The organism is Hanstruepera flava (genome assembly GCF_023634025.1).
Classification (GTDB): domain Bacteria; phylum Bacteroidota; class Bacteroidia; order Flavobacteriales; family Flavobacteriaceae; genus Hanstruepera; species Hanstruepera flava.
This window is the reverse complement of sequence record NZ_JALJCW010000001.1, coordinates 713,703-829,045: the sequence shown is the minus strand read 5'-3', so window position 1 is coordinate 829,045 and position 115,343 is coordinate 713,703. Positions and strand designations below refer to the sequence as shown.

Annotated in this window: 114 protein-coding genes (2 of these 114 cut by a window edge); 48 read left to right on the top strand and 66 right to left on the bottom strand. The window is 34.3% G+C overall.

The features are described from left to right. Positions 1-563, bottom strand: partial view of a glycosyltransferase family 9 protein gene (locus tag MTX13_RS03960; RefSeq protein WP_250433084.1) — the beginning only. It extends 1,501 nt beyond the left edge of the window; only the first 563 of its 2,064 coding nucleotides appear in the window; the start codon lies at positions 561-563; the stop codon falls past the left edge of the window. Between the two features lie 68 nt (positions 564-631). After that, positions 632-820, bottom strand: a complete 189-nt coding sequence (locus tag MTX13_RS03955) for a hypothetical protein (protein WP_250433083.1) — start codon at positions 818-820, stop codon at positions 632-634. A gap of 102 nt (positions 821-922) precedes the next feature. Here MTX13_RS03955 and MTX13_RS03950 point away from each other — a divergent pair, with 102 nt between their 5' ends. Together MTX13_RS03950 and MTX13_RS03945 are read left to right on the top strand one after the other, a co-directional pair. Continuing rightward, on the top strand, positions 923-1,765 hold the full coding sequence (locus MTX13_RS03950) for a zinc-dependent peptidase (RefSeq protein WP_250433082.1): 843 nt from the start codon (positions 923-925) through the stop codon (positions 1,763-1,765). A gap of 77 nt (positions 1,766-1,842) precedes the next feature. Beyond that, entirely contained in the window at positions 1,843-2,262 is a 420-nt protein-coding gene (locus MTX13_RS03945; RefSeq protein WP_250433081.1) for a CBS domain-containing protein, read from the top strand. A gap of 42 nt (positions 2,263-2,304) precedes the next feature. Here MTX13_RS03945 and rpe read toward each other — a convergent pair whose 3' ends face one another. Continuing rightward, positions 2,305-2,967: a ribulose-phosphate 3-epimerase gene (gene rpe, locus MTX13_RS03940; RefSeq protein WP_250433080.1), complete on the bottom strand. Its 663-nt coding sequence runs from the start codon at positions 2,965-2,967 to the stop codon at positions 2,305-2,307. Between the two features lie 142 nt (positions 2,968-3,109). Beyond that, a complete protein-coding gene (locus MTX13_RS03935; RefSeq protein ID WP_007648330.1) occupies positions 3,110-3,973 on the bottom strand; it encodes a sigma-70 family RNA polymerase sigma factor in 864 nt (287 codons plus the stop codon). 183 nt (positions 3,974-4,156) lie between these two features. On the opposite strand from MTX13_RS03935, the gene MTX13_RS03930 reads away from it, so the two are divergent. Continuing rightward, complete coding sequence (locus tag MTX13_RS03930; RefSeq protein WP_250433079.1) at positions 4,157-4,552, top strand: hypothetical protein; 396 nt, start codon at positions 4,157-4,159, stop codon at positions 4,550-4,552. 65 nt (positions 4,553-4,617) lie between these two features. Here the strand turns inward: MTX13_RS03930 and MTX13_RS03925 are convergent, their stop codons facing one another. Together MTX13_RS03925 and MTX13_RS03920 are read right to left on the bottom strand one after the other, a co-directional pair. Next, positions 4,618-4,932 (bottom strand): hypothetical protein, encoded by a 315-nt coding sequence (locus tag MTX13_RS03925; protein WP_250433078.1) that lies wholly within the window; start codon positions 4,930-4,932, stop codon positions 4,618-4,620. Between the two features lie 23 nt (positions 4,933-4,955). Then, entirely contained in the window at positions 4,956-5,921 is a 966-nt protein-coding gene (locus tag MTX13_RS03920; RefSeq protein WP_250433077.1) for a sodium-dependent bicarbonate transport family permease, read from the bottom strand. A gap of 303 nt (positions 5,922-6,224) precedes the next feature. Here MTX13_RS03920 and MTX13_RS03915 point away from each other — a divergent pair, with 303 nt between their 5' ends. Further along, on the top strand, positions 6,225-7,148 hold the full coding sequence (locus tag MTX13_RS03915) for a LysR family transcriptional regulator (RefSeq protein ID WP_250433076.1): 924 nt from the start codon (positions 6,225-6,227) through the stop codon (positions 7,146-7,148). A gap of 53 nt (positions 7,149-7,201) precedes the next feature. Here the strand turns inward: MTX13_RS03915 and MTX13_RS03910 are convergent, their stop codons facing one another. Beyond that, positions 7,202-9,451, bottom strand: a complete 2,250-nt coding sequence (locus tag MTX13_RS03910) for a polyribonucleotide nucleotidyltransferase (protein WP_250433075.1) — start codon at positions 9,449-9,451, stop codon at positions 7,202-7,204. Between the two features lie 270 nt (positions 9,452-9,721). Continuing rightward, positions 9,722-9,991: a 30S ribosomal protein S15 gene (gene rpsO / locus MTX13_RS03905; protein WP_223032844.1), complete on the bottom strand. Its 270-nt coding sequence runs from the start codon at positions 9,989-9,991 to the stop codon at positions 9,722-9,724. A gap of 183 nt (positions 9,992-10,174) precedes the next feature. Between rpsO and MTX13_RS03900 the strand changes: the two genes are divergently transcribed. Next, positions 10,175-11,017, top strand: a complete 843-nt coding sequence (locus MTX13_RS03900) for a hypothetical protein (RefSeq protein ID WP_250433074.1) — start codon at positions 10,175-10,177, stop codon at positions 11,015-11,017. Between the two features lie 45 nt (positions 11,018-11,062). On the opposite strand, the gene accD is transcribed toward MTX13_RS03900, so the two are convergent. From accD to tamL, 3 genes are read right to left on the bottom strand one after another with little or no spacing between them, the layout of a single operon-like run. Continuing rightward, positions 11,063-11,920 (bottom strand): acetyl-CoA carboxylase, carboxyltransferase subunit beta, encoded by an 858-nt coding sequence (accD, locus tag MTX13_RS03895; RefSeq protein WP_250433073.1) that lies wholly within the window; start codon positions 11,918-11,920, stop codon positions 11,063-11,065. Positions 11,921-11,955: 35 nt separating this feature from the next. Next, positions 11,956-13,023 carry a class II fructose-bisphosphate aldolase gene (gene fbaA, locus MTX13_RS03890; protein ID WP_250433072.1) on the bottom strand — a complete coding sequence of 356 codons (1,068 nt, stop codon included), beginning with the start codon at positions 13,021-13,023 and terminating at the stop codon, positions 11,956-11,958. A gap of 46 nt (positions 13,024-13,069) precedes the next feature. Continuing rightward, the gene (gene tamL, locus MTX13_RS03885) at positions 13,070-15,595 is read right to left on the bottom strand and encodes a translocation and assembly module lipoprotein TamL (protein WP_250433071.1); all 2,526 of its coding nucleotides are present in this window, start codon (positions 15,593-15,595) and stop codon (positions 13,070-13,072) included. 187 nt (positions 15,596-15,782) lie between these two features. Here tamL and MTX13_RS03880 point away from each other — a divergent pair, with 187 nt between their 5' ends. Then, the gene (locus MTX13_RS03880; protein ID WP_250433070.1) at positions 15,783-16,514 is read left to right on the top strand and encodes a TrmH family RNA methyltransferase; all 732 of its coding nucleotides are present in this window, start codon (positions 15,783-15,785) and stop codon (positions 16,512-16,514) included. Here MTX13_RS03880 and porT read toward each other — a convergent pair. Together porT and ubiE are read right to left on the bottom strand one after the other, a co-directional pair. Next, entirely contained in the window at positions 16,501-17,214 is a 714-nt protein-coding gene (gene porT / locus MTX13_RS03875) for a type IX secretion/gliding motility protein PorT/SprT (RefSeq protein ID WP_250433069.1), read from the bottom strand. The genes MTX13_RS03880 and porT overlap by 14 nt on opposite strands. Positions 17,215-17,218: 4 nt before the next feature. Continuing rightward, positions 17,219-17,944 (bottom strand): bifunctional demethylmenaquinone methyltransferase/2-methoxy-6-polyprenyl-1,4-benzoquinol methylase UbiE, encoded by a 726-nt coding sequence (gene ubiE, locus MTX13_RS03870; RefSeq protein ID WP_250433068.1) that lies wholly within the window; start codon positions 17,942-17,944, stop codon positions 17,219-17,221. A 136-nt stretch (positions 17,945-18,080) separates the two neighbouring features. On the opposite strand from ubiE, the gene trkA reads away from it, so the two are divergent. The 4 genes from trkA (at position 18,081) to MTX13_RS03850 (ending at position 21,741) form a co-directional block, all read left to right on the top strand. Next, a complete protein-coding gene (gene trkA / locus MTX13_RS03865) occupies positions 18,081-19,430 on the top strand; it encodes a Trk system potassium transporter TrkA (protein ID WP_250433067.1) in 1,350 nt (449 codons plus the stop codon). Between the two features lies 1 nt (position 19,431). Next, positions 19,432-20,925, top strand: a complete 1,494-nt coding sequence (locus MTX13_RS03860; protein WP_250433066.1) for a TrkH family potassium uptake protein — start codon at positions 19,432-19,434, stop codon at positions 20,923-20,925. 87 nt (positions 20,926-21,012) lie between these two features. Then, on the top strand, positions 21,013-21,267 hold the full coding sequence (locus MTX13_RS03855; protein WP_250433065.1) for a hypothetical protein: 255 nt from the start codon (positions 21,013-21,015) through the stop codon (positions 21,265-21,267). A gap of 213 nt (positions 21,268-21,480) precedes the next feature. Then, positions 21,481-21,741, top strand: a complete 261-nt coding sequence (locus MTX13_RS03850; protein ID WP_250433064.1) for a hypothetical protein — start codon at positions 21,481-21,483, stop codon at positions 21,739-21,741. A gap of 41 nt (positions 21,742-21,782) precedes the next feature. Here the strand turns inward: MTX13_RS03850 and MTX13_RS03845 are convergent, their stop codons facing one another. Together MTX13_RS03845 and MTX13_RS03840 are read right to left on the bottom strand one after the other, a co-directional pair. Next, on the bottom strand, positions 21,783-22,970 hold the full coding sequence (locus MTX13_RS03845) for a pyridoxal phosphate-dependent aminotransferase (protein ID WP_250433063.1): 1,188 nt from the start codon (positions 22,968-22,970) through the stop codon (positions 21,783-21,785). Between the two features lie 30 nt (positions 22,971-23,000). Further along, positions 23,001-24,095, bottom strand: coding sequence for a fatty acid desaturase family protein (locus MTX13_RS03840; protein ID WP_250433062.1), 1,095 nt, complete (start codon positions 24,093-24,095; stop codon positions 23,001-23,003). A gap of 143 nt (positions 24,096-24,238) precedes the next feature. Here MTX13_RS03840 and rsmG point away from each other — a divergent pair, with 143 nt between their 5' ends. Further along, a complete protein-coding gene (rsmG, locus tag MTX13_RS03835) occupies positions 24,239-24,868 on the top strand; it encodes a 16S rRNA (guanine(527)-N(7))-methyltransferase RsmG (protein ID WP_250433061.1) in 630 nt (209 codons plus the stop codon). Here rsmG and MTX13_RS03830 read toward each other — a convergent pair. The 3 genes from MTX13_RS03830 to pruA all read right to left on the bottom strand — a co-directional run bounded on the left by MTX13_RS03830 (position 24,865) and on the right by pruA (position 28,800). Beyond that, positions 24,865-25,368 (bottom strand): hypothetical protein, encoded by a 504-nt coding sequence (locus MTX13_RS03830; protein WP_250433060.1) that lies wholly within the window; start codon positions 25,366-25,368, stop codon positions 24,865-24,867. The genes rsmG and MTX13_RS03830 overlap by 4 nt on opposite strands. 29 nt (positions 25,369-25,397) lie before the next feature. Beyond that, on the bottom strand, positions 25,398-27,074 hold the full coding sequence (locus MTX13_RS03825) for a T9SS type A sorting domain-containing protein (protein ID WP_250433059.1): 1,677 nt from the start codon (positions 27,072-27,074) through the stop codon (positions 25,398-25,400). A 100-nt stretch (positions 27,075-27,174) separates the two neighbouring features. Next, the gene (gene pruA, locus MTX13_RS03820) at positions 27,175-28,800 is read right to left on the bottom strand and encodes an L-glutamate gamma-semialdehyde dehydrogenase (protein ID WP_250433058.1); all 1,626 of its coding nucleotides are present in this window, start codon (positions 28,798-28,800) and stop codon (positions 27,175-27,177) included. A 148-nt stretch (positions 28,801-28,948) separates the two neighbouring features. Here pruA and MTX13_RS03815 point away from each other — a divergent pair, with 148 nt between their 5' ends. Both MTX13_RS03815 and MTX13_RS03810 read left to right on the top strand, forming a co-directional pair. Beyond that, complete coding sequence (locus tag MTX13_RS03815; protein ID WP_250433057.1) at positions 28,949-29,668, top strand: NRDE family protein; 720 nt, start codon at positions 28,949-28,951, stop codon at positions 29,666-29,668. Further along, on the top strand, positions 29,668-30,669 hold the full coding sequence (locus MTX13_RS03810; RefSeq protein ID WP_250433056.1) for a DUF6695 family protein: 1,002 nt from the start codon (positions 29,668-29,670) through the stop codon (positions 30,667-30,669). The genes MTX13_RS03815 and MTX13_RS03810 overlap by 1 nt, the downstream gene beginning before the upstream one ends. Here MTX13_RS03810 and apaG read toward each other — a convergent pair. Next, on the bottom strand, positions 30,661-31,047 hold the full coding sequence (apaG, locus tag MTX13_RS03805; RefSeq protein WP_250433055.1) for a Co2+/Mg2+ efflux protein ApaG: 387 nt from the start codon (positions 31,045-31,047) through the stop codon (positions 30,661-30,663). The genes MTX13_RS03810 and apaG overlap by 9 nt on opposite strands. Before the next feature lie 100 nt (positions 31,048-31,147). Further along, entirely contained in the window at positions 31,148-32,407 is a 1,260-nt protein-coding gene (locus tag MTX13_RS03800; RefSeq protein WP_250433054.1) for a type IX secretion system plug protein, read from the bottom strand. Positions 32,408-32,603: 196 nt separating this feature from the next. Between MTX13_RS03800 and MTX13_RS03795 the strand changes: the two genes are divergently transcribed. The 6 genes from MTX13_RS03795 to nqrF are packed head-to-tail and all read left to right on the top strand — an operon-like array spanning position 32,604 to position 38,654. Next, positions 32,604-33,959: a Na(+)-translocating NADH-quinone reductase subunit A gene (locus MTX13_RS03795; protein WP_250433053.1), complete on the top strand. Its 1,356-nt coding sequence runs from the start codon at positions 32,604-32,606 to the stop codon at positions 33,957-33,959. Between the two features lie 9 nt (positions 33,960-33,968). Further along, positions 33,969-35,168, top strand: a complete 1,200-nt coding sequence (locus tag MTX13_RS03790) for an NADH:ubiquinone reductase (Na(+)-transporting) subunit B (RefSeq protein ID WP_250433052.1) — start codon at positions 33,969-33,971, stop codon at positions 35,166-35,168. Positions 35,169-35,170: 2 nt separating this feature from the next. After that, positions 35,171-35,923, top strand: coding sequence for a Na(+)-translocating NADH-quinone reductase subunit C (locus MTX13_RS03785; RefSeq protein ID WP_250433051.1), 753 nt, complete (start codon positions 35,171-35,173; stop codon positions 35,921-35,923). Positions 35,924-35,926: 3 nt separating this feature from the next. Next, complete coding sequence (locus MTX13_RS03780) at positions 35,927-36,589, top strand: NADH:ubiquinone reductase (Na(+)-transporting) subunit D (protein WP_250433050.1); 663 nt, start codon at positions 35,927-35,929, stop codon at positions 36,587-36,589. 42 nt (positions 36,590-36,631) lie between these two features. After that, positions 36,632-37,345: an NADH:ubiquinone reductase (Na(+)-transporting) subunit E gene (nqrE, locus tag MTX13_RS03775; RefSeq protein ID WP_223032869.1), complete on the top strand. Its 714-nt coding sequence runs from the start codon at positions 36,632-36,634 to the stop codon at positions 37,343-37,345. 1 nt (position 37,346) lies between these two features. Beyond that, positions 37,347-38,654 carry an NADH:ubiquinone reductase (Na(+)-transporting) subunit F gene (gene nqrF, locus MTX13_RS03770; protein WP_250433049.1) on the top strand — a complete coding sequence of 436 codons (1,308 nt, stop codon included), beginning with the start codon at positions 37,347-37,349 and terminating at the stop codon, positions 38,652-38,654. Between the two features lie 63 nt (positions 38,655-38,717). Here the strand turns inward: nqrF and MTX13_RS03765 are convergent, their stop codons facing one another. Further along, the gene (locus MTX13_RS03765) at positions 38,718-39,167 is read right to left on the bottom strand and encodes a Na(+)-translocating NADH-quinone reductase subunit F (protein ID WP_250433048.1); all 450 of its coding nucleotides are present in this window, start codon (positions 39,165-39,167) and stop codon (positions 38,718-38,720) included. A gap of 73 nt (positions 39,168-39,240) precedes the next feature. Between MTX13_RS03765 and MTX13_RS03760 the strand changes: the two genes are divergently transcribed. Together MTX13_RS03760 and MTX13_RS03755 are read left to right on the top strand one after the other, a co-directional pair. After that, on the top strand, positions 39,241-39,618 hold the full coding sequence (locus MTX13_RS03760; RefSeq protein ID WP_250433047.1) for a Na(+)-translocating NADH-quinone reductase subunit F: 378 nt from the start codon (positions 39,241-39,243) through the stop codon (positions 39,616-39,618). Then, a complete protein-coding gene (locus MTX13_RS03755) occupies positions 39,619-40,602 on the top strand; it encodes an FAD:protein FMN transferase (RefSeq protein WP_250433046.1) in 984 nt (327 codons plus the stop codon). 90 nt (positions 40,603-40,692) lie between these two features. Here the strand turns inward: MTX13_RS03755 and MTX13_RS03750 are convergent, their stop codons facing one another. Beyond that, positions 40,693-41,457 carry a class I SAM-dependent methyltransferase gene (locus MTX13_RS03750; protein ID WP_250433859.1) on the bottom strand — a complete coding sequence of 255 codons (765 nt, stop codon included), beginning with the start codon at positions 41,455-41,457 and terminating at the stop codon, positions 40,693-40,695. 6 nt (positions 41,458-41,463) lie between these two features. Next, a complete protein-coding gene (gene map, locus MTX13_RS03745) occupies positions 41,464-42,282 on the bottom strand; it encodes a type I methionyl aminopeptidase (RefSeq protein WP_250433045.1) in 819 nt (272 codons plus the stop codon). A 120-nt stretch (positions 42,283-42,402) separates the two neighbouring features. On the opposite strand from map, the gene MTX13_RS03740 reads away from it, so the two are divergent. Then, a complete protein-coding gene (locus tag MTX13_RS03740; protein WP_250433044.1) occupies positions 42,403-43,674 on the top strand; it encodes an acetyl-CoA hydrolase/transferase family protein in 1,272 nt (423 codons plus the stop codon). A gap of 1 nt (position 43,675) precedes the next feature. On the opposite strand, the gene MTX13_RS03735 is transcribed toward MTX13_RS03740, so the two are convergent. Beyond that, positions 43,676-44,089, bottom strand: coding sequence for a BT0820 family HAD-type phosphatase (locus MTX13_RS03735; protein WP_250433043.1), 414 nt, complete (start codon positions 44,087-44,089; stop codon positions 43,676-43,678). 29 nt (positions 44,090-44,118) lie between these two features. Further along, positions 44,119-45,636, bottom strand: coding sequence for a 2,3-bisphosphoglycerate-independent phosphoglycerate mutase (gene gpmI, locus MTX13_RS03730; protein WP_250433042.1), 1,518 nt, complete (start codon positions 45,634-45,636; stop codon positions 44,119-44,121). Positions 45,637-45,896: 260 nt separating this feature from the next. Between gpmI and MTX13_RS03725 the strand changes: the two genes are divergently transcribed. Then, on the top strand, positions 45,897-46,286 hold the full coding sequence (locus tag MTX13_RS03725; RefSeq protein WP_250433041.1) for an ankyrin repeat domain-containing protein: 390 nt from the start codon (positions 45,897-45,899) through the stop codon (positions 46,284-46,286). A gap of 84 nt (positions 46,287-46,370) precedes the next feature. Here the strand turns inward: MTX13_RS03725 and MTX13_RS03720 are convergent, their stop codons facing one another. Together MTX13_RS03720 and pepE are read right to left on the bottom strand one after the other, a co-directional pair. Beyond that, positions 46,371-47,309, bottom strand: a complete 939-nt coding sequence (locus tag MTX13_RS03720) for a GNAT family N-acetyltransferase (RefSeq protein WP_250433040.1) — start codon at positions 47,307-47,309, stop codon at positions 46,371-46,373. A gap of 5 nt (positions 47,310-47,314) precedes the next feature. Beyond that, positions 47,315-48,022: a dipeptidase PepE gene (gene pepE, locus MTX13_RS03715; RefSeq protein ID WP_250433039.1), complete on the bottom strand. Its 708-nt coding sequence runs from the start codon at positions 48,020-48,022 to the stop codon at positions 47,315-47,317. A gap of 112 nt (positions 48,023-48,134) precedes the next feature. Here pepE and MTX13_RS03710 point away from each other — a divergent pair, with 112 nt between their 5' ends. The 5 genes from MTX13_RS03710 (at position 48,135) to MTX13_RS03690 (ending at position 52,966) form a co-directional block, all read left to right on the top strand. Further along, positions 48,135-48,911 carry a carboxypeptidase-like regulatory domain-containing protein gene (locus MTX13_RS03710; RefSeq protein ID WP_250433038.1) on the top strand — a complete coding sequence of 259 codons (777 nt, stop codon included), beginning with the start codon at positions 48,135-48,137 and terminating at the stop codon, positions 48,909-48,911. Further along, positions 48,898-49,668, top strand: a complete 771-nt coding sequence (locus MTX13_RS03705; RefSeq protein WP_250433037.1) for a carboxypeptidase-like regulatory domain-containing protein — start codon at positions 48,898-48,900, stop codon at positions 49,666-49,668. The genes MTX13_RS03710 and MTX13_RS03705 overlap by 14 nt, the downstream gene beginning before the upstream one ends. Positions 49,669-49,722: 54 nt before the next feature. Continuing rightward, a complete protein-coding gene (locus MTX13_RS03700; RefSeq protein WP_250433036.1) occupies positions 49,723-50,223 on the top strand; it encodes a DUF6702 family protein in 501 nt (166 codons plus the stop codon). 66 nt (positions 50,224-50,289) lie between these two features. After that, on the top strand, positions 50,290-52,596 hold the full coding sequence (locus MTX13_RS03695; protein ID WP_250433035.1) for a M1 family metallopeptidase: 2,307 nt from the start codon (positions 50,290-50,292) through the stop codon (positions 52,594-52,596). Positions 52,597-52,693: 97 nt separating this feature from the next. Then, entirely contained in the window at positions 52,694-52,966 is a 273-nt protein-coding gene (locus tag MTX13_RS03690; protein WP_223032890.1) for a Sec-independent protein translocase subunit TatA/TatB, read from the top strand. Between the two features lie 104 nt (positions 52,967-53,070). Here the strand turns inward: MTX13_RS03690 and MTX13_RS03685 are convergent, their stop codons facing one another. From MTX13_RS03685 to kynU, 10 genes are all read right to left on the bottom strand, one after another. Continuing rightward, positions 53,071-53,763: a hypothetical protein gene (locus tag MTX13_RS03685; protein WP_250433034.1), complete on the bottom strand. Its 693-nt coding sequence runs from the start codon at positions 53,761-53,763 to the stop codon at positions 53,071-53,073. 127 nt (positions 53,764-53,890) lie between these two features. Further along, positions 53,891-54,535 carry an O-methyltransferase gene (locus MTX13_RS03680; protein ID WP_250433033.1) on the bottom strand — a complete coding sequence of 215 codons (645 nt, stop codon included), beginning with the start codon at positions 54,533-54,535 and terminating at the stop codon, positions 53,891-53,893. After that, complete coding sequence (locus MTX13_RS03675) at positions 54,535-55,620, bottom strand: amidohydrolase family protein (RefSeq protein WP_250433032.1); 1,086 nt, start codon at positions 55,618-55,620, stop codon at positions 54,535-54,537. The genes MTX13_RS03680 and MTX13_RS03675 overlap by 1 nt, the downstream gene beginning before the upstream one ends. 77 nt (positions 55,621-55,697) lie before the next feature. Beyond that, positions 55,698-56,234 (bottom strand): 3-hydroxyanthranilate 3,4-dioxygenase, encoded by a 537-nt coding sequence (locus MTX13_RS03670; RefSeq protein WP_250433031.1) that lies wholly within the window; start codon positions 56,232-56,234, stop codon positions 55,698-55,700. Positions 56,235-56,282: 48 nt separating this feature from the next. Continuing rightward, positions 56,283-56,732 (bottom strand): hypothetical protein, encoded by a 450-nt coding sequence (locus MTX13_RS03665; RefSeq protein WP_250433030.1) that lies wholly within the window; start codon positions 56,730-56,732, stop codon positions 56,283-56,285. A 5-nt stretch (positions 56,733-56,737) separates the two neighbouring features. Beyond that, positions 56,738-57,520 (bottom strand): SDR family oxidoreductase, encoded by a 783-nt coding sequence (locus MTX13_RS03660; protein ID WP_250433029.1) that lies wholly within the window; start codon positions 57,518-57,520, stop codon positions 56,738-56,740. A gap of 116 nt (positions 57,521-57,636) precedes the next feature. Next, complete coding sequence (locus MTX13_RS03655; RefSeq protein WP_250433028.1) at positions 57,637-59,076, bottom strand: aldehyde dehydrogenase; 1,440 nt, start codon at positions 59,074-59,076, stop codon at positions 57,637-57,639. Beyond that, a complete protein-coding gene (locus MTX13_RS03650; RefSeq protein ID WP_250433027.1) occupies positions 59,073-59,483 on the bottom strand; it encodes a RidA family protein in 411 nt (136 codons plus the stop codon). Before MTX13_RS03650 ends, MTX13_RS03655 begins: the two co-directional genes overlap by 4 nt. Before the next feature lie 75 nt (positions 59,484-59,558). Continuing rightward, positions 59,559-60,971 (bottom strand): FAD-dependent oxidoreductase, encoded by a 1,413-nt coding sequence (locus tag MTX13_RS03645; RefSeq protein ID WP_250433026.1) that lies wholly within the window; start codon positions 60,969-60,971, stop codon positions 59,559-59,561. Between the two features lie 93 nt (positions 60,972-61,064). Beyond that, on the bottom strand, positions 61,065-62,333 hold the full coding sequence (gene kynU, locus MTX13_RS03640) for a kynureninase (protein WP_250433025.1): 1,269 nt from the start codon (positions 62,331-62,333) through the stop codon (positions 61,065-61,067). 112 nt (positions 62,334-62,445) lie between these two features. Here kynU and MTX13_RS03635 point away from each other — a divergent pair, with 112 nt between their 5' ends. After that, the gene (locus MTX13_RS03635) at positions 62,446-62,865 is read left to right on the top strand and encodes a (4Fe-4S)-binding protein (RefSeq protein WP_250433024.1); all 420 of its coding nucleotides are present in this window, start codon (positions 62,446-62,448) and stop codon (positions 62,863-62,865) included. Positions 62,866-62,975: 110 nt separating this feature from the next. Here the strand turns inward: MTX13_RS03635 and MTX13_RS03630 are convergent, their stop codons facing one another. After that, positions 62,976-63,644 (bottom strand): hypothetical protein, encoded by a 669-nt coding sequence (locus MTX13_RS03630; RefSeq protein WP_250433023.1) that lies wholly within the window; start codon positions 63,642-63,644, stop codon positions 62,976-62,978. Positions 63,645-63,701: 57 nt separating this feature from the next. Here MTX13_RS03630 and MTX13_RS03625 point away from each other — a divergent pair, with 57 nt between their 5' ends. After that, a complete protein-coding gene (locus MTX13_RS03625; protein ID WP_250433022.1) occupies positions 63,702-64,502 on the top strand; it encodes a class I SAM-dependent methyltransferase in 801 nt (266 codons plus the stop codon). Positions 64,503-64,635: 133 nt separating this feature from the next. Here the strand turns inward: MTX13_RS03625 and MTX13_RS03620 are convergent, their stop codons facing one another. Next, entirely contained in the window at positions 64,636-65,010 is a 375-nt protein-coding gene (locus tag MTX13_RS03620) for a winged helix-turn-helix transcriptional regulator (RefSeq protein WP_250433021.1), read from the bottom strand. 105 nt (positions 65,011-65,115) lie between these two features. Between MTX13_RS03620 and MTX13_RS03615 the strand changes: the two genes are divergently transcribed. From MTX13_RS03615 to MTX13_RS03605, 3 genes are read left to right on the top strand one after another with little or no spacing between them, the layout of a single operon-like run. Beyond that, positions 65,116-65,697 (top strand): NAD(P)H-dependent oxidoreductase, encoded by a 582-nt coding sequence (locus MTX13_RS03615; RefSeq protein WP_250433020.1) that lies wholly within the window; start codon positions 65,116-65,118, stop codon positions 65,695-65,697. 10 nt (positions 65,698-65,707) lie between these two features. Continuing rightward, positions 65,708-66,226: a peroxiredoxin-like family protein gene (locus MTX13_RS03610; RefSeq protein WP_250433019.1), complete on the top strand. Its 519-nt coding sequence runs from the start codon at positions 65,708-65,710 to the stop codon at positions 66,224-66,226. 28 nt (positions 66,227-66,254) lie between these two features. After that, positions 66,255-67,388, top strand: a complete 1,134-nt coding sequence (locus tag MTX13_RS03605; protein WP_250433018.1) for a low temperature requirement protein A — start codon at positions 66,255-66,257, stop codon at positions 67,386-67,388. Positions 67,389-67,591: 203 nt separating this feature from the next. Here the strand turns inward: MTX13_RS03605 and msrA are convergent, their stop codons facing one another. From msrA to MTX13_RS03590, 3 genes are all read right to left on the bottom strand, one after another. Further along, the gene (msrA, locus tag MTX13_RS03600) at positions 67,592-68,251 is read right to left on the bottom strand and encodes a peptide-methionine (S)-S-oxide reductase MsrA (protein WP_250433017.1); all 660 of its coding nucleotides are present in this window, start codon (positions 68,249-68,251) and stop codon (positions 67,592-67,594) included. 125 nt (positions 68,252-68,376) lie between these two features. Then, positions 68,377-69,156 (bottom strand): zinc ribbon domain-containing protein, encoded by a 780-nt coding sequence (locus MTX13_RS03595; RefSeq protein ID WP_250433016.1) that lies wholly within the window; start codon positions 69,154-69,156, stop codon positions 68,377-68,379. Positions 69,157-69,159: 3 nt separating this feature from the next. Continuing rightward, entirely contained in the window at positions 69,160-70,254 is a 1,095-nt protein-coding gene (locus MTX13_RS03590) for a Nif3-like dinuclear metal center hexameric protein (protein ID WP_250433857.1), read from the bottom strand. A gap of 131 nt (positions 70,255-70,385) precedes the next feature. On the opposite strand from MTX13_RS03590, the gene lpxK reads away from it, so the two are divergent. Further along, positions 70,386-71,390 (top strand): tetraacyldisaccharide 4'-kinase, encoded by a 1,005-nt coding sequence (lpxK, locus tag MTX13_RS03585; protein WP_250433015.1) that lies wholly within the window; start codon positions 70,386-70,388, stop codon positions 71,388-71,390. Here lpxK and MTX13_RS03580 read toward each other — a convergent pair. From MTX13_RS03580 to MTX13_RS03530, 11 genes are all read right to left on the bottom strand, one after another. Further along, positions 71,387-73,564 (bottom strand): tetratricopeptide repeat-containing hybrid sensor histidine kinase/response regulator, encoded by a 2,178-nt coding sequence (locus tag MTX13_RS03580; protein WP_250433014.1) that lies wholly within the window; start codon positions 73,562-73,564, stop codon positions 71,387-71,389. The genes lpxK and MTX13_RS03580 overlap by 4 nt on opposite strands. An 85-nt stretch (positions 73,565-73,649) precedes the next feature. Continuing rightward, complete coding sequence (gap, locus tag MTX13_RS03575) at positions 73,650-74,666, bottom strand: type I glyceraldehyde-3-phosphate dehydrogenase (RefSeq protein ID WP_250433013.1); 1,017 nt, start codon at positions 74,664-74,666, stop codon at positions 73,650-73,652. After that, entirely contained in the window at positions 74,666-75,544 is an 879-nt protein-coding gene (gene lipA / locus MTX13_RS03570; RefSeq protein ID WP_250433012.1) for a lipoyl synthase, read from the bottom strand. The genes gap and lipA overlap by 1 nt, the downstream gene beginning before the upstream one ends. A gap of 63 nt (positions 75,545-75,607) precedes the next feature. Beyond that, positions 75,608-76,345: a glycosyltransferase family 2 protein gene (locus MTX13_RS03565; RefSeq protein WP_250433011.1), complete on the bottom strand. Its 738-nt coding sequence runs from the start codon at positions 76,343-76,345 to the stop codon at positions 75,608-75,610. A gap of 9 nt (positions 76,346-76,354) precedes the next feature. After that, positions 76,355-76,903: an RNA polymerase sigma factor gene (locus MTX13_RS03560; RefSeq protein ID WP_250433010.1), complete on the bottom strand. Its 549-nt coding sequence runs from the start codon at positions 76,901-76,903 to the stop codon at positions 76,355-76,357. Further along, on the bottom strand, positions 76,894-78,006 hold the full coding sequence (locus MTX13_RS03555) for a glycosyltransferase (RefSeq protein ID WP_250433009.1): 1,113 nt from the start codon (positions 78,004-78,006) through the stop codon (positions 76,894-76,896). Before MTX13_RS03555 ends, MTX13_RS03560 begins: the two co-directional genes overlap by 10 nt. Positions 78,007-78,011: 5 nt before the next feature. Then, positions 78,012-78,215 (bottom strand): membrane or secreted protein, encoded by a 204-nt coding sequence (locus MTX13_RS03550; RefSeq protein WP_223032914.1) that lies wholly within the window; start codon positions 78,213-78,215, stop codon positions 78,012-78,014. 103 nt (positions 78,216-78,318) lie between these two features. Continuing rightward, on the bottom strand, positions 78,319-79,116 hold the full coding sequence (locus tag MTX13_RS03545) for an anti-sigma factor (protein WP_250433008.1): 798 nt from the start codon (positions 79,114-79,116) through the stop codon (positions 78,319-78,321). A gap of 8 nt (positions 79,117-79,124) precedes the next feature. Beyond that, positions 79,125-79,658, bottom strand: coding sequence for an RNA polymerase sigma factor (locus tag MTX13_RS03540; protein ID WP_250433007.1), 534 nt, complete (start codon positions 79,656-79,658; stop codon positions 79,125-79,127). A 61-nt stretch (positions 79,659-79,719) separates the two neighbouring features. After that, complete coding sequence (gene murB, locus MTX13_RS03535; protein ID WP_250433006.1) at positions 79,720-80,730, bottom strand: UDP-N-acetylmuramate dehydrogenase; 1,011 nt, start codon at positions 80,728-80,730, stop codon at positions 79,720-79,722. After that, the gene (locus MTX13_RS03530; RefSeq protein ID WP_250433005.1) at positions 80,730-81,920 is read right to left on the bottom strand and encodes a pyridoxal phosphate-dependent aminotransferase; all 1,191 of its coding nucleotides are present in this window, start codon (positions 81,918-81,920) and stop codon (positions 80,730-80,732) included. The genes murB and MTX13_RS03530 overlap by 1 nt, the downstream gene beginning before the upstream one ends. Positions 81,921-82,041: 121 nt before the next feature. On the opposite strand from MTX13_RS03530, the gene MTX13_RS03525 reads away from it, so the two are divergent. Beyond that, positions 82,042-83,385, top strand: a complete 1,344-nt coding sequence (locus MTX13_RS03525) for a PDZ domain-containing protein (RefSeq protein WP_250433004.1) — start codon at positions 82,042-82,044, stop codon at positions 83,383-83,385. Between the two features lie 56 nt (positions 83,386-83,441). Here MTX13_RS03525 and MTX13_RS03520 read toward each other — a convergent pair whose 3' ends face one another. Beyond that, entirely contained in the window at positions 83,442-83,870 is a 429-nt protein-coding gene (locus MTX13_RS03520; protein ID WP_250433003.1) for a DUF1573 domain-containing protein, read from the bottom strand. A gap of 186 nt (positions 83,871-84,056) precedes the next feature. Here MTX13_RS03520 and MTX13_RS03515 point away from each other — a divergent pair, with 186 nt between their 5' ends. The 3 genes from MTX13_RS03515 to MTX13_RS03505 all read left to right on the top strand — a co-directional run bounded on the left by MTX13_RS03515 (position 84,057) and on the right by MTX13_RS03505 (position 89,264). Continuing rightward, on the top strand, positions 84,057-86,693 hold the full coding sequence (locus tag MTX13_RS03515; RefSeq protein ID WP_250433002.1) for a valine--tRNA ligase: 2,637 nt from the start codon (positions 84,057-84,059) through the stop codon (positions 86,691-86,693). Then, the gene (locus MTX13_RS03510; protein ID WP_250433001.1) at positions 86,693-87,499 is read left to right on the top strand and encodes a DNA/RNA non-specific endonuclease; all 807 of its coding nucleotides are present in this window, start codon (positions 86,693-86,695) and stop codon (positions 87,497-87,499) included. The genes MTX13_RS03515 and MTX13_RS03510 overlap by 1 nt, the downstream gene beginning before the upstream one ends. Positions 87,500-87,596: 97 nt before the next feature. Next, positions 87,597-89,264, top strand: coding sequence for a T9SS type A sorting domain-containing protein (locus MTX13_RS03505; RefSeq protein ID WP_250433000.1), 1,668 nt, complete (start codon positions 87,597-87,599; stop codon positions 89,262-89,264). A 36-nt stretch (positions 89,265-89,300) separates the two neighbouring features. On the opposite strand, the gene MTX13_RS03500 is transcribed toward MTX13_RS03505, so the two are convergent. The 4 genes from MTX13_RS03500 to gcvP form a co-directional block, all read right to left on the bottom strand. Beyond that, positions 89,301-90,149 (bottom strand): glycosyltransferase family 2 protein, encoded by an 849-nt coding sequence (locus MTX13_RS03500; RefSeq protein ID WP_250432999.1) that lies wholly within the window; start codon positions 90,147-90,149, stop codon positions 89,301-89,303. 2 nt (positions 90,150-90,151) lie between these two features. Continuing rightward, positions 90,152-90,673: a methyltransferase domain-containing protein gene (locus MTX13_RS03495; protein ID WP_250432998.1), complete on the bottom strand. Its 522-nt coding sequence runs from the start codon at positions 90,671-90,673 to the stop codon at positions 90,152-90,154. A 31-nt stretch (positions 90,674-90,704) separates the two neighbouring features. Beyond that, positions 90,705-91,763: a 3-oxoacyl-ACP synthase III family protein gene (locus tag MTX13_RS03490; protein ID WP_250432997.1), complete on the bottom strand. Its 1,059-nt coding sequence runs from the start codon at positions 91,761-91,763 to the stop codon at positions 90,705-90,707. A gap of 184 nt (positions 91,764-91,947) precedes the next feature. Beyond that, a complete protein-coding gene (gcvP, locus tag MTX13_RS03485) occupies positions 91,948-94,797 on the bottom strand; it encodes an aminomethyl-transferring glycine dehydrogenase (RefSeq protein WP_250432996.1) in 2,850 nt (949 codons plus the stop codon). A 105-nt stretch (positions 94,798-94,902) separates the two neighbouring features. Between gcvP and MTX13_RS03480 the strand changes: the two genes are divergently transcribed. Further along, positions 94,903-95,751: a UbiA prenyltransferase family protein gene (locus tag MTX13_RS03480; protein ID WP_250432995.1), complete on the top strand. Its 849-nt coding sequence runs from the start codon at positions 94,903-94,905 to the stop codon at positions 95,749-95,751. Here the strand turns inward: MTX13_RS03480 and MTX13_RS03475 are convergent. The 7 genes from MTX13_RS03475 to MTX13_RS03445 form a co-directional block, all read right to left on the bottom strand. Beyond that, complete coding sequence (locus MTX13_RS03475) at positions 95,734-95,991, bottom strand: hypothetical protein (protein WP_250432994.1); 258 nt, start codon at positions 95,989-95,991, stop codon at positions 95,734-95,736. The genes MTX13_RS03480 and MTX13_RS03475 overlap by 18 nt on opposite strands. A gap of 3 nt (positions 95,992-95,994) precedes the next feature. Then, positions 95,995-96,549: a sigma-70 family RNA polymerase sigma factor gene (locus MTX13_RS03470; RefSeq protein ID WP_250432993.1), complete on the bottom strand. Its 555-nt coding sequence runs from the start codon at positions 96,547-96,549 to the stop codon at positions 95,995-95,997. A gap of 64 nt (positions 96,550-96,613) precedes the next feature. Continuing rightward, a complete protein-coding gene (locus MTX13_RS03465; protein ID WP_250432992.1) occupies positions 96,614-97,510 on the bottom strand; it encodes a TIGR01777 family oxidoreductase in 897 nt (298 codons plus the stop codon). Positions 97,511-97,897: 387 nt separating this feature from the next. Further along, positions 97,898-98,401 carry a GbsR/MarR family transcriptional regulator gene (locus MTX13_RS03460; RefSeq protein WP_250432991.1) on the bottom strand — a complete coding sequence of 168 codons (504 nt, stop codon included), beginning with the start codon at positions 98,399-98,401 and terminating at the stop codon, positions 97,898-97,900. Between the two features lie 137 nt (positions 98,402-98,538). Continuing rightward, positions 98,539-100,572: a M3 family metallopeptidase gene (locus MTX13_RS03455; RefSeq protein WP_250432990.1), complete on the bottom strand. Its 2,034-nt coding sequence runs from the start codon at positions 100,570-100,572 to the stop codon at positions 98,539-98,541. Positions 100,573-100,777: 205 nt separating this feature from the next. After that, complete coding sequence (purE, locus tag MTX13_RS03450; protein ID WP_250432989.1) at positions 100,778-101,257, bottom strand: 5-(carboxyamino)imidazole ribonucleotide mutase; 480 nt, start codon at positions 101,255-101,257, stop codon at positions 100,778-100,780. Between the two features lie 2 nt (positions 101,258-101,259). Next, a complete protein-coding gene (locus MTX13_RS03445; RefSeq protein ID WP_250432988.1) occupies positions 101,260-102,414 on the bottom strand; it encodes a 5-(carboxyamino)imidazole ribonucleotide synthase in 1,155 nt (384 codons plus the stop codon). A 170-nt stretch (positions 102,415-102,584) separates the two neighbouring features. Between MTX13_RS03445 and MTX13_RS03440 the strand changes: the two genes are divergently transcribed. The 7 genes from MTX13_RS03440 to MTX13_RS03410 all read left to right on the top strand — a co-directional run bounded on the left by MTX13_RS03440 (position 102,585) and on the right by MTX13_RS03410 (position 107,592). After that, positions 102,585-103,694 (top strand): adenylate kinase, encoded by a 1,110-nt coding sequence (locus MTX13_RS03440; RefSeq protein WP_250432987.1) that lies wholly within the window; start codon positions 102,585-102,587, stop codon positions 103,692-103,694. Between the two features lie 4 nt (positions 103,695-103,698). Continuing rightward, positions 103,699-103,950 carry a PLDc N-terminal domain-containing protein gene (locus MTX13_RS03435; RefSeq protein ID WP_250432986.1) on the top strand — a complete coding sequence of 84 codons (252 nt, stop codon included), beginning with the start codon at positions 103,699-103,701 and terminating at the stop codon, positions 103,948-103,950. A gap of 19 nt (positions 103,951-103,969) precedes the next feature. Beyond that, positions 103,970-104,968 carry a GTPase ObgE gene (gene obgE, locus MTX13_RS03430; protein WP_250432985.1) on the top strand — a complete coding sequence of 333 codons (999 nt, stop codon included), beginning with the start codon at positions 103,970-103,972 and terminating at the stop codon, positions 104,966-104,968. A 12-nt stretch (positions 104,969-104,980) separates the two neighbouring features. Next, a complete protein-coding gene (locus MTX13_RS03425) occupies positions 104,981-105,688 on the top strand; it encodes an ion transporter (protein ID WP_223032936.1) in 708 nt (235 codons plus the stop codon). 22 nt (positions 105,689-105,710) lie between these two features. Continuing rightward, a complete protein-coding gene (locus MTX13_RS03420; protein ID WP_250432984.1) occupies positions 105,711-106,223 on the top strand; it encodes a DUF4136 domain-containing protein in 513 nt (170 codons plus the stop codon). 82 nt (positions 106,224-106,305) lie between these two features. Then, positions 106,306-106,863 (top strand): mycothiol transferase, encoded by a 558-nt coding sequence (locus tag MTX13_RS03415; RefSeq protein WP_250432983.1) that lies wholly within the window; start codon positions 106,306-106,308, stop codon positions 106,861-106,863. A gap of 6 nt (positions 106,864-106,869) precedes the next feature. Then, positions 106,870-107,592: an SDR family oxidoreductase gene (locus tag MTX13_RS03410; protein WP_250432982.1), complete on the top strand. Its 723-nt coding sequence runs from the start codon at positions 106,870-106,872 to the stop codon at positions 107,590-107,592. Between the two features lie 31 nt (positions 107,593-107,623). Here the strand turns inward: MTX13_RS03410 and MTX13_RS03405 are convergent, their stop codons facing one another. Beyond that, the gene (locus MTX13_RS03405) at positions 107,624-114,055 is read right to left on the bottom strand and encodes an alpha-2-macroglobulin family protein (protein WP_250432981.1); all 6,432 of its coding nucleotides are present in this window, start codon (positions 114,053-114,055) and stop codon (positions 107,624-107,626) included. A 143-nt stretch (positions 114,056-114,198) separates the two neighbouring features. On the opposite strand from MTX13_RS03405, the gene MTX13_RS03400 reads away from it, so the two are divergent. Together MTX13_RS03400 and MTX13_RS03395 are read left to right on the top strand one after the other, a co-directional pair. Further along, on the top strand, positions 114,199-115,152 hold the full coding sequence (locus tag MTX13_RS03400) for a tetratricopeptide repeat protein (RefSeq protein ID WP_250432980.1): 954 nt from the start codon (positions 114,199-114,201) through the stop codon (positions 115,150-115,152). 77 nt (positions 115,153-115,229) lie between these two features. After that, positions 115,230-115,343: the 5' end (the start) of a UDP-N-acetylmuramate--L-alanine ligase gene (locus MTX13_RS03395; RefSeq protein WP_250432979.1), read on the top strand. 1,245 nt of this gene lie beyond the right edge of the window; the window shows 114 of its 1,359 coding nt (coding positions 1-114); it begins with the start codon at positions 115,230-115,232; the stop codon falls past the right edge of the window.

The window sequence follows — 115,343 nt, the reverse complement described above, 5'->3', positions numbered from 1 at the left end:
GCTAGATATGCTTTTCCTCCTTTTAAATAATTCAAATCACCAAAAAACGGAATTTTATTATCTAACTTATTTTTTGAAGGTTTTAAGTCATCAACACAAACCGTAGGTGGCATTATATGATGATTAGAAACAGCTTCTCCGTAAAATTCATAATGTGCTTGATAATGTTTTGGAGATTGAAAGATGTTAAGTTTAGCTTGAGCAAACAATTTTCTAAAAGCATGAAACTTATCAGGTTTACAACAGTTAGATATTTTTTTGTCTACGGTACAAAGAATATTACGTCTGATACAAAAATTGTAATCAAATTCGATTTTAATATAAGGTGTTTTAAGGGTTAAAATAAAAGTAATCAAATTGAGCTCATAACTACAGCGTGATGTGCTACACACTATAATTAAATCAGAGTTGGCTATTTTGGATTTTGTTAGTTCAAAATTCTTGAGGTTGTCAATATTTACAATATATTTTTCCTTGCCTATGTCATATAATTGATTAATAGTAAGTTCGGCTCCTCTTGGAGTATGTAGAGGAGTATCGTGAAGGAATAAGATGTTTTTCAAGGATATTATTATTAAATCTCGAAAGAACTAGAAAACCAATAATATGGACGCAAATAGGTTTTTAGATGTTAATAGCCATCGTCATAATAACCATCATCATAATACCCGTCATCGTAGTATCCATCACCATAGTAACCATCATTAAAAGAGCTGTCATCATCATTGCTACAAGAGGTTATTGTAGAAGCTGTAATAGAAATTGCAGAAACAGCTAAAATAGCTTGACCAGATTTTTTTAAAAATTTTCTTCTGTCCATGTTTAAACATGTTTGATTAATAAAGTTAAGAAAAAAAACGGAAATTTTATTTCATTTATAATATTTTTACAAAAGAGATTAAAAGGTAAGATTTAAGCAATCATGATTGATATCCCAAATTTATCAACAGAATACCTTATTATGTTTGGTGTTTTAGTTGCTGTGTTAATAGGGCTAATTATTTATGCCATAGTCAATATGGTAGAGTTGGCTTATGTTATGATCCATAAAAAACCACTTTACAGACATGGTATTGGTTTTAAAAATAAGTTGCCAGAACCCTACAGACAAATATTGGCTTCTCAATTCCGCTTTTACAATAAATTGTCAAATCGCGAAAAACGTTTTTTCGAGCATCGTGTGGCACGTTTTATTTACGACAAAAAGTTTGTTGGAAGAAAGGGAATTGTAGTCTCCAATGAGATGGAAATACTTATTTCGGCAACTGCTGTAATGTTAACCTTTGGGTATCGAAATTATTTTTTGAATTCTTTAGAAATGATCATTATTTATCCTGAAGCCTTTTATTCTAAAACAAATGATGCTTATCACAAAGGGGAATATAATCCTAAGATTAAGGCTTTAGTTTTATCTTGGCAAGATTTTTTAACGGGTTATGATATCACTAATGATAATCTTAATCTTGGTATTCATGAATTTACCCATGCCTTACATGTAAATAGTTTAACAGAACGGCATATTGGAGCTACAATTTTTGGAGACACATTTATGGAGATTACTAATTTATTGGCTGACGAGGCAGGATTAAGAGAGCGTATTATAGCATCAAAGTATTTTAGAGACTATGCTTTTACCAACCAATTTGAGTTTTTGGCAGTCATTATTGAATCGTTTATTGAAACACCAGAGGAGTTTAGAGCACAATTTCCACAACTTTACGCTAAAACAAAGCAGATGCTCAATTTTAATTTTGCCAATTATTAAAGGCGTATTATGATTTTTATCATATTTTTTCTTCTATCACATGCGTAACTTTAAATTCCTTATTAAAATAGATAGTCATGAAAAAAAGAACGCCAATATCCGAGATAATGACCAAAAATGTCATTACGCTAAATTATACAGATGAATTAGAAACAGCCGAGCGCTTATTTAAAAAACATCATATTAGACATATTCCTGTTGTAAGTGGTGATACCATTAAAGGTATTTTAAGTTATACTGATTTGTTACGCATTAGTTTTGCTGATGCTGTAGATGAAGACGAAGATACCATAGATACTGTTGTTTATAATATGTTTACCATTGATCAGGTTATGGCAAAAAATATGGTAAGTGTAACATCAGATACGACTATAAAGGAAGTGGCCGAAATACTTTCAAAACGAGAGTTTCACGCATTGCCAGTAGTGGACAATGATAGATTAGTAGGTATAGTTACAACTACAGATTTAATAAATTATTTGATTGATCAGTTTTAAATAACACTTAAAGTGAAAAAGCTCCAGAAATGGAGCTTTTTTTTATGAGTTGGCAAGTTGTTTTAATCTTTTTATTGTTTCAGTTGGGTTGTCACTTTTAAAAACGTGACTCCCTGCTACAAAGGCATCAGCTCCTGCTTCAACCAATTGTTCAATATTTTTATCTGTAACACCGCCATCAACCTCTATTCGTGTGTTTAAACCTTGTGCATTAGCCATATCACGTAATCTTTTAATACGATTATAAGTAATATCTTCAAATTTCTGTCCGCCAAAACCAGGGTTGATCGACATTAAAAGAACCATGTAGCATTTCGGTAAAATATCTTCTAATACATTTATTGGTGTTGTTAAATTTAAAACCACACCTGCTTTACAACCAGCATCCTCAATTTGAGTAAGGGTTCTATGCAAATGAACAGTAGATTCGTAATGGACGGTAATAATATCGGCACCAACTTTTACAAATTCTTCAATATAGCGTTCTGGTTTTTCAATCATTAAATGCACATCCAAAGGTTTGGTGGCATGTTTTTTAATGGCTTGAATCACTGGCATGCCATACGATATATTGGGGACAAAATGCCCATCCATAACATCAATATGAAACCAATCGGCTTCACTATTGTTTACCATTTCGGTATCGCGTTGTAGGTTGCCAAAATCGGCAGCAAGCATGGAAGGTGCAATTATTTTAGAATTCATGGGAGTTGTATTGTTTGTTTCGGCAAAAATAATGTAAAAAAGTGAACCCTCGGTAATCAGCCGAGGGTTCTTTCATCAATCAAAAAACGAACAGTTATGTTTTGTAACTGTTTGTTACGGTTATTTAGTCGTAATTAGCTTACTAACCTAAATATGTTTTCAATATTTTACTTCGAGACGTATGTTTTAATCTACGAATCGCTTTTTCTTTAATCTGTCTAACACGCTCACGGGTTAAATCGAATGTTTCGCCTATTTCTTCCAATGTCATTGGGTGTTGGTTTCCTAACCCAAAATACAAGCGAATAACATCTGCTTCACGAGGTGTTAAGGTTTCTAGTGCACGCTCAATTTCAGTACGTAAAGACTCGTGTAATAAATCTTTATCCGGATTTGGCGATTCACCAGAGTTTAATACATCATATAAGTTAGAATCTTCACCTTCTACTAAAGGTGCATCCATACTAACGTGACGTCCAGAATTTTTCATAGACTCCTTAACATCGTTAATGGTCATATCCAATTCTTTGGCAATCTCTTCAGCACTTGGCGGACGCTCATGTGCTTGCTCTAAAAAAGCAAAGGTTTTATTGATTTTATTAATAGAACCAATTTTGTTTAATGGCAAACGCACAATACGCGATTGTTCTGCCAAAGCCTGTAAGATAGATTGACGAATCCACCAAACAGCATACGATATGAATTTAAAACCACGTGTTTCATCAAAACGTTGCGCAGCTTTGATTAAGCCTAAATTACCTTCGTTAATTAAGTCTGGTAATGTTAAACCTTGGTTTTGATATTGCTTTGCTACCGAAACTACGAAACGTAAATTAGCCTTCGTAAGCTTTTCTAAAGCTATCTGGTCTCCAGCTTTGATGCGCTGTGCTAATTCTACTTCTTCGTCTGCGGTAATTAAGTCAACTTTTCCTATTTCTTGTAGATATTTATCTAACGAAGCAGTTTCTCTATTGGTAACCTGCTTGGTAATTTTAAGTTGTCTCATGTAAAGGATTTCTGTATTTAATTGTTCGAACGTTAATGTTCTAATAAGTTATACGTAAGAAAAGGGTATTTTGTTACAAAAAGTTTAAGAAATCTTTAAATAAGTCCTTATTGAAGGTTTTTTTTAAATGTTTGGACGTAATGTAGTATATTGACATTCAATTTTTAACAAAAAAAAATAATCATGAAAAAACTTTTATTTTTATTCCTTGCATTTAGTGTAATGCAGGTATCTGGACAGACCTTGTCATCTATGTCAAAAAGCACAACCGCTTCAAGTAGTTCTATGATTGAGGGTTTAGCTGCTAATCAAGTTGAAAGTTTGGCTAAAAAATTAAATTTAAATGAGACTCAACAAAAACAAGTTTCTGGTTTAGTTGTAAGTCAGTTAAAGAGCGAAAAATTCCAAAAGATGTTAAGTGGCATTGGTGCCGATAAGTTAATTGGCTCTGGTGAAACTAGCAAAGTTGACGAACAAGTCCAAAATGCCTTATTATTGGATAAAGATTTTCAAAAAGGTATGAGTTCTGTTTTAGATGATAAACAAATGAAAGCCATGAATGGTTTTACACCAAAATAGACAGTCATAATCAACAAATATTAAAAAGCCCATCAATAATTTGATGGGCTTTTTATATAATTTGCTTATTGTTCTAATGAGATGTCTATCATACTATTAATGCGTAATCTACCATCAAATTCTTTTACAGAATTGAAATATTCTTTTGCATCTTGTTTTGCTTTCAATAGTTCATCGATTCTTCCTGTATCGTATTCACATGAGTCGTTAGAGTTTCCTTCAGTTATAGACAGTCTTTTTAATTTATGATGGTTTATTTTTATGTTTAGAACAGCATCAATTATGTCTGCTGCTTCTTTAGCGCTAAATAAGCCATCAATAAGCTTAATTTTTTGTTCAGTTAATAAATTTTCTTTTTTTGCGTCTAGTGTATTTTCCATAATAATAAATTTTAAGAGTTATTTTAAAAGTATTTAATAATGCATAAGTAAAGTGGCATACCTAACGTTATGTTGAACGGGAATGTTATAGCAAGAGCCATTGGAATATAAAGACTTGGACTAGCTTTTGGTACGGCAATTTTCATGGCAGCAGGAACAGCTATATAAGATGCACTTGCAGCAAGTATAGCAAACAATAATCTGTTGCCTACACTTTCTAAAAATATACCACTGGTATAAGCTACAATTGAGCCGTTTATAATTGGAATTATAATTGCAAACCATAGAGCAAACCAACCTTTCTTGATAAAATCTTTTAGTTTTTTTCCACTAGTAATTCCCATGTCCAGTAGAAATACTGCCAAAAAGCCTTTAAAAATATCAGTTGTGAATGGTTTGATGCCTTCGGCTTGAGCATCGCTAGCTAAATAACCAATTACTAAACTTCCAATTATTAATAAAACACTTCCGTTAAATAAGGCATGTGATAATACTGTTTTTATAGGTACATCTGATTTGTTTTTTGAACCTTTAAAGATGGTAATTAAAACAAGGCCTACCATTATTGATGGTGCTTCCATAAGGGCCATGACTGCCACCATATGTCCACCAAAAGAAATCTGCTCTAATTCTAAAAAAGAAATGGCAGTTACAAAGGTCACTGCACTAACGGAACCATAAGCAGCGGCAATTGCTCCGGAATTTTCAAGGCTAAATTTCTTCTTTAAAATCAAAAATGTGTAGATAGGTACAACTATGGCTAAAAAAACACCGAATAATAATGACCAAATTATTTCCATATTCAGATTGCTGTGTGATAATTCTTGTCCACCTTTGAATCCAATTGCTAAAAGCAGGTAAAGCGAAATAAATTTCGATGAATTTTCAGGAATCTGCAAATCGCTTTTTAATTGGACTGCTAAAATTCCTAGAAAAAAGAATAATAAAGCTGGATTAGTAAGATTGTCAATTAGTAAATGGAGATCCATATTTGATATTAATTTCTGTATTTATTGTTTTCCGATGTTTGAAATAAATAGTACAAGCAAGGATATAAAACCGCATATCAAAATTTCTTTAACAAAGAGTCCGTCATTTTTTAACGATAGATATATAAAAAGTGAAAATATCAACATCATTAATATGACACTAGTTTCAATTGATTTACTTTGTAATTTCTTAAAGCTTTTAACGAGTTTTTCTTTCATGTTTTTTATATTTTGATGCAAAGATGGTGTATTATATTTATATATTTTTATTTATATTTATTATGAAATACATATTAAAAATTTATGAACTATACTTTACATCAATTAGAGATATTCTTGAAAGTATCAGATTTGAAGAGTGTTACAAAGGCATCAGAAGCTCTTTTTTTAACACAACCTGCGGTATCAATTCAATTAAAAAAATTCCAAGATCAATTTAATATACCGTTATTTGAAGTAGTAGGACGAAAGATTTATATAACAGATTTTGGTGAAGAAATAGCCTTGGCAGCCAAAAAAATATTGGGTGAAGTTGAGGCCATCAACTATAAGGCATTGTCTTATCAAGGAGAGCTAGCAGGTAAAATAAAAATTGCCATAGTTTCTACTGCAAAATATGTCATGCCATATTTTATTTCAGAATTCATAAATGCTAACAGAGGTGTAGATCTTAATATGGATGTAACAAATAAATCAAATGTTTTGCAAGCTTTAGAAAACAATGAAGTGGATTTTGCCATGGTGTCTACAATTCCTAAAAACTTAAAGGTAAACCGAATAGAATTAATGAAGAATAAGCTATACATGGTTGGTCCAAAGGATTATAAATTAAAAACTAAATATTTATCTATTTCTGAAATCCAGAAACTACCATTAATATACAGAGAGCAAGGTTCAGCTACTCGTTTAGCAATGGAAACCTTTATAGAGTCAAGGAAGGTTTCAACTTATAAAACCATGGAGTTAACATCTAATGAGGCTTTAAAGCAAGCAGTCATTTCCGGATTAGGATTTTCAATAATGCCAGTAATAGGTATAAAAAACGCACTTGCGAGTAATGAACTTCAAATTATTCCAGTAAAAGGTTTACCAATAATTACAAATTGGAGTTTGATCTGGTTGAATACCAAAAAACTATCTCCGGTAGCAGAAAAATTATTAGAATATATAAACACCAATAAGTCAGCTATTATTGAAGAGCATTTTGGCTACTTGAAAAATTATTGAATAAAAAAACCTCAAAGACAAGTTTGAGGTTTTTTTATTGTTAAGAAATAATATTATTCTCCTTTATTACCCTCACGTGGTTTTCTGTCATCACGACGGTTGTCACGGCCACGATTATCGCGTCCGCGATTGTTATTGCCTCCACGGTTATTTTCGCGTTTTGGTCTATCTTGCCAACCTTCCGGTTTTGGTAAAATAGCCTTACGGGATACTTTTTCCTTTTTGGTTCTTGAGTCAATACCAAAGTATTTTACATCAAAAACGTCTCCCATGTTTACAACATCTGATACATTTTCTGTGCGCTCCCAAGCTAATTCGCTCACATGTAATAATACTTCATTTCCAGGAGCTTCAGTATATTCAACAACTGCACCAAAATCAAGCATTTTTATGACCTTTACTTCGTAAATGCTACCTACTTCTGGTTTAAATTTCAAGGAATCAATTTTGGCTAATACCATATCGATACCTTCTTGATCTGTACCAAGAATTTCTACAATACCTTCTTCAGTTACTGGGTCTTCATTGATAACGATAGTTGTTTTGGTTTCCTTTTGTAATTCTTGAATCACTTTTCCACCAGGACCAATGAATGCGCCAATAAGTTCATTAGGTAAAATAGCTGTAACCATTTTTGGAGCATGTGGTTTTACATCTGCATTAGGTGTAGCAATAGTATCGGTTAATTTTTCAAGGATATGTAAACGACCATCACGAGCTTGTTTTAAGGCATTCACTAAAATCTCATACGATAGGCCTTTTACCTTAATGTCCATTTGGCAAGCCGTAATACCATCGGCTGTTCCAGTAACTTTAAAGTCCATGTCACCTAAATGGTCCTCATCACCTAAAATATCAGATAATACAGCGTATTTTCCAGACTCAACATCTGTAATTAATCCCATGGCGATACCTGAAACCGGTTTTTTCATTTGAACACCAGCATCCATAAGCGCCATAGTTCCCGAACAAACCGTTGCCATAGAAGATGAACCGTTAGATTCCAATACTTCTGAAACCACACGTACGGTGTATGGGCAATCTTCAGGAACCATGCCTTTTAATGCACGTTGGGCCAAGTTACCATGTCCTACTTCACGACGCGATGTGCCACGAATTGGTCTTGCTTCACCAGTTGAAAAAGGCGGGAAGTTATAGTGTAGATAGAAACGTTCTTCACCTTCAAAAGATGGCATATCAATTTGGTTGGCTTCTCTAGAAGTTCCTAACGTTACCGTTGCCAATGCTTGAGTTTCACCACGTGTAAAGATGGCTGAACCATGAGTGGATGGTAAATAATCAACCTCACACCAAATTGGTCTAATTTCATCAGTCTTACGACCATCTAATCTTAACCCTTCGTTAAGTGTTAAATCACGTACAGCAGCTTTTTCAGCTTTACTGTAGTATTTAGATACCAATCCGCCAATATCTTCCAATTCTTCTTCAGAAAAAGTAGCTAATATGTCTTCTTTTATTTCGGCAAATGCAGCGCCTCTTTCATGTTTAGAAGAGCCTGCTTTTGCAACAGCATATACTTTATCGTATGCCATATCGTGAATTTTCTTTGCTAATTCTTCATCTTCGCGTTCTGGCTCATATTCACGTACTTCTTTCTTTCCGAATGCTTCAGCTAATCGCACTTGAGCATCACATTGTACTTTAATGGCTTCATGCGCAGCTTTGATTGCTTCAGTCATTTCTTCTTCAGAAATCTCATCCATTTCACCTTCAACCATCATAACAGAATCTGCCGAAGCACCAATCATCATATCGATATCAGATTCTTCTAATTGCGATAATGTTGGGTTAATGACAAATTCGCCATTTACTCTACCTACGCGGACTTCAGAAATAGGACATTCAAAAGGTAAATCACTTAATTGAATAGCCGCAGAAGCAGCTAAACCAGCCATAGCATCTGGCATCACATTCTCGTCATGAGACATCAATTGAATCATAACTTGCGTTTCACTGTGATAATCTTTTGGGAATAGCGGACGTAATACACGGTCTACTAAACGCATAGTTAATACTTCGCCATCACTAGGTCTGGCTTCTCTTTTAAAGAATCCACCTGGATAACGACCAGCCGCAGCAAATTTTTCACGATAATCTACTGTTAAGGGTAAAAAGTCAACATCAGCTTGTTTGTAGTTGGAAACAACGGTGCATAATAACATACAGTTTCCAGATTGAACAACAACAGAACCATGTGCCTGCTTTGCTAGTTTTCCGGTTTCGATAGAAATTTCTCTACCATCACCAAGGTCTATGACCTCTTTAAATACTTTTGGAATCATAAATTTTTAATTCTAATTCTAATGTTTTAGTGCATTAGAATTCAGTTAAACAATGGTCGTTGTGTTGTTGTGTAGTTGTTGTGAGACCAATGAAAAACTATAATTAGCTTCTTCTATTGTCATTACGAATCACGCTTTTGGCGTGATGTGGCAATCTATTGAGATTTCCACGTTTCGACTGCGCTCAACGCAGACTAGTTACATTTCTCGTAATGACATTGTAACGTTATTATAAAACAAAAAAGAGGCGTAAAGCCTCTTATTCTGTGATTATTTTCTTAATCCTAATTCTTTAACTATGGCACGATATCTCATGATATCCTTTTTAGTTAAGTAGTCAAGTAATGCACGACGCTTACCTACTAGCTTTACTAATGAACGCTCCGTATTAAAATCTTTACGATTTTGTTTTAAGTGTTCTGTTAAATGATTAATTCTGTGCGTAAACAACGCAATCTGAGCTTCTGCTGTACCGGTATCGTTTTTACCTTTACCGTATTTAGAGAAAATCTCTTCTTTTACTTCTTTAGTTAAATACATGCTAATATTATTGTAAATGATTGTTATGTATATGAAAGCCTTTCTTTCAAGCGGCAAATATAGTAATTTTTAACCATTTACAAGTTTTCTTCAAAATAATTATTTCTTCTGAAAAAGTAATTTTAATTAAACCTTTGCGTTATAATACAGTCTTAACATTATATTAACTATAAAAAAGTAATGATGAAAACATTTAAATTAACAAAGGTGGTTTTAGCTCTTGTGGTTTTAGGGCTGACTTTTACTGCATGTACCGAAAATGAAACATCAGATCCAGTTTCTGAAGAACAGAATGTATCTGAAGTTGTGCAATCTGCCGAAATGGATCAAGTTTCTGCTGCATTAGAAGATTTTATTATTGACATTTATGAAGATCAGGAAGATGCCGAAGCGCGTGGAATGTCAGTTTCTAGAAGAAACATGCCAGACTGTGTAACGGTTACATTAGTGGCTCAACAAAATTTTAGAGAATTAACCATTGATTTTGGTGATGATGATTGTATGGTGCGTGGTCATGTGTATCGTGGTCAAATTGTATTAACATATACGCGTGATCCTCAAGCACAACAAATTACACTAGGTTATGTATTAAACGATTTTTATTTTGATAGGAAACAAGTTATTGGAAGTAACTCTATTTTAAAGGAATTATCAAATACCAATGGAAACCCACAATTTACACATACGGTTGACTTAACAGTTGTTTGGCCCAATGGCGTTCAAGCTTCACGTGACGGACAAGTTGTAAGAGAGTGGATTGAAGGTCACGGATCGGGAGTTTTTACAGATAATGTTTGGGAAGTTACTGGTTATTGGAATGCCAACTTTGCCAGCGGTAATTCACACACTTATGAATCTGTGTTACCTTTACGAAGAGAAGCAACTTGTTATCATTTTGTAGCCGGATCTATTGATGTTCAACGTACTTTTTTTGGCGGTGTTTTAGATTATGGTGCTGGAGAATGTGATAATTTAGGAACCTTTACTTTTAATAATGGTAATACAATAGATATTGTTTTAAGATAAATTTAAATAAGCATAAAAAAAAGCGACCTTTTTTGGTCGCTTTTTTTATTCTCTTAATGGTTGATTGGTAATTAAGTCTATATACAAATTAACCTTCTTTTTTAAATCTTTTCTATGGGTGATAAAATCTAAAAACCCATGTTCCAATAAAAATTCGGAAGTTTGAAATCCTTCAGGTAATTCCTGTCCTGTAGTATCACGCACAACACGAGGTCCAGCAAAACCAATTAAGGCTCCAGGTTCCGCAATATTAATATCGCCCAACATAGCAAATGATGCCGTGGTTCCACCCGTTGTAGGGTCTGTACATAAAGAAATATAAGGAATACCAGCATCAGCCAATTGAGCTAATTTAACCGATGTTTTTGCCAATTGCATAAGTGACAATGCGGCTTCCATCATACGAGCTCCACCTGATTTTGAGATAATCATAAATGGAATTTTCTTTTTTAAGGAATAATCAGCTGCACGTGCTATTTTTTCACCTACAACACTACCCATTGATCCTCCAATGAATGCAAAATCCATACAAGCTACCACCAAATCCTTTCCTTTGGATTTTCCAACAGCCGTACGAACAGCATCTTTTAGTTTAGTTTTTTCCTGTGCAGCTTTTAAACGATCAGGATACTTTTTAGTGTCTTCAAATTTTAACGGATCTTTAGACTCTAATTTGGTGTCTAATTCTTTATACTTATTATCATCAAATAAGATGCTGAAATATTCATTACTACCAATGCGCACATGATAACCATCTTCTGGGCTAACAAAATAGTTTTGTTCCAATTCTTTTGCATCAACTATTTTACCTGTTGGAGATTTATACCATAAACCTCTAGGCGTATCTTTCTTCTGTTCCGTAGAGGTTTGAATCCCCTTTTCTTTCCTTTTAAACCAAGCCATTACTATTTCCTTTAGATGTTAGTTAGGGTGCAAATTTATAAAGTATTTACATTATTAAGGTCTTCAAACGCCTTTTTTAAACGATCGACAAAAGCATTTTCGCCTTTTCGTAACCATACTCTAGGATCGTAGTGTTTTTTATTTGGTACATCATCACCCTCTGGGTTTCCAATTTGACTGGCCAGATAAGCTTCTTTTTCTTTCATATAATCGCGAACCCCACTCATAAAGGCATATTGCATATCTGTATCAATATTCATTTTTATTACACCATATCCTATGGCCTCACGAATTTCTTCTACAGTTGAACCTGATCCACCATGAAAAACAAAATCGATATGATTATGTCCTAAACCAAACTTGTTAGATACATATTCTTGAGAATTTTTAAGAATTTTAGGCGTTAGTTTTACATTTCCAGGTTTGTAAACACCATGAACATTACCAAAAGCCGCAGCTATTGTAAATTGGTTACTCACTTTACTTAACTCTTCGTAAGCGTAGGCTACCTCTTCTGGTTGGGTGTATAGTTTTGAATCGTCGACATCTGTATTGTCTACGCCATCTTCTTCACCACCAGTAATACCTAATTCTATTTCTAGGGTCATACCTATCTTGCTCATACGCGCAAGATATTGTTTGCATATTTCAATGTTTTCTTCAATAGGCTCTTCACTTAAATCTATCATATGCGAACTGTATAGTGATTTTCCAGTTTCAGCAAAGTGTTTTTCGCTGGCCTCCAATAATCCGTCTATCCAAGGCAATAATTTTTTGGCACAATGGTCTGTATGTAAAATTACGGGAACACCATAGGCTTCAGCCATAAGATGAACATGTTTTGCGCCAGCAATACTTCCAGCAATAGCTGCTTTTTGATTTTCGTTTGATAAACCCTTTCCAGCGTTAAATGCCGCACCTCCATTTGAAAATTGAATAATAACGGGTGCGTTTAAATCTCTTGCAGTTTCCAAAACACCATTAATGCTGCTTGAGCCAATAACATTTACTGCTGGTAAGGCAAATCCTTTTTCTTTAGCTAGTTTAAATATAGCCTGAACTTCTTGTCCAGTTGCAACTCCTGGCTTTATATTATGTGACATGTACTTTTAATTTTAATGATTAACAAAAATAAGAAAAAAAGATAGGCTAGAAAGGGTAATTGATACCAATGTTATAAACAGCATTTCTGAAGTTGTAATCTTTAAACCAACGTTCGCCATCTGGGTAAGAAGGGTCATAGGTTTTGAAGCCAATATCGAATCTAAAAACCAAGAATCCAAAATCATAACGTAAGCCAAAACCGGAGCCTAATGCAATATCCTTGAGTGAGCTTAAACTATCAAAAGTGGCATTTGGGTCTTGGACATTATCCAGAACATTCCAAATGTTTCCTGCATCGGCAAAAAGCGCACCATATATGTCATCAAAAATATTGAAACGATATTCTGCATTAAATGCCAGCTTTAAATTAGCTTCGTTAAATTCGTTATTACTTTCAGAGCTACCTGGCCCGAGACTATATGCTGTCCATGCTCTATTATCATTTGTGCCACCTGCGAAGAAACTCTTTGCAAAGGGGATACTGTTTGAGTTGCCGTAAGGAATGGCGATGCCAAAAAATCCGCGAACTGCAAAAACGCGTTTTTTGCCCAAGTCCCAATGTTTTATGTAGTCGAATTCTGTTTTTACATATTGGGAAAATACCACATCTAGAATTTCATAATTACCATCGGCATTTTTCTCTTTTCCGAAAGCGTTTGACATTAGTGAGGCGAAATTACCAGCTGTTTCAACTTTACCTCTGAAAATGAAAAAATTCTCGTCAAACAAACTTGTTCTGTTATCCAGAACATAACTGAAAGCAGAAGAAAATATAAGGTTGTTTTCTGTTAAACGTGTTTTCCGTTCGTCAATATAGCTAATGTCTTGAATATCATCATCTGTTAAGCCTGGTGGAGGCGTATCACTCAAGACTTCGCTAATAAATTGATCTGCTTGTTCGGGTATAATTAAATCTTCACCTGGTCCAACATATCCAATGTCTTGTGCAATTTCATTTAATTGATCGTAAGATGTAGAATAAACGTTAAAATAATTATTTGGATTTAAGTTTCTTACATACTGAACATTAAATAAATCTAAACGATTTGTAACCTTGGTGTTGGGTTTCCATTGGTAATTAAGAGTCCCAGATAGTGTACGTTTATCTAAACCAATATTGGTTTGGCTTGATGTAGATAAACTAACGCTAGACCTCGGTGACATGGATTTGGGAATAAGCTTGTCTGTATTAAAAGGCGAGAAAATTCTTGGAAAAGTTAACATTAAATCGGCACCCCATTCTTGTATGTCAAAAAACCTGTCTTCATCATTTGCAGCATCTTTTGATGCGCCAATAGAACCAAATGCCGTTAATTGCAAGGTTTCAGCTTTTCCAAATACGTTACGCATTAAAATGGATGGATTAAACGCCAAGCCTATTTGTTGGATATTGCTTTGGGAAACCTCTGCACTAAATTCTAAACCAAACTTTTTTAACGGTGTTAAAAAAACGTTGGCCGTTAGCGTTGTGTCTGGATTTTCAATATACTCTATATTTGGATATTTGAAGGTTCGTAATTCTGAAATATAACGGTAAGACAAAGTTCGGTCTCTATCCTTAAATACTTCTCCTGGCGTTATAAAAACAGCATCGGTTAGTGCCTTTGGTTTAAACCGTAGTTTGTCGTTGCTATAAAGGTTGTAGCCATCTACGCTTAAGGAGTCTTTTATAGTTTTATCCTTGTTTAAGTAGGAGTAATCTGTATAAATATTAACTTCTTTAATCTTATATATTTTAAAAGGCTCTGTTCGTGTTGAATCTTCATTTTTAATAACACGATCACTAATTTGAAGTTCGACATCTACTTTTTTGTTTGTTCTTACTGTGTCCATTTCAAAGAACACATAATCTTCACTAAAATGATATACACCATTGTTTCTGAAATTACTTGTCAAGCGATCTTTCTCTAATCCAAAGGTTTTGGTTTTATAGCGCTCGTTTAGTTTTATTGTAGATTCTTTTTTTGACAATTGATACAAAGAGTCAATAACCGGAGATTCAATTTTGGTTTTGAGGGAGTTCACGATGTAAGGCTCACCTGTTTCTACAAAATAATCTACCGTTGCTCTTTTGTTATCCAATCTATTTGTTTTAGATGTAACTTTGGCATTAAACCAGCCATTATTAAAATAGTAGGCCTCCAGTCTGTTTAAAGATCTGTTTGTTTTTTCGTCATTGACAATAACGGGAGCTTCTCCAGTTTTTTTGAGCCATTTATTAAAGCCTATTCTAGCCTCTACATATTTGTTCAGTTGTTTTTTTGACAAAAACTTTTCTAAACGTTCCCGCTTATTGGGTTTTGAATCTATGTTGGAATTAACAATAGAGTCTATATTGGGTCTCGCCAGATTGTACAGATAGAGTCTAAAAGGAATTCCCAAAAAATTGATGTTCTCTTTTTGGTACAATAAATTATTTATGGTTTCGGTTTTATTGACTTTGTCATTTACATAAATGGTATTCTTGTCAAGTAGGTGTTCTCCATCGTTAACTCTTTTAATAGAATTACAAGATGCTAGAAGCAAGGCTATAAAAATATTTAATACTATTTTTGAAGAGTCTATTTTCAAGAAGAACTGAATTATAAGTATATTATATTTTTTAAATTTTAGAGAATAAAATACGGTTTGTATTAGCCTTCTCAAAAATACATTATTTCAATTGAAATATATATTTAAATTGATTTGTGTTTTTTAACTCAATGTAAACCATCTCTATTTACCAAATCCAATTTAACAACTAACGCAAAATGTTTGTATGATATCGAAAAATCAAATTAAACTAATTCAGAGTTTAAAGCAAAAAAAGTTTAGAAACGAATATCAATTATTTGTTGCTGAAGGCATTAAAACCATTACTGAACTTTTAGCGTCACATTTTGATTTACATCAATTATATGTAACAGAATCTTGCAATATTGATGCCAATAATAAAGCAATCATATCTGAAACGGAATTAAAAAAGATAAGTTTCTTAAAAACACCTAATAAAGCATTGGCCGTTTTTAAGATGCCAGAAATATTACCTATAGACCACTATGGTTTAATAGTTGCCTTAGATGATGTTCGGGATCCTGGTAATTTAGGCACTATTATTCGTTTGTGCGATTGGTTTGGTATTCGCGATTTGGTATGCAGCAGCGAAACGGTTGATTGTTATAATCCAAAAGTTGTTCAAGCAACCATGGGTTCAATCACAAGAGTGAATATTACATATACCAATTTAGAACAAGTTTTTAGTGAAAATGATTCACAGGTTTTTGGTGCTTTTATGGATGGTAAAAATGTTTACCAATATAATTTACCCCAAAAGGGCGTGCTTGTTTTAGGTAATGAAGCCAACGGTATATCACGTTCTATAGAAAGATTGGTAACCGAAAGAATTTCAATTCCTCGTTTTGGCTCATTGCAAGCTACAGAAAGTTTAAATGTGGCTACAGCAACGGCTATATTGTTAAGCGAATTTAAGAGAAATTCTATTGAAAAGTAAGGTTTATAAAAACACCTCGGGTTTTCATTGAATTAATATTACCAGTCCATGGACTATTTGGATCTACATCAGGAACGACTTCATCGTTAATAGCAAAAACCCCTCGAATAGATGGTGTGAATTTAAAGAATGCTAAATAAAAATCAACTCCAAAACCAACTTCGTAAAATAACATATTGGTTTTGGTTCTAAATTGCCCAGAACTATTGTCGTCTGGGTTTTTTTCGTTACTGGATAGGTTTATTGCAGTAGATATTCCGCCAACCACAAACGGTTTAAAATTGTTTAACCGTTTTGATGAAAATTTAACTAATAACGGAATATATATGTAAGTCGATTTCACTTCTCGCATTAAATCCGACTCTGTATATTCAATACCATCAAAATAGCTTTCGTCGTAAGTAAGGTTTCTGGTTGTTATGGTAAGACCAGGCTCTAGGCGCAAATCTATATATTCCATAATTCTTAAATTACCAATTAAACCAACATTAAAACCAACGCTTTTATCTACAAGAATATCAGGTTTGTCTTCATTATAATCAAAATTAAAGTCCATATTATTGAAACCTAAATAGTAACCCCAAGACAATCTTTTCTTGTCTTCATTTTCTAGGTTTCTAATTTTTTCTTTACTAAAAAGCTGTGCATTAGATGTTTGCGCAAAGCATAGAAAAGCAAAAAGTAATACGACTTGTCTCATATATTTATTTTGATGCTGTATAAATTGTTGCCACTCCCAAAGTTTGTGGTAAATCAGTAACATTAATAAACCCAATTTTACGTAAAATATTGTTTAGTTTTTCACCATATGGAAAAACAGATGCCGATTCGCTTAAATATTTATAAGCATTTTTGTCTTTAGAGAATAACCTTCCAATTTTGGGTAAAACGTATTTTGTGTAAAAATTGTAGCCCTGTTTAAAAGGTGTTTTTGTAGGCACCGAAGTTTCTAAAATCACAAAAATGCCATTTGGTTTTAGCACACGATAGATTTCGGCCAAGCCTTTATTTAAGGTTTCAAAATTTCTTATGCCAAAAGCTACAGTTATGGCATCAAAAGTATTATCCTCAAAAGGCATATTTTCAGAGTCGCCCAAAACCATTTCTATAGTTTGGTCTAATCCTTTTTTGGTTATTTTTTGTTTGCCAACGTTTAGCATACCACTACTAATGTCTAAGCCTACAATTTTGGTGGCTTTGGTTTCGGCTAGCTGAATGGCAAGATCGCCCGTTCCCGTAGCAATATCTAAAATAGATTCTGGTTTTTTTTCGCCAACAAGCGCTACTACTTTTTTTCGCCATGAAACATCAATACCGAATGAGATAACACGGTTTAAGCCATCGTAATCTTCAGAAATGGTATCAAACATTTTGGTAACCTGTTCTTTCTTACCTAGCTTACTGTCTTTATATGGTTTTACTTTCGACAAAGTCTTAAATTTTGGCAAATATAAACTTTTCATAAGGCATTAAGCAACTAGTTGGCAAATAATTATAATCGCTCCATAATTAATGGTGAATCGTATTTTTTGGCTTATATTTGTACTGCTTTTTAGTTTACTACACATGAAAATAATTATTGCTGGTGCTGGTGAAGTTGGATTTCATTTAGCAAAATTATTGTCTTTTGAATCTCAAGAAATAACCTTAATAGATACCAATAAAGATAGTTTGCTTTACGCAGATAATCATTTAGATATCAAGGTCATAAAAGGCGATGCTACATCAATTGCCATACTTAAGGAAGGACGTGTTGAATCGAGTGATTTGGTTATAGCTGTGACGTCTTCTGAAACTACAAATATTACGGTTTGTGTATTGGCAAAACAGTTGGGAGCCAAACGTACTATTGCTAGAATTTCTAACACGGAATTTATTCATTACAAAGACGAGGTTGGGTTCACCAAGTTTGGTATAGATGAGCTTATTTCTCCTGAAGCATTAGCTGCTGCTGAAATTAGATTGCTGTTGGACCAATCGGCTTTTAGTGATACGTATGCTTTTGAAGATGGCGCCTTAACTATGGTTGGTTTAGACTTGTCTAGAACCATGGCTTTTGTTGGTAAAACTGTTAAAGAAGCTGCAGGAATATTTCCTGAAATTCACTTTGTACCTATAGCCATTCAACGTTTTGGAACACAATATACCATTATTCCGAGAGGTGACACACAATTAAAAGAAGGTGATCATGTCGTTTTTATCACATCTGAAGGTGGTGCCGAAGAGTTATGTAAAATAACCGGTAAAATTAATACCGAAATTAAGAATGTTATGATTCTTGGAGGAAGTAAAATTGGTTATAAAACTGCCCGAGATTTAGCAAATAGTCATTTAAATATTAAACTTATTGAAAAAGACAAGGCTCGTGCATTTGATTTAGCAGATGAATTGCCAAATGTTTTAGTGATTAACGGTGATGGTCGTAATGTTGATTTGTTAGATGAAGAAAGTATTGGTGAAATGGATGCTTTTATAGCGGTTACTGGTAATAGCGAAATTAATATTATGTCTAGTCTTGTTGCGAAGTCTAAAAATGTAAGAAAGACAATAGCGTTAGTTGAAAACATGGACTATTTTGAATTATCGCAATCAATTGGTATTGATACCTTGATTAATAAAAAACTGCTTGCTGCCAATAATATATTTAGATATGTGCGTAGAGGCGATGTTGTTGCTATGACGAAGTTGAACAACATGGATGCCGAACTTTTAGAGTTTAAGGTTAAATCCAGTTCTACAATTTGTAACAAACTTATTAAAGATGTTGGTTTTCCGCGTTCTGCAATTATTGGTGGTGTTATTCGTGATGATATTGGATATATAGCCCTTGGTGATTTTAAAATACAAGAAGGTGATCGTGTGGTTATTTGTGGTTTGCCTCGTTCTATAGAACATGTTGAAAAGCTTTTCCTCTAAAATGAGACTTAATTATAAAATCATATTTCACTTTTTAGGACTTTTACTTCTATTTAATGGAGGTTTTATATTGCTGTCTTCGTTAGTGAGTTTCATTTATAAAGATGGCGTTACTGCTAACCTTTTACTTGGCGGCATAATTACATCGGCAATTGGTACTTTAGTTATGTTTAGAACTAAAGACCATAAAAAAGAAATGAATAAACGCGAAGGTTATATTGTTGTAACTTTTGGTTGGATAATAATGGCACTATCAGGTACATTGCCTTATGTGTTAACAGGAGTAATTCCAGAGTTTACAAATGCTTTTTTTGAAACTATGTCTGGTTATACTACCACTGGAGCGTCTATTTTAAACGATATAGAATCGGTGCCTTATGGAGTGCTTTTCTGGCGTAGTTTGACCCATTGGATAGGCGGTATGGGAATTATAGTTTTGGCAGTAGCTATCTTGCCGCTTTTAGGAATAGGGGGTATGCAAATGTTTGCTGCCGAAGCACCTGGACCCAATGCCGATAAACTTCATCCAAGAATAACCGATACGGCTAAAAGATTATGGTTGATCTATTTTGGCTACACAGCTTTAGAAACCATATTGCTTAAAGTAGCCGGAATGTCCTTTTTTGATGCCATAAACCATGCTATGTGTACGCTTTCAACAGGAGGGTTTTCAACTAAAAATGCAAGTATAGCCCATTGGAATAGCCAACCTGTTATTCAGTATATTATTATAGTGTTCATGTTTTTGGCAGGAACCAATTTTGTTTTAAGTTATTTTGCGTTTAAGGGAAAAGTTCAAAAAATTATTAAAGATGAAGAGTTTAAACTTTATTTTAAATTCATAATTGTCTTTACTATTATTGCTTCACTTATAATTTACTTTAAGGCCGACCATTCCATATCATCTATTGAACACCCTATGGTTTGGGGAGAGGGAGAAAGTGCTGTTAGGCATGCGCTTTTTCAAGTATTGGCTATAATTACTACAACAGGATTTGTTACTGCTGATTACACACTTTGGACGCCCTTTTTGGTAGTATTCTTTTTTGGATTAATGTTTCTTGGCGGTTCAGCAGGAAGTACATCTGGAGGTGTAAAAGTGGTAAGGCATTTATTAATGATAAAAAATGGATTTGTAGAATTTAGACGTTCATTACACCCTAATGCTATTCTGCCTGTACGTTATAATACCAAATCGGTTTCTGGTGATATTGTTTTTAATATTCTTGCTTTCTTTATTTTGTACATGTTATCCTTTATCATTGGAGCATTGGTTTTTTCAATGTTTGGTATCAATTTTGAATCTTCTGTAGGTCTTGCAGCTTCAAGCTTGGGTAATGTAGGACCAGCTTTGGGCGATTTTGGTCCTGTAAATAATTATGCAGCCTTACCAGATTTAGGCAAATGGTGGAGTGCGTTTTTAATGTTGCTAGGTAGGCTTGAGCTTTTTACCGTTCTCATATTGTTAACACCTTTCTTTTGGCGTAATAGGTAGCCGCTTTGTACTGGAATAATATTTACTGTAACATTTTTTCGAATTGCTCGTCTATATAGTACAATCAATCAAAAAATAATACTTATTATGAATACTATAACCACACAACAGGAACCTGAATCCCTTCTTTTAGATGAAACTAAAACAATTTTAGATAAACCTTCAGGGATTTTGATTTCTAATTATAAAATGGCTGCAGTACACAATTACGATAACCTGGATTCTAATTCTATTTTTGGTAAGAAGCAATTAGCAAAAAGCTATTTGTTTAACACGAATTCTGGTGTTGAATTCGCTATTAGGGTTTCAGCTTTTTTGGGGTTATTCTTCTTTCTTTTTTAAAAAGAATTTCATTTAACTTCTCATTGAAATATTACACCTGTAACATTTTGTAAGATTTTACTACTAATATATAAAGCGCTTTTTTCGGATTGTTAACTGATTGTCTTTTGAGCGTATTCTCAAGAACTATCTTTTATATGTTAGGTGACCGAAATGATATTTAAATTTTGGTTATGTATTCTAGTTACAGGTTTGAATTAAAAAACAAGGTCAATGAGTTTTGGAGTAGTACAATCTGCTATAACAGCAATAAAGAATAATAAGAGTTTAATGTCTCATAGAGACAAATTGCAAAACACATTATCTGGAAGAAGTAGAAGTAAACTCGAATTTAAAAATTCAGCTACAGAAGCGGATTTAGAAAAAATACGATTACGTTTAAAACATGAAAACAAACAAAAGCGAACAAGGATTTTGATTGTTTTTGGAATGTTAATGATATTGGTTATAAGTGTGTTTATCTACTTTTTTTAAAGTAAAAAGCCACTTGATAGTGGCTTTAATTTTTATTGGTTTTAACTAACAACTTCCTTAATACGCTTTATTGCTTCAATAATTTGTTCTTGACTAGCTGCATAAGAAATACGTATACAATCAGGATTTCCAAAGGCATCGCCAGTTACCGTAGCTACTAAAGCTTCTTCCAATAAGAAAAGAGAGAAATCAGTTGCATTATTAATGGTTTTTCCATGTAATGTTTTTCCAAAGAAAGCCGATACATTTGGGAATACGTAAAAAGCACCTTCTGGAGTGTTGTTTACAAAGCCTGGAACATCCTCAAGAAGTTTTAAAACCAAATCACGACGAACCTTAAATTCATCTATCATATATTTTACACGAGTTGGCGATTCATTTAAGGCAGTTATGGTGGCACGTTGGGCAATACAATTGGCTCCACTGGTAATCTGGCCTTGCATTTTATTGCAAGCTCTAGCTATTTCAGTTGGCGCGCCAATATAACCAATACGCCAGCCTGTCATGGCAAAGGCTTTAGATACACCATTTACAGTAATGGTTCTATCAAACATATCGCTAAATTCAGCCATGCTTGCATGTCCATTTTCAGTAAAATTTATATGCTCATAAATCTCATCTGAAACGACATAGATATTTGGGTGCTTTTGTAAAACGTCGGCTAATGCCCGTAATTCTTTTTTACTATAAAGCGATCCGCTTGGATTGCAAGGCGAACTATACCAAATCATTTTTGTTTTTGGTGTAATAGCGGCTTCCAATTGTTCAGGAGTCATTTTAAAATCGGTATCGATTGTGGTTTTGACTTCTACCGGAATTCCTTGAGAAACAGAAACAATATCGGAATAGCTTACCCAATAAGGGCATGGTAAAATAACTTCATCACCTGGGTTTATGAGTACTTGAGCAACATTATATAATGCCTGTTTTGCTCCTGTTGACACAACAATTTGGGGTAAAGTATAATCTAAATTGTTATCCCTTTTAAACTTTTTTATTATAGCTTCTTTTAGGTCAACATAACCATCAACTGGTGTGTAAGAATTGTAATCATCATTAATGGCATTAATGGCGGCTTCCTTTATATAGTCTGGTGTGTTAAAATCAGGTTCGCCTAAACTTAATCCTATAATATCTTTACCTTCAGCACGTAATTCTCTTGCTTTTGCTGCCATAGCTAAAGTGGCAGATGTAGACATATTTAAAACTCTATCTGATAGTAGGCTCATGTGGTTAGTTATTTCGAATTACTACGGTTATTATGCTAATTGCGGATTTCTACCTAAAACTTTTAGCTGTCTGTAATGTTCGGCAATTGCTGTCCAAATAGATTGGTATTCGTTATATGGCAAGCTAAATTCTTTAGCAGTTTCTTTTACAATTTTAGCAATATCTCTATAGTGAATATGACTAATATTTGAAAATAAATGATGCTCCACTTGTCTGTTTAAACCTCCAGTGTAAAACTCTACAATCCAACTTTCAGGTGAGAAATTCGAAGTTGTAAATAATTGGTGAATAGCCCAAGTGTTTTTCATGTTGCCATTTTCGTCTGGTAATGGCATCTCGGTATTGGGCATAACATGCGCTAATTGGAAAATCACACTTAAGATAATTCCTGCTGTATAATGCATGATAAAAAATCCAATTAAAACTTGCCACCATGAGTAACCTAGCGATAGCGGTAAAACCACCCAAATGGCATAATATAAAATTTTACCAATAATTAATTTTGTCCATTGCGTTGCTGGATTTGGGAATTCGCCATAAGACAACCGCCTTTTTAAGTATTGGTAAGTTTGTTTGAAATCTGTAGTTATAGCCCAATTTACTGTAAGTAGCCCATATAAAAAGAAGGCGTAAAACCTTTGGTACTTATGAATTTTAAACCATTTGGCATGTTTTGAGAAGCGAATAATTCTACCTGCATCAATATCCTCATCATGACCTTGAATATTGGTATAGGTATGGTGTAAAACATTATGCTGAACTTTCCAATTGTAATCATTTCCTGCTAAAATATGAATACTGCTACCCATTAATTTATTAACCCATTTTTTACTCGAAAATGAGCCATGATTGGCATCATGCATAACATTCATACCTACGCCAGCCATTCCAACTCCAATTGTCATCATGCAGATAACTTGAAGCCAAGTAGGTAAGTCAAGGGTTAGTAATAAAACTAAAGGGCCAAGTAATAAAGTAAACATAATTATGGCTTTGGTGTAAAGCTTCCAATTACCTGTTTTTTTAATGTTATTTTCTTTAAAATAGTTGTTAACGCGTTTGTTTAGCGTTCTAAAAAATTTAGCCGGATCCGATTTCGAAAAGGTTAAAGTTTGCTGTGTCATTTTCATGCTATTAAATGTTTATAACGATTAAAAATTTAAATCATTATATGGTGCCAAATATAAATAATTAACAGAGTTATCTTTGTAAAGATTTCATAAAATGTCCACAATATTTGTGCTACTTTTGTGGAAAAGTAAAAAACATGCAGCTTATTTTAAAATATTTTCCTGATTTAACTGAAGATCAAGTTGATAAATTCAAAAAGTTGGAAGCCTTGTATCAAGACTGGAACTTAAAAATTAATGTAGTTTCCAGAAAGGATATTGATGAGTTGTATTTGCGCCATGTTTTACATTCATTAGCCATTGCGAAAGTTATTCGGTTTAAAGATGGAGCAAAAATAATGGATGTAGGTACAGGAGGTGGTTTTCCTGGTATTCCATTGGCTATTTTGTTTCCTGAATGTTCTTTTCATTTGGTAGATAGTATTGCAAAAAAGTTAAAAGTTGTTGATGAAGTTGTAGAAGGTTTGGGGCTTGAAAATGTAAAAACCACCCATTCTCGAGTTGAGGATATAGACGATACATATGATTTTATTGTAAGTCGTGCAGTGGCAGCCATGCCAACATTCGTACATTGGATAAAGGGCAGAGTTGCCAAAAAACAAAATCACGAATTGAAAAATGGTATCTTATATCTTAAAGGTGGAGATTTAAGTGAGGAGCTTCAAAATTATTCTAAAGCGACTATTTATAATATCTCTGACTTTTACACGGAGGATTTTTTTGATACAAAAAAAGTGGTTCACTTACCAATTAAATTTAAAGGTTAAGTTTTTTTTCTTTTAAAAACAAGTTCTAAAAATTCCTCTTTTCCAATTATTTTGATCAACTCCACGTATGAAACGTATATCGTCAAGAAGATAAATAAGACAATTTGAATGATCCAAAATTGAGACCATTTAATTTCATGTATTAAATTCTTATTGGCCTGGAAAAATGATTGATATTTTGAGATAAGAGGAATTATTTCTTCTAAATACCGAAATATAAAAACAAATATTCCATAAATAAATACCTTCCAAAGAATTCGATGGATTAAATTGTTTTCTTCAAATAGTTTCAAAGCTTTTAAGCTGTCTGCAATTAAGATGGCTTTACCGACAATCAAAGCACCTATTGTAGCAACAATTGACGAACTTATACTTACACCATACTCATCGGCAATAAGCGACTTTATAAAATACAGGATATGAAAAACCACCAAAAAGTATATGGTAGGCGGTAGCATGTCAATAAGTTCCTTTTTTAAAAATAACAGGAATTTTTTCATTAATGTTATATCATAAAACTAACGCGACCTCAATTAACTATTATCTTCGATTTATACTTGCCACCTTCTTTAGTTTGTATATCTAAAACATAAACTCCTAATGAAAGATTTATTGGAATACTGGTTCTATTATTTAACGTAATTGTTTCTTTAAAAACTTGTTTTCCGGTCATGTCAAAAATTGATATCAAAGACTCATGATAAACACCTTCGCTTAATATTGTAATTTGATCTTCAACTGGATTTTGTTGTAACTTAATTTCAAAGTTGATTAGTGAATTGTCAGTTATTCCTAATGTTTCACCGCGTATTTCAGCTAAAGCAAAAGCAACGTTTCCATCTGTTAATGTAACATGAGGTTCATTGATCACCGGAATGTAAGTGTTGTCAAAAGGCGAATCATTAATATCTGGAGTAGCATACCAATTGGGTTCTGAACTAATAGCCAAGCCACTTAAGGTTGGAATGAAATCAAAATATTGTTCATTTAAATTTTGAACGAATTCAGTAATAATTGGGTTTGTGCCATCATCAAAAGAAAACAAATCAAATTGACCTCCAGGAGCGTTATCTAGTCCATCAGATGATGCAGTTGATTCAGCGGAAGCATTATACGAAAAACCAGTAACCCAGTTGCCAGGAATAATAATTTCGGCTTGCCCTATAAAATCTGTAACTACAATGCTTTGGCTAGCTAATGGCGCAAAATTAACTGTAATAATGGCTCTTGTATTTACGGTTCCAAATGGAGGAACATCAGCAGCTCCTGTATCAAAAGTGTGGTTTATTAATTCGGTACCAGGAGTACCAGTCATTTGTCCAGACCCACTGCCGTTTGTTATTGAGACATTCCTTGAATCTTGAGGAAACCCCATACCGTCTAATTCAGTTTGAAAAGCATCTCTAAAATTTGGTGCTCCAATAGGGGTGTGTGTAATGGCTGCTTGATTGTATCCTGAACCATCAACATGTGCTAAATAGTGGTCGATTAGCATTTGCTTAGCAGCAGCACTATTTAATAACCCGGAAACAAGAGGTTCGGCTTCTGAAATACCTGGATCACCATTAACCATGTAATTGAATAAATACTGAATGCCAATTGGGACATGTGCGCCTTGGTGTGGAGAATCAAACGAAATATATAATCTTGTATCATGATCTAAAGTTTGGCTTTCCATATAGGTTAATGCATATCTTGAAATTAGCCCACCCATACTTGGCCCAATTACAACATTCTGTTCGGCGTCCATAACTTTATCTTGGTTAATGGTATTAATTAGTTCAACTAAAATATAAGCGTTTCTTTGAATAAAATCAGCACCACCTCTAATTAATGTTGTGCCGTCTGTAGGGCTTAAATATTCTTCTGGAAAATTCAATACAATTAAATCGTATCCTTCATCTCGTACGATGTCTCCTAAATTTTCATTGGAGTTGCCATAATCCAATAAACTGTACATGGAGTCTATGTCGCGTGAGTCGTTAGGGTCAAAGCCATCAACAAAAATAATGGGCTTGTCTAACACACCATCTACGTTATCATAAAATATTTTGTATTCACCCGAACCTAATAATGCCGAAGGCTCTCCAAAACCTTGGTACGGAATAGTTGCATCTATTGTAGTAATGGCACTTTCTCCACCAGGTGTTTGTGCATAAAGTACGCTTGATATAATTAAAACAAATAATAAAGTAATTTTTTTCATGGGTTGATTAATTGATTGCTCTATAAAAGTAATGTTTTTTTATAAAAAAAGCTACTCAAATCTTGAGTAGCTTTTGCGTAATGTATTTAATAACAAATTGTTAACCTAAAAATGGGTAGCGATAATCTGTTGGTGTAACAAAGGTTTCCTTTATCATTCTAGGAGATACCCAACGTAACAAGTTTTGTGCAGAACCAGCTTTGTCATTTGTTCCAGAAGCTCGGGCTCCACCAAATGGTTGTTGGCCTACTACAGCTCCAGTTGGTTTGTCATTAATATAGAAGTTTCCAGCACAATTTTGTAAGGCTGTTGTTGCTTCATTAATAGCATAACGATCGGTTGCGAGAATAGCGCCAGTTAGAGCATATTCACTAGTTTCGTCAACTAACTTTAATGTTTCAGAATATTTATCGGCATCGTAGACATAAATAGTGATTACGGGCCCAAACAACTCCGTGCACATTGTTTCGTATTTTGGATTGCTTGTAAGAATAACTGTTGGTTCAATAAAATACCCTTTAGATTTATCGTAATTTCCACCAACAATAATTTCTGCATCGGTATCAGCTTTTGCAGCATCAATATATTTAGCTAATTTATCGAAAGAACCTTCATGAATTACAGCTGTAATGAAATTACTCATATCTTCAGGAGAGCCCATTTTGAATGATTTTACATCTTCAATTACATAGTTCTTAACATCATCCCATAAATTATTTGGAATATAGGCACGAGAAGCTGCACTACATTTTTGACCTTGAAATTCAAAAGCACCACGAGAAATTGCTGTTGCTACTTGTTTGGCATTCGCTGATTTATGTGCAATGATAAAGTCTTTACCACCAGTTTCACCAACAATTCTTGGATACGTTTTATAATTATGAATATTATTTCCTATTTGTTTCCAGAGCTCTTTAAAGATAAATGTAGAGCCTGTAAAATGTAATCCGGAAAAGTCTGGACTAGCCATAACCGTGTTTGTAATCATAACTGGATCACCAAAAACAACATTTATAACGCCGTCTGGAACACCAGCTTCTTTAAAGACATCCATAATTACTTTAGCAGAATAAATTTGACTATCACTTGGCTTCCAAACGACAACATTACCCATTAAAGCCATACAAGCTGGGAGATTTCCTGCAATTGCGGTAAAGTTAAATGGTGTTACGGCATAAGTAAAGCCTTCAAGCGGTCTATATTCAATGCGGTTCCAAGCATCACTAGTGCTTTCTGGTTGCTCCATATAAATATCGGTCATGAACTGAACATTGAAGCGTAGGAAATCTATTAGCTCACAAGCCGAATCAATTTCAGCTTGGTGAATGGTTTTTGACTGTGCTATCATGGTAGCTGCATTAATCTTTGCGCGATAAGGTCCTGCAATTAGTTCGGCAGCTTTAAGGAAAATACCGGCACGTTGTTCCCATGGTAATTGAGACCAGGTTTTACGAGCCTCTAAAGCTGTAGCAATAGCTTCTTCAACGTGCGATTTTTCAGCTGTATGATAAGTTCCCACAATATGTTGATGATCATGAGGAGGTGACATGGTTTGTGTGTTTCCTGTTTTAACATCGTTTCCATTAATGTACATTGGCACATCAATTTTACTGTTAAACATGTCTTTATATGCTTTCAATACTGCTTCACGTTCTGGTGAACCTGGAGCATAAGACATAACAGGTTCGTTAACAGCTATTGGTACATTAAAAAATCCTTTTCCCATGGGTGTTTTATTTTTACAATTAGTATAAATTTCGAGCTGCAAAGTTACGATTTTTTTGGCTATTTTTTTGAAAGAAAGCCTCTTAAAAGCACGTTAAAAGTTTTTGAATTTTTGTAAGTTGCTATCGTAAAAGAAGACTACTGCATTTATGTGTACAGTAACATTAACACCAATAGGTAAAGAGGACTTTGTACTATATTCAAATAGAGACGAAGCGCCTTCACGAATTTCTAAATCACCTGAATTTTATAACTATAAAAATGCACAGCTTCTTTATCCTGAAGATGTGGAATCTGGCGGGACTTGGATTGGCTTAAGCGAAAAACAACGCCTTATTTGCTTATTGAATGGTGGGTTTGATATTCACCAAAGACAGGCAAGTTACAGGCATAGTAGGGGAATAGTTGTTAAGGACCTCTTGTCTGCTAATACTATTGAAGATGCTGTAGGTCAATATGATTTGTTGGATATTGAACCATTTACCATGATTATAGTTGATTGGAGTAAAAACCTTAAATTTTATGAGTTGGTTTGGGATGGTCAGCGAAAACATTTTAAAGCTTTGGAGCAAAAACCTCATATTTGGTCTTCATCAACACTTTACAATAGAGAGATGAGAACTGAGCGCAAAGAATGGTTTAAAAAGTTTAAATCTGAACACGAACTTAATATTGAAACTCTCGGTGTTTTTCACAGAACTGCAGGAAGTGGAAATGTTGATTACGGTGTTATTATGGATCGAGGCTTTGTGAAAACTACCAGTATCACTAAAGTTGAAAAACAAGATGCTAAAGTTTCAATGGATTATGAAGATTTGGCTACCCATGAGCAATCCGTAAAATTTTTAAACGAAGTATCGTCCATTTAATGAAAAACGACGCTTTTATTTTAACGCTAGCTTTCCCAGAAACCATCGTGCTACATGCTGAAGAATGGTATTCGCCGTATTTAAAATATTTAGGTATAGGTAATAAAACCCATGTTCGGGCAGGGCATGCTGCATTGGTTTTAATCAATAAGAGAACTGGAGAATTGGAGTATCACGACTTTGGTCGTTATATCACGCCTGAACCTAATGGTCGGGTTCGTGGAAAGGATACCGACCATGAATTGGATTTTCCTTTAAATGCTGAAATTTCGGATGATAAAATTGGTAACTTGGATGATATCTTACGGTTTTTGGCAACACATCCTAAATTAACACATGGTGATGGAACGTTATATGCATCTGTATGTTCTGAAATAAATTATAAAGTCGCTAGGGCTCATATTTCAAATATGCAGAATAAGCATTTTATTCGATATGCAGCTTTTGTGACAGATGCTTGTAATTGTGCACGTTTTGTTACAGATACATTAATTGCTTCGGTTACAAATTCTAAAATTAAAAGACGACTGGTGCGTTCAAAATGGTTCACACCCAGTACGGTAGGGAATGTGGTTTTGGCTGATAGCCATAAAACCGTTTATAGGGTTTCGGAAACTGGTTATATATCAGAGTTTCATGGTTCCGTAGGGCAAATAAATAGAACGTGTTTTTTAGATAGGTTAAAACAATTTGAGCCTAACTATGTGGGCACTGTTCTGCCTAAAGAAAATACAGAAAAGCACTTATCTGCACAATGGTTAAGTGGTATTGCGGCTGGTGCCTGGTTTGAAATATATACAACAGATGTAATAAACGAATTTAGATATCGTAGAATAGCACCCAATGGTCGTATTGATGTAGAAGGGCTTTACGTTTCTAGTAATTCAGAATTTAAACATAGTGAGCCATTCGAATTTATTCATTACTCGAATTGTAAATTCTTTCACATAAACCAAAACAATAACACGTACAGATTTATTTTAAGGGAAAAGTTAGTTTAAGGCAAAAGGAGCGCTTAATTTAAAGCTAGGTATGGCAACTTGAAACTTATTAGTTGTGGTAAAGTTAATCATGTTGTAATGACCACTCATGGCTCCAAATGGAGAGGTAAGTAAGCAACCTGAAGTATATGTATGGGACTCGCCTGGTTTTAATACTGGCTTTTTTCCAATAACACCTTCTCCAGTTACGGTTTCAATATTGTTTAAAGCATCTTGTATAACCCAATGCCTAGCAACCAATTGAACCGAATCTTTACTTTGGTTTTCAATGGTGACCTTATATCCATAAGCAAATTGCATTTGGTAATTCTTATAGAAAGTACCTTCAAAATTTGTCTCAACAGATATTTTTATACCTTTTGTTACTTGTTGGACCATAATTATTACTGTATAAACAGTGGGATTGCTATTCAGCTAAAATAATAAATTTAAATTGTAAAGTAGGAAAATTAACAAATATACTCGATAAACAGGGTGACTAATTGGTTATATCAATCGAAAGCGCACTTCCGTAACCGATAATTCTGTCGTATCGTGCGCCAAGGTTACGATAATAAACTATGACCTTGTAATCGTTTTCGGTTTGCCAAAAATTACCACTTATGGCGCCTTCGTCTAATTTGCCAGTAGCATCATCAACTACTACATATTTATAATTGTAAAACCCTTGTTTTAACAATAAGCTGGTTTCGTAATATTTTTGGTCGGCATTAAATTCGAGTTTGGTGCTTTCTTCTATTGCATAATTATTAAAATTGCCATAAATATGAACAGATTTCCCAGGAATAGGTTCGTTCATAGCCAATGCAAAATGTACCCAAGCATAGTCGGCCTCAATCCAGGGTCTTTCAACATATAAGGCCGTAACCACAAAATTACCATTTATATCAGGGTTGTAAGTATAAACTTGATTAAACCGTGGGACATTAGCGAATAAATAGGTATTGTATAAATCAGCTAGGCTTATGAATTGAACCGTAGAATTTGCGCCTCTTAAATCTTTGTTTTCAAAATAAAAATATTCATTTCCACCATAAAAACTGGTTTCCTTATTGTATTTAAAGATCAAGTCTTTTCCTATGGTATATTGAGGGCCAACATTAGAAATGGCTGTGTTAAGATTATTGTTTTGAACAATAAGGGTTTTTACGGTTTGCAGAGGGTTGTTAAATTGTATTGAACCAGAATTGATAACTATATCTACGGTTTGTTTTTCATTAATGTACTTGACGTCGCGCGAACGTCTTACAACAACACCAACGTTGGATAGGTTTTCATGAACTAGAAATTTTCTTGAAAATACCAATTCGTCCATATCGTTAAATATCTTGATCATATAATTGCCCGATACTCTTAAACCTCTTGTCCATTGGTTAGGTATGCGCAGCATATAATGTGAATAAATTTGATAGGTATTAAATGAGTTTTCATAATTACGAATACGTTGATTATCAAATCCGTCCATATATTCTGTTTTCATGAGCTGCGATGGAGTCCAATCAAAGTTATAATGTTCTATTTTGTAGTAGAAGTCATCTTCATTTCCATTTAAGGCATCGAATTCGAGCAATAACTGGTCGCCTAATTCTACTAACGGCAATTGACTTTCTTGTGTGTTTGAGCCTCTAAACATAACGGTTTTAATCATGTCTGGAGGGCTTTTTTCGTGCTCAACTTGAGCAGAAATACTAATTGAGACTGTAAAGACAACTAGTGCAAGAAAAAATCTAAATAGCATACATTTTGTTTTGAGGCATAAATATAATCAAAATTTGTGCCTGAAATTTAATTAAGATATTACAGATTTTGACTCAATAAATTTCTCCAATAATTATTATGAAGTATGCGTATTTAATTCGTAAATTTGCACGGATTTTTCGAGTTTACAGAAAAATCGCCATTATATTTTACTATTAACAAATAGATTTATAAGCATGTCAAACGACATTAAGATTAAAAAAGGTCTAGACATTAAACTTAAGGGTGCCGCTGAAAAAGCAACTGAAAATGCAATAGTAAGCAACTTCTGCACTGTTAGACCTGAAGATTTTCATAGTATTATTCCAAAACTTATTGTAAAAGAAGGCGCGAAAGTAAAAGCTGGAGAGGCTATTTTTTATAATAAATCTAACGATACTATGTTATTTGCTTCGCCAGTTTCTGGGGAAGTTTTAGAAATTGTAAGAGGTCCTAAAAGACGCGTAGATGCTATTAAAATCCAAGCAGATAAAGAACAAAGCTTTAAGGATTTTGGCGCGTTTAATTTAGAGTCTGCTGATGGTAATGCTGTTAAAGCTCATTTATTGGCTTCTGGATGTTGGCCGTTTATTAAACAACGTCCGTACGATGTTATTGCCAATCCAGACAAAGCACCTAAAGCTATTTTCATTTCAGGTTATGCATCAGCTCCGCTTGTTGCCGATTTAGATTATGTTTTGCAAGGGAAAGAAGCTGAATTGCAAGCTGCAGTAACAGCTTTAGGTAAAATGACAGAAGGTCAAGTTCATGTTTGCGTAGGGAAGAATTCAAATTCACCACTAGCAGGACTAAATGGTGTAACACTTCATACGGTTTCTGGTCCACATCCATCTGGAAATGTTGGGACTCAAATTAACAAAATAGACCCTGTTAACAAAGGTGAGGTCGTTTGGACAGTCAGTGGGCAAGATTTGGTTATTATTGGTGAGCTTTTGTTAACTGGTAAGTTCAATGCCGAGCGTATTGTAGCGTTGGTTGGGTCTTCAGTAAAGAAGCCAAGATATTTTAAAACCAAAATAGGTAGCGAAGTTGCCACAATGGTTTATGATAATGGCGTAGATAAAGATGGAAACGATCGTATTATATCGGGTAATGTTTTATCTGGAAAGCAAGTAAAACCAGATGGTGCTTTAGATTATTACAGTAATACGATTACGGTAATTCCTGAAGGTGATGATTATGAATTCTTTGGTTGGAACAAGCCTGTATTTAATAAGGTTTCTACATCTAGAGCTATGACATTTTCATGGTTAACACCTAATAAAAAATATGAGTTGGATACCAATACTAATGGAGAACATCGTGCATTTGTACTTACAGGTAATTATGAAGAGGTTTTTCCTTTAGATATTTATCCATTACAGATTCTAAAAGCTTGTATGTACAGTGATTTAGACGAGATGGAAGCTCTTGGAATGTATGAGGTAGCACCAGAAGATTTTGCGTTAACTGAATTTATCTGTGTGTCTAAACAACCACATCAGAAGATTATTAGAAAAGGATTGGACGTAATGATTAAAGAAATAGGATAATAAATAGCTATGGGTTTAAAAAGTACATTACATAATTTAAAAGAAAAGTATAAAGGGACCAAAATGGCTCCTGCGTTTAACGCGATTCATACTTTTTTATACTTGCCAAATGAGACCACGCACAATGGAACTCATATAAAAGTGGCAGACGATTTAAAGCGTACAATGAACACGGTAATCATGGCTATGGTTCCTTGTTTAATATTTGGTATGTTTAATGCGGGTTATCAACACTACGCAGCATTTGGAACTCCAGTTGAGTTTTTGTCATGGGATGCGTTCTACATTGGTTTAATTAAAATTTTGCCACTTGTAATTGTGTCTTATGGGGTTGGTTTAGCTATTGAGTTCTTATTTGCGGTTATTAAAAAACACGAAGTAGAAGAAGGGTATTTGGTAACTGGAATGTTAGTGCCATTAATTGTACCTGTTGATACACCGTTATGGATGCTTGCTGTAGCTGTAGCTTTTGGTGTAGTAATTGGAAAGGAAGTTTTTGGAGGTACAGGAATGAACATTCTTAATCCAGCTTTAACCATACGTGCATTCTTATTCTTCGCATATCCAACATGGATGTCTGGAGACAAGGTTTGGGTTCATGGAGCAGTTGAACGTGCCAATGAAATAGCAGCTGGTGCTGAATTAGACGCCATTTCAGGGGAAACCATTCTAGGTGGTTTAGCCCAAGGCAAAGATTTGGGATATTCTGTAGCCGATATGTTCTATGGGTTTATTCCAGGTTCGGTTGGTGAAACATCTACCTTGTTAATATTATTAGGAGGCTTGTTCTTAATCTTTACCAAGATTGGAAGTTGGAGAATTATGTTGTCTTCGGTTATTGGGGCATTGCTTATGGGATTAATTTTCAATGGTGTTGTTGATGCCGGTTGGATAACAGAATCTAGTAAGTTTTACGGTTTGATGAGCACAACCTGGTGGCACCACTTATTAATTGGAGGTTTTGCCTTTGGTACGGTGTTTATGGCGACAGACCCTGTTACAGCCTCGCAAACCAATAAAGGTAAATGGATATATGGATTTTTAATTGGATTTATTTCTATCCTTATTAGAGTATTCAACCCAGCGTATCCAGAAGGTGTCATGTTGGCAATTCTACTTATGAACGTGTTTGCGCCAACTATCGACCACTATGTAGTTCAAGGAAATGTAAAACGACGTATGAAGCGTTTAAAAGTTAAAACGGCGTAATTATGAGTAATAAAACAGATTCTAATATATATACTATAATCTTTGCTGTTGCAATGGTTGTTGTGGTTGGTTCGTTGCTTGCTTTTGCAGCATCATCACTAGAGCCTACCATCTCTGAAAACAAACGTTTGGAAAAACAACAGAACATCCTATACGCAATGGGTGTGAATGAAAATGATGAAAGCAGTGCAACGTTTATCTCTACTGACAAAGCACCTCAAGCGTTTTCAGAGTTTATTACAAAACAATTGGTTATTCAAGATGGAGAAGTTAGTGAAGATGACCAAGCTTACTTAATTGATGTTAAGAAAGAGAAGTCTGCAGCTAAAAAAGCAGATTACTCAAGACGTCTTCCGTTATTTATTGGTGAGAAAGATGGGCAGACTTATTATATAGCGCCTATTTATGGTAAAGGTCTTTGGGATGCTATTTGGGGCTATGTTTCTATGGACGAAAATATGGTTATTCAAGGTGCTTATTTTGACCATAAAGGTGAAACACCAGGTTTAGGAGCCAATATCAAGCAACGTTATTTTATGGACGATTTTATTGGTGAACACTTATTGGATACCAATGGAAACTTTGCTGGAATTACGGTTTCTAAAAGTAATGCCGATCCAACAAATAAAGATAAAACAGATAACGAAGTAGATGCTATTGCTGGAGCAACTATTACTGGCGATGGTGTGTCTGCTATGATTAAAAGCGATTTAAGGCTTTACGTACCTTATTTTAAAAATTTAAAAAACAACTAATTTATGGGACTTTTATCAAAAAAAGACGCCAAATTAATTACTGATCCATTAGCGGATAATAATCCAATTACTATTCAGGTATTAGGTATTTGTTCGGCATTAGCGATTACTGCTGAATTGGAAGCTTCAATCGTTATGTCTATTTCAGTATTGTTTGTTTTAGGTGTTGGAAACGTGGTGATTTCGTTAATGCGAAATATTATCCCAAGTAAGATTAGAATTATTGTACAACTTATTGTTGTAGCAACTTTGGTAATTATTGTTGACTTGGTGCTAAAAGCATTTGCATATGAATTAAGTAAAACGCTTTCAGTATTCGTTGGTTTGATTATTACGAACTGTATCATTATGGGACGTTTTGAGGCTTTTGCATTAGGAAACGGTCCATGGCGTTCATTCCTTGATGGTATTGGTAATGCTGCTGGGTACGGTGTTATTCTTATTATAGTAGGATTTTTCAGAGAGCTATTAGGTTCAGGTACCTTGTTGGGAATTCCAGTATTGGGAGATCCAATTGGAACACCAGAAACAGGCCCTACAGGATTATATGCTTTAGGCTATGAAAATAACGGGTTTATGTTATTGTCGCCAATGGCATTGATTGTTGTGGGTATTATTATTTGGGTACAACGTACAAGAAACAAAGCATTAGTAGAAGATCATTAAAAGATAGATTGTCCTTGATTGGATAGTTTGAAAATATAAACTATGGAACATTTAGAATTATTTTTAAAATCAATATTTATAGATAACATGGTATTTGCCACGTTCTTGGGAATGTGTTCTTACTTGGCAGTATCTAAAAAAGTTTCAACAGCTGTTGGTTTAGGAGCAGCGGTTATTTTTGTATTAGCTATAACAGTTCCTTTAAACTGGTTATTAGACCAATACTTGTTGCAGCCAGGAGCTTTGTCATGGTTAGGTGAAGAATATGCAGCTTACGATTTAAGTTTCTTATCGTTTATCATGTTTATTGCTACCATAGCAACTATGGTACAATTGGTAGAAATTGTTGTAGAAAAGTTTTCACCATCATTATATAATTCACTTGGTATTTTCTTGCCATTAATTGCAGTAAACTGTGCCATTTTAGGAGGCTCTTTATTTATGCAATCTCGTGAAATAGCTACTTTAGGATTAGCAACAACTTACGGAATTGGTTCAGGTATTGGATGGTTTTTAGCCATTTTAGCTATTGCCGCTATTCGTGAAAAAATACGTTATTCAAATGTACCGCCAGCCTTGAGAGGTTTAGGGATTACGTTTATCATTACAGGGTTAATGGCTATCGGGTTTATGAGTTTCGGTGGTATGTTAACAGGTGGCGATGATGAAGCCGCAAAAGAAACGAAATCAGCTCAAGTAGATGAGCTGAATGATACTGAAAAAGAATTAGCTAACAATACAAAAGTAATCGAGTAACATGATATTAGCTTCAAGTACATTAGGAACAATCATGACCACAGTAGTAGCCTTTTTAGTGGTTACCTTGTTATTGGTTGCATTATTATTATTTGTAAAACAAAAATTATCACCTTCTGGACCGGTTAAGATTAAAATTAACGGTGAAAAAGAAATAGAAGTAGCTTCAGGTGGTACGTTATTATCAACATTAGGAAACCAAAAAATATTCTTGCCATCAGCTTGTGGAGGTGGTGGTACCTGTATTCAATGTGAGTGCCATGTATTAGATGGAGGAGGTGAAGCCCTTCCAACAGAAACACCACACTTTACACGTAAAGAATTACAACATGGTGCGCGTTTGGCTTGTCAGGTTAAAGTTAAGCAGGATATGGAGATTACTATTCCTGAAGAGGTTTTTGGTATCAAGAAATGGGAAGCAGAAGTGGTTCGTAATTATAACGTAGCCTCATTTATTAAGGAGTTTGTGGTTAGAATTCCTGAAGATATGAATTACAAGGCTGGTGGATATATCCAAATTGAAATTCCTGCTTGTACAATAAAATACGAAGATATTGATATTACAGCTCATCCTGAAGAGCATGATACACCAGACAAGTTTCAAGCCGAATGGGATAAATTTGGATTATGGCCATTAGTCATGAAAAATGACGAAACAGTTGAAAGAGCTTATTCTATGGCTTCATACCCAGCTGAAGGACGTGATATTATGTTGAACGTTCGTATTGCTACGCCACCATGGGATCGTAACAAAAACGGTTGGATGGATGTGAATCCTGGTGTGGCATCGTCATATATCTTTGCTCAAAAACCAGGTGATAAAGTTACGATTTCTGGACCTTACGGCGAGTTCTTTATTAATGAGTCTGATGCAGAAATGCTATACGTGGGTGGTGGAGCAGGTATGGCACCAATGCGTTCACACTTATACCACTTATTTAAAACCTTAAAAACGGGTCGTAAAGTAACGTACTGGTATGGAGGTCGTTCTAAGCGTGAGTTGTTCTATTTGGAGCATTTCCGTGAGTTAGAAAGAGATTTCCCGAACTTTAAATTCTATTTAGCATTATCTGAACCATTACCAGAAGATAACTGGAAAGTGAAAGAAAATATTGATGCCCCTGGAGATGGATTTGTTGGATTTATTCACAACTGTGTAATAGATAATTACTTAAACCATCATGAAACTCCAGAAGATATTGAGTTATATTTCTGTGGGCCACCATTAATGAACAAGGCTGTTCAAAAGATGGGAGAGGATTTTGGAATTCCAGATGAAAATATCAGATTTGATGACTTTGGAGGATAGACGATAATCGTCATTATCATAACCAAATAATATGAAGTCCAATACGAAAGTATTGGGCTTTTTTTAATTAAAAACAGGGCTTTTATGGGTTATTGGATAGGCAAATAGTTTTGAGCAATCCATCACATTTGGAATATCATCCAATTCACAAAGTATTTCTATAACACTAGAGAGTCCTTTAAATAAATTGTCAGGATCTGTTGGGTTGTTAGGTTTTGGGTTCTTATGGTGAAGCGGTAAAACATAACCACAACCTTTTAAAAAGGCTTGTTCTATTTGTAATAATTCCAAGGGTGAATAACCGTTAAAACGTTTGCCTAATTTTTGATTGACCATACCAACATAGTTAAGTTTCAATGATCCATGGTCATCAGAAATGTGTTTCCAAAAATCCTGATTGTTTAAAATGTTTCCAACGGCACATTGTTTACAATCTTCAGGATGCAATGTATTGTTATGAAACGCATTGTACAATTTTTGAATGGCGTTATGAAATCGAGTTGAGGTTTTCATGACACTATAGCTTTCTTTTTCAATTAAAAAGATACAAAATTTTATTTTCAATTCATTGTCGTATTTTTGCACCATGAAGAAAGCACTTACAGAACAAGAACTCCATAATTTAGCAATGAATCACGTTGGAAAGGATTTGGAGAAGCGTGGTTTTGAATTTGTAGCCATAAATAGTAAGTTGAAAAAACATCCGCAATTTGTGTGTATTGATAAAAACAGCCAGTATTTTTTTGTAATCGTAAGAGCTGTGATTTTACCAGATAATCCTAATAACTATGATGTGGTTTGGATGGAAACCTTTAAAAAGCATGCTCGTGAAAAGGATGCCAAAGTATTATATGCTGGAGTTGGTTTAGGTAATCCAGAAGGCGAAGATTTGCCAATATACTTTAATGAGAATTATTTAATTGAATATAACGGTATTCAAGTTATTGAAACCCATTTAAACTAGATGAAGAACAGTATTCTTTTATTAGCCATAAGTTTAATACTGTCATGCAACCAAAAAATTGATGAGCAGGTTAATATCAAATCGTCTGGCCAGGTATTTGGAACTTCATATTCTATAATCTATGAGTCTCAAGTAAATTATCAAAAGCAATTTGATAGCTTGTTTTATGTTATAAATCAATCCTTGTCTACATATCAAACCAATTCAATTATTTCAAAAATTAATAGAAATGAATGGACTCATTTTGATAATCATTTTTTGACCGTTTTTGAGGCTTCAAAACAAATTTATGAAGCGACCAATGGAGCCTTTGATCCTACAATAGGTGCTGTTGTTAATGCATGGGATTTTGGACCTGAAGGGAAAATAGTTGGTCTAGACAGTTTAAAAGTTGATAGTTTAATGTTAGGTGTAGGTTTTGATAAAGTAGAATTACCCAAAGAAAAGTTTAGACTGCCTAAAAACACCTTTTTAGACTTTAATGCCATTGCAAAAGGTTACGGTGTAGATGTTATAGCTTATTTTTTAAGTAAAAAAGGTATTAGCAATTATTTGGTTGAAATAGGAGGCGAAATACATGCACGAGGCAAAAATGCAGAAAAACAAAAACCTTGGATGGTAGGTGTAGAGATGCCACGTTTTGATGGTGAGCAATCTATTTTAAAAGCTATAACCATTACAAACCAAGCCATGGCAACATCTGGGACCTATAGAAAATTTAAGATAGACGAAAATGGCAATCGATATTCCCATATAATCGATACCAAAACAGGTTACCCAAGTAAAACGAATTTGTTAAGCATTTCGGTACTGGCAGAAAACTGTATGACTGCAGACGCTTATGCTACAGCATTTAAAGCTATGGGTGTTGAAAATGTTCAGAAGTTTTTAAAGTCTCACCCAGAATTAAAGGTGTTTTTAATTTTTGAAAATAAAAAAGGGGAATTGGAAACGTTATCTTTAAATGGTTTTCCTGAAGAATAAACTGTCATTGCGAATTACGATTCATCGGGATGTGGTAATCTATTCATATTATAAGAGATTGCCGTGTAACTACCTCACTCGTAATGATAACTATTTCCTGACAACAGGAATAAGTTCGCCAAATGCCAAACAGTATTTTTCAACATCAGTAGTTGAAAGTGTATCAGTATAATCTACAGCCTCTACTCTAAATCCGATAGCTCGTAATTTGTCAAAGTAGTCACGGCCATAAACCCGAACATGGTCATACTGCCCAAAAATTTTAGCGCGTTCGTTTTTATCGGTTATGCTATTGTCTTCAAAAGTTGTTTCTCGATTTAAATCTTGTGGAATTTGAAAAATGCCCCAACCATTAGGTTTCATAACACGATATAATTCCTGCATGGCTTTGGTGTCATCAGGTATATGTTCCAATACATGGTTACACAGAATAACATCATAGCTGTTATCTTCAAAAGGGAGATTGCAAATGTCGGCTTTTATATCTGCTAATGGTGAGTTTAAATCTGTTGTAGTATAATCTAAATTGTTAAGTTTTCTAAATCGTTTATAAAAAGCTTGTTCTGGTGCAAAATGTAAAACCTTTAAATGATCGGTAAAGAAGTTTGTTTCGTTTTTAAGATATAACCAAAGTAACCTATGGCGTTCTAAAGAAAGCGTTGAAGGCGACAATACATTAGTTCGCTGATTACCGTAACCATAAGGTAAAAAGGTTTTGAAGCTTTTACCGTCTATAGGATCTGTGTAGTTGTTTCCTTTTAGAAAAAGTTCAAGAATAGGACGTATAACATAACTCAACCGAATTAGGATTGGTCTCGGAATGGTATTTAAGATTATTTTAAAAAGTTTATGCACCACGAATTAAAGCACTAAAGCTTGTTGTCTAAACTCATCTTCTTCTTGGCTTTCAATACCTAAAGCGTCATAGATGTAAGCAAATGTTGAGAGCAATTCGGGTTTGCCGTCTACAATAGCCACGTCATGCTCAAAATGTGCCGAAGGTTTGTTGTCTAAAGTAGTAATGGTCCAACCATCTCTATGTTGTTTAATACGGTGTGTTCCCATATTTATCATAGGTTCTATGGCTACCACCATACCTTCAATAAATTTCTTACCACGACCACGTTTACCATAATTTGGCATTTCAGGGTCTTCATGCATTTTTCTACCTATACCATGTCCTACTAATTCACGAACAACACCATAACCATGGGCTTCACAGTATTTTTGAATGGCAAAACCTACATCACCAACACGGTTGCCTAATTTAAACTCACGAATACCTACATAAAGCGATTCTTTGGTTACATCCAATAATTTTTGTGTTTCAGTATCTATTTCGCCTACTGAAAAGGTGTATGCGTGATCACCATAGAAATCATTTTTAATAGCACCACAATCAATTGAAATAATATCACCTTCAAGTAAAGGTTCATTTGTGGGAAACCCATGAACAACTTGCGAGTTAGGGCTCATACATAAGGTGTTTGGAAAGTCATATAAACCTAAAAAACCAGGAATAGCCCCTTGTTCTCTTATAAATTCTTCAGCTAGTTTATCGAGTTGAAGTGTGGTAACACCAGGTTTAACTTCTTTAGCTAGCATTCCTAGAGTTTTTGAAACTACAAGTGCACTTTCGCGCATCAATTCTATTTCTTCCTTGGTTTTTACTATTATCATAATTAAAAAATATGTGCAAAGATACTAAAATTAACAAGGTATTTAATGTTGGGAAAAAATGACTTTTGACAGTTTTTCATACTTTCTTTTTTTAGACCTTTGTACTCTAAATTAAAAGTTATGTATAAACCTGTAAGTGCAGAAGATGCTGTAAAAATTATTAAGTCAAACGATAAAGTGTATTTGCAGGCTGCAGCTGCTGCACCTCAAGTTCTAATACGAGCACTTACCGCTAGACACGAGGAGTTGCGAAATGTTGAAATTTGCCAACTGCATACCGAAGGTGAGGCGCCTTATGCCAATCCAGAATTGAAGGATAGTTTTCATGTTAATTCTTTCTTTATTGGAAAGAACGTGCGTCATACTTTAAAGGCTGGAAACGGATCCTATACTCCTGTTTTTTTAAGTGAATTGCCTTTACTCTTTAAGCGAAATATTGTGGATTTACAAGTTGCATTTATTCATGTGTCTGTTCCAGACCAACATGGGTATTGTTCATTGGGTGTTTCTGTTGAAGCTACTTTAGCTGCTATTGATAATGCCGATCATGTTATTGCCCAAGTTAATAAGCAAATGCCTAGAACTCATGGTGCAGGTATAATTCATATTTCTGAAATAGATTCCTTTGTTGAATGTGACGAGGCTTTACCTGTACATAATATGACAGAGCCTACAGAAATTGAAAACAAAATAGGAGCCCATGTCGCAAGTTTAATTGAAGATAGAAGCACCTTGCAAATGGGTATTGGCAACATTCCTAATGCCGTACTATCAAAATTGACAAATCATAAGGATTTGGGGTTGCACACAGAAATGTTTTCAGATGGTGTTATTGATTTAATTTTGAAAGATGTTATAAACGGAAACTACAAAGGAATTAATAGAGGTCGTGCTTTAACTACTTTTTTAATGGGTTCAAAGCGTTTGTACGATTATGTAGATGATAACCCGTTTATTGAAATGCGCGCATCCAATTATACTAATGATGTATCTATTATCAAACAAAACCCAAAGATGGTCGCCATTAATTCAGCTATTGAAGTTGATGTGACTGGACAGGTGTGTGCAGATTCAATAGGTACCAGAATGTATAGTGGAGTAGGCGGACAAATGGATTTTATTCGAGGAGCTTCGTTAAGTGAAGGCGGAAAAGCCATAATTGCTTTACCATCAATAACCAATAAGGGTATTAGTAGAATTGTACCTTCCTTAAAACCTGGTGCAGGAGTTGTAACAACCCGATCCCATGTGCACTATGTTGTAACTGAAAATGGTATAGCCAATTTGTATGGTAAAACAATAAAAGAGCGAGTAAAAGCATTGGTTAATATAGCCCATCCTGATTTTCAAGAACAAATAGATAAAGAATATTTTGAGCTGACCAGAGGGTAATTTATTTAGAAAAAAACGAAAATAACCCCTTTTTCTTATTTATTTTATTAGGGTGATATTTTGGGTTGGTTAACATTTGGTAAATTTCACCCCAACCCATAAAACCACCAATATTTCTATCGTCGATAAAAATATCAGCATGGATTTTTCGGCTTTTAGAATAGTCGAATCGTTCTTCAGGAAAACTTTTGTTTACTGCATAAAATTCTAATCCGTTTTCTTTGCAAAACTCGACCGCTTCATCTAAACGCACATCACTTCTGTAAGTCCATAAAATTAGTCTATGACCATCTTTTTTGAGTCGCATTAATGTTTCAAAGGCAAATAATTTTGGTTTACCAATTTTAGGATAAGCATCTTCAACAATGGTACCATCAAAATCTACTGCAATAATAAGTTTGTCTGTGAAATTCATTTTAAACCAACTAAATTACAAAAGTATTATTAAATTAAGCTATGTTGCGTCATAGCTTTTGGTTGTTCTATTCCCATTAGTTTCAATATGGTTGGTGCCATATCGCCTAAAACACCATCGTTAATCTGTTTTAAGTCTTTGTCAATAAGAATTATTGGTACTGGGTTGGTTGTATGTGCTGTATGTGGAGTGCCATCAGGGTTTATCATGGTTTCGCAATTACCATGATCTGCTATTAGCAGCGTGGTATAGTTGTTTTCTAAAGCAGTGGTCACGACATCTTTTACACAGGTGTCAACAGCTTCGCAAGCTTTTATGGCAGCATCCATAACGCCTGTATGTCCTACCATATCACCATTGGCAAAATTAAGGCAGACAAAATTGGTGTCACCTTGTTCAAGTTCTGGAATTAGGGCATCACGAAGTTCATAGGCGCTCATTTCAGGTTTTAAATCGTAGGTGGCTACTTTGGGTGAGTTTCTTAAAATACGTTTTTCACCATGAAAAGGTTCTTCACGACCACCGGAGAAGAAAAACGTAACATGTGGATATTTTTCCGTTTCTGCAATACGAATTTGCTTTTTATTATGTTTTTCCAACACTTCGCCTAAAGTATCCTGTAGATTATCTTTATTAAAAACTACATTGATGTTTAAAAATGTTTCATCATAGTTGGTAAGGGTTACATAATGCAAATCTAATTTGTGCATGTTTTGTTCATGAAAATCTTTTTGAGATAAAGCTTCAGTTAATTCACGCCCACGATCGGTTCTAAAGTTGAAAAAGATAACCACGTCATCGTCTTTAATAGTAGCAAGCGGTTCGTTAAGGTTATTGGTGCAAATAATAGGTTCAATAAACTCATCAGTAATATTGTTGTTATAGCTATCTGTAATGGCATTGGTTGGGTTGTTGGTTAATTTACCTTTACCATTTACTATGGCATCATAAGCCAATTTTATACGTTCCCAACGTTTATCTCTATCCATGGCATAGTAACGACCGGTTACAGAGGCTAGTTTGGTATTGGTATTTTTAATATGTTCTTCTAAAGAGGTAATAAAACCAAAACCAGATTTTGGATCAACATCACGGCCATCAGTAAAAGCATGAACAAAGGATTCTTTTACGCCTGCTTGATTGGAAGCATCAATTAATCCAAATAGGTGATTAATATGTGAGTGTACACCACCATCGCTAACCAAGCCTAAAAAGTGAATAGGTTTATTGTTAGTTTTCGCATAGTTAAATGCATTTACTAGAACTGCTTCATTTTCAAGAGTTTTATTTTTTACAGCAAGATTAATTTTTGCTAAATCTTGATATACAATACGTCCGGCACCTAAATTCATGTGTCCAACTTCGCTGTTTCCCATCTGCCCTTCGGGTAAACCAACATGTAAACCATCTGTTCTTAAACTAGCATTGGGATAGTTGTTGTAAAGGCTATCAATAAAAGGTGTTTTCGCGTGATCTATTGCCGAAACTTTTGGGTCTGGAGATTTTCCCCAGCCATCAAGAATCATTAAAATAACTTTCTTGTTCATTAAGAATATATTTAGAAATCAAAGATAATGGTTTATTGGTTTTTGTTGGAATTGAGGCTTACAAAAAAATAGCATTACCAATGTTTTAAGTATACATCTCCAGAAGATTAACGTGAAGTTTCCGTTTAATAAAGAATTAACAGATTGTAGTTGAAAGCGTTAAATAATTGTTATTTATAATTTTTTAGTGTAACAGTTTCATTTTTATGTCGTCTCTTTAGTATATCAAAAAATATTTCATTAATCAAAAATCATTCATCATGAAAAAAACAATCATTCTTTCAGCAATTGCATTAAGTTGTTCTTTTACAGCTATTAATGCAGAAAATGTAAATGAACTTACGAACAGTGCAATAGAAACTGCAGTTAAAGAAAAAAGCCCTTTTCACATGTCTATTGTGAAAGGAGACGTTGAAACCGTTCAAAAATTAATTGAATTAGGAGCCGACGTAAACGAAAAATGGAATGGCTTGACACCAGCTATGTATGCAGCCAAGTATAACAGAACTGATGTGTTGGTCGTTTTAATTGACAACGGAGCGAACTTAAAGACTAAATGCGATAAAGGTCATACCGCTTTAGAGTATGCTGAATTATCAAATGCAAAAGACGCTAAAAATGTCATTAAAAAAGAATTGAAAAAGAAGTAATGTGAATTACTTTTTTATGGTTGGTTAGTAAGGAAAAAGACTCTGTTTGTTCAGAGTCTTTTTTTATGTCAAAATGTAATTTTTTTAAAATAATTCTTTTGTCATGGTATAATGTATACCAATATTTTTTATCTCAAATGGTTCACCAATTATTTTATAACCCTTGTTTTTATAGAAGCCTAATGCAATTTGGCGTGCATTAAGCCATAATCTAGAGCAATGTTTTAAAAGCATGTCTTCACCAGCTTCAATTAGCAAATTTCCTAATCCTTTTTTTTGATAGGCTGTTAAAACAGCCATGCCGCGCAGCTGGTATTGTGTGGTTTCATGAAACAGTTTATTGTTATTTTTTATAAAGGATGCAACACCTACCAAATTATTTTTAAAAAAAAGGCCTAAATGAAATGTGGTTTCTTCATTGTCTAATTCGAAAGCACAATCCTCTATTGGTCTCCCTTTTCTTAAAATAGGATGACGAACTGGATAGGTTTCTAAAGCTGTGATTTGTTTAATGATATAAAATGGGTTGTTAATCTTATACAGTTTGGCCGGCATATTATCATAGGTACCTTTTTCAATAAATGTTAATCCGCATTTTTCAATTACTCGATGAGAAGCTAAATTAGCTTCGTGTGCATGGGCAAAAATCTCTTTTAGTTTTAAGATTTGAAACCCATATTCAATGGTGAGTTTAGCGCTTTCTGTAGCATAACCCTTATTCCAATTTGATTTGTAAAACCTATAACCAACTTCAACTAGTTTGTCATCTGGATGGTACTTTAAGCCACACCAACCTAAAAATGAATCATCTGCTTTTAAGCATACAGCCCAGCGACCCATACCAAATAATTGATATTGGTTGTAATTTTTTAGAAATTCTGTAGCTTCCTCTAGCGTCTCAAAAGCCTTGTCGCCTGTGTATTTTATAACATCATTATCACAATTCATATTGTAAAAATGTAAGGCGTCATCAAGTATGAACTCCCTTAAATAAATACGATCGCTTTCAGCAATAATGTTCATGTTGGTTATTTTAAATTTACAAAATTATATCCAGGTTCTACTTCGTAAGGTAATTTGTTATACTCAAAAACCCGGGCTGTATGCTCACCTTTTAAAATGAATTGGTTGTTATTAACGTCTATCCAACTGCCTTCCCTTAAGCCAACAACAGGTTGGGTGTTAAAACAATGAAATTCTTTAATACGGGTTTCACGGGTTTCACCCATGTGTTTACTATTTGGAATGGGGTCTAAATAATGTGGGTTGATATTAAAGGGCACAAGCCCTAAAGTTTTAAAACTTGGAGGCAGTACTATGGGCATATCGTTGGTAGTATTCATAGTCAGGCCACAAATATTGCTGCCAGCACTGGTTCCTAAGTAGGGTGTACCATTATTAATAGATTCTTTTAGTTCTGATAATATACTGTTTTTGTATAATTGGTTAACTAGTACAAAAGTGTTGCCACCTCCAATAAAAATGCCTTGAGCCTCTTTAACAGCTTTAATAGGGTTATCATATTCATGAATACCAGTTATATGCTTGTCTATTTTATTGAAGGCGTCGCGTGCTTTTGATGTATAATCATTGTGAGATATACCATTGGGTCTGGCATAAGGAATAAATAAAACTTCATTTGTGGTTTGATATAGTTCTGATAAGCTTGTAAGTAAATAGTCTAAATACTCTCCTGCATATACAGTTGAAGTACTTGCAATTATTATTTTTTTCATTTGCTCAATTTTCGTAAATTTAAGTAAACATTGGTTTTAACAAAAGTTTATGCTGTTTTTAGGCCATATTTTGAGACCGATGTGTTTTCTTTATAGAACCAAACTTATCGCTATGAAAAAATATTTGCTAACTGTTTCATTATTTGTTTTTTGCTTGTTTTTATCTGCTCAAACCATTAATCGTGTTGAGGTTAATGGTAAAATAATTGCAGAAAATGATGTTGAGGGTGTAACCATTTTTAACACGTCATCCAATAAAGGAACAGTTGCCGATGAGAACGGTGATTTTAAATTGAAGGTTGCTCTAAATGATGTTGTAGAAGTTTCAGCGCTACAATATGTTTCTGTAGAAGTTTCTATAACTCAAGATGTTATTGACTCCAAAATATTACGACTTTTTCTTGTTGAAGAATTAAATAAATTAAGTGAGGTTATTTTATTACCGTCATTGTTAACTGGTGAAATTCATGTAGATATTGACAATGCTGAAGACCAACGTTATATTGAGATGCACTTTGGGGATTTGAGTGATATGGAGTTTGGAGAAGATGAATTTTCTGAAGTTAGAAATATCATTACAAGTGAAGGATTGTATTATAACGGTGTTGATTTTGCAAGAATATTTGGCTTAAATAGGTTGTTTAAAAAAAGCAATAAGAATCGTAATTTGCCTCCAAACACTACTGATGAATTAGCCGCAAAATACTCGCAAGCTTTTATAGAGGGGAATTTTAATATACCACATGATAAAGTAGATGACTTTATTGCATATGTTAATGCGAAAAATTTCGATCAAAAATTGTTGGAAGACGGTAATGAAATGGAGCTTATTCAATACTTAAACGATCAGAGTAAGCTTTTTCTAAATTCTAATAATGGCAAGGAATAAGCTCTTACTCATCTTTGCTTTTACTTTTGCGGTACAATCTGTTTTATCTCAAGACAAAGAGCTCTTAGGTAAGGTTGTTAGTCCGTTAGATGTCGAAAATGTTCATGTTATCAATAAAACGGCACAAAAGTTTACCATTACAAACGTTTATGGTGAATTTAAAATTTCAGCTTCTATAAACGATACCCTTGTTTTTTCATCCATACAGCACAAATTATTGTCCATCATTGTAGACGAGGACATGATTAAAGGAGAAATTTTAGAAGTGAGGCTTGAACAGCAAATTAATGCCCTCGATCAAGTTGTTGTTGGAAAGATTCTATCTGGTGATATATTGTCAGATATTGGTAATGTTGAAGGTGAACCCATGACCTCAAAAAAAGCAGGTATCCCAAGTTATCAAGGTCCGCCTAAAACGCAAAGTGAGCGTAGGCTTACAGAGGCTACTACTGGAGGAGGCATAGTGCCATTGAACCCCATTATTAATGCAATTACTGGCCGAACAAAAGAACTGAAAAACAGAATAAAATTAGAAGAAAAAGAAACTTTAATGTATAGTATTAAAGTTAGATTATCAGAATATTTATTTGAGATGAATCCTTTGAATGAAGCTTACCATTTAGAGTTTTTTTATTTTGTTTCTGAAGAAGACGATTTTTTATCGCGTTGTAAAAATCAATCAGACATGTTGGTTCTTGAATATTTAAAAGAAAAATTAGTTGTGTTTAAGAATAATTTAAATACAACAAAAAACTAATCCGGCTTTGGAATACTTTTTGAATAATTACATTTGTACATATTTTTTAACCCAATGAAGCATATTTTAAAATTCCTGTTATTGGCAATAATTCCACTTATGGCGTTTACAAGCGTTCATGAATATTATGTGAGTATTACCCAAATAGAATTTGTAAAAGAAAAAAGATCTGTTCAAATAATATCACGGATTTTTATCGACGATTTTGAAAAATTGTTACGTGAGCGTTATGACTCAAATATTACGTTGGCCATTGAGGACGAATCTTCTAAAGTAGATTTTTATACTGAACGATACTTGAAAGAAAAAGTTAAAATCAAGATTAATGGCAAAGAAGCGGTCATGACATTTATAGGTAAAGAGTATGAAGCTGACATTATGTATTGCTATTTAGAAATCGAAAGTGTGAGTTCTATTCAATCCTTTGAAATTAGCAATCAAGTATTATTTGATCTTTACAGTGAACAACAAAACATTGTAAGAACAAAAATTAACGGTAAAAACAAGAGCTTCATTCTTATTAAGGAAAATGATAAAGGTTTGTTAAACTTTTAGTAAACCTAAAAAGTAGCTTAAAAAATCGTTAATTTTCGCTTCAATTTTTAGTAACCAATTTTAACGATGAAACATTTAAAGTATATTTTCTTATCTGTTCTGTTTGTTTCCGTAGGTGCATTTGCCCAAGAGGAAGAAAAACCAGAACGCAAACCAGGTCATACTAATAACAACAAGTTTAAGCAATTGTATGACGAGTTTTCAAGTCCAAATATGTACAGAGCAGCATCTGGTGCTCCTGGTCCTGCTTATTATCAGCAGCAAGCCGACTACAAAATGGACCTTGTTTTAGACGATGATAAAGCTAGAATTTCTGGTTTTGAGACCATTACCTATCACAACAACTCTCCAGACCCATTAAGCTACTTATGGGTACAGTTAGACCAAAATATGAGAGCTAAAGACTCTCAATCACCTTTAATCCAGGGTAGTGGTGTTGCTCCTGCTCAACAAGCGGGTGCGTTTGCTTCTGCTTACATGACAGAGGGATTCGATGGTGGATTCAAAATAGAAGAAGTAAAAGATGCAGCTGGAAAAGATTTGCCGCATATGATAAATCGTACCATGATGCGTATTGAGTTGCCAAAACCTTTAATGACAGGAGAAAAGTTTTCTTTCTCAATTAAATGGTGGTACAATGTTAACGATTATGTTAACATGGGTGGCCGTTCGGGTTATGAATACTTTCCAGAAGATGGAAACAGAAATTATATTATTGCACAATTTTACCCTAGAATGGCTGTCTATAGTGATGTAGAAGGTTGGCAAAATTCACAATTTTGGGGACGTGATGAGTTTGCATTGCCTTTCGGAAATTTTGAAGTAAATATCACAGTGCCTTCAGATCATATTTTAGATGCAACAGGAAAACTAACCAATCGAAAGGAAGTTTTCAGTAAAGAAATGATGAAACGTTATGAGCAGGCAAAAAAATCATACGACAAGCCTGTAATGATTGTAACTCAAGAAGAAGCTGAAGCAGCAGAAAAAGGGCGTGCTACAGATACTAAAACCTGGAAGTTTTACGCTGAAAATGTTCGTGACTTTGGTTTTGCTTCATCAAGAAAATATATCTGGGATATGATGGCGGTTAAAATTGGAGGTAAAGATGTTATGGCCGTTTCAATGTATCCAAAGGAAGGAAACCCATTGTGGGAAGAATGGTCAACCTATGCTGTGGCAAGTACTTTAAAGTCCTATTCTCGAATGACATTCGATTATCCATATCATAAAGCCATTTCGGTACACGCTAAAAACCAAGGAATGGAATATCCTATGATTTGTTTTAACTATGGTCGTCCAGATAAAGATGGTAATTATAGTGACAGAACTAAATATGGTATGATTAGCGTTATTATCCATGAAGTTGGGCATAACTTTTTTCCAATGATTGTGAATAGTGATGAGCGTCAATGGACATGGATGGATGAAGGTTTAAATACCTTTGTTCAGTATGTAGCCGAGCAAGATTTTGGTGAGTGGTATCCAGCGGCTTTAAGTGAAGGCCATGATAAGTATCCTTCAAGAAGAGGGCCTGCAGCTAATATTGTGCCTTACATGGGTGGTGATCAAGATTTTATTGCGCCAATTATGACCAAAGGTTTGAATACTTATCAATTTGGTAATAATGCCTATGGTAAACCAGGTACGGCTCTTAACATTTTAAGAGAAACCGTTATGGGACGTGAATTATTTGACTACGCCTTTAAAGAGTATGCAAATAGATGGATGTTTAAACACCCAACACCAGAAGATTTCTTTAGAACTATGGAAGATGCTTCAGCATTCGATTTAGATTGGTTCTGGAGAGGTTGGTTCTATACTACTGACTATGTGGATATGGGTGTAAAAGAAGTTAAAAAATATTACGTTTCTGGTGAGCCTAATGAGTATGTAAAAAATATTGTTAAGCAACGAGGTATGAAAATGAGTGACCTACCACCTTTAGTTTATATGGTTGAAGAAGGTAGCGAAGAGTATAATGAAAGCTTAAAGAATGGTACTTTATTAGAGAACTCACCTACACTTAAAGAGTATATTATGGATAATTTCTCTGAGGAAGAACGTGCCAAAATTAAAGAACCAAAATATTTTTACAATATTACTTTTGAAAAGCCAGGCGGATTGGTTATGCCTATTATTGTAGAGTATACTTATGCTGACGGTACTTCTAAAACCGAAAAGTACCCAGCGCAAATTTGGAGATTAAACGATAAAGAAGTGAGTAAAGCAGTGGCTTCAGATAAGGAAATTGTAAAAATTACAGTTGACCCTAATTTAGAAACAGCTGACGTTGATACATCAAACAACTCATGGCCAAAAGAAATTAAGCAATCTAAATTTGATGAGTTTAAAAACGAAGTAAAAAATTAATCTTACTTACATAAATTATTAAGCCGACTAATATTAGTCGGCTTTTTTTATTTTCAATGCCAACTACTTACTATATTTGTGGTGTGAAAATTAAGCTATGTTTTTATTTATAGGCACAACCGAAATCATGTTTATACTATTTATAGTGGTCATGGTATTTGGTGCAGATAAAATACCTGAAATTGCTCGTGGTTTGGGCAAGGGTATGCGTATGCTTAAAGATGCTTCTAACGATATTAAAACTGAAATTACCAAAAGTGCCGATGCTAACGGAATAGATACTGGTGTGGCAAAAGATGTACAAGAAGAACTTAATAAAGTAAAAGACGATCTAGAAGATTTTACAGGTTCTGTTAGACGGAAGTTGTAAAATTCCTGCGAAAGTAGGAATCTTATTGTTTAAGTAAGCAAATCTCCTTTTTTTTTGAAAGATTAAATCTAGCGACTTTTTATGCCGCTTGGTAATAGTCGTTTTTAGCAGGAAGAACAACTTCCGACTATATGTTTTGTAAATAACTTGTTATCGTTGTAGTTAGACAAATAGAAGATTAATTCAATTCCTGAATAGTGAGTCGAAGTTCCAACTAGCATATCAAGACGATTGTCTCCATTTAAATCTCCTATCCAATAAATATAAATTCCGCCTTCAAAACCTCCAGAGGGAAAGGAAGAAATATCCATTTTTACAATACTTATATTAGTCTTTCCAAAAGCAACTCTTAATTCATAATCTTCTATTTTCTTAAAATAAGGAAATTCGTTATTTTCAGTTTCTATTAATTTACCTTTAGTATAAATTGAGTAAATTCCACTTTTTTCTTCATTTTCAGAGTTAAGAACAGAGAATATTATAGTTTCTCCAGGATACATTTTTCTATTAACCCATTTCCCATTGGTTGAATTCTTTATTGAGTCTAATCCTTTGATTAAAAATTTTGGTTGAGCATTACTATCAGAATTGTATTTTTTTATTTTGAAATTAGTTGTTATATGTTTTTCTTTTTCATAAACAGCAAAGTAGTCAGAAAAATCAATTTTCGTTTCATCCATTTCACTTCCTTCATAACAATTTAGCAGCATTATACTTATCGGATTCTCTTTTTCATAATTTTGAGAATAGATGTTGCAATTAATTAATAATGAAAAAATTAGAATCCTTATGTTCATATTTCAGTTTAGGAGTTTGAACAAATTATTATAAACGACCTGATAGGGAATCATTAAATATTTTATATCAACTGTAAACGAATTTATTAAAATATTCTCAAAACAGATTCCTGCATTCGCAGGAATTTTATACCTTTCTGCTTATCGTTAACCCGTCGCGAATAGGCAATACAACCGTTTCAACTCTTGGGTCTTCCTTTAATAGTTTATTGTATGCAATCAAGGCAGGCGTAGAAGTGTCCTCTTTTTTGAATTTTGTATCGAGAACTTTACCACTCCACAAAACATTGTCAGACAAGATAATACCGCCCAAATTAAGCTTGTCAATAATGAGTTCAAAATATTTGGAGTAATTTTCTTTATCAGCATCTATAAAAACCAAATCAAAGGTTGTGTTGAGTTTTGGAATAATCTCCAATGCATTTCCTAAATGCTGATAAATTTGTTTTCCATAAGGAGACAAGTCAAAATATTTGCGTTGAAAATCATATAGCTCTTCGTTAATGTCTATAGTGTGCAGCTCGCCCTTGGATTGCATCCCTTCAGCTAAACACAATGCAGAATAACCTGTATAAGTGCCAATTTCTAAAACAGATTTAGGATTAACTAATTTAGACAGAATACTTAAAACCCGACCTTGGTAATGACCACTTAACATACGTGGTTGTAATATTTTTTGATAGGTTTCTCGAGTTAGTTGTTGTAATAATTCTGGTTCGTTTTCAGAATGCTTTACAATGTATTGATCTAAATCATCAGAAAGAAAATGCATTAGCCTAAAATTCTATTTACTAATTTTTGTTTAGCGTTTTCATCATCGCCGCATAACCATTGAATAACATTGTCTTCCCACATCGCATCGCGTTCTGTTTCAGAAATGATATTGCGTTCTATGGCTAAATCTAGAATTTTACCAGGATATGAAGATTGTTTGGCACTTTCCATTTCACCTAAAGGATAAGGATCGTCTAAACCAACCAAAACCTGTTTAGAGGTTTGGTTCTTGATTAATAATTCTAAAGAACCTGTGTCATGTACCAAGGTGTCAAAAAAGATATTTTTATGACCTACAGCTTTCCTTGGGTGACTTTTACCTTCAAACAAATCTGGACGTCCATCAAAACCTTGAATTCGTCTTCCTAAATTAATTTGGGCCAATTGTCCGCCATGTGCAAAACAAGTACGCATATTAGGGAATTTATCTTGATAACCATTTAAGGTTAAAAAATGATAGGCATCTGCACATTGTGCTAGCATCCAAATAAGATGAAAACGCCATGCCGTATTTTCTAGTTTAATAAATTTTTCACCATCATATGGATGAATTTCTACAGCTAGATTATATTTATTGGCCAATTCGAAAATAGGCTCATTTTCCTCATCAAAAATACAACGCCATGTTCCAATAGTATCCATATAATGCGTTGGTAAGCACAATAATTGCATGCCTAGCTCTTCAACACAACGTTCAATTTCCCAACAAGCACCTCTCACAAAACCAGGATGAACTACAAAACCACAGGTAAATTTACTTGGGTTTTCATGTTGAATTTTGGCATTGAAATCATTTTGAAAACGTAAAGCCTGTTTCATCTCTTCAACACGTAAACCATTACCATAAAGCTGTGAAAGATTTAAAACTACGGCATGATCAATTTTAAAACGCTCCATCCATGCTAGTTTTTCATTAAGAAAGAAACTAGAATCAGTAATAGGTCTGTTCCAATCTTTTTGAAGCATAAATTTTCGATCTTTATCTACCCAAAAAATGCCTTTATCTTTCATGAATTGTGGAATCTCCTCAGGATAAGGCAGAAGGTGTGAATGACCGTTTATTCTTAATTTACGTTTTTCCATAGTTTTCATTGCGAACCATTTGGCGTGGCAATCTCAATTTTTAAGATTACTATTTCGTCTAAAAGGTTAAAAATTAATTAGTCTTCTATTTGTACTTTTTTAGGTGGTTGCATAACCTCGCCACAATTTGGACAGGTACGTTTGTCATTATCACCATAATAAGCATCAAATATTTTAGGCATATCTGTTTCTATATTATCCAATGTGAAATCTTCTTCGTACAACTTCGTCGTGCAGTTTTCACAAAACCATAATAATGCGTCTTGAACACCTTCCTCTCTAGGATATTCAATAACCAAACCTACAGTATTGGCACCGCGTTGTGGTGAATGCGGTACTTTAGGTGGTAACAAAAAAATGTCACCTTCTTTAATATGGATGTCTTTAGGTATACCGTTATCAATAATTTTTAAAACCATGTCGCCTTCAACTTGATAAAAGAATTCAGGAGTTTCATTGTAATGATAATCTTTACGACTATTTGGTCCGCCTACCACCATAACAATAAAATCACCACTTTTCCATACCACTTTATTACCAACAGGTGGCTTTAAAAGATGTCTGTTTTCTTCAATCCAAGCTTTAAAATTTATAGGTGGATATATTGTGCTCATACTATTATGTTTTAATAAATGAATGACCTAAAGTTACAAACTTTAGCATCAATTTTTGTCATATTGACTCGTGTTTATTTTTTTGTTTTTCCCTAAAGATAAATCAATAACTCGATATGAACCCTCGATAAACTCAACAGTGATATATATTTGATAGCGTGGCTTTAATTTCGATTTTGAGACTTTATAAAAATTACGTTCGTACCAAACTATGTTGCGTTTATCTTCAATGGCTTTGTTTTCGGAAAATTCAATTTTGTCTCTGGGGTATTCAATTGAAAGATAACTAGACTCGATATTCAAAAAGGTTTGATCTATAATTGATGAGTCCGACAATAGGGGAATAACGTTGTCAATATCATGAAATTGAATCCAATCAGCAATTTGTCTCACCATTGGTAATTGATCAATGGTTGCATTCGAGTAATTTTTTATGGCATATTGTGCATAACTACAAAAGGAAAGAATTAAGAATGCTCCAGTTAAACGCAGTTTCATAAACTCTATAAGCTTTTAGTTCGCCCACCATCAACAGGGAGATTGATTCCGTTAATATAACTAGCACAGTCACTAGCGAGAAAGGTAATGGCATAGGCCAATTCTTCGGGTCTTGCAAAGCGTTTGGCAGGGACAGCCTGTTTCATGGCATTAGCGGCTTCATCTTCAGTTTTACCAGTTTTAGCCGATTTGTTTTTAATAATTTCTGTCAAGCGTTCAGTACCCGTTGCACCTGGTAGCACATTGTTTACGGTTATACCAAATTGTCCTAATTCGTTGGCCAGAGTTTTGCTCCAATTGGCTACAGCACCACGAATGGTATTACTGACGCCGAGCCCATCAAGTGGTTGTTTTACCGATGTTGAAATAACATTGATTATTCTACCGTAGCCTTCTTCTTTCATGAAAGGAACAACGGTTTGCGCTAATACGTGATTACATTTTAAATGATTTGTGAAAGCTGATTCAAATTCATCTAGTTCAGCAGAAAAAACTGGCCCGCCTTTTGGACCACCAGTATTGTTGACCAATATATGAAATCCATGATTTTCGGCTATATAGCTTGATACCTTTTGTTTTAAAGCTTTAGGATTTGAAAAATCGGCAACAATATAATCATGATGGCGTTGTTGCGGTAATTCTTTTAAAACAGCTTTTAACTTATCCTCATTTCTGGCAATAAGCGTTACTTGAACACCTTCTTGTGCCAATGCCACAGCAGTTGCTTTTCCAATTCCTGCTGTGCTACCACAGACTAATGCGTATTTATTGTTTAGGTTTAAATTCATAATATATCCTGCGAAAGCAAGAATCTTTTAAATGAGATGCTTCAACTTCGTTCAGCATCTCATTGATTAATAATTTATTTTAATTTATGTTATTCCTGCCTACGCAGGAATAACAATTAATACTTAATACATACATTTTTAGGTTCGGTGAAAAAGCGTAGGGCTTCAAAACCACCTTCACGCCCCACACCAGAAGCCTTAACACCGCCAAAAGGTGTTCGTAAATCACGCATCATCCACGTGTTTACCCAAACAATTCCGGCATGTAATTGATTGCTTAAACGCATGGTACGTTTTAAATCGTTTGTCCAAAGTGTGGCTGATAAACCATATTTTACCTTGTTTGCCATTTGTAAGACTTCATCTTCAGTATTAAATGGCATAATCGTTACAACTGGACCAAAGATTTCTTCTTGATTTACTCTGCATTCGTCCGTTGGGACTTCTATAACAGTAGGCTCTAAATAATAACCGCCTTCGTAACCTTCTACTTTAACCTTGTTACCGCCACAAAGTACAGTGCCATGTTCTTTTTTTGCAATGCTTATATAGTCCATTACTTTTTCTAAATGCGGTTTGGAAACTAATGCACCAATATTGGTAGATGGATCGGAAGGGTGACCGACTTTTAAGTCCTTTATTCGTGAAACGAAATCGGTTTTAAATTTTTCGAAAATAGATTGCTCTACAAAAATGCGGCTACCACAAAGGCAAATTTGCCCTTGATTGGCAAATGATGATCGAACGGTTGTGTTTAACATATCATCATAATCACAATCGGCAAAAATGATATTTGGATTCTTGCCACCTAATTCCAGTGATAGTTTTTTAAACATAGGAGCGGCTACTTTAGCAATGTGAGCACCAGTTGCAGTACCACCTGTAAATGAAATAGCTTTAATATCTGGATGTTCAATAATAGCTTGACCTGTGGTTGTTCCCAATCCGTGAACTATATTTAAAACGCCTTTTGGTAAGCCTGCTTCGTTACATATTTCACCAAGTAGAAACGCCGTCATAGGAGTTACTTCACTAGGTTTAGCAACTACGCAATTTCCGGCAGCTAAAGCAGGAGCAATTTTCCAAGTAAACAAATATAGTGGGAGATTCCATGGCGAAATGCAACCCACAACACCAATAGGTTGACGTAATGTGTAATTTATGGCTTGTTGACCAACACTTTCATGACTTTCACTAGAAAACTGTGTTATAGCATTTCCGAAGAATCTGAAATTACTCGCTGCTCTGGGTATATCTACAGTTTTTGCTAAACTAACAGGTTTCCCGTTGTCCATACTTTCGGCTTCAGCAAACCGTTGTAAATTACTTTCTAATAATTCTGAAATTTTAATAAGAATTCTACTGCGTTCTTCCAATGTGGTTTGCGACCAACTTGGGAAAGCCGATTTGGCTGCTATATAGGCGTTATCGACATCATCTTTGGTGGAGTTTGGAATTTGCCCATAAACTTCACCGTTAGAAGGGTTATAATTATCAATCCAATTATCTTGAATAGGATTATGAAAGTTGCCGTTTATGTAGTTTTGAATGTTCATGACTGTTTCTTATAAGCCATAACTTTAATCTCCACAACCAAATCTGGATGTGGTAATTGGTGTACAGCTACAGTTGTTCGGGTTGGGCCATTTTCTTTGTCAAAAAACTCGGCATAGGCTTTATTGTATCCTGAAAAGTCGTTCATATTCACCAAGAAGGAGGTTACATCTACAACATCTTTTAAGCTGGCGCCAACAGTTTGTAAATTTTTATCAATGTTCTTTAAAACTTCACGTGTTTGTACTTCTACATTCAGTCGTTTGGTTCCCATGTCGTCTATAATATCAACACCTGCAATAGTGTTGTCAGATCTGCGAGAACTTGTTCCAGATACAAATATAAAATCACCCACAACTTTAACGTGTGGATAAGCGCCTCGTGGTGTTACTTTTGTTCCTTCGCTCATAATTTTATTTTTTACTGTCAGGTCGAGCGGAGTCGAGACCTATATGAGACCTCTCGACTGCGCTCGAGGAGACAATTATTTTAATCCAGCAATTCTATCATCTTCTAGAATGGCTTCGGTTTCCTGTTTTACTTTTATTAGGGTTGCTTTTAATTCTTCATTAGATAAATCAACAGTTGATATCTTACCATCAGACAACATATTCAAAATAGCTTTATCTTGGGCACGACCTTTTAACATAGCCTCACGATAGCCAATATCTTCATTGAATGTCACTAAAGAATATTTTGAATTATAATCGTTTGGAAAGGTTTTTTCAAAAGCCATTTCCAAAGTGCGTTTTTCCCTGAAATTAGCATGGTTAACATGGCCTTTCATTTCAAAAAAATTATCAATGGCCAAATCGGCAATGGCATCGGTGTCTTTTTTACGGTTTTTCTCATAAACCTTGAAAACAGTTTCCCAGTCGTTAAAGCCTTGATCTAATACTTTGTCAAACTCTACAACATCTTCAAATGATGCATTCATACCTTGTCCATAAAAAGGCACAATGGCATGTGCAGCATCACCCATTAGCAAGGTATTACCTTTATAATGCCAAGGGGAACACTTTACAGTTCCTAAAGGCGATGTTGGATTTTCAAAGAAATCGTCTACTAAATTTGGCATTAAATCTAAAGCATCTTTAAAGTATTTTTCAAAGAATTCCAATACACGCTCTTTGGTTGTTAGATTGTTGAAATTATATTCACCTTCATCAAAACTCAAGAATAAGGTTACGGTAAAACTACCATCTAAATTAGGCAATGCGATAAGCATAAAGGCTTCGCGACCCCAAATATGGAGTGCGTTTTTATAAGTTTTAAAGCTACCGTTTTCACCTGGTAGAATACTTAATTCTTTATAACCATGTGTTAGGTAATCTTGTGAAAAACTGAATAAAAACTTACGCTCTAAATAGTAACTCTTGCGTAAGGCAGAACCTGCACCATCAGTTCCTATTATCACATCGGCATCTTCAATGAATTCCGTTTTAGTGTCATAATCTTTAAATGTTGCAGTCGTTTTTTCAAAATCAACCGCTTTACATTTTTTGTTAAAGTGAATTTTAACATTCTCATGTTTTTCGGCTTCATCAAGTAGTAAGGCATTTAAACCACCTCTTGAGATGGAATTGATATACTCATGCTCACGACCGCTGTATGGAGCTAATGTTGTATTACCTTCTAAGTCATGTAACATACGGCCATTCATTGGGATACACAATGGCATGACTTTATCTACAATACCAGCCATTTTCATGGCTTTTATACCACGATCTGAAAAGGCTAAATTTATGGAGCGTCCTGCTGAAATATCAACTTTTCGTAAATCTGGACGCATTTCGTAAACGGTAACATTATAACCTCGTTGAGCCATGCGTAGGGCTAGGAGTGAACCACAAAGTCCTGCTCCAATTATTAATACATTTTGTTTTTTGTCTTTCATATTTTATTTGTCTGGTCGAGCATTTCGACTTCGCTCAATATAAACTTTGTCGAGACCTAAATGAGACCTCTCGACTGCTCGCGAGGTGACAGGTTAATTCAATATTTCTTTCAATTTTTCCACCATGTTATATACATCTTCAAATGAGTTGTATAATGGCACTGGTGCGCAGCGAATGACATCTGGTTCTCGCCAATCGCTTATTACGCCAGCTTTAGTTAGTTTATCATGTAATGCTTTGTCCGCATTTAACACTTGAATAGATAATTGACAACCACGTTCTTTAGGGTTTTTTGGTGTAATGATTCGTATGGTATCTTCACCTAATTGTTTCAATAAAAACTCAAAATAGCCTGTTAACTTTCGCGATTTTTCATTCAGTTTTTCAATGCCAACTTCATTAAAAATATCTAAAGATGCTCGTATAGCAGCTAACGATAAAATAGGCGGATTACTTAATTGCCAACCTTCAGCACCTGCTAATTGGTCAAACTCATGACGCATGTTAAATCGTGTTTGCTTGTTATGGCTCCACCAACCTGTAAACCGATTAAGATTTTTATTGTGAGCATGGCGTTCATGTACAAAAGCACCAGCTAAACTTCCTGGCCCAGAATTTAAATATTTGTAGGTACACCAAACCGCAAAATCGGCTCCTGAATCGTGTAAGTTCAACTCAACATTTCCGGCACCATGGGCACAATCAAATCCCACCATACAACCATGGTTATGCCCTAATTCTGTAATACGTTTTAAATCGAAATATTGTCCTGTGTAATAGTTTACACCACCAATCATGATTAAAGCTACTTCATCTCCATGCTTATCCATAATGGCTTCTAAATCTTCATAACGAACCAATTCTTCGCCTTTACGAGCTTTCCAAAGAATTAAGCCTTCCTTATCGTCAAAACCATGATGGCGTAATTGCGATTCAACCGCATATTTATCAGAAGGAAATGCATCAGCTTCAATAATGATTTTATAACGTTCTTTCGTTGGTTTATAAAAACTCACCATCATAAAATGTAAGTTGGCCGTAAGTGTGTTCATGGTAACGACCTCAATAGGTTTGGCGCCAACCACTTTAGCCATGCTTTCAGTTAAGAATTCATGATAGGGTAACCACGGGTTTTTGGCTTCGGTATGACCCTCTACACCAAGGTTTGCCCAATCTTCAAGTTCTTGATTAATGTATGATCTTGTGGTTTTTGGTTGCAAACCCAAAGAATTTCCGCAGAGATAAATAAGTTCACTTCCATCTTGGTTTTTTGGAATATGAAACTGATTTCTATAATCGGATAACGTATCTAATTGGTCTTGCTCTTTGGCGTAATCAAGACCTAATTTGTAAGTGGACAATGTATGCGTTTTTTCTGTTTCCCACAAAAATAAGAATTATAATGATAGTAGGATAGCGCTAGTTGATAGATATTTTAAACGGTATTTTGTATCTTTAAGAAAAACATCTGAAATGGGTAAAACAAAAGAATATACCAATGGCGAAACCACCATAGTTTGGGAGGCCGAAAAATGCATACATTCTGGAATTTGCGTAAGAGGCTTGCCTAAAGTCTTTCAACCGAAAGACAGACCATGGATAAAAATTGATGCTGCTTCAACAGACGATTTAGTAAGTCAAGTAAAACAATGTCCTTCTGGAGCCTTGAGTTATTATATGAATGATGAAACCGACAGAACTTCGGAATCCTTGGAAACTAAAATCGAAGTTTTAGAAAATGGTCCCTTGCTGGTTTATGGCACATTAAAAGTTACGCACAGAGATGGTTTCCAAGAAACCAAAAATAAAACCACGGCTTTTTGTAGGTGCGGTAGTTCGGAAAACAAACCGTATTGCGATGGTGCTCACGTAAAAAAAGAATTTAAAGGCTAAAAAAAACAGGCTTCAATTAAAAAATGGAAGCCTGTTTTTGGATATATATAGACGCTTATTGCGGGATATTTATAATATATACGTCCAACAATATCCTTTTGGATTTTATGTTATTTAATTTCTACATCTGAAAAGTATAATTCCCAGTTATCTGTCGTTTTTTTATGGCTTTTTGAAATTAAAATACCCTTGAATTCCTGATTATCTTCCCAAGTTGTCATCATGGAAGGTTGTGGAGCATTACCTTTTCTGTAAACCCATTCTTCAATAATATACTCATCGTTATAATAAAAATCGTAGGCATCGCCAGGTGTATAGCCACCCGTATTGGAATAGGTTAAGGTTAATTTGTTAAGTTGCTTATTGCTTAAAGGTGCGGTAGATTTTTCAGGCTCTGAAATAGTTGTACCTGAATCCCAAACTAAATTAAATGGTGCCAATAACCAGTATTTATCATTAATAAAAGCCTTGTCGGCATTTATAAATGTATCGTCTAGTTTGTTTCTGTTGTACTTTAGGGTGTCACTTTTGGTTATTAAAACAACATCATTGGTTTTTGGGTGCCATTCCCATGAACGCTGAAAATGACTGCTGTCTTTGGTTACATTAAACGTAAAAGCAATATGTTCCACGTTATTCCAATTCTGAAAACCATAGCGATTGGCTATTTTTTCAGCAGGAGTTAATTCTTTAAGTTCTTCGGTTAATGATTCTTTTTTATCAGACTTACAAGCCAAAATTAATAAGGCACATGCAAATAGTGTGATTAGTTTTTTCATAGGGAGTCATAATTTTGAACGAAGTTATAGTATTTTAGTAACAAATTCTAGTTTAACATGAATACCGAGAACAAATATTTTGATACCAACAAGGCCACTTGGAACGAAAAAGTGAAAATACATTCTAAAAGTGATATGTATGATCTAGAAGCTTTTAAAAATGGCAAAAGTTCCTTGATGCCATACGAACTGGAAGCTTTGGGCAATGTTTCTGGAAAATCATTGTTGCATTTACAATGCCATTTTGGTCAGGATACCTTAAGTTGGAGCAGGCTAGGAGCCCAATGTCTTGGTGTGGACATAAGCGATGAAGGTATTAAACTGGCCAAAGCATTGAATACGGAATTGCAATTGGATGCTGAATTTGTGTGTTGCAACGTCTTGGATACTTCAAAGTATGTTAAAGAACAGTTTGATATTGTTTTTACCAGTTATGGTGTAATAGGTTGGTTGCCCGATTTAAAACCTTGGGGAAAAATGATATCAGAACGTTTAAAACCTGGAGGAACGTTTTATATGGTAGAATTCCACCCTATAGTTTGGATGTTCGATTATCTAGAAGGAAAGCCCATTATGAAATATGGGTATATGCAAGATGAGGTAATTTATGAGGAATATGAAGGCACGTATGCCAATACCGATTCTAAAATGATAAGTAAGGAATACGGTTGGAACCACGGATTAAGCGAAGTGATAAATGCCTTAACTGAAGCAGGTTTGCATATTGACTATTTAAACGAACACGATGAAAGTCCTTATAATGTATTACCTAATTTGGTTAAAACCGATTCTAGAATGTTTGTCACTAAAGATAAATTGTACCCTTTGATTTTTGAGGTGAAGGCTAGGAAGATTTAGGAGGTTTCGCTAACTGTTGTGAATATGAAAAGTAAAAGGTTTATATGTACAACTTTTTATTTAAAAAACAAAGATGGTAGAAAAGAACAAAACTTTATGATAAGCTATTAACTGCTATTTTATATATATTATTTTATGCTGGCTTTTTATCAGTTTCAATAATTCTACATTTTTCAAAATCCATTTCGGGATAAGCTTCATTTGCCCAATCACTTAACATTCTTAAAACTGGCAAAAGTCCAACTGCTTTTTCGGTTAATGAATACTCTACACGTGGAGGAATTTCTGCAAAAGCCTCTCTTAACAATAATCCATCATTTTCCAATTCTTTCAATTGATTAGTCAGTACTTTTTTTGAGATTGTAGGTATAAGTGCATTTAACATTCCAAAGCGCATAGAACCATTTGATAATAAATATAAAATAATCGGTTTCCATTTATTGCCAATTATGTTCATTGTATGCACAAGGGAACAAGCATTTGGGTTGTCTATATATTTTCTTGCCATTAGTTACTTTTTGGTTACCACTATTTATTCAAATGAAAAATAAATAGTTTCTTTTTTAAACTAATATTAGTTTCTTTGCGGTACAAATATAATTAAAATTTTAAAATGAAAAATATTTTTATAATCAACGGTCATCAGAAATATCCATTTTCTGAAGGAAGATTAAACGCTAGTTTAACCGAAAAAGCAGAAGGTTACTTTAAAAGTAATGGCTGCAACATCAAGAAAACTACAATGGAAGATAATTATGATGTAAATGAAGAAATTGAAAAATTTAAATGGGCAGATGTTGTCTTTTTTCAAACACCTTTAAATTGGATGGGTGTAAGCTGGTCGTTTAAAAAATACATTGATGAAGTATTTTCGATGGGTATGATGGGCGAAATGTCTGATGGTGATGGTAGAAGTAAGGAAGCGCCAAAGAAGAATTACGGGTTAGGTGGAAAGTTAAAAGGTAAGTATATGATGTCAGTAACGGCTAATGCACCAAAAGAAGCTTTTAATAATCCAGAGGAATCATTTTTTAATGGAATAAGCGAAGATGAACTTTTAAAACCAATGCATCTAAATTTTAAGTGGTTTGGTTTTGAGCCATTACCAACATTTATGGCATATGATGTAATGAAAAATCCAGATATCGAGAATGATTTTAATCGTTTTGAAAATCATTTAAAAGCAAACTTTTAAAGTATTTATTATGAATAGACCAACGCCAAAACATATAGCACCAGATTTACAATTTCCATTATTAGATGGAAATCAATGGAATTTAGCAGACCAAAAACCAGACAATTTTACTTTAGTTGTCTTTTATCGTGGGCTACATTGTCCTATTTGTAAAAAGTATTTACAACAATTACAAGAATTGTTACCTGAATTTGAACAAAGAGGAGTTAATATAGTAGCGGTAAGTATGGATACAGAAAAAAGAGCAAGATTATCAAGACAAAAATGGGAACTACCAAATATTAATTTGGGATATGGGTTATCAGAATCCACAGCAAGAGATTGGGCTTTGTATTTAAGTGCAGGTGTTAAAGATGGAGAACCAAGTGAGTTTAGTGAACCAGGATTGTTTTTAATTGACAATAATAACCAAGTTTATTATTCAGCTATAAATAGTAATCCTTGGGGAAGACCATATTTGCCGTCTTTTGTAAAAGCAGTAGATTACATTATTACAGCACATTATCCGGCTCGTGGAGAAATGTTATAATTTTGTATATGTCAAAATATAATTTCTGTTGAAGAAAACATTCAAATATTTAGTTCAAAATAGGCATGCCACATGGTTGGAGCTTTTTTTTGATTTGGTTTTTGTGTCCAGTATAGGTATTGTTACGCATCAACTTGCGCATACGCATCACAATCATATAGATCCTAAACAAATTTGGATGTTTCCTCTTCAATTCCTATCTATTTGGTGGATTTGGACGCTACATACCTTATTCGCTAATCGTTTTGATACAGATAGTAGGTACCATAGAATTTCAAGTTTGGCTATCATGTTTTTAATGATAACAATGACTGCCTTTTTAGGTAGTGATTTATTTGAAAACTATGGGCTGTTTATTGGCTTTTATGCAGTTATTCAAATCATTATTGCTAGCTTATATATTAATTCTACCAAAGCACTTAAAAATTCAAAAGACTATGCCATTAAGTGTGGTTTAATAATAATTATTGGAACAATTATAACTGGTATTTCATTTCTCTTCCCTGATCCTTATAGAGAAATTACTTTAGTTTTAGGAATTGTCTTTGAAATGATAGCTTTTGTTCTTGTAAGCAAAAACAAGCATGTACCTCCAGTACATAAAGAGCATTTAGTTGAAAGAATTGGTCTTCTATCCATTATACTGTTGGGTGAATCTATTATTAGTTTAACAACAGGCTTGAGAGACATTAATTGGGATGCATTGAATATCATTGCTGCCGTAACTGGATTTATAATGATAGGATTAATCTGGTGGATTTATTATGATAGCTTTCATGTAATGGAAAGATTAAAAGCAATGAAGAATGGTTTTACTCTTATTTATTCTCACTTCTTTCTTGCTATGGGATTTGTAATATTAGCTAATGTCATCAGACATGCTATATTGAATGATTTAAACCAAAACGATTTTAGGGTATTGGCAATATTAGGAATGTGTTTCTTTTATGTAGGAAAACAAACCATATATTTTAAATTTTTACCACCTTTCAGAAAACCTATAGTTATCAATACACTTATTTGTGTTTTTATAACAGTGAGTTCAACGTTTCTTCCAAAAATTGAATATGCACTTATAGGAATAACAATTGGAATGTTATACTACACAATAGGTAACTTTAAGTTTACTTTGACAAAGGACGTGTCGAGTTTTTTGGATTAATTATGATTTGAAATAGTCTTTCAAGCTTGCGTACAACGATAAGGTATGAAATCGTTTTAATGGTTTATATCTGCTGTAAACGAATTCCACTTTTTTAATTTAAAAAATAAAATTACAAGTTTGTCTTTCCAGCATTTCGACAAGCTCAATGTAGCAGCAAGGAATGACAGCAAAAAGAGATACCTGCTTTCGCAGGAATTGATTTAATGATTCTCCTTCAATACTTCTGGCATGTTGCGTTTAAAACGGTTTAAACGTGGTATGGATACATTTTGCACGTACGGGTTGTCTGGATGCAATTTTTCGTAGTCTTGATGATAGTCTTCGGCTTTCCAGAATTTTTGAAAAGGATATACTTCTGCAGCAACAGGTTTTCCTAGTTTTTTGGCTAAAGCAGCTTTCTTTTTTAGAATAATATCCTTTTGCTCTTGGTTTTGGTAAAATATAATAGAACGGTATTGCGAACCTCTATCTGGACCTTGGCCATTAACCTGTGTTGGGTCTTGAGATGCAAAATAGACATCTATAAGCGTTGAAAAACTAACCTTATTAGGGTCGTAAATAACTTCTACAGCTTCGGCATGACCTGTACGACCTGTGTTACTGGCTTCGTAAGTTGGGTTTTTGGTATGTCCACCAGCATAACCTGAAATGGCTTCGTCTACGCCTTTAACGCTTTCGTAAACCGCTTCTACGCACCAAAAACAACCACTGGCAAAATAAGCCCTTGCTTTACCGTTTTGTATTGGGACTTCAATAGGATTGGCGTTTATCACAGCCTGTTGCTTTGGGTTAGTTTGGGCTGTGTTATTATTGCAGCTGAATAGTAAGGTGAGTACCAAAATAGGAAGAATAGATTTCATAATTATGTTTTTCTTTTTTTTATAGACGTAGTAAATCGTGAAACCTTAACTAAAAACTGTGAAAGTTATATTAAATAAAAAACCCAGACAGGTTGTCTGGGTTTGTATATGATATTTAAAATGGATTATAGTTTTGCAAATAGTTTTTCCATTTTAGTTTTTTCTTCATCGGCTAAAGCGGCATCTACTAAAATACGTCCACTGTGCTCATCGGTAATAATTTTTTTGCGAGAAGCAATTTCCATTTGAACCTGTGGCGGAATAGTAAAGAAAGAACCACCAGAAGCCCCTCTTTCAATTGGCACAACAGCTAATCCGTTCTTCACGTTGGTGCGAATACGATCGTAAGCAGCAACCAAACGCGCTTCAATAGAAGATTTGTAATCTTCAGATTTCTTAATTAAAGCTTGCTCTTCTTTTTCGGTTTCGGCTAAAATAGCATCTAGCTCACCCTTCTTGTGTTTAAGGTGCGTTTGACGTTCTTTTAAACGATCTTTAGTTTCAGAAATAACTTCTTTTTTCTGCTCGATTTGAGCTTTGTACTCGTTGATGTTTTTTTCTGCCAACTGGATTTCTAATTCTTGATATTCAATTTCTTTAGAAATCGAGTTGAACTCACGATTGTTACGAACATTTTTTTGTTGCTCGTTGTATTTTTTGATTAAGGCTTTTGCCTCTTCAATAAGATTCTTTTTAGAGCTGATATCGTTATTGATAACCTCTAAACTGTCTTCTAATTTTTCTAATCTTGTATTTAAACCAGCAACTTCATCTTCTAAATCACGCACTTCTAATGGAAGTTCTCCGCGAACGTTTCTAATTTCATCAATTCTTGAATCAATGAGTTGTAAATCGTATAATGCTCTTAAGCGCTCTTCTACAGTTACTTCTTTCTTTTTTGCCATACTTTAAAAATACTTAACAGGATTGGTATTTATCCTTGATAAAACGACTGCAAAATTAGTAATTTTTTTTGTAAGATATGCTACTAAAAAGTTTTTTGTGAACTGCTCACTTTCATAATGTCCAATATCAGCCAAAATTATGTTGTTTTCTGCTTGAAAAAAGTCGTGATATTTTAAATCGGCTGTTACAAAAATATCGGCTCCCGATTTTTTGGCAGCTTGTATTGCAAAGCTTCCAGAACCGCCAAGAACAGCTACTCTTTTAATAGGTTTATCTAACAACTCGGAATGTCTAATACATGCTGTTTTCATTTGGGATTTTAAAAGATGTAGAAAATCTTTTTCAGATTGGCTGTTTTCTAAATTGCCAACCATTCCCATACCTATATTTTGATTGGTGTTTTCAAGGGTAACAACCTCATAGGCGACTTCTTCGTAGGAGTGATTTTTAAACAGTGCCCTTAAAACTTGGGATTCAACGTGTTTGGCAAATGTTACCGAAATTTGTGTTTCGGGTTCTTGATGTTGTTCCAATTTTTTGCCTTTAGTAGGGTTGGAAGCTTCATTGCCTTTGTAGGTTCCTGTACCATCAACATTAAAACTACACTCATTATAGTTGCCAATATTTCCTGCTCCTGCATCAAAAAGAGCTTGGCGTAAAGCTTCAGCTTCAGATATGGGAGCATAGGTTGTTAGTTTTTTTATGGTTTGCGATTGTGGTATTAAAATCTTACGGTTAATCAAGCCCAATTGCTCACAAATAATATTGTTTACGCCTAATTTTGCATTGTCTAATGCGGTATGAATGGCATAGATGCTAATATTATGCTTAATGGATTTTAGAACCACACGCTCAACATAATTTTTTCCAGTTAGTTTTTTTAAGCCTTTAAAAATTATAGGATGGAAGCTCACAATAAGATTACAGTTGTTTTCTATGGCTTCATCCACAACAGCTTCTAGCGTGTCTAATGTCACCAATACACCTGTCAATGGTGCTTTTGAATCACCAACGAGTAAACCCGTGTTGTCAAAATCTTCAGCGTAAGCTTGAGGTGCCAGTGCTTCCAGATGATTCATTACATCTTGAATTATCATAAATTGAATGGTATTTCTAACAAATATAAAACTTTTACTATCATGGCTCATTTAATTTCCTTTTGTGTGAAAAAGGTGTTCTAAAAAAATAGTCTTTACTTTGTGTTTTAAAACCGAATTGGAAAGTATTTATGAAGCTTATTCGAATTTTATTATTTCCCATTGTTCCTATTTACTTTTTAGTAACCTGGTTACGCAATAGGTTTTATGATACTGGAATGTATAAATCGAAATCGTACGATTTTCCACTAATAGCAGTTGGTAATTTAAGTACGGGTGGAACTGGAAAAACGCCAATGGTGGAGTACATTATTCGTTTAATTAAAGAAGATAGAAAAGTGGCTACATTAAGCAGGGGTTATGGTAGAAAGACCAAAGGCTTTCTGTTGGCTAATGCCGAAGCTACTGCTGATAGTATTGGTGATGAACCGTTTCAGTTTTACAATAAATTTAAAGAAGATGTACAAATTGCAGTATGCGAAGATAGGCAAAATGGCATAGCAAAACTGCGTTTACAAGAAGGTCAACCCGAAGTCATTATTTTGGATGATGCTTATCAACATCGAAAAGTAAAAGCTGGTTTTTATGTGCTTTTAACCAGTTATGGTAAATTGTATACTAATGATATTGTTTTGCCAACAGGCAATTTGCGAGAACCACGATCGGGAGCAAAACGAGCCCAAGTAATAGTGGTGACCAAATGTCCGCCAGATTTATCTGAAATCCAAAAGCAACAAATACAAAACAAGCTTAATCCTTTACCGCATCAAAAACTCTATTTTAGTTCGATTGAGTATTCAGATAAAGTATATTCAGAAACTGAAGAAAAAATGCTGATGGACTTAAAGGATTTTACTTTAATTACCGGAATTGCAAATCCACAGCCATTGGTTGATTATTTAGAGGATTTGAAAATGATATTTGAACATTTGAAATTTGGCGATCATCACCATTTTACAGCAACCGAAATAGAAGAGTTTGAAAAACTCGATTGTATTTTAACTACGGAAAAAGATTTTATGCGTTTGAAAATGCATCCAACAATAAAACAAAAATTGTTCTACTTGCCTATTACTACTCAAATAGATCAAGCAAATGATTTTAATAAGCAAATAATGGATTTTATTGCGAATTAAGCAGTTGACTTCTTTTTGTCGCCTATTAAGGCATTGTATAATTTCTTTTCGAAGTCTTCTTGTTTAAACGGTTTTGAAATAATATCGGTAAATCCAGCTTCGTCAAACTCGTGCATTTTATCTTCAAGAGTTACGGCTGTTAATGCAAAAATAGTTATGTCCTTATTGAATGTTCTGATAATTTTAGTGGCTTCCAATCCACTTATTCCTGGCATATGGATATCCATTAGTATAACATCATACTGAATAGTTTTAGCGTTATCTACGGCAGCTTCACCATTATCAACAATATCACATTGAAGACCCATTTTATTCAGAATCTTCTTTGTAATCATTTGATTAATCTTGTTGTCTTCAACAACTAAAATCTTGATGTTTTTTAAATCCAATTCATCAACGTTTTTGAAGTATTCCACCTTTTTAGGCTTTTCTGCGGCAGATTCAGAATACTTAAGTGGTAACTCGAAAGTAAAAGTAGAGCCTTTGCCCAATTCACTTTTAAGATATATTTTGCCTTTTAGTATTTCAATTAAACCTTTAACAATAGAAAGCCCTAAACCTGTTCCACCATATTTACGGTTAATTTGAATAGAACCTTGAGCAAAGCTTTCGAATAGCATTTCTTGTTTTTCTTTGCTAATACCTATGCCATTATCTTCAATTTCAAAACGAACATTATAAATATCGTTATCTTGTTGTAGCTTGTATACTCTTACCCAAATATCACCATCTTTTGTAAACTTAATGGAGTTGCCAATAAGGTTTATTAAAATTTGCGAAATTTTAAGCTGGTCTGCATGATAGTTTTCCGGTAGGTCTTTATCAAATTCAAAATGTATTTGAATGTTATTGTCTAATGCAGAATTGTTTAAAGCGGCTATAACATTAGTGACTTTTTTCTTTAAATTAAACACCTCTGGTTCAACATCTACTTTATTGGCTTCAATTTTATTGATTTGTAGAATGTCATTTATAAACGTAAGTAGATAATCGCCAGAAAATTTTAAGGATTTTAAATGTTGTACCTGATGTGGTTTAGGATCTTCATCCAAAAGCATATTTGTAAGTCCTGTAACGGCATATAAGGGTGTTCGTAACTCATGGGTTACAGTAGATAAAAAGTTGGCCTTTGTTTTTGAAGCTAATTCGGCTTTTTCCTTGGCTATAATAAGTTCTCCATTTTTCTTATGAAGCATATTATTGGTTTTAAGCCTAATGTTATTGTTTTTGTAAAGCGACAATGTTAGTAAAGATAAAATGGTAATTAAGGCAATACTTAAAATGGTTGTTAACTTATTAAGGCTATTGGCTTCAATTTCTTCTTCAAGATTAGCGGCTTGTTCTTTTTGGAACTCTGTTTGATTGTCTAATAATACTTGAATGCGCTTTTCGGGTGATAAATTCTCACGTTTAACCGTTAATAAAGAATCAGAAAGACTGATATGTTTTTTTAAATAATCGTTAGCTAGTTTGTAATTTTCTGCAAGTTGATTTAAGTCACTTAAAATTAAATAACCATTGCTTAAAACCGTATTGAAAGCATTGTCTTTTGCTATAGTAATACCGTCGTTGGCAATTTTTAAACCGCTATCAATATTGCCTAATTTGGCTAAAGCTAATCCATTATGAATCATGGCACTGCTCAATATTTTGTTTAAATCGTATCTCGTAGCCAATGAGATAGACTTATCTAATTGTTGATTTGCCTTTTTATAGTTTTCTAATAGAATTAAGGTTTTACCCTCGTTGAGTAAAATTTCAGCGACAAAGTCGTTTAGGCCCTCTTGTTCAAAAAGTGTTTTAGATGAGGTGTAATAATCTAAAGCTTGTTGATAATCCTTTTTACTGTTGTAAACGTTTCCAAGAATTTTATAGGTTTCAGCTCTATTAACATCATCTTTAGCTATACGTTGTATTTCGTTTGCCTTAAATAAATATACCAGTGCTTCATCGGGCTCTTCAATGATATATTGAAGTTTTCCAATTTTTGAATAGATAAGACCAATACTTTGTTTATTGCCAATTTTTTCGGCAAGCACTAAAGCATCTTCAAGCTTTTTTTGAGCTTCGAAATAATCGTAGTTTTCAATGTCATTCTGTGCTTGATTAATACGATAATCAATGTTGATTTGAATAGTCTCTTCGTCTTCACTAATATCGGTTTGTGCAGACACAGAGTAGCTAATCAAAAATATAATAGCACATATATATTTATGAATCTGGGACATTTTTATTCTTCACTATTATCGACAAATATAATTATTTATTCGATAAAAGTGACATTTTTATCGATAAATTGCAAATTAAATCAATAATTCTTTGAGAGTAACCTGTTTCATTATCGTACCAACCGATGATTTTTACCATGTTTCCAATAACTGAAGTCATTTGCGAATCGAAAATGCAAGAATGCGGGTTGCCTACTATATCAATTGAAACTATCGGGTCTTCTGTATAAGAGAGAATGTTTTTTAAATATCCTTTAGATGCGTCTTTAAAGGCATTATTAATGTTTTCAATTGTTGTTGCCTTTTCAACATTAAAAGTAATATCGGTTAATGATCCATTGGCAACAGGAACGCGAATGCCGCATCCTCCTATAACATCAGATAAATCTGGGAATATTTTTGTTAGAGCTTTGGCCGCACCTGTTGTGGTTGGTACAATGGATTGCCCAGCTGCTCTTGCACGACGTAAATCCCGATGTGGTTGGTCGTGTAAACTTTGGTCTGTGGTATAGGAATGTACCGTAGTAATATAGGCTTGTTTTACACCACAAAGTTTATTTATAATATCAATCATAGGTGCCGCATTGTTGGTAGTGCATGATGCATTTGATAGTATAAGTTCGTCACCTACAATACTGCCGTCATTTATACCTAAAACAATAGTTTTTATAGAATCGTCAGTAGGAGGAACACTTAAAATAACTTTAGAAGCACCATTTTTTATATGATTCTGAAGTGTTTCGGTTGTTTTGAATTTTCCTGTACATTCAATAACAAAATCAATATTGTGATCTTTCCAGTCAATGTCTTTGGGATGATTGTGATGTGAAAATGAAATTGATCTTTTGTCAACAATAATATGAGATTGATCGTAAGCTACATTAGCTTCAAAAATGCCATGAATACTATCGTACTTTAATAAATGGCTCAAGGTTTTGGTATCTGCCAAATCATTAATTGCAACAATTTGAATGTCTGGATTTTTATCAAGCAGCCTAAATATGCGTCTGCCTATTCGGCCAAAGCCATTAATGCCAATGCGAACCATTAATTAATGTGTTTTTGTGCTTTATAAGACGATCTTACTAAAGCGCTACTTTCTACATGCCTGAAGCCTAAATCTAAACCAATTTGTTTGTACTCTTCAAACTCATCTGGCATAATAAAGCGTTTTACTGGTAAATGTTTCTTGCTAGGTTGAAGATATTGCCCAATGGTTACAACATCTACGTCATTATCTTTAAGATCGTGAAGGGTTTCGATAACTTCTTCTCGAGTTTCACCCAACCCAAGCATAATTCCAGATTTGGTTCGTCTTTGACCTTGTTGTTTTAAATAGTTTAAAACACCTAGACTTCTGTCGTATTTAGCTTGAATGCGGACTTCGCGTGTTAAGCGCCTAACGGTTTCAATATTGTGTGAAACAACTTCTGGGGCAACATCTATAATTCTGTCTATATGGCGTTCTATACCCTGAAAATCCGGTATAAGTGTTTCAAGTGTAGTTTCAGGGTTCATTCTGCGAACAGCTTTTACGGTTTCTGCCCACATAATACTTCCCATATCTTTTAAGTCATCACGATCAACACTAGTTAGTACAGCATGTTTGATTTTCATGATTTTTATAGAGCGTGCAACCTTTTCCGGTTCGTCCCAATCCACTGTTTCTGGCCTACCTGTTTTTACACCACAAAATCCACAAGATCGTGTACAGATATTGCCTAAAATCATAAATGTGGCTGTGCCTTCTCCCCAACATTCTCCCATATTAGGGCAACTTCCTGATGTGCAAATGGTATTCAGTTTGTACTTGTCTACTAAACTGCGTAATTCAGTATACTTTTTCCCAGTTGGTAGTTTTACTCGTAACCATTTAGGTTTTGGGGCACGACCTGGTAATATATTAGAATCTACTTCTGTTTTCATTCACTCTTAATTTGCCATGCAAAGATACGAAGATAAGTTGTAATGGGGTGTTAGAAGATCGTTTTATGGAATTATCTTAAAGATATGTTTTTTGGCAATTTTAAATTTATTATCTATATGTTTTTTACCTTCTCTATATTCTGCTCCCCATTCATTGATGATATTTGTTATACTTAACCTATTTGTATAGTTTAAATGTTTACGATATAAATATTTTTTGCTTAAATATTTAAAATGGAGGAGCTTGAATTCAATTAAAATATCTTCTGCCTTTTTATCGTAGAATTCTGGTAAGCAGGTATGAGCACCAAAGTCATAATTAATATTTTTAATCTTTTTTGGATTAAAAATTATTGACTTATCAAAACGATAGTTTCTTATACCGTATTTAACCTGATCTAATAAGGATTCGTTGTAGTTTTTTGGAAATTTTTTAGAAAACATTTCATAACCAATAACACTGCATATAGCAGGTCGTTGTTTGTCCAATAAATTTAACTTGCTTTCTAAATCATCTGAATATAGAAATTCATCCATATCACAAACTATCACATAATCAGCATCGCTATTTTTCCAACAATTATTTTTTAGTTCGGTCTGTGTGTCTTCTCTAAAAGAATTTTCAACTCCAAAATTCTTGATTTTAACATTAGGATATTCAGTTTTTACTATTTCAATTGAATTGTCGCTGCTGTTATTGTTTAAAATTGTTATTTCCGAACAAAATGTAGTATAATAATTTAGTGTATGCCTAATCATTAATGATTCATTATAACATAAAATGAAAGCACTTATTTTCATGAAATACTGTTATTTTTTTTGGATGATTTCAGCTAGTAACTTTTTTGCTCGTAATAACTTAACTTTTACATTAGTTATAGGTTCCTCTAGCTGCTCGGCAATTTCTTTATAGCTTAATTCTTGGAAGTACCTTAAGTTAATGACTTCTTGGTAGTGAGGCTTCAGTTTTTTTATGTCACGAAGTAATTTGGCCAAGTTTTGGTCAGTGATGAGTTTGTCTTCTGGAGAAGGAGAATCGTCAACAACATCAAAATAATCTTCGTCATCTGTACTGCTTAATTTTTTTGAAAACGTGTTTTTTTCTTTTCTAACTAAATCAATGTGGATGTTTTTTGAAATAGTAATAAGCCAAGTTTTGAATTTATAGTCGCTGTTGTATGTATCAATTTTATCAAAGGCTTTAGAGAAAGCTTGTATGGTTATGTCCTCGGCATCGTTTTCATTTCCTGTGCGTTTTAATTGAAAGCCATAAACATCATCCCAGAAGGTTTCAACCAAATAGTTAAAGGCTTTTTGGTTATTAAGTTTGGCTTGTTTTATAGCTTCTTCTATTTCCAATGTTTGGGTTTAGAGATGAGATTGGATATAAATATAGACAATTGAACGGCAATTAAAAAAAGCTCAAGAAAAGGAATAAAAGGAATGATATCTTGTTCATTAAGCTTTCGGGTTGCTTTAATATAAGTAATGGTTTGAATTACAAGCCGAAAGGCTATTAGTCCTAAAATTAATTTCCACTGAAATTGAAAGATTAATAGCAAAACAGCCAAAGTGAAAAACAAAAATTGAGATATAAAATAGAGACCAAGTAAAATTTTATGCTTGGATTTGTAATGACTAGCTGTAGTTATATGACGTTTTTTTTGCACCAACCAAGAACCAAGAGTTTTTTTTGGTACAGATTCTGTAAAACTGTTTGGGTTCAAGCATATGGCTGTGTTTTTTAAATTGGCAACTTGATTGACAAACAAATCATCATCGCCAGAACGAATATGCATGTGTTGCATAAAGCCATTTGCTTCGAAGAATTTTTCTTTAGTATAAGCTAGATTTCGGCCTACACCCATATAAGGTATGCCAAGATGGGTATAGGAAACATATTGGATAGCCGTAAGGACGGTTTCGAAACGAATTAACTTATTTAGTAACGACTTTTTAACTTTTTTATAGCCACCATACCCCAAAACTATTGACTTATTGTTGCTGAAATAAGAGCTCATTTCTGTAATCCAATGTTCTGAAATAGGCTTGCAATCTGCATCTGTAAATAACAGGTGATTGTATTTAGCAGCTTTTATACCTAGGGTTAATGCGTATTTTTTGTTGGCCCAAAAGGCTTCATTGTTTTTTACGTTTACAACTTTAATGTTAGTATTTTGCATTGCAAACTCTTCCATGATTTCCAGTGTGTCATCATACGAAGCATCATTAATTAGTACAATTTGAAAATTAGGATAGTTTTGATTTGTTATAGAAGGCAAAAAAGCCTTTAAGTTTTCGGCTTCATTTTTTGCGCAAATAATAACAGATATGGGTGGGTAATCTATTGATGTGTCTAACGAATATGAATCCTTAAATTGAGTAAAAAATATGATGTAATAAATAACCTGAATGCAAACTATGGCAATAAATGCATAGAAAACAAAATCAAGAATAGGCATTAAAATTAAGAGTGTTGAGGTTCGTTACAATCTTTAAATTGGTCTGGTGTTTTCCCGCAAAACCCACAAGCTTCACCTTCTTGATTCAGCATGGGGTTTTGGCTTGCACAAGTACCAGCAAATTTACCGTCTTTTTTAGCCCATATTTTAATGGCAATTCCTGCAACGCCTAAACCTAGTAAAGCTAGTGTAATTAAAAGAAGTTTCATTTATTTTTTTTACAAAGTTAATGAATTCCTTACACTTTGGAAATAAAAAAACAGCCTTGCGTTCTTGTGAGCAAGGCTGTTGATAGTATTTTAAATTATGTGTTTATTTTATATTGTGAAGTGCTATTTCTGCAACAGCATTTTCTTTTGAAGCCTGTGGGTTTCCTCCTTTGGGTTCAATAGTAATACTTAAAGCTAAAGCATCTTCAGTGTAAGGAATTTCTTTAAGTTGTCTATCGGTTTCTTTTAAAATCCCCAAACTCACCATTTTGTCCTCAACTTCTGCCCAAATTTGGAAACATTGGTCTTCTGGTAATTGTGGCAACGAAACCACATCAATCATCGACTTTTTTTCTTTCGGATTAATATAGGCAACCGTTTTTAGGTTTTTGGCTCTACTATTACCATTAATAATGTACTTCTGTGTTTCAGGATTATTAAGCTGTTTAAATTGCTTCATAATATCTGAAAGCATTTTGTTGTTGTTTTCAATATCACTTCTTAAATCAAAAATCTCATCAACCACAACTTGGTTTTCGTGACTTAATTTTTGATTTTGAATATAAAACAGGTAGGATGTACTTGCAAATAAAAAGGCTGCAATACTAGCCGCAATACTGTATTTGTACCATATTTTTCGTTTACTGGTTCTTGAAATAGATATTACGGGTTTTTCATCAAGCGCGTCTAAAATATTATTTAGAGTGTCTTTAGGAGCTTCAATGGCATTCAATTTAGAAACGACCTCTAGGTTGTCTTGCAAAACATCGTAAGCTGCTTTAACGGCTAAATTATTGGTAATTAAATTTTCAACCATTTCCGTTTCGCTCGCAGTGGTTTCGCCAATTAGGTACTTTTCTAAAAGGCCAGAATTTAAAAATGTAGTTATTTCTTCATTCATGACTGTATTTATTGAGGGTCGTAAATTTTTTTTAATTCACGAAGTCCTATTTTTAATCTCGATTTTATTGTTCCTAGCGGAATTTCTAATTCATCACTAGCTTCTTGTTGTGTCATGCCTTCAAAAAAGAGAGCCTGAATCACAATTTGATATTTGTCATCTAACGTGTTTAAATGTTTTTTGATGTCCATGACATCTTGATTTAAACCATCCGATGTTAACTTATATACGTTAGAATCTTGTATTTGGACTTCCTTCTTTGTTTTATTTGAAGACGAACGTACTTTGTCTATGGCTGTATTGTATGCAATACGGTATAGCCAGGTAAATAATTTAGCCTTACTAGCATCATAAGTTTTTGCCTTTTTCCATACTTTTATAAAGGTTTCCTGTAAGGCATCTTGTGCCATTTCAGGATCTGTAATAACTTTGGAAATTACGCCAAATAATGCATCTGCATAATTTTCGTAGAGTAATGAAATGGCCTTTTTGTCGCCTTTTTCTAAAAGGGTTACAATTTCAATTTCTATAGGTTTACTCAAACTCGTGTTAATTAAGTTAGTTTAGTTGTAATAACGTTTAAGTTATATATTTCGTTTAAAACTAAAGAATATTTACTTCTGCTTCAATAGTAATGCCAAAAATTCGATTAATGGTAGTTTTAATTAATTCTGCCAATTTTAGAATATCACGGCCTTTAGCATTACCATAATTAACTAAAACCAAAGCTTGCTTTTTATGTACGCCATAATCTCCAAAACGTTTACCTTTAAAACCTGCTTTTTCAATTAACCAGCCAGCAGGTACTTTTATTTCATGTTCTGAAACCGTATAACCTGGTATATCAGGAAAGTTGCTCTGTAATGCAATGTATTGCTGTTTTGAAATTACAGGATTTTTAAAAAAACTCCCACTATTGCCAATATTATTGGGGTCTGGTAATTTACTTTGCCTAATTGAGATTACAGCTTTTGAAACATCACGAATGGTTGGGTTCTCAACATTCATAACCTTTAACTGTTGAGAAATTGCACCATATTCGGTATGTAGCTTGTGCTTGTTTTTGGTTAGTTTAAACTTGACTTTACAAACTATATATTTACCTTTTTGCTTCTTGAATATAGAATTTCTGTATTCAAATTGGCAATCTTTATTGGTAAATGTTTCTAGTGCCAGAGTATTGATGTTTAACACTTCACAAGATTCCATAACATCTTTTAATTCTACACCATATGCTCCAATATTTTGAATAGGAGCTGTACCAACATTGCCCGGAATAAGAGAAAGGTTTTCAATTCCTCCGTAATTGTTTTCAAGGCACCATAATACAAAATCATGCCAATTTTCACCTGCATTAACTTGTACCAAAACATGGTTGTCGCTTTCAGAAACTAATGAAATTCCTTTAAAATTTAAATGTATTACAAGCGCATCAACATCTTGAGTAAGTAACATGTTACTACCTCCACCTAGAAATAAATAATTGCTAAAAGCATCTTTTTTTAAAACAGCCTTTAAGGAATCAATATTATTTACTGAAATAAAATGTTTTGCCAGACAATCAATACCAAAGGTATTATAGTTTTTAAGTGATATGTCTTGAAGTATGGTCACTAATCTTTATAAACCTTTAAAGCTTCTTTAATAATATTAACGGCTTTTTTTAGACTATTCTTGTTTAAAACATATGCAATACGAATTTGATTTAATCCAACGCCAGGTGTTGAGTAAAACCCAGCTGCGGGAGCAACCATTACAGTTTCATTATCGATATCAAAACTTTCTAATAACCATTGCGCAAAATCATCTGAACTTTTAATAGGTAGTTCTACGATACAGTAAAAGGCACCTTTTGGTTTGGCAACTTTAACACCTTCAATTTTTTCAAGTTCAGAAATTAATAAATCTCTTCTAGAAACATATTCAGAAATTACTTCGTCAAAATAACTTTGTGGAGTTTGTAATGCAGCTTCACTGGCTATTTGAGCTAATGTTGGCGGACTTAAGCGTGCTTGGGCAAATTTTAAAGCAGTTGCAATAACGTTTTCATTTCTAGACACTAGGCAACCAATTCGAGCGCCACACATGCTATAGCGTTTAGAAACAGAATCAATTACAATAGCATGCTCTTTTATATCGTTTTCTTGAAGAATGGAATAATGTTCAGCGTCATCATAAGCAAACTCACGATACACCTCATCAGCAATTAAAAACAAATCATGTTTTTTAACAATTTCTGCTAATTTTCTAATTTCTTCTTTAGAATATAAATACCCAGTAGGATTTCCGGGATTACAAATTAAAATAGCTTTGGTTCGTGGTGTAATAAGTGATTCAAACTCTTCAATAGGCGGAAGAGCAAAGTTATTCTCAATTTTAGAAATTACTGGAACAATACGAACATCCGAAGCTGTTGAAAATCCATTATAATTAGCATAAAAAGGCTCTGGAATTATTATTTCATCATCAATATCCATTATAGAACCAAAAGCAAACATTAGGGCCTCGCTGCCACCAGTAGTGACAATTATATTGTCTTTTGTGACATTAATGTCATGATTTTTATAATAATTGGCGATTTTTATGCGATATTCATCAGAACCTTCAGATCTAGTGTAAGCCAAAATATCTAAAGAGTTAACTTTTACAGCATCTAATGCTAAGTCTGGAGTTTTTATATCTGGTTGACCAATATTTAAGTGATATACTGTTTTTCCTTGTTTGTACGCTGCTTCAGCATATGGTACTAACTTTCTAATTGGTGATTGTGGCATTGAAGCCCCTTTTTTCGAAATATCTGGCATGGTCTGAAAAATTTAGTCGCAAAGTTCTGAAATTTTAATGAAATTAATAGTTAAATACCTCATGTAATTGGCTTTGTTATTGATATTTTTTGTATATTTTAACTACCTTATAATCAAAGTCATGAAGCGTTTAGCTTTTATTTTATTAACTTTTTATATGTTTTTGGGTCTTACCGTTGTTGCCCAAACGGGCACTTTTGAGCTCAAAAACCATACAGGGTTAGATAAAATACAATTTCAATTAATTAATAACCTTATTATAATTCCTGTTGAAATTAATAATGTGGAGTTGTCATTTATTTTAGATTCGGGAGTTAGTAAGCCTATTTTGTTTAATGTAAATGAGGATGATGAAGTGTTAAACGAAAGCAACGTGTCCCCAATTTATTTAAAAGGTTTAGGTGATGGTCAATTAGTTGAGGCCATTAAATCTAAAAGAAACAAGATTAAAATTGGTGATGCGGTAAGTTATAACCATACTATTTTTGCGGCTTTTAATACTGGATTGGATTATTCGCCCAAATTGGGTATTCCTATTCATGGTATTATTGGTTATGATTTATTTAAAGATTTTGTTGTAGAAATAAACTATAATTCAAAATACCTCAAACTTATCAACCATGATAAGTATAAAGAGCGTATTTGTAAGAAATGCGAACGTGTAGATTTAACCTTACGGAATGGTAAGCCTCATATTAGAGCATCTGTTGTAATTGCTGAACAACAAGTGCCAATTCATGTTTTATTAGATACGGGAGCAAGTGATGCCTTGTGGCTTTTTGAAGATGAAACACAGGATATTGTTTCAAACCAAAAATACATTGATGATTTTTTGGGTTACGGTTTAAGCGGAAGTCTTTATGGTAAGCGCTCTCGAGTTGAATCGCTCTCTATTCAACAGTTTAAATTAAATAAATCTCTTGTAGCTTTTCCTGAAGGGTCTTCAATTGAAATTTTAAAACAGAACAATGATAGGAATGGGACAATTGGAGCTGAAATTCTCCGTCGTTTTAACCTGGTTTTTAATTACCAGAACAAAACCTTGATTCTTAAGAAAAACAGCAATTTTAAAAGCGAGTTTACCTATAATAAAAGCGGAATTGATTTAGAGCAAAGAGGAATAAGGGTAGTAAAGGATTATTATTACAGCCTAAACAATGGCAGGTTGACATTTGCAAAAGATGTAACTGAATTCGTTTCTATTAGGAATACAGAGCGAGATTATAGGTTTGATGTAAGACCTGCCTTCCAAATAGCAAAATTAAGAGATAATAGCCCTGCGAAACATGCAGGAATGGAGTTGGGTGATATTATTTTAAAAGTCAATAACAAAGACGTAAAAGATTATACTTTACAGGAAGTTATTGAATTGCTTAACGGAAAAAGTGGAAAACGAATGAAGGTGTTGATTGATAGAAATGGACGCGTATACGAATATCAATTCAGGCTTATTGATTTAATCTAAACAAAAAACCTTGAGCAATTACTCAAGGTTTTTTGTTTAGATTCTAGTAAAGGATGTTATTTTTCCATGACACTTTTATCTTTTTTCTTTTCAAGAACACTTGTCTTACTTGGGTCAATTACTTCACCCTTTATTTTAAGTGCTACCGTAGGAGTTTCGGCATTAGAAATAACAGTTATGGTTTTTCTAATAGGGTTAACTCTATTAGTGTCATATTTTACTTGTATTTCGCCTGTTTCACCTGGCGCAATTGGACCGTCAGGTTTTTTAGGAACTGTACAACCGCAACTTGAAGTTACTTTAGAGATAATTAACGGTGCATCACCTGTATTTGTAAATTCAAAAGTTCTAACACCATCAGCGCCTTTTTCAATTGTTCCATAATCTACCGTAGTTGTTTTAAATTCAATTTTAGCAACTTTATCTTGGGCATTGACTGAAAACCCAATTAAACCGATAAATAATAATGTGATTAGCTGTTTCATAATATTTCTATTTAAATCGTTCGTAAACATACTTACTTTTTATTCATTGTGCAAAATTATTAGACGTAATGCATGCATGCAATTACCATCAACTTAAATAAAAGTACATAATACATTCATATAATTTTATATAAAAAAGAAATATAAGTACTTTTGCATGTTATATTTCAAAAACTATTCCAAAGTATGCAAATTCCGTCAAAATATGATGCCAATCAGGTAGAAGGTAAGTGGTATGATTATTGGATGAAACATAATTTTTTTCATTCTAAACCAGATAATAGAGAGCCATATACCATTGTTATTCCACCACCAAATGTTACAGGTGTCTTGCATATGGGGCATATGTTAAATAATACGATTCAGGATGTATTGATTCGTCGTGCACGTTTACAGGGCAAGAATGCGTGTTGGGTTCCCGGAACGGATCATGCATCTATTGCTACAGAGGCTAAAGTGGTTGCTAAATTGAAAGAACAAGGAATCGATAAGAACGATTTGACTCGTGAAGAGTTCTTGAAGCACGCTTGGGATTGGACACATGAATATGGAGGTGTTATTCTTGAGCAACTGAAAAAATTGGGTTGTTCTTGTGATTGGGAAAGAACCAAGTTTACCATGGATGACGATATGTCAGAAGCTGTAATTCAGGTTTTTGTGGATTTATACAACAAAGGCATGATTTATCGTGGTTATCGCATGGTCAACTGGGATCCTGAAGCTAAAACAACCCTTTCTGATGAAGAGGTTGAATACATAGAAAAGCAAGGGAAACTTTATTATGTAAATTATAAGGTTGAAGGTTGTGAAGACATCTTGACTATTGCTACAACAAGACCTGAAACTATTTTAGGCGATACGGCAATTTGTATTAACCCTAATGATGAACGCCATACCAATTTAAGAGGGAAAAAAGCCATAGTGCCTATAAATGGTCGTGTTATCCCAATAATTGAAGATGAATATGTTGATGTTGAGTTTGGAACAGGCTGTTTAAAAGTAACGCCTGCACATGATGAAAATGATAAGGTTCTAGGCGATAAACACAATTTGGAAGTTATAGATATATTCAACGAAGATGCTACATTAAATAGCTATGGCTTGCATTATGAAGGCAAAGACCGTTTTGTAGTTAGAAAGGAAATTGTAAAAGAATTAGAAGAAAAGGGGCATATTGTCAAAATTGAGGACTATACCAATCGTGTTGGTATTTCTGAGCGAACCAAAGCCATTATCGAACCAAGATTGTCAGATCAGTGGTTTTTAAAAATGGAAGAATTGGTAAAACCGGCAATTGAAGCAGTTTTAGGTGATAAACCAGATATTAAATTATTCCCCAAAAAGTTTGAGAATACCTATCGTCATTGGATGGAAAACATTCGTGACTGGAATATTTCACGTCAGTTACTTTGGGGCCAACAAATTCCAGCCTATTATTATGGTGATGGTAAGGAAGACTTTGTGGTGGCTGAAAGTCTAGAAGCAGCACTGGTTATAGCAAAGGGAAAAACTGGAAACAACCAGCTTTCAACACATGATTTACGTCAAGATTCTGATGCTTTAGATACTTGGTTCTCATCCTGGTTATGGCCAATGTCTGTGTTTGATGGCATCAGAAACCCTGAAAACGAAGAAATAAACTATTACTATCCAACCAATGATTTGGTTACGGGTCCAGACATCCTCTTTTTCTGGGTGGCACGAATGATTATTGCAGGATATGAATATAAAGGCGAAAAGCCTTTTGAAAATGTGTATCTAACAGGTTTGGTACGTGATAAGCAACGTCGCAAAATGAGTAAGTCATTAGGGAATTCACCAGATGCCCTTAAGCTTATTGACGATTACGGAGCCGATGGCGTTCGAGTAGGATTGTTGTTGAGTTCGGCAGCAGGAAACGATTTAATGTTTGATGAAGCGCTTTGTAATCAAGGAAAAGGCTTCGCTAATAAAATCTGGAATGCTTTCCGATTAGTAAAGGGTTGGGAAGTAAGTGATGCTATAGAGCAACCAGAATCGAGTAAAGTTGCTTTAGAGTGGTTTGAAGCAAAATTTCAAGAAACTTTAGCTGAAATAGAAGACCATTACAGCAAATACCGTTTGTCTGATGCCTTAATGGCAACATATAAGCTAATTTGGGATGATTTTGCATCGTGGTTATTAGAAATTGTTAAACCTGCATACCAACAACCCATTGATGCTAAAACACTTGAAGGAGTTATTGCGAGTTTCGAAAATATCTTAAAAACATTACATCCGTTTATGCCATTTTTAACTGAAGAAATTTGGCAGTATATGGAAGAAAGACAGCCAGAGGAAGCCCTTATTGTTGCTAAATGGCCAGAGAATAAATCTGTAAATAATGAGCTGATTTCTGGATTCGATTTTGCACAAGAAGTGGTTTCGGGCATTCGTAATATTAGAAAGGAAAAAAATATTTCTTTTAAAGATAGTATTGGTTTTTCGGTTATAAATAATGAAAATGCACAAACTATTTTTGATGAGGTAATTAAAAAGTTGGGTAACCTAGAGGCTATTGAATATGTTTCCGAAGCTGTTGATGGTGCATTGACTTTCAGGGTAAAGTCTAATGAATATTTTATTCCAATATCAGGAGCTATTAACGTTGATGAGGAAATAAAAAAGTTAACTGAAGAATTGAATTATATAGAAGGGTTCTTAAATTCTGTTCAGAAAAAATTGTCAAATGAACGTTTCATGTCGGGTGCTCCGGAACAAGTAGTGGCTAGCGAGAAGAAAAAGGAAGCTGATGCTTTAGCTAAAATTGAAACATTAAAAGCGAGTTTAGCCAACCTTCAATAATGAAAAAACGTACCATATATTCAATTATAGCTATTGTTTTGGTTGTTGGAATATATGGATATGAATATTATCTTGATAAAAAAGAACAAGAAGCTATAGTAGAGCAAGGCAAACTGCCAAAAAATCCTACAATAGCTTTTTTTCTACCTACGAGTACCACTGAACAAATAGTTCATCATAATGCTTATTCTTTAAGCTATAGTGAACCTCACGAACAAGCCGAATGGGTCGCTTATGAACTAAAAAAAGAACATCTTTCCAATTCTGATTTCGATAGACCGTATTTTGAAATTGACAAGGCTGTAAAGACTGGTGCGGCTAGTTGGAGGAATTATAAGAATTCTGGATACGATCGTGGGCATTTGTGTCCTGCTGGCGACAGACGTTATAGTCAAGAAGCTCATGATGAAACCTTTTTAACCAGTAATATTAGTCCTCAGGAGCACCAATTTAATTCTGGAATTTGGAATGCCTTAGAGCAAAAAGTTCGTTATTGGGCCAATCGTTATGATGGCGTTTTTGTGGTAACTGGAGGCGTTTTAAAAGGAAACATGAAAACCATCGGTACAGAAGAAGTGACAGTTCCCAATCAGTTCTATAAGGTAATTATGGATTACAATTCTGGTAAACCAAAAGTTTTGGCATTCTTGATGCCTCATGAAAATTCCAGCAAACCACTTTATAACTTTGTAATATCGGTAGATGAAGTTGAAGAAATAACAGGTATAGATTTTTTTCCAGAGTTAGATGATGAGTTAGAAAATAGGTTGGAATCATCAAATAATTATAAGCACTGGTTTTTCTGAAAAAACAAATAACTTAATTGTCAAAATGTTAGCTACCTAACATTTTTATTTTCTTTTCAACATTAATTTAGCTTTTCACTAATAAAATTCTACAAAAATGAAAAGTAAATTACACATTCGGAACCCCAAATTCTATCACAATTTTACTTATTTATTCACCTTTTTTGTGTTTATGTTTATTGGTCAAAGTTACACTATAGCACAAAACCCTAACAGTCATGTTGATGGTGGTGTTATTTCAACAAATGACAATACTACGATTTGTATTGATTCCGAACCAGACCCTATTTATGTGACTGTTGAAGGAGATTCTGGACGGTTAAGACAATGGATAATAACAGATGATAATAACAATATTTTAGCTTTGCCAGATGCGCCACCATTTGATTTAAATGGAGCAACACCTGGAGTTTGCCGTATATGGCATTTGGCCTATAATGGAATCCCTCCATTCAGACATATTGATAATCTTGACGATTTAAGAGGTCGTTACGATTTGTCCAATTATATTGAAGTTACACGCACTATGCTTCCAGAAGGTGGCGAGTTAGCTATAGCAGGAAGTGGAGACACAGAAATTGAAATATGTGCTGGTGATGGTGAAAGTGATGCTTTTGATGTGACATTAGAAGGTGCTTTGGGAGATAATTCATTATGGGTTATTACAGATGATAATCTGAATATACTGGGCACACCGCCAAGCCCACCATTTGATTTAGAAGGTGCTGGTGAAGGCGTTTGCTTAATTTGGCATTTGAGTTATGCTGATAGTGTAGATTTAACTGGTGTTACTAATGCTGCAGATTTAATGGGATGTTATGATTTATCAAATCCAATAACAGTAACAAGAAATGGAGTTAACGGCGGCGAGTTAGCTATAGCAGGAAGTGGAGACACAGAGATTGAAATATGTGCTGGTGATGGTGAAAGTGATTCGTTTGATGTGACATTAGAAGGTGCTATGGGAGATAACTCATTATGGGTAATTACAGATGATAATCTAAATATACTGGGTACACCGCCAAGCCCACCATTTGATTTAGAAGGCGCTGGTGAAGGCGTTTGCCTAATCTGGCATTTGAGTTATGCGGATAGCGTTGATTTAACAGATGTTACGAATGCTGCAGATTTGATGGGATGTTATGATTTATCAAATCCAATAACAGTAACAAGAAATGGAGTCAACGGTGGCGAGTTAGCTATAGCAGGAAGTGGTGACACAGAGATAGAAATAATTGCCGGAGATGGTGAAAGTGATTCGTTTGATGTAACATTGGACGGTGCCATGGGAGATAACTCATTATGGGTAATTACAGATGATAATTTAAATATATTAGCTACTCCACCAAGTCCACCATTTGATTTAGAAGGAGCAGGAGTTGGCGTTTGCCTAATCTGGCATTTGAGTTATGCGGATAGCGTTGATTTAACAGATGTTACGAATGCTGCAGATTTAATGGGGTGCTATTCATTGTCTAATCCAATTACCGTCACAAGAACAGAAGCTTTAAGTAAATTTAATTTATACCCAAATCCAGCTAGTTCATATACAAATTTAAAGCTACCAAATAATTCAGATTCTTATAGTATTTCAGTTTATGATTTATATAATACACCAGTTTTAAATAAAAGAGTTGAAAAACGAATGACAAATAAGGTAATTAATTTAAACTTGAATAGTTTAAATGTAGGCCCATATATTTTGGTTATAGTGAATGAAACGAATGGAGAACGAACAGTTAAAAAGCTATTGAAAAAGAATTAAATACTTTTTATCATTGTAGCTTTAAAAGGGTGATGTTTACATCACTCTTTTTTTTATGCCTTGCCATCTAATTTTACGAATAAATTGTCCTTGTTTTTTTGTAACCAATTGTTCAACTTTGTTTTTTTGAGCTCTCAAATATCCAGACATATAGTCTTTAAATAAAAGTAAACTCCTTTTTTTGTAAGCCAGTTTTAAAGCTGATATAAAAGTAATAACAAATCCATATCTCATCTTGTACATGGCTTCACCTTGAAGGTATTTAGCCGTTTTGTTATAGCTTACTCCAGTTGGTTTTAAGTGTTTAACATGAAGGGATTCATCTGTGAAAATGCTCCAACCATAATATTTTGCTAGAAGTTCATCAACTGTGTCCCAGCCCATGGAAGGTTTTAATTTTCCAATTTCTAAAAAACAAGCTTTTCTGTAAGCTTTCAATGCGCCTCGAATGTGGTCTTTTCTGGTCAGATTTTCAAGAACCCACTCTCCATTATTTTCAATGTAGCAAAAACCCGAAGCCATTCCTAATCGTTTGTTTTTTTCAAAATGAGATGAAATCGTTTCTAAATAATTTTTCGGAAAAATTAAATCGGCGTCAAATTTGCAAATCACATCATAGTTGTCATCCAAAGTTTCAAACCCCTTATAAAAGGCATTTATAATTTTACTGCCTGGTAAATGACTATCTGAAGAAGTTATGTTTAGTAATGTTATCCAATCATGTTTTGATGCAAAGGATTCAACTTTATCTTGTGTGTCATCTGTTGAATTGTCATTTACAACCACAACTTGTTTTGGTAATAGGGTTTGGTTTGCTAGTGATTGCAAAGTTTTTCCAATAAAAGATGCTTCATTGTGGGCTGGTATGACGATGTAGAAGTTCAAAATTAAATACGTTCAGCGTAAACTATGTAATATCTAGGAGTAAACCATCGTAAAAGAGGTCTTAATCCTAATTTTTTGGTAGGATTAGTCCACTTTTCTCTATCTACAATTTTCCAACCCGCTTTTTCAAGCAACCAATCAAATTGCCAATCTTCAAACTCATGGTAGTGTCTATCCCACATATCGGTTTTGCTTTTGTAAGCTTTAGAAAACCATAGACGAAGTGGAACACTTGCCACTAATTTGTCTGCTTTTATAGATTTTAAAACGGTAAAAGGAGAGAGGAGATGTTCGAAAATTTCAAATGCAGTTATTACTTCTGCATCTGAATTTTCAATAGCCAAAGTCTCTAGGTCTAAATCTTCACCTGATGTGTTTTCGACCTGATAACCCATTTCTTTCATTATTTTTGAAAAAGGATTATCAACGCCTAAATCTAAAATCTTTAAATCTTTAGAGATGTGTTTTTGTAAAAATTCAGCTGTATATTTAAAACGTTTGTTTGGAAATGTGTTTTCGTACATATGTTTATTTTCCGCAAAAGCTGCAAACTTTTTATTGCTGATACACAACGGCATTAATATTCATGCCTGCGCCAACACTGGCAAATATAATAATATCTCCTTTATATATTTCTTGATTATCTAGTTTCCCATTTAAAATCATGTCATATAATGTGGGTACAGTAGCGACACTGGAATTGCCTAGCATATTAATGGTCATGGGCATAATATCTTTTGGCATTTCCATATTGTAGAGTTGGTAGAAACGTTTAACAATAGCTTCGTCCATTTTTTCATTGGCTTGATGGATCAATATTTTTTTTACATCTTGTATTTTAATACCACTTTTATCAAGACAGGTCTTCAAAGCCATGGGTACATTGGTTATGGCAAACTCATAAATTTTACGGCCATACATTTTTATGTATCGCCTTTGATCGTTTATTTCTGGATGATTGGTTTCGCCAAAGTAAATAAAATGTGCTTCATCATAAGTAAAAGTGGCCGTCTCGTGAGCTATAATTCCACCTTCATCATTAGTTTGCTCGACAATAACAGCGCCAGCACCATCACTATATATCATGGAGTCGCGATCGTGTTTGTCAACTACACGAGATAGGGTTTCTGTTCCAACCACCAAACACCGATTGGCTATTCCAGATGCTATAAAAGCTTTGGCTTGAATAACGCCTTCAAGCCAACCAGGACAACCAAAAAGTATGTCGTAACCAACACATTTTGGATTCCTAATTTTTAATAAATGCTTGATTCTAGACGCAATACTTGGAACAGTATCACTTTGTTGTGCGTTGTGTTTAACATCACCATAATTATGGGCAACAATAATGTAATCTATGCTTTCTTTGTCAATATTCGCATCTTCAATGGCCTTTTGGGCCGCAAAGAAACCAATGTCAGAATTCAGTAAGTCTTTTTTAATATAACGTCTTTCCTGAATACCTGTTATGGCTTTGAACTTTTCAACTATAACCTCATTGGGACTATTAATTGAAGAGCCATCTGCATTCAAAAATTCATGGTTATAAAAGCTTTCGTTTTTTTCAACTTTACTCGGTATATAACTTCCTGTTCCAGTTATTTTAACGCCCATAATTATTGCTATTAATTAATGTTCCATTTACGAAGCTAGTCATTAAATCACGAAGTCAAGCATGTTTTTTAATTAATGCATCTATTTTTATGATATTGATAAAAATGCGGATACTAATTAAAAATATTTCAAAAATAAAGCCTTCAAATTTGAAGGCTTTTTAATATTTGGTTCTATACATTGATTAGGCTTCCATGTATTCTTCAATAGGAGCGCATGTACAAATTAGATTTCGGTCTCCATAAGCATCATCAACCCGTCTCACAGAAGGCCAAAACTTGTTATCACGAACATAGTCTAATGGAAAAGCTGCTTTTTCTCTAGAATAAGGCATTAACCATTCATTTGCAGTTAGCATATCTAATGTATGAGGAGCGTTCTTTAAAACATTATTTAAATCATCTTTAGAAGCTTCATCAATTTCTTTTTTAATAGAAATCATCGCATCACAAAAACGGTCCATTTCAGCTTTGCTTTCACTTTCGGTAGGTTCTATCATTAAAGTTCCAGCAACAGGGAATGAAACTGTTGGAGCATGGAAACCATAATCCATTAAACGTTTAGCTATGTCAGTAACTTCAATACCATTAGTTTTAAAGGCACGGCAATCTACAATCATTTCATGGGCTGCTCTACCACATTCTCCGGAATACAGAGTGTCAAAATGCCCTTGAAGCCTTGTTTTAATATAGTTGGCATTTAGAATTGCAATTTTGGTTGCTTCGGTCAAGCCTCTAGCTCCTAACATTTTAATATACGCATAAGATATTAAGCACACTAAAGATGATCCAAAAGGAGCAGCTGAAATTGCAGTTATGGCTTTATTGCCACCTGTTTTTATAATTGGATTACTTGGTAAAAATGGAGCTAGCTGTTTTGCTACGCAAATTGGTCCAACACCTGGACCACCACCTCCATGAGGAATGGCAAAAGTTTTATGTAGGTTTAAGTGGCAAACATCTGCTCCAATATTCCCTGGGTTGGTTAAGCCAACTTGGGCGTTCATATTGGCGCCATCCATATACACTTGTCCACCATTATCATGGATTATTTTTGTGATTTCTTTTATAGCAGATTCATATACACCATGGGTAGATGGATATGTAACCATTAAACATGATAAATTATCTTTATGAAGCTCTGCTTTCTCACGTAAATCGTCAACATCAATATTTCCTTTTTCGGTTGATTTTGTTACAACAACTTTCATTCCAGCCATTACAGCACTTGCAGGATTAGTTCCATGCGCAGACGACGGAATTAAGCAGATATTTCTATGACGGTCACCACGAGATTCATGATAAGCCTTAATGACCATTAACCCAGCAAATTCACCTTGAGCACCGGAGTTGGGTTGTAAGGACGTTGCTGCAAAACCAGTAATTTCGGTTAATTGGTCTTCCAATTCTTTTAAAACTGTTAGGTAGCCTTGTGCTTGATCTATAGGTACAAAAGGATGTATGGTTCCCCAATTGGGAGAGCTTAATGGTAACATTTCAGCAGCCGCATTCAATTTCATAGTACAAGAACCAAGTGAAATCATGGAGTGATTCAATGACAAGTCTTTACGCTCCAATTTCTTAATATAGCGCATTAACTCGGTTTCTGAATGATACGTGTTGAATACATCTAGTGTCAAAAACTCGGTTTGTCTTTTTAGATTTTCAGAAATTTTATTCGATTCTGAAATGCCTTCCAATACAATAGTATCTTTATTGGCTACTTTAGCAAATACCGAAATAATTTGATTGGCATCTTTTAAAGTTGTTGTCTCGTTTATAGAAAGAGTTACTGTATCCTCATCAGGATAATAGAAATTTATGCCTTGGCTTTCAGCAACGGTTTTAACTTCTTTAGAATTTGCTTTGACTTGAATGGTGTCAAAATATTCTGAATTAAGCTGAACAAAACCTAAACTTTCCAGAGATTCTGCTATAGATGTGGCTGTGTTGTGAACTTTATTAGCAATAAACTCAAGTCCTTTAGGGCCATGATAAACGGCATACATCCCTGCCATTACAGCTAATAATACTTGAGCAGTACAAATGTTTGATGTTGCTTTATCACGCTTGATATGTTGTTCTCTGGTCTGTAGAGCCATGCGTAAGGCACGGTTACCATTCATGTCTTTAGTAACACCAATTATACGACCAGGGATATCACGTTTGTATGCTTCTTTGGTAGCAAAGTAAGCGGCATGTGGTCCGCCATAACCCATAGGGATACCAAAGCGCTGTGTGGTTCCCACAACCACGTCAGCACCAAACTTACCAGGTGCTTCCAATTTAATCAAACTTAAAATATCAGCGGCCACAGCAACTTTTATATTATTGGTGTTAGCTTTTGAAATAAATGTTTTAATGTCAGTAACTTGACCATCTTTTCCTGGATATTGTAATAAAGCACCAAAGAAGTCGGATGAAAAATCAAAATTCTCTTCGGTACCAACAACCAATTCAATACCGATTGGATTGGCACGGGTTTCCAATAATGATAATGTTTGTGGGAGAACAGCATTAGAAACAAAAAATTTATTGATTCCTGCTTTTTTTTGCTCTCTTTCACGAACGGCAAACAATAAACTCATGGCTTCAGCAGCAGCTGTGCTTTCATCTAGCAATGAAGCGTTAGCTATTTCCATTCCAGTTAAATCGGTAACCATGGTCTGGAAATTTAGTAATGCTTCCAAACGACCTTGGGCAATTTCTGCTTGGTAAGGTGTATAAGCCGTATACCAACCCGGATTTTCCAGTATGTTGCGCTGAATTACCGCAGGTAATATTGTTGGATGATAGCCTAAACCAATATACGTTTTATAGGTTTTATTCAATTTAGATAGCTCATGAATATGCGTCAGGTATTCCTGTTCGCTCATGGCAGCTTCTAGATTAAGCTCTTGCTTTAAGCGAATATCATCAGGGATGGTTTCGTAAATAAGTTGCTCAAGTGAATCTGCACCAATTGTTCTTAACATTTGGTCTTGGTCCTCTTTTCTAGGGCCAATATGACGTTGTGCGAAAGCCGTTGTATTCATTAAATTGTTGTGTTGGATTTAAGGCGCAAAATTACGGAATAATTCACTTTATATTGTTAACGAAAATGAAAGTTTTTAACCAATTAAAGTGTTTATTAACACTTTATGTACTTTTGTTTTATGCGTAGCCTAACGATTATCTTTGATTTTTATTTAAACAGCAGCATTCATGTGGCGTTAGCCGTTTATGCATTAACATGGATAACCTTAAATAATTTTGGAATAGCCTATGACGAGAATATCTTGTATTTTAATTTTTTTGCGACTATTACGGGCTATAATTTTGTAAAATATTTTGGTCTTGCAAAATTCCATCATCGAAGTTTAGCAAGTTGGTTGAAAGTGATTCAGATATTTTCGTTTGTTTGTTTTTTGGCGTTTGGTTATTATGCTTTTAAGCTGGAAATAAAAACCTTGCTTTGGATTGGTGGGTTTGGCTTGATAACATTTCTTTATGCTATTCCTTTTTTGCCCAAACATTTATTTTTAGACAAACAGCAAAATTTGCGTAGTATTAGCGGCTTGAAAATTTATGTGATAGCTTTGGTATGGTCTGGGGTTACGGTTTTACTTCCTTTAATAAATAATGATTTTAGTTTTAATTACGATGTTGGGATAACTTTTTTGCAAAGGTTCTTGTTTGTAATTGCATTAATGTTGCCTTTTGAAATTAGGGATATGAAATATGACAGTTTGAAACTGTCTACAATACCACAACAAATTGGGATAACAAGAACAAAGATTATTGGTTTATTGGTTTTGATGGTATTCTTTTTGTTAGAGTATTTAAAGGATTATATCACTTATCAGAAAATACTTGTGCAGTTAATAGTAACTGTTGTGACCCTATTGTCTGTTCTTCTAGCGTTTAAAAATCAGAGAAAATATTATAGTGCTTTTTGGGTAGAGGGGATACCAATTTTTTGGTTAGCTCTTTTAATCCTGTTTAGTTAGCTCCTTTTCGAATGTCTTTTTTAAAACCTCACGTTCATTATTTTTTAGACAATCTACTTTTGATTTTTTTACCATTGAAGATAATTGCCTATTTTTCTTAACATAAGCACGGGTGAATTTACACCAGGTATATCTGATATTTAATTCAATTTTTTCCCACAATGTAGCTTCATTGTATTGAGATTTGTCACAAATGTGTTTTGCCTCTTCGCAAGAAATAAATAAAAAACCTTTTTTCATCTTTTAATTAAACCAGTTTTTTTCCATGCATTCTGCCATAGCAGTACGTGCTCTATGAATTATTACCCACAAGTTAGACGCAGTGATGCCCAATTCATTACAAATTGTTTCTGTTTCTAATCCTTGTATGGTTTTCATTTTAAAGACTTGGGCTTGTTTGTTTGGTAATTTATCCAAACAAGTATAAATAGCTTCTCCTAATTCATCGTTTACTAAAGAGTCTTCGGCAGTTTTATCATACGGATCGGCTACGCGTTCTTCAAGCCAACTGCCTTCCTCTTCATCACTATTATAGTCCATGCGGACTTCAGCTTTTCCTTTTTTGGAATTAATTTTCCTGTAATAGTCAATAATTTTTCTTTTTAAAATAGAAATAAGCCATGTACGTTCACTAGCTTCACCTTTAAAGTTTTTCATGGACTTTAAGCTGGCCACAAAGGTATCTTGAACCAAATCTTTGGCCATCTCCCGATCATTTACACGCGAAATGGTGTAATTGAACAGGTAATCAGAATAGCGGTCTATCCATTTTTCGGGCTCAATAGTGTGTTTAGGCATTCTTGTTTGCTAGCAATTTTTATCAAAAATAAGGGAAATAATTTATTTTTTGTAAATATAATTGTCAAGTCAGATTTTCTATTGCTTTTTCAATTTCTGTAAATTGAAATTTAAAACCATTTTCTTCAAGCCTTTTAGGAATGACATTTCTACTCTTTAAGATAAGTTCTGTTTCTGTCTTAATTATTCTAGCACCAATTTCTAACAACCATTTAGGGTGATTGATACCAAAAGGAATGTTTAAAGTTCTACGTAAACTTTTCATAAGTGTAGTGTTATTTGTTGGGTATGGTGAAGATAAGTTAAAGACACCATCCAAGTATTCGTTTTCAATTATAAATTCAACAGCTTTAGAGAAATCATATTCGTGTATCCAACTTACTTTTTGATTACCAGACCCTTGTTTTCCACCAAGTCCACATTGTGTTAATCTTTTTAGTGGAATTAATGCACCTCCATTTTTTCCTAAAACTATTGAGGTTCTTAAAACAATTTTCCTTGTTTTCGGATTTATAATAGTATTAAATGCATATTCCCATGATTTTGCAATATCCATCGAAAAATCGCTACCAATTTCACCACTATCTTCTGTCATCTCTTTTTTTAACGAATCTTTGTAAATTGTTGCAGTTGAAGAATTTACCCAAACATTTGGTGGGTTGTCACATAAGTTAATTGCTAAACCTAGAACATTTGTAGAGTCTATTCTGGAATCATATATTAATTTTTTATTGTTTTTATTATACCTACAGTCTACAGATTTACCTGTTAGATTAATTAAACCAAATGTATTTTCTAATTCTTTTGTCCAATTTCCTAGATTTTTAGCATCCCAAAAAATGTCGTTTTCATTAATTGGTTTTCTGGTAAGAATTTTAATAGTATATCCTTTTTTAGAAAAGTATTGTGTTAAAATTTGACCTAAAAACCCACTTCCTCCGGCTATAATTATTGTTTTCATATTATAGTTTTTTTAATGAGTTTAGAATGTAAAAGAAATAACCAGCAATAGACATAGGCAGTATTATAACACTAAAAATCATGAAAAATAATTTATCAGATGTATCCCAATCAATCAACCACATCATTCCATATGTAATTACAGTAGTCCAATAAATTTTCAAATGTTTTTTTGACTTATTAGGAATTTTATTCCAAAAAAGAAAGAGTATTAATGCACTAATTATTTGAATGCATCCAAGTGCAATTTGTGCATATAAGCCTAAATATAATGTTAAGTATAGAACAAGTGTTAATATTAATGTGACTTTGTTTATTTTGTATAATATTTTCATTTTTCTTAAGTTTAGAACTTTCAAAAAAAATTGAAAGCATGTTTTAAATTTTTTTATTTAAAGAGTTTGAGTAGTGACTTTGTTAACCATTTTTGTTGCTGGTTTACCACTTTGTTTATCATAGTATCCATTGTGTCGGTTAGTTCATGTAATGCTTTAGTTTGCTTAATAAGTTCTTTAGTTTTTTCAGTGCCATCATCTTTTATAGATGATACATCTTTTAGTATTTTAATGACTGGTTTAATTTCACGTCTGCTTCGTTCTTTTGCAACAATTCGCGCTAATTCTTGTACGTCTTTTTCGGTAGTGAAATATTCTTTACGCTCTCCAGGAATAATTTCTTTGGTTACAATTCCCCAATCCATCAATTGTCTTAAGTTCATGCTAGTGTTACCTCTAGAAATCTTAAGTTCTTCCATGATGTCTTCCATAGACAAGGGTTTTGTGGAAATAAAAAGCAATGCTTGAATTTGCGCCATGGCTTTATTTATTCCCCAAAGCGAACCCAAACTTCCCCAAGTGCTAATAAACTTATCTTTTGCTTCTTGATATTCCATAAAGCAAATATATAAAATATTTTAAACTTTCAAAAAATATTGAAAGTTAATTGTGTTTTAATTTGTCATTGAAAGCGTAGCAAAGAATCTCTTATCAAAAAGGGTGAGATGCTGAATCAAGTTCAGCATGACAAAGATTACTTCTCAATCAAACCAGCACGTTTTAGTAGTGCTTCTGGCTGCGGTTCTTTTCCTCTAAATCGTTTGTACAACGTCATTGGGTCTTCAGTTCCGCCTTGTGAGAGAATATTATCTTTAAATTTGTTGGCAACGTTACGACTAAAAATACCAGCTTCCTTAAAAGCTTCAAAAGCGTCTGCATCCAAAACTTCAGCCCATTTATAGCTGTAATAACCAGATGAGTATCCACCCTGAAAAATATGTGAAAATGATGTGCTCATACAGTTTTCAGCGACATCTGGATATAACTTAGTGTTTTCAAAAGCTTTTAATTCATGGACTTTTACGTTTGTAATCTGACTAGGATCTTGACCGTGCCAACTCATATCCAATAATCCAAAACTTAACTGCCTTAAGGTTTGCATACCTTCATGAAATGTAGCTGAAGCTTTTATCTTATCTATTAGTTCCATTGGAATAACTTCACCCGTTTCATAATGTGTTGCAAATAGCTTTAAAGCTTCTTTTTCATAACACCAATTTTCCAATACTTGACTTGGTAATTCTACAAAATCCCAAAACACACTGGTTCCTGATAAACTTGGATATGTTGTATTGGCAAGCATGCCATGTAAGGCGTGGCCAAACTCATGGAACAATGTAGTCACTTCATTAAAAGTCAATAACGAGGGTTTTGTTTTTGTGGGTTTGGTGAAGTTACAAACAATGGAAATATGCGGTCTACTATTTTCATCGTTTTTAACATATTGCGGTTTGTAAACGGTCATCCAAGCACCATTACGTTTTCCGGTTCTTGGGAAAAAGTCGGTATAAAAAATGGAAATCAAATTACCATCATCATCGGTAACTTTATAAGTCAGGACATCGTCGTGGTACTTGTCGATATTACAGATTTCCTCAAATTGTAAGCCATATAATTTTTCGGCAATAGTAAAGACACCATTAATAACGTTTTCTAGTTTAAAATATGGTTTGAGTTTTTCGTCATCTAAATCAAAAAGTTTTTGCTTTAATTTTTCAGAATAATAGGCGCCATCCCATTTTTGCAATTGCTTAATGCCATCTTGTTCTTTGGCAAAATCACGTAATGTTTTAAATTCACGTTCGGCAGCTGGTTTTGCTTTTTCTAACAGTTCATTTAAAAATGTTTCAACGGTTTCAGGATTTTTCGCCATACGCTCTTCTAATACAAAATGTGCATGGGTTTTGTAGCCTAATAAGTTGGCACGTTCATGACGTAATTTGGCAATTTGTAAAACATGGTTTTGATTATCGTTTTTATTATTCTGAAACGCTTTTGCTCCAAAAGCTATAGCTAATGTTTTACGTAATTCACGATTATCAGCATAGGTCATAAATGGAACATAGCTTGGGTAATCTAAAGTGATTAGCCAGCCTTCTTTGCCTTTGCTTTCAGCCAATTGTTGAGCGGCTTCTATAGCGCCATCAGGCAACCCAGAAAGTTCATCTTTATTAGTGATATGTAATTCGAAGTTGTTGGTTTCTGCTAAAACATTTTCACCAAATGTTAGTTTTAACTGACTTAGCTGCTTATCAATCTCTCGCAATTGCTGCTTTTTATCTTCTGGCAAATTAGCTCCATTTCTTGAGAAGCTCTTGTACTTTTTGTCTAGAAGTGTTTGTTGTTCTATTGAAAGATTCAGGCTGTCTTTTTGTTCATAAACAGCTTTTACACGTGCAAATAAATGAGGGTTTAATGTAATGTCGTTACTAAATTCAGAAAGTAAAGGAGAAACCTCTTGGGCTATTTTTTGAATTTCGTCATTGGTTTCGGCCGAATTCAAATTGAAAAATATACTTGAAATTCTATCTAACTGTTCTCCAGAAAAGTCTAAAGCCTCAATTGTATTTTCAAAAGTGGGTTGATCGGTATTAGATATTATAGAATCAATTTCAGCTTTGGCGTCTTCAATTCCCTTTATAAAAGCAGGAAGAAAATGTTCGTTTTCAATTTTTGAAAAAGGAGCTGTATTGTATTTTGTATCGAAAGGTTTGTTTAGAATGTTCATTTTTAATTGTTTATAAAATCCAACGTGATACTTTTCTTACTAATCAATTGATTTTATGATTATTAACTTAATTTTAAGAGGATTAAATGTTGCAAATATGAGATTTAATACTACTTTTGTGGCAGATTTTTCATGAGAGTTAAAACTCTTAAAAATTTATTGATTAATAGCGTTAAAAACCTCGGTAACTACCGAGGTTTTTTTGTTATAAATTCTTGGAAGATTCTATGACTTTAGCTTTAAGGCCTTCCTTGTATTCAATAATAGTATTTAGCACATCGCTATTTGAACTTCCAATAATTTGGGCGGCTAAAATACCAGCATTTTTAGCACCATTAAGTGCTACTGTTGCAACAGGAACACCGCCTGGCATTTGTAAAATTGATAAAACAGAATCCCAGCCATCAATAGAATTACTACTTTTTACGGGTACACCAATAACAGGAAGTGGTGATAACGAAGCAATCATTCCAGGAAGGTGGGCTGCACCACCAGCTCCAGCAATTATAACTGAAAACCCTCGTGTATGTGCATGCTTTCCATAATCGAATAATTTTTCAGGTGTTCTGTGTGCCGAAACAATATCGACTTCTACCTCAATATTTAATTCTTTTAAAATATCAATAGCGTCTTGCATAACTGGCAAATCGCTTTTGCTTCCCATGATAACTCCAATTTTACTCATAATTATTCGCTTATAACTTTAATGGTTTTTTTAACTTTTTCAGCAACTTGCCTAGCTTCGCTAATATTTTCGTGTACAATGGTTACATGCCCCATTTTACGAAAAGGACGTGTTTGTTTTTTCCCATAAATATGAGGCGTTACACCTTCCATATTCATGATGTCTTCAATATGTTCATACTTTACATTGCCTGTATAACCTTCAGCTCCCACTAAATTAACCATAATTCCACCAACTTTACTATCGGTTTTTCCTAATGGCAAATTAAGTATGGCTCTAATATGTTGCTCAAATTGAGACGTAAAACTGGCTTCAATAGTTTGATGTCCTGAATTGTGTGGTCTTGGAGCCACTTCATTAACCAAGATTTTATCATCTTGTGTTTGAAACATTTCAACAGCTAAAAGACCAACATGGTTAAAGGCTCTAGAAGTCTGTAAAGCAATTTTTTGTGCTTTTTTAGCTACAGAATCATCAATTCGGGCAGGACAAATAACATACTCAACTTGATTGGCTTCTGGATGAAATTCCATTTCAACTACAGGATATGTTTTTACACTGCCTTCAACATTTCGAGCTACAATTACTGATAATTCGTTTTTAAACGGTATCATCTTTTCTGCAATACACTCCACATTTGGTAAGTCCTCTAAATCTGCTAACGAACGAACAACTTTAACACCATTACCATCGTAACCAAATTGCGCACTTTTCCATACAAATGGAAATTCTAAACCACCATTGTTAACGGCATCTTCAATTTCTGACGTGTAGGCAAAACGTGTAAAATCAGCTGTTGGTATCTCATGGTCACGATAAAACAATTTTTGTTTAGCCTTACTTTGAATGGTGCGTAATGTTTTTGAGCTTGGAAACACTTTTACACCTTGTTTTTCTAATGTTTCTAAAGCGTCTGTATTAACGTTTTCAATTTCAAAAGTCAATACATCAACATCTTTTCCAAAACTAACAACGGTCTCATAATCCATTAAATCGCCCACATGAAAATCGTTTGAAGCAATCTTACATGGCGCTTCAGGACTTGGGTCTAAAACTTTAGTGAAAATATCAAACTTACGTGTTTCGGTAAGCATCATTTTGCCTAGTTGACCACCACCTAGTATACCCAATTTAAATTCAGAAGAGAAAAAATTCATATTAATTTCCCACAATAGTGGAAGTTTGTTTTTAATGAAACAATACTTTGATTTTGCACAAAAGTACAAATCAAAACCCTCCGAAAAAAACTAAATGCTAAACAATCTAAATGAGAATTCGCAAATCCTTAATCAAATGATTATCTTTGCGTTTCTAAAATAATAAGCAAGTGATTAAACTCCACGATTTATACTTCAAGCCCTTTATATCTGAACAAGACATTCAAAAAGCTGTTTCCAAGATGGTCGATGTCATTGCTAGCGATTTAGGCGATGAAGTTCCAGTATTTATTGGAATTTTAAATGGGTCGTTTATGTTTGTTAGCGATTTTGTAAAAAAGTATCCAAAGCCTTGCGAAGTAACGTTTATAAAATTGGCTTCTTATGAAGGTGTGAAATCAACCGAAGATATTCAACGCTTAATAGGATTGACCCAAGATTTAACAGGACGTACAGTTGTTATTTTAGAAGATATTATTGATTCTGGCAATACCTTGCATGAAGTGCATCGTATTTTTAAAAATGAAAATGTTAAGCAATTGCTTATTGCAACTTTGTTTTACAAGCCAGAAGCATATAAAAAAGACTTTAAACTACATTATGTAGGTATTGAAATTCCTAACAAATTTATAGTGGGCTACGGACTTGACTATGATGGATTGGGAAGAGACTTACCTGAAATATATCAATTAAAAACAACACAACACATGACAAATATCGTGCTATTTGGCCCACCAGGAGCAGGAAAAGGAACACAAGCAAATTTTTTAAAGGAAAAGTACAATTTAGTACACATTTCCACAGGCGATGTATTTCGTTTTAATATTAAAAACGAAACGGCTTTAGGTATGTTAGCTAAATCGTATATGGATAAAGGTGAACTAGTTCCTGATCAGGTAACTATTGACATGCTAAATGCTGAAGTTGAAAAGAATGCCGATGCCAAAGGTTTTATCTTCGATGGTTTTCCAAGAACCAATGCTCAAGCAGAAGCATTAGATGAATTAATGGATAGTAAGGATTCTCAAATAAATGCCATGATAGCATTGGAGGTTGATGACGAGATTTTGGTAGAACGTCTTTTGGAGCGTGGAAAGAGTAGTGGCCGTGCAGATGATGCAGACGAATCCATTATTAGAAACCGTATTACGGAATACTACAAGAAAACAGCAATTTTAAAAGATTATTACGCTGGACAAGATAAGTATTATGGTGTTGATGGCGTGGGAAGTATAGAGGATATTACGATTAGGTTGAGTGACGTAATTGATAAGCTGTAATTCTATGATGATTTTTTTAGCTATTGGAATTTGGCAAATTATTTTAATTTTTACAATCCTCTCATTACTACTGCTTCCAATTTTAGCATTAATAAGTATTGTAAGTAAAACTTTTCCAAATAATGATAAATTAATCTGGGTTTTAGTGGTTTTATTTTTACCACTTCTTGGTTCTGTGCTATATTTTTTAATTGGAAGACCAAGGCAAAAAGCTTTTGAAATAAGAAATAGCAAACAAAATTATATCAAGTATTAAATTATTTGGGGTATAGATTATGACTGAAGGTAACTTTGTTGATTACGTAAAACTGTATGTGTCGTCTGGAAATGGTGGTAAAGGCTCTGCGCACTTACATCGTGAGAAATATATTGAAAAAGGTGGTCCAGATGGAGGAGATGGCGGACGTGGTGGCCATGTAATTATTCGAGGAAATCAAAATCTTTGGACACTTTACACCTATAAATTCAAACGTCATTTTAAAGCTGGTCATGGAGAGCATGGTAGTAAACAGCGCAGTACTGGAGCCGATGGAGAAGATATTTATATGGATGTGCCTTTGGGAACCGTTGTTCGTGATAAAGAAACGAATGAGATACTTTTCGAAATAACCGATCATGGTGAAGAAAAGATAATCGCCGAAGGTGGTATGGGTGGTCGTGGTAACTGGCATTTTAAAAGTTCTACCAACCAAACACCACGTTATGCGCAACCAGGTATTCCAGGTCAGGAGCGTGATATCATTCTAGAATTAAAAGTATTGGCTGATGTAGGCTTGGTTGGATTCCCAAATGCTGGGAAATCTACTTTATTATCTGTTATTACTGCAGCCAAGCCCAAAATAGCCGATTACGAATTCACAACACTAAAGCCAAATTTAGGAATTGTAGAATATCGTGATCATCAAACCTTTGTAATGGCTGATATTCCTGGAATTATAGAAGGAGCAGCTGAAGGCCGTGGTTTAGGGCATTATTTTTTACGTCATATTGAACGTAATTCGGTATTACTATTTCTAATTCCCGCAGATGCCGATGATATTAAGAAGCAGTATGATATTCTGTTGGATGAGCTAAAGCGGTATAATCCAGAAATGTTGGATAAGGAACGCATAATTGCCATTTCAAAAAGTGATATGCTTGACGATGAATTAAAAGCTGAATTACAAGAAGAATTGGATAACAATTTACCAATAGATTATTTATTTATATCTTCAGTAGCACAAAAGGGTCTACAGGAGTTAAAAGACAAGCTCTGGACCATGTTACAAGACTAAACTATTCTCTATATGAGGCAGTATATCAAGCGTATTGTTGAATTTAATGATAATAGAGCCAGCAAAATCTTTGCTATTTTTATACAATGCTTGATACTTCTCTCTATAGTTACTTTTTCAGTTGAAACCATTCCGAATTTAAAACCCGAAACAAAAACTATTTTATATAGTATTGAGGTGTTTTGTGTGGTAGTTTTTACTATTGAATATCTGTTACGAATTTATGTGGCAGATAGTAAGCCTAGGTTTATATTTAGTTTTTTTGGAATAATCGATCTTTTAGCCATTTTACCTTTTTATTTGTCTTTTGGAATAGATCTACGCTCTTTAAGGGCTTTAAGATTTTTGAGATTATTTAGAATTTTAAAATTAGTCCGATATAATAGGGCTATGATCCACTTTACAACAGCTATTAAATCAGCAAAAGAAGAGATTTTACTGTTTTTATTTATCACATTAATTCTCATATACTTCTCGTCGGTTGGTATATATTATTTTGAAAACGAAGCCCAACCCGAACATTTTTCTTCAATTTTTGATAGTCTATGGTGGGCAATTGTAACGCTTACAACTGTAGGTTATGGAGATGTGTACCCTATTACTGTTGGCGGAAAAGTGTTTACATTTTTTATTCTGCTTATTGGTTTAGGAATTGTAGCTATTCCAACAGGGATTATTTCTTCAGCTTTAACCAAATCGGTTGATAAAAAAGACGCTTAATTTTATTATCTTTAAAATAAAAATGAAAAAGTTAGCATTAATTATATATCTCTTATTATTTGTTTCTTGTGGTGTAACGGTTAATTACGATTATCAAAAAGGTACAGACTTTACCAAATATAAAACCTACCATTATTTTGATAATATGGAAACAGGTTTGAGTCAATTAGACAATAAACGTTTTTTTAGACAGCTAAACATTGCTCTTGAGGCCAAAGGATTTACTATGTCTAATGATCCTGATTTTTTAATTGATATTGCAAGTTCTTATCGCCAAGACACACAATCCAGTACTTCTGTAGGCTTTGGTGTTGGAACAGGAGGAGGAGGTGTTTCTGTAGGTGTTCCTGTAGGTGATGGTAACCTTTCTAGACAAATTATTTTTGATTTTGTCGATGCACAAACCGAACAATTGGTTTGGCAGGCAGCAAGTAACGAACCGTATATGCCTGAAAATACACCAGAAGCTCGAGAAGCCCAATTTAAAGTAGTTATTGACAAAGTGCTTCAAGGATTTCCACCAAAAGCTAAATAGTCTTTTTTAAGTTAAGTAGCTGTTAATTATCTTCTTATAATGCTTTTGTTTCACTTTATTTGATAAACTAAAAATCAAAAAAATGAAAACACTTGCTAAATTATTGGTCGCTCTTATCATGACTGTTTCGGTTAAAGCGCAGAATACTGTTGGACCAATGGACGATTATTCACCTCAAGTTGGCACTTTGGTATCCATGCTCAATGATATGAAAAATCGCGTGGAACGAACAGTGAAAGATTTATCAGTAGAAGAATTGGATTATTTAATGGATGATAAGGCAAACAGGATAGGTTCTTTAATCATGCATTTGGCAGCCACTGAAGCCTTTTATCAAGTTTATACTTTTGAAGGGCGGGAATTCAATGAAGAAGAGGAAGAACAATGGGGAACAGCCATGAGTTTAGGTAAAGAAGCGCGGGACAAATATCAAGGCCATAATGTTCAATATTATTTGGACGCCTATACCGAAGTGCGAAATAAAACTATAGAATTGATGAAGCAAAAAGACGATGCTTGGCTAGCTGAATTGAATGCTGCAGGAAACATGAATAACCATTGGGGCTGGTACCATGTTATGGAGCATCAATCCAGTCATTTGGGACAGATATTATTACTTAAAAAACGATTACCAAATTAATAGATAATGAATTTAAAAAATAAAGTAGCATTAGTAACGGGAGGAAGCAAAGGCATTGGATTTGGTGTTGCTCAAAGTTTACTTCAACAAGGTATTCATGTGGCTATTACAAGTCGGAGTAGTACCGCTGCGAGGGAAGCTGCAGACTTATTAAACACAAAAAACACTACGGAAGCAAAAGCAATTGGTTTACAAGCTGATGTACGCAATTTAGAGAGTCAAAAAGTGGCAGTAAACCAAATATTGGAAGCTTTCGGGACTTTAGATGTAGTAGTTGCCAATGCTGGCATTGGACATTTTGCAAGTATTGAAGATTTAACTAGTGCGCAATGGCAAGAAACAATAGACACCAATTTAACAGGTGCTTTTTATACTATAAAAGCCAGTGTAGATGCTTTAAAGGCATCCAAAGGTTACTTCATTACTATTTCAAGTTTGGCAGGAACAAATTTCTTTGCAAATGGATCTGCTTACAATGCCAGTAAGTTTGGTGTTACAGGGTTTACACAAGCTGTGATGCTAGATTTAAGACAATACGGCATTAAAGTAAGTACCATCATGCCAGGTTCTGTGTCTACACATTTTAATGGTAATGAGCCAAGCGATAGTGATGCTTGGAAAATACAGAGTGAGGATATTGGGGAACTGGTTGTTGATTTATTAAAAATGCATCCAAGAACACTACCAAGTAAAATTGAAGTGCGTCCAACAACACCGCCAAGTAAATAAAAAAAGGCTTCAAATTTTGAAGCCTTTTTGTTTAATTGTTAACTGATACTCTAACACCTTCGCTATGACTGCTGAATTCTGGAGCGTACATACTTTGAATGGTTGTGATGCCATTGCTCATGTTACCGGCATTATTAACGCGTAAGTCATATTCAAATACGTAAACGCCTTTTGGTAAATAGTCAAAAAAGAAATTGGTACTAGCATCTTTAGTGCTCTCATAGTAGCCCAATCCATCTTGCCATTTGTATTTTGATAATACGTTTACGGGTTCTAAACCTGATGCACGCATATCCTTCATGTGAATAAATTCCATATCCCTATCACTTCGGAGTTCAATACGAACGCGAACTAAATCACCTACTTTTAAATTAGTGTCTTGGGTAATTTCTGTGATTTCTTCACCAGTATCGGTATTGATTTTTTTAAATAACCTTTTCTTTAGTTTCAATGGTGTCTCTGCTGAAATAATCTTATCCAAATCCTCAAAGTATTGCCAGTATAAGCCTCCCCAAGCAATACCATCACCTTTTTTGGTTAAGGTTACTTCTGCCATGTCAGGTTTTATGTCTTGGGTATTCCAAGCCGTTTTGTAATAGCCTGTTCCGGCTTCTACTTTCACGTTTTCTAATTTTGAAGGTTCTATTTTTTCACCACCAACCAGCACATCAACAGCTTCTGTAACACTTAACCAATCGTTACCTTGAAGCAACAAAGCATACACAGCTTCGGTAGTGGCTTTGGTTGTTTCCCATTTATTGGTTTGCTTGTTTTTTAATAACCAGATTTTAAGATTGTCAATAGTCTTTACATCATTTTCAATTTCAGAAAAGGCTTCAATCAGTAAGGCTTGGGTTTCAATGGGTGCTTGATACCAATACCAAGACGCTGTATTTTCTTTCCAATACATACCCAATTCTTCATTGGTAATGCTATTTTCTTTAAGTGATTTCAATATTTTTCCAGATGTGGCATCATCTTCCATTCGGTGAGCAATCAATGCCATGAGTCCTTTGGAATATAATGAACGACTCAACCAATACTTCTGAATCTGTGACAAGTAGTAAGCCGAAATCTCCTGGACCTTTTTAGATTGCTTAACCTCTGGGAAGAAGCTTCGCATGTATAAATAATGCAATTGCGTATGACTTAAATGGTCTTTGCTTAAATCAACATCCTTATTGTATTTAGTAAGGTCTTTATATTCTTCTACAAATTCTGTATCCAAATACCTTATGGCTTTTTTGATCATTGATGCTTCACTATCATTTTGAACAACATTTAAGTGCTTCAAGTGACCAAATCCAGTGATGATATGCTGGGTAATAAATCGGTTTTCACGTCCCCCATGGAACCAAGGCCAAGCACCATTGCTCATTTGATTTTGTTCCAGTTTTCTTAAGGCATTTTGCAACTCGTTGTTCATTTTATTGAGATCAAACAACAAGGCAATACGCTTTTTTTGTTCGGTTTCACTTTGGGCATCACGTAACCAAGGCGTTTCTTGAATAAGGATGTTTTTTAATTCCTCATTCTTTTCTAAATTAGATAATAGGGCATCAGTGTTTCGCCATTGGTTGAAGACCTCTTGAATACGCGGATTACTATTGGCAATATGACTCGCCAATGCATTGGCATAATAACGACTAAAAGTTTGCTCGTTACACTCGTAAGGATACTCCATAAGGTAAGGCAACGCTTGAACAGCATACCAAGCAGGATTGGAAGTCATTTCCAACGTCAGTTTATGGTGCTTGAGTGTTGTTGAGGTATTTGTTTTTAGTTTATCCAACGTAAAAGTTCTGGTTTCATTACTCTTTATCCACATAGGTAAGGTTTCAGTCACCAACATGCGATTGGATAAAACCGGCATCGCATTTTGTTCGCCATCACTAAAGTCACCAGCTTTAGCAACCACTTTATATTGTACAGCATCCACCGAATCCGGAATGGATAAACTCCAGGACACTTGGGTGTTGCCTTTGGCATCTACTGTGAAGGTCTCGACTGCGCTCGACCTGACAATTTTGTCGGTTATCTCTTCACCTGAAATAGCATCAAACAATTGCAGCTGTGCTTGACCAGAAATATCACTATCCGAGAGGTTTGCAATTTTGGTACTGATGACAATTTTGTCACCATGGCGTAAAAATCTTGGTGCATTTGGAATGACCATCAATTCCTTTTGGGTAACTGTTTCCAAACTTGTTGTTGCACTTTCTAGAATTTTGGTATGTGCTAATAATTGCAATTTCCACTGTGTTAGGGCTTCTGGAGTAGTAAAGCTAAAACTCACGTTACCTTCGGTGTCGGTTTGTAATTGTGGAAAGAAAAAAGCGGTTTCCTGTAAGTTTTTGCGGATGACGATATCATCAAAACTTGTTTTTAGGACATCTGAAATTATCATATTGGTTGCGCCAGTAACTATTGAATCACTTGGTACAACTTTAATTTTATTGGCTTTAAAATAATATTCAGGGTTTTCAATATCTTCAGAATCCGTAAATCTTCCAACTAAATCTGGAATTTGAGATTGTATAAGCTCTTCAGATCTTACAACCTGATTAGCTGTAGTTAATTCATCCTTTGATCTTTTTATACCTAAAGCTGTAATAACTACTTCATCTAAAGCTGCGCTGTCAGGTATCAATTTAATTTTATAAAAGTTATCATTGCTGATTTTTAACTCCAATGTTTTATAGCCAAGGAAGCTAATTGATAGTTTTTGATTCTTTTCAGCCCGAATGGAAAAGTTACCATCAAAATCTGTTTGCGTACCATTTGTGGTGTTTGTAATGATGACATTAGCCCCTGGAAGCGGTAATCCAGTTTCGTCTGTAACAATCCCCTTAATATTACCATTGCCAATTCCTGATCTATGCTCACTGGTAAAACTTGAAGGAATGTGAGCATATTGTGCATTTTTAACTCTTAAGTATTGACTTCTTACTGTATAGGCATCGTTTAAACGCAATCCAAACCAATTCAGTTGGTCATACGCTTGGTGCGGATAGCTGATATAGGCACGGTTTAAATTTTGAATTCTAAAGTTTTTGGTGCCAAAACTATAGCCTGCGTTTCTATGGTTGTAACTATTATAAGGTGCTCTATAGATTGGGTTAAAATTCCAATCATGCGTTTTAAATTGGTCTAAAGAGGCATCGTACATACTCGCCAATAGTTCGGCAGAAACTTGTTCGCCTTTAGGGCCTTTTATTTTAAAATTCCAGGTTTCATATTGTCCAGGTTGTAATTTATCCCTGAATGTGGTGGTTTCAATCTCTAAATCGGTTTTTGGATAAGGTACATTAATGTATTCCATACCTGATTGAAAACCATTGGCAAAGGAAAAACTGTAATGCACAGCAAAACCGCCTAAATCGTCTTTAGTAACCGGAATCTCAATGGTTTTCTTGTTATTGTTAAGCTCAAACACATAAGTGTTTATGGTCTTGTGGTCTTTTTCTACATCCAGTGTTACGGTTACGTTTTGTGCCGCAGAACCTAAAGTAAGCAATACCGTTTCATTGGCCTGATAATTTGGTTTATTGGTGGTAATACTAAATAGTTGCTTATCGGCAAGGGTTTTATCTTGGTCACTATAGAGTGTGGTTTTGGTTTCAGCTTTCACATCTTGACCAAAGGCATCCTGACTTTCCAAAACAATCACATATTGACCAGATTGCCATTTTTTGATGTTGCCTAAAGCTATAGTTTTGGATGTTTCCGTATCAAAACGCTTTTCAAAAACCAGTTCGCCTTTTTCCCAATTATTTGGGTTGTGTTCATCTTGATACGCATCGTGTGGAAATTTAGATTTAAACTCTGCTTCCGGAAGCATCGGGTAGTCTGGTGCTTGCCAAGGTCTTGCTCGCAGCACATAGTCAGGTGCTTTCAACTTATACATTTTAATGGTTCCTTTGGCAGGTACAAACTCACCGTTGAGGTTTTGGGTCGTGATTTCCAGTTTGTGCTCCTTGTTGGTTTTATTCAAAAGATTGTTAACCGAAATAGATGCCGTCATAGCATGATAGCCAACATTGACTAGAGTGGTGGCACTTCGGGTTTCGCCATTGATATCTGTTACATCAGCCGTGACTTCATAATTAAAAATGGGTTGTGAGTCTTTGTCAACACTCAAATCAGGAATGGCTTTAAATGTGATTTCAAATTCGCCTTTTTCATTGGTGGTGGTTTCACCATGAGTGATTTCTTGTGGCTCACTGTTAAAAGCTGGTCGATACCAATAATACCAACTAGGATAACGCACTTTTCGGTGGACGCGATACACTACCTTGGCATCAGTTATGTTACTGCCAGCATAGGCAAGCGCATTTCCGTTTAGGGTAATGGAATCATTAATTTTAAAGGTCTCGGTTATGGGTTTGAACGTGGTTTCAAACTTGGGACGTTTGTATTCTTCTACAGAGATATAGACATTGGTATTAGAAAGTGTATGGGTTTTTCCCAATAGCTGTATTCTAAATTGGCCCGTTAAGCCACTACTCGGCAATATGAACTCACCCGAAACCGAACCAAAAGCATTGGTTCGTAAATCCAAACGATGCACTTCCTGTCCGTTCACATCATATAAAATCACATAGGTATCTTCATTAGGCAATACTTCCGATTTACCATCTTCGGTTCTTATGGCAATACCCTTAAAATGGACTGTTTGACCTGGTCTGTAAATACTTCGGTCTGTAAACAGAAACCCTTTGTAACTTATTGGATCGGGTTTTGGTGTTTGTGAACGGTTTATGTAGTAATCACCAAAATAGGCCTTGTCATCAGGTGTCTGGGCTTCAATTTTTACTTGTGTCCATCGCTCGCCAGACTTTTCTATTTCTATAGTTCCTCTAGTATTGGAGGTCAGTTTTTTTTGTTTGGTGCCACTATTGTAGTTTTTTTGATAGGTGATTTTAACGTCAACACCCTCAATCGGCTTGCCATTATTTCGGTCAATAAACTGATAGCTTTGTTTGTGGTTCTCGCTTTTATCAACCAAAGCAATATTGGTCACCTGAATGGTTTGCGTCGCAAAAATGTCGCTATTAGGAACTTTGGCAACCATCAAGTAACGACCGTTCGCCAATAGCGGAATAAGGACTTCAGTACTGTGTTGCTGATAGTCTTTAACATCGCGTAAATTGGATTCCCAAGATTGGGTAAGATTCAAAGTTCTAAAAAACTCAATTTGATCTTCTGTTCGGTATGTTTTATTAAAGATTTCAAACTGCTTTTCGGTTAGCATATAGGCACTGAAGTCTAATGCATTAATATTTTTATAGCGAACCAACAAACGCGATTCCTGTTGGATAGGTATGTAGCTTTCTATCTGTAGTTGCAAGCTAGGTTGCAGAATCTGTTGTTTGAGTGCCTCGCATTTTTCAGCAGCAACACTTTTTGGAAACGCAAAAATGACCGATTGGCAAATGTCATAGGCTTCCTTAATTTTCCATTGATGGGTTTCGTCGGTTTTAGGTTGATATTGACTGCCTTGTTGAAACCATAGTTGCGCTATTTCAAAACTGTACAAACCTGATACAGGTTGTGAACCGTAAAAATTACGTGATGCTTTAAGCGTTTGTAATAACACGTCTTCCTTATTGCTGAATGTGGCATGTTGCGATACAAACTGAAGTCGATTGATATCTACATCCACCAAGGCTTCAGGGGAAGAATTCTTTAAATGAAATTGGATGAGGTCCTGATAGATTTTTAAGGCCTGCAACTGCAATGAGGTAGAATCTTTTGAAGATAACTTCAAGCGAGAAAAGGCGTTAGCATCACTCAAATAATCCAGATTGTCAATTTCAAATTTATAAGCAGGTTTGGTGATGCTGTTTTCATCGGTTTTGAAGAATTCTAGGGCGTTGTGAGCCAGTAAATCAAATAAGCTAGGACGAAATTGCTTGGAATTCTTTTGCTCGTTTATGATGACGGCATAATCTTCAAGCTTTGTTTGTTGCAAAATGAGTCCGTTTTGCAACGAATTTTGATAGTGTAATTGTATTTCAGCAAAAAGCGTTTCTAAATCCCAAGTTCTAAAATCGGTTTCATCAACTTTTTCGGAGGTATTGGTTCGATTATAGAATTTCCATCTATTCTGTTGAAAATACTGCCAATACATAGTGGCTAGCATGTTCTCTAAAACGTTTTGCGTAGGAGCCTGACTATTTGCTATTTGAGCTTTAAAGTCGTTTATGATAGTCAACTGCGCATCTTCTTCCAGAATTAAGGCATACTTACTTTTAAATAATAATGATTTGATGTATTGCGGTTCGTTCTGTTCGGTCTTGGCTTGTTGAGAAATTTGTTCAACCAGCTCTAAAGCCGATTTAGGTAAACCTTCAGACTCCAGTTTGTCCACCTGTTTCCAGAGTTTATCATAAGAAGGGTTTTGTGCTTGCGAAAAATGCATTGAACAAACAATCATTAAAATTGCAGTAAGCTGTTTCATAGTCATCATTTTGTACAAGGGTACATTCAAAAGTTGTTCCAAAAAAACGCGAATACGGTATTTTAGGTTTTGGTTGAGGGAAGGTAGCTATTTTTTGAGTGAGATAGAAAGGTTATCTTTGTAAAACCGACATTTTTAATGTTATGCAAAAGATTTGTTTCCTATTACTAATTCCTTTCACCTTGTATTCGCAAAATGTTGAGCAAGAGATAGAGTTCTTACTTGATAAAAAAAAATACGAGCAGGCAGAGGTGATTATGGAAGACCACCTCTTGGAAAACCCAAGCGACCCAAAAAGCATCGAGTTATTGGGTGATGCCTATGCTTATCAAGGTAAATGGGATGAAGCCATTGAGCAATATGAAAAGCTGGTAGATTTAAATCCTGATAACGCCGAATTTCATTATAAATATGGTGGCGCCATGGGTATGAAGGCTTTGGAAGTTAATAAAGTGACTGCTTTGTTTATGATTGATGATGTAGAAAACGCTTTTTTAAAGGCAATAGAATTAGACAAAAAGCATATCAATGCACGTTGGGCTTTGGTGGAGTATTATGTGCAATTACCGGGAATAATTGGTGGAAGCGTCAGTAAATCATTGCAATACGCCAATGAGTTGGAAGCTATTTCAAAGGTAGATGGTTATTTGGCAAAAGGATATATTTATGAGTATGATGATGAACCTGAATTGGCTGAGACCTATTATAAAAAGGCTATAGAAAAAGGAGGATCCTTGACCTGTTATGAAAAGCTGACTGCTTTTTACGAAAAGCAAGACCAACCAGATCAAGCCATTCAAAACATTGAAGCGTCACAAAAAAAACACCAGAGGAATGCCTTGCATTATCAAATAGGAAAGGTTGCTGCTGAATATAACGTGCAATTACATAAAGGTGAAGCCTGTTTACAGCTTTACCTAAAGAACCATACAGCTGAAGATGGTGTTCCCAAGGCTTGGGCTCATTTCCGATTAGCGCAGATTTACAAGCATCAAAACAACAAGGACTTGGCTCTCAACCATATTGATCAAGCCATTTCTGAACTGCCAAATATTGACGTTTTCAGGGAAGAAAAAAGCCAAATTTTAAAATTGTAATTAGCAGAAAAACTTCGAGCTAGCCACTTCACACTTCCAATAGCAATCCTTATATTTGAATTCTACAAAATCATTCTATGAACGTACATTTTATAGCTATAGGTGGTGCAGCTATGCACAATTTGGCCATTGCATTGCATAACAAAGGATATCACGTAACCGGAAGTGACGATACTATTTTTGATCCTTCT

Excerpts from the sequence above, each read along its gene's own strand:
- MTX13_RS03955 (WP_250433083.1), bottom strand. The coding sequence starts at position 820 with ATGGACAGAAGAAAATTTTTAAAAAAATCTGGTCAAGCTATTTTAGCT.
- MTX13_RS03950 (WP_250433082.1), top strand. The coding sequence starts at position 923 with ATGATTGATATCCCAAATTTATCAACAGAATACCTTATTATGTTTGGT.
- MTX13_RS03945 (WP_250433081.1), top strand. The coding sequence starts at position 1,843 with ATGAAAAAAAGAACGCCAATATCCGAGATAATGACCAAAAATGTCATT.
- rpe (WP_250433080.1), bottom strand. The coding sequence starts at position 2,967 with ATGAATTCTAAAATAATTGCACCTTCCATGCTTGCTGCCGATTTTGGC.
- MTX13_RS03935 (WP_007648330.1), bottom strand. The coding sequence starts at position 3,973 with ATGAGACAACTTAAAATTACCAAGCAGGTTACCAATAGAGAAACTGCT.
- MTX13_RS03930 (WP_250433079.1), top strand. The coding sequence starts at position 4,157 with ATGAAAAAACTTTTATTTTTATTCCTTGCATTTAGTGTAATGCAGGTA.
- MTX13_RS03925 (WP_250433078.1), bottom strand. The coding sequence starts at position 4,932 with ATGGAAAATACACTAGACGCAAAAAAAGAAAATTTATTAACTGAACAA.
- MTX13_RS03920 (WP_250433077.1), bottom strand. The coding sequence starts at position 5,921 with ATGGATCTCCATTTACTAATTGACAATCTTACTAATCCAGCTTTATTA.
- MTX13_RS03915 (WP_250433076.1), top strand. The coding sequence starts at position 6,225 with ATGAACTATACTTTACATCAATTAGAGATATTCTTGAAAGTATCAGAT.
- MTX13_RS03910 (WP_250433075.1), bottom strand. The coding sequence starts at position 9,451 with ATGATTCCAAAAGTATTTAAAGAGGTCATAGACCTTGGTGATGGTAGA.
- rpsO (WP_223032844.1), bottom strand. The coding sequence starts at position 9,991 with ATGTATTTAACTAAAGAAGTAAAAGAAGAGATTTTCTCTAAATACGGT.
- MTX13_RS03900 (WP_250433074.1), top strand. The coding sequence starts at position 10,175 with ATGAAAACATTTAAATTAACAAAGGTGGTTTTAGCTCTTGTGGTTTTA.
- accD (WP_250433073.1), bottom strand. The coding sequence starts at position 11,920 with ATGGCTTGGTTTAAAAGGAAAGAAAAGGGGATTCAAACCTCTACGGAA.
- fbaA (WP_250433072.1), bottom strand. The coding sequence starts at position 13,023 with ATGTCACATAATATAAAGCCAGGAGTTGCAACTGGACAAGAAGTTCAG.
- MTX13_RS03880 (WP_250433070.1), top strand. The coding sequence starts at position 15,783 with ATGATATCGAAAAATCAAATTAAACTAATTCAGAGTTTAAAGCAAAAA.
- porT (WP_250433069.1), bottom strand. The coding sequence starts at position 17,214 with ATGAGACAAGTCGTATTACTTTTTGCTTTTCTATGCTTTGCGCAAACA.
- trkA (WP_250433067.1), top strand. The coding sequence starts at position 18,081 with ATGAAAATAATTATTGCTGGTGCTGGTGAAGTTGGATTTCATTTAGCA.
- MTX13_RS03860 (WP_250433066.1), top strand. The coding sequence starts at position 19,432 with ATGAGACTTAATTATAAAATCATATTTCACTTTTTAGGACTTTTACTT.
- MTX13_RS03855 (WP_250433065.1), top strand. The coding sequence starts at position 21,013 with ATGAATACTATAACCACACAACAGGAACCTGAATCCCTTCTTTTAGAT.
- MTX13_RS03850 (WP_250433064.1), top strand. The coding sequence starts at position 21,481 with ATGAGTTTTGGAGTAGTACAATCTGCTATAACAGCAATAAAGAATAAT.
- MTX13_RS03845 (WP_250433063.1), bottom strand. The coding sequence starts at position 22,970 with ATGAGCCTACTATCAGATAGAGTTTTAAATATGTCTACATCTGCCACT.
- MTX13_RS03840 (WP_250433062.1), bottom strand. The coding sequence starts at position 24,095 with ATGACACAGCAAACTTTAACCTTTTCGAAATCGGATCCGGCTAAATTT.
- rsmG (WP_250433061.1), top strand. The coding sequence starts at position 24,239 with ATGCAGCTTATTTTAAAATATTTTCCTGATTTAACTGAAGATCAAGTT.
- MTX13_RS03830 (WP_250433060.1), bottom strand. The coding sequence starts at position 25,368 with ATGAAAAAATTCCTGTTATTTTTAAAAAAGGAACTTATTGACATGCTA.
- MTX13_RS03825 (WP_250433059.1), bottom strand. The coding sequence starts at position 27,074 with ATGAAAAAAATTACTTTATTATTTGTTTTAATTATATCAAGCGTACTT.
- pruA (WP_250433058.1), bottom strand. The coding sequence starts at position 28,800 with ATGGGAAAAGGATTTTTTAATGTACCAATAGCTGTTAACGAACCTGTT.
- MTX13_RS03815 (WP_250433057.1), top strand. The coding sequence starts at position 28,949 with ATGTGTACAGTAACATTAACACCAATAGGTAAAGAGGACTTTGTACTA.
- MTX13_RS03810 (WP_250433056.1), top strand. The coding sequence starts at position 29,668 with ATGAAAAACGACGCTTTTATTTTAACGCTAGCTTTCCCAGAAACCATC.
- apaG (WP_250433055.1), bottom strand. The coding sequence starts at position 31,047 with ATGGTCCAACAAGTAACAAAAGGTATAAAAATATCTGTTGAGACAAAT.
- MTX13_RS03800 (WP_250433054.1), bottom strand. The coding sequence starts at position 32,407 with ATGCTATTTAGATTTTTTCTTGCACTAGTTGTCTTTACAGTCTCAATT.
- MTX13_RS03795 (WP_250433053.1), top strand. The coding sequence starts at position 32,604 with ATGTCAAACGACATTAAGATTAAAAAAGGTCTAGACATTAAACTTAAG.
- MTX13_RS03790 (WP_250433052.1), top strand. The coding sequence starts at position 33,969 with ATGGGTTTAAAAAGTACATTACATAATTTAAAAGAAAAGTATAAAGGG.
- MTX13_RS03785 (WP_250433051.1), top strand. The coding sequence starts at position 35,171 with ATGAGTAATAAAACAGATTCTAATATATATACTATAATCTTTGCTGTT.
- MTX13_RS03780 (WP_250433050.1), top strand. The coding sequence starts at position 35,927 with ATGGGACTTTTATCAAAAAAAGACGCCAAATTAATTACTGATCCATTA.
- nqrE (WP_223032869.1), top strand. The coding sequence starts at position 36,632 with ATGGAACATTTAGAATTATTTTTAAAATCAATATTTATAGATAACATG.
- nqrF (WP_250433049.1), top strand. The coding sequence starts at position 37,347 with ATGATATTAGCTTCAAGTACATTAGGAACAATCATGACCACAGTAGTA.
- MTX13_RS03765 (WP_250433048.1), bottom strand. The coding sequence starts at position 39,167 with ATGAAAACCTCAACTCGATTTCATAACGCCATTCAAAAATTGTACAAT.
- MTX13_RS03760 (WP_250433047.1), top strand. The coding sequence starts at position 39,241 with ATGAAGAAAGCACTTACAGAACAAGAACTCCATAATTTAGCAATGAAT.
- MTX13_RS03755 (WP_250433046.1), top strand. The coding sequence starts at position 39,619 with ATGAAGAACAGTATTCTTTTATTAGCCATAAGTTTAATACTGTCATGC.
- map (WP_250433045.1), bottom strand. The coding sequence starts at position 42,282 with ATGATAATAGTAAAAACCAAGGAAGAAATAGAATTGATGCGCGAAAGT.
- MTX13_RS03740 (WP_250433044.1), top strand. The coding sequence starts at position 42,403 with ATGTATAAACCTGTAAGTGCAGAAGATGCTGTAAAAATTATTAAGTCA.
- MTX13_RS03735 (WP_250433043.1), bottom strand. The coding sequence starts at position 44,089 with ATGAATTTCACAGACAAACTTATTATTGCAGTAGATTTTGATGGTACC.
- gpmI (WP_250433042.1), bottom strand. The coding sequence starts at position 45,636 with ATGAACAAGAAAGTTATTTTAATGATTCTTGATGGCTGGGGAAAATCT.
- MTX13_RS03725 (WP_250433041.1), top strand. The coding sequence starts at position 45,897 with ATGAAAAAAACAATCATTCTTTCAGCAATTGCATTAAGTTGTTCTTTT.
- MTX13_RS03720 (WP_250433040.1), bottom strand. The coding sequence starts at position 47,309 with ATGAACATTATTGCTGAAAGCGATCGTATTTATTTAAGGGAGTTCATA.
- pepE (WP_250433039.1), bottom strand. The coding sequence starts at position 48,022 with ATGAAAAAAATAATAATTGCAAGTACTTCAACTGTATATGCAGGAGAG.
- MTX13_RS03710 (WP_250433038.1), top strand. The coding sequence starts at position 48,135 with ATGAAAAAATATTTGCTAACTGTTTCATTATTTGTTTTTTGCTTGTTT.
- MTX13_RS03705 (WP_250433037.1), top strand. The coding sequence starts at position 48,898 with ATGGCAAGGAATAAGCTCTTACTCATCTTTGCTTTTACTTTTGCGGTA.
- MTX13_RS03700 (WP_250433036.1), top strand. The coding sequence starts at position 49,723 with ATGAAGCATATTTTAAAATTCCTGTTATTGGCAATAATTCCACTTATG.
- MTX13_RS03695 (WP_250433035.1), top strand. The coding sequence starts at position 50,290 with ATGAAACATTTAAAGTATATTTTCTTATCTGTTCTGTTTGTTTCCGTA.
- MTX13_RS03690 (WP_223032890.1), top strand. The coding sequence starts at position 52,694 with ATGTTTTTATTTATAGGCACAACCGAAATCATGTTTATACTATTTATA.
- MTX13_RS03685 (WP_250433034.1), bottom strand. The coding sequence starts at position 53,763 with ATGAACATAAGGATTCTAATTTTTTCATTATTAATTAATTGCAACATC.
- MTX13_RS03680 (WP_250433033.1), bottom strand. The coding sequence starts at position 54,535 with ATGCATTTTCTTTCTGATGATTTAGATCAATACATTGTAAAGCATTCT.
- MTX13_RS03675 (WP_250433032.1), bottom strand. The coding sequence starts at position 55,620 with ATGGAAAAACGTAAATTAAGAATAAACGGTCATTCACACCTTCTGCCT.
- MTX13_RS03670 (WP_250433031.1), bottom strand. The coding sequence starts at position 56,234 with ATGAGCACAATATATCCACCTATAAATTTTAAAGCTTGGATTGAAGAA.
- MTX13_RS03665 (WP_250433030.1), bottom strand. The coding sequence starts at position 56,732 with ATGAAACTGCGTTTAACTGGAGCATTCTTAATTCTTTCCTTTTGTAGT.
- MTX13_RS03660 (WP_250433029.1), bottom strand. The coding sequence starts at position 57,520 with ATGAATTTAAACCTAAACAATAAATACGCATTAGTCTGTGGTAGCACA.
- MTX13_RS03655 (WP_250433028.1), bottom strand. The coding sequence starts at position 59,076 with ATGAACATTCAAAACTACATAAACGGCAACTTTCATAATCCTATTCAA.
- MTX13_RS03650 (WP_250433027.1), bottom strand. The coding sequence starts at position 59,483 with ATGAGCGAAGGAACAAAAGTAACACCACGAGGCGCTTATCCACACGTT.
- MTX13_RS03645 (WP_250433026.1), bottom strand. The coding sequence starts at position 60,971 with ATGAAAGACAAAAAACAAAATGTATTAATAATTGGAGCAGGACTTTGT.
- MTX13_RS03635 (WP_250433024.1), top strand. The coding sequence starts at position 62,446 with ATGGGTAAAACAAAAGAATATACCAATGGCGAAACCACCATAGTTTGG.
- MTX13_RS03630 (WP_250433023.1), bottom strand. The coding sequence starts at position 63,644 with ATGAAAAAACTAATCACACTATTTGCATGTGCCTTATTAATTTTGGCT.
- MTX13_RS03625 (WP_250433022.1), top strand. The coding sequence starts at position 63,702 with ATGAATACCGAGAACAAATATTTTGATACCAACAAGGCCACTTGGAAC.
- MTX13_RS03620 (WP_250433021.1), bottom strand. The coding sequence starts at position 65,010 with ATGGCAAGAAAATATATAGACAACCCAAATGCTTGTTCCCTTGTGCAT.
- MTX13_RS03615 (WP_250433020.1), top strand. The coding sequence starts at position 65,116 with ATGAAAAATATTTTTATAATCAACGGTCATCAGAAATATCCATTTTCT.
- MTX13_RS03610 (WP_250433019.1), top strand. The coding sequence starts at position 65,708 with ATGAATAGACCAACGCCAAAACATATAGCACCAGATTTACAATTTCCA.
- msrA (WP_250433017.1), bottom strand. The coding sequence starts at position 68,251 with ATGAAATCTATTCTTCCTATTTTGGTACTCACCTTACTATTCAGCTGC.
- MTX13_RS03595 (WP_250433016.1), bottom strand. The coding sequence starts at position 69,156 with ATGGCAAAAAAGAAAGAAGTAACTGTAGAAGAGCGCTTAAGAGCATTA.
- MTX13_RS03590 (WP_250433857.1), bottom strand. The coding sequence starts at position 70,254 with ATGATAATTCAAGATGTAATGAATCATCTGGAAGCACTGGCACCTCAA.
- lpxK (WP_250433015.1), top strand. The coding sequence starts at position 70,386 with ATGAAGCTTATTCGAATTTTATTATTTCCCATTGTTCCTATTTACTTT.
- gap (WP_250433013.1), bottom strand. The coding sequence starts at position 74,666 with ATGGTTCGCATTGGCATTAATGGCTTTGGCCGAATAGGCAGACGCATA.
- lipA (WP_250433012.1), bottom strand. The coding sequence starts at position 75,544 with ATGAAAACAGAAGTAGATTCTAATATATTACCAGGTCGTGCCCCAAAA.
- MTX13_RS03565 (WP_250433011.1), bottom strand. The coding sequence starts at position 76,345 with ATGAAAATAAGTGCTTTCATTTTATGTTATAATGAATCATTAATGATT.
- MTX13_RS03555 (WP_250433009.1), bottom strand. The coding sequence starts at position 78,006 with ATGCCTATTCTTGATTTTGTTTTCTATGCATTTATTGCCATAGTTTGC.
- MTX13_RS03550 (WP_223032914.1), bottom strand. The coding sequence starts at position 78,215 with ATGAAACTTCTTTTAATTACACTAGCTTTACTAGGTTTAGGCGTTGCA.
- MTX13_RS03545 (WP_250433008.1), bottom strand. The coding sequence starts at position 79,116 with ATGAATGAAGAAATAACTACATTTTTAAATTCTGGCCTTTTAGAAAAG.
- MTX13_RS03530 (WP_250433005.1), bottom strand. The coding sequence starts at position 81,920 with ATGCCAGATATTTCGAAAAAAGGGGCTTCAATGCCACAATCACCAATT.
- MTX13_RS03525 (WP_250433004.1), top strand. The coding sequence starts at position 82,042 with ATGAAGCGTTTAGCTTTTATTTTATTAACTTTTTATATGTTTTTGGGT.
- MTX13_RS03520 (WP_250433003.1), bottom strand. The coding sequence starts at position 83,870 with ATGAAACAGCTAATCACATTATTATTTATCGGTTTAATTGGGTTTTCA.
- MTX13_RS03515 (WP_250433002.1), top strand. The coding sequence starts at position 84,057 with ATGCAAATTCCGTCAAAATATGATGCCAATCAGGTAGAAGGTAAGTGG.
- MTX13_RS03510 (WP_250433001.1), top strand. The coding sequence starts at position 86,693 with ATGAAAAAACGTACCATATATTCAATTATAGCTATTGTTTTGGTTGTT.
- MTX13_RS03505 (WP_250433000.1), top strand. The coding sequence starts at position 87,597 with ATGAAAAGTAAATTACACATTCGGAACCCCAAATTCTATCACAATTTT.
- MTX13_RS03495 (WP_250432998.1), bottom strand. The coding sequence starts at position 90,673 with ATGTACGAAAACACATTTCCAAACAAACGTTTTAAATATACAGCTGAA.
- MTX13_RS03490 (WP_250432997.1), bottom strand. The coding sequence starts at position 91,763 with ATGGGCGTTAAAATAACTGGAACAGGAAGTTATATACCGAGTAAAGTT.
- gcvP (WP_250432996.1), bottom strand. The coding sequence starts at position 94,797 with ATGAATACAACGGCTTTCGCACAACGTCATATTGGCCCTAGAAAAGAG.
- MTX13_RS03480 (WP_250432995.1), top strand. The coding sequence starts at position 94,903 with ATGTACTTTTGTTTTATGCGTAGCCTAACGATTATCTTTGATTTTTAT.
- MTX13_RS03475 (WP_250432994.1), bottom strand. The coding sequence starts at position 95,991 with ATGAAAAAAGGTTTTTTATTTATTTCTTGCGAAGAGGCAAAACACATT.
- MTX13_RS03470 (WP_250432993.1), bottom strand. The coding sequence starts at position 96,549 with ATGCCTAAACACACTATTGAGCCCGAAAAATGGATAGACCGCTATTCT.
- MTX13_RS03465 (WP_250432992.1), bottom strand. The coding sequence starts at position 97,510 with ATGAAAACAATAATTATAGCCGGAGGAAGTGGGTTTTTAGGTCAAATT.
- MTX13_RS03460 (WP_250432991.1), bottom strand. The coding sequence starts at position 98,401 with ATGGAATATCAAGAAGCAAAAGATAAGTTTATTAGCACTTGGGGAAGT.
- MTX13_RS03455 (WP_250432990.1), bottom strand. The coding sequence starts at position 100,572 with ATGAACATTCTAAACAAACCTTTCGATACAAAATACAATACAGCTCCT.
- purE (WP_250432989.1), bottom strand. The coding sequence starts at position 101,257 with ATGAGTAAAATTGGAGTTATCATGGGAAGCAAAAGCGATTTGCCAGTT.
- MTX13_RS03445 (WP_250432988.1), bottom strand. The coding sequence starts at position 102,414 with ATGAATTTTTTCTCTTCTGAATTTAAATTGGGTATACTAGGTGGTGGT.
- MTX13_RS03435 (WP_250432986.1), top strand. The coding sequence starts at position 103,699 with ATGATGATTTTTTTAGCTATTGGAATTTGGCAAATTATTTTAATTTTT.
- obgE (WP_250432985.1), top strand. The coding sequence starts at position 103,970 with ATGACTGAAGGTAACTTTGTTGATTACGTAAAACTGTATGTGTCGTCT.
- MTX13_RS03425 (WP_223032936.1), top strand. The coding sequence starts at position 104,981 with ATGAGGCAGTATATCAAGCGTATTGTTGAATTTAATGATAATAGAGCC.
- MTX13_RS03420 (WP_250432984.1), top strand. The coding sequence starts at position 105,711 with ATGAAAAAGTTAGCATTAATTATATATCTCTTATTATTTGTTTCTTGT.
- MTX13_RS03415 (WP_250432983.1), top strand. The coding sequence starts at position 106,306 with ATGAAAACACTTGCTAAATTATTGGTCGCTCTTATCATGACTGTTTCG.
- MTX13_RS03410 (WP_250432982.1), top strand. The coding sequence starts at position 106,870 with ATGAATTTAAAAAATAAAGTAGCATTAGTAACGGGAGGAAGCAAAGGC.
- MTX13_RS03405 (WP_250432981.1), bottom strand. The coding sequence starts at position 114,055 with ATGAAACAGCTTACTGCAATTTTAATGATTGTTTGTTCAATGCATTTT.
- MTX13_RS03400 (WP_250432980.1), top strand. The coding sequence starts at position 114,199 with ATGCAAAAGATTTGTTTCCTATTACTAATTCCTTTCACCTTGTATTCG.